This window comes from Microbacterium paraoxydans (assembly GCF_020524545.1).
GTDB classification, from domain to species: Bacteria; Actinomycetota; Actinomycetes; order Actinomycetales; family Microbacteriaceae; genus Microbacterium; species Microbacterium paraoxydans_C.
In genome coordinates, this window is record NZ_JAIVLG010000006.1 from 225,493 (window position 1) to 337,072 (window position 111,580).

Consider the following 111,580-nt stretch of genomic DNA (forward strand, 5'->3'; position numbering starts at 1 on the left):
GCATGGTCGCCCACCACACCCCGTGCTCGCAGCCGCGGCATGACCTCGTCGCAGAGCAGCTCGACGGAGCGCCATGACCCCACCGGGAAGGCGATGAAGCCGTCGATCGCCTGCGCCTGCGAACGAGCGACGATCGACTCCACCGCATCCTCCGGCGTCCCGACCACCGACCAGTGGGGGCCCGTGCGTCGTGGCCCGCTCGGCGGGTACGTCGCCCGCTCGATCTCGGCGGCCTCGTCCCTCGTGCGGGCCAGCAGCAGAGACAGTCCGGGGAGCAGGCGCGGACGGTCGTGCCGTCCCGTGTCCTGCGCCGCGGCGCGGAGAGCTACGCGCTGTGCGGTTCCCGACTCCATCTCGATCGCCGATGCGAACATCGCATCGGCGCGGCGCCCTGCCAGGGCGATCGTCGACTCACCGCCCCCGGCGACCATGAGGGGGAGCGGCCGCGGGGTAGGGGCGGGAAGCGGGAGCGGGCCTGCGACCCGGAAGTTCTCGCCCACATGATCCGTGCGCCGCAACCGCTCCACCTCGATGAGCACACCGGCGTCGCGATCGACCCGCATCGCGGACGCGGGGAATCCCGCACGCAGCGACTCGACGACGTCGATCAGTTCCTCGGCCCGCCGCCATCGTGCCGCGGAATCCGGGAGGCGCTCGATCGAGAACTGCTCGTCCCCGGAGCGCGAGGTGACCACGTTCCATCCGAGGCGCCCTGGCGCCAGATGCTCGAGGGACACCAGCTGCCTGGCGACGGGATACGGCTCCGAGAAGGTCGCCGACACCGTCACCACCAGCCCGATCCGCCGGGTGGCCCCGGCCAGCTGCGCCGCCTGCACGATCGGGTCCAGACCGAGGTGCGCGGGATCGTTGCCGATCGTGTCCAGCGGCAGCGTGAGCGCATCGGGACGGAAGGCCAGATCGAAGCCCGCGCGCTCGGCGCGCACCACGGCGTCGACGATCGGACCGCCCGACAGCAGCTCCTCCGCCCGCGAGTCCGCCCGTCGCCACGCCTGGCCGCGCATCCAGGTCGGCGCTATCGAGAATCCGGCCACCAGCGTCATACGATCGCCTCCTCATCGGCCGACGCGAGGGGTGCGATCGGCACCACCATCGGCGTTCCCGTGACGGGGTGCTGCTGCACCAGCGCCTGCAATCCGAAAGCGTCGGCCACGAGCTCCGTCGTCATCACCTGCTCCGGAGCCCCCGTCGCGAGGACACGACCCTCCCGCATGACCACCAGATGGTCGGCGTAGCGGCACGCCTGATCGAGATCGTGCAGCACCAGCACCACGGTGCGCCCCTGCTCCCGGTTGAGTCGCCGGCACAGCTCCAGCACTTCCAGCTGGTGAGCGACGTCGAGATAGGTGGTCGGCTCATCGAGCAGCATCACCGGTGTCTCCTGCGCCAACAGCATCGCGATCCACGCGCGCTGTCGCTGCCCGCCGGAGAGCTCGTCCACCGGACGGTCGCGCAGCACCGCCACCCCCGTCGAGCGCATCGCGCGGTTCACCGCATCCGCATCCTCCGGCGACCACTGCTGCAGCAACCGCTGATGCGGATACCTTCCCCTCGCCACCAGCTCCGCCACCGTCACCCCGCCCGGGGCCGTCGCCGCCTGCGGCAGGAATCCGACCCGCCGTGCGAGCGCCTTCGGTGCGAAGGCCCTGACATCCTCGCCGCCCAGCAGCACCCTGCCGGACGCGGGAGTGAGCAGCCGCGCGAGCCCCCGCAGCAGCGTCGACTTCCCGCACGCATTCGCTCCGAGGATCACGGTGATCCTGCCCTCGGGGAGCGTCACATCCAGCTGCTCGACGATCGTCCGGTCGTCGTACCGCAGCGTCAGCCCCTCGGCCACCAGTGAATCCAACATCAGCGCCATCCCTTCCCCTCGGCCGAGCCTCGGCTCGGCAACAGCAGCCACAGCAGATAGAGGCCGCCCACGACGCCGGTCATCCTGCCGACGGGAACCGCGAACGTGACCGGCAGCAGTTGAGTCACCAGGTCGGCGATCACGAGCAGCGCCGCGCCCATCGCCGCTGCGCCGATCACCGGCGGTGCATCCGCACGCAGCAGCCGGCGTACCAGCTGAGGGGCGGCGAGCGCCACGAACGCGATCGGTCCGACCGCCGCCGTCGCCAGGGCAGCCAGCACCACGGCGCAGCCGACCAGGACGAGTCGGGTGCGCTCCACGCGCACTCCCAGCTGCTCGGCGATGTCGTCGCCCAGCTCCATCAGGCTCGCCCGCCGCGACAGCACGAGCACGATCGGGATCACGACGGCGACCCCGACGAGCACGGGCAGCGCATGACTCCACTGGCGAGCGTCGAGGGAGCCGGACAGCCACAGGTTCGCTTGACTGGACGCGTCGATGGTGCCGCGCACCAGAAGCAGACCGTTGACCGCGGCCGCGATCGCTCCGACCCCGATTCCGACGAGGATCAGCTGACGTCCGGCGATCCCGCCGCCGCGCCGCGCCAGCAGCATCACGATGCCCGCCGTGACCACGCCGCCGACGATGGTGCCGAGCGCGACCTGGGTGGGCTGTGCGCCGAACAGCACGATCTGCACCAGTGCCCCTGTCGCGGCACCGGTGGTGAAGCCGATGACATCGGGGGAGCCGAGCGCGTTGCGGGCGAGCGACTGGAAGATCGCTCCGGACACCCCGAGTGCGGCGCCGGCCCCGAGCGCGGCGAGCACGCGAGGAAGCCGGACCCCCTGCACCGCCCGGATCGTCGTCAGGTCGTCGGCGATACCGAAGACCGCGCTCGGCACCGCCTGCAGCGGCACCGGCAGGCTTCCCACCGTCATGGCGACCGCCCCGGCGGTGAGCGCCACGATGGTGAGCACCACCGTCACGACGACCGTCCGCGGCCGCACCAGCAGCGTGATTCCCCCCAGCCGCAACACTCGACGACCCCCCGGCGCCGCCGTCGTGGTCACCCCCGTCATAGCGGGGCCAAGCGTCGGCGGCGCACCAGCGCCACGAAGAACGGTCCACCGAGGACGGCGACCATGATGCCGACGCCCACCTCGCCGGGAGGCGCGACCACGCGTCCGAGCACATCCGCGACGAGCACCAGTGCCGCCCCGAGGGCCATGGCCGTCGGCAGCATGCGGTGATGGTCGGAGCCGACGAGCATCCGCGCCACGTGCGGCGCGGTGAGTCCGACGAACGCGACCGGACCGGCCGCCGCCGTGGCGCCTCCCGCGAGCACGACCACGGCCAGCCCTGCGACCGTCCAGACGACCGCGGGACGCGACCCCAGTGCGCGTGCCGTCTCCGGGCCGAGCGAGGCGGCATCGAGAGCCCGCGACAGCAGAAGCGCGAGCACGAGGCCGATCCCGATCAGCAGGGCGGCGGGCGGGAGCACGTCCACGTCACGTCCGGCGAGGGATCCGACCGCCCACGCGCGGTATCGGTCGAACACCATGTCGTCGCCATTGACGATCACGATCTGCGCCAGGGCGCCGAGCACGACGGACAGGGCGGCCCCCGCGAGCACCAGGCGCACCGGATCCGAACCGCGACGGACCCCGCCCAGCAGCATCACGAGTGCCCCGGCGACGGCGGCGCCGACGAGAGCGGCGCCGAAGTACGCGATCGGGGTGACGACCCCGACCAGGGCGATCGCGACCGCGACCGCCACCGCCGCACCCGCGTTCACGCCGAGGAGACCGGGCTCCGCGATCGGGTTGCGGGTGAGCGACTGCATCACGACACCGGCTGCGCCCAGGGCCGCCCCGACGAGCAGGGCCAGGGCCGCGCGGGGCAGTCGCCGGTTCATCAGCAGCAGATGCGCGTCGTCGCCGGGGTCATAGGCCCACACGGCACTCCACAGGTCCGAGGGAGCGAGCATCCGGGTCCCGACGATCGAGCTCAGCACGACGAGCGTGCCGACGAGTACGGTCGCGGCGACAAGCACGAGGACGAGGCGACCGCGGCTCACGCGTGGCGGAGCGGCTGTCGCCTCGTCGGGTGGCGAGGAGATGTCGATCATGGCGTTCCACGATCGACCGGCCGCTCCCCCCGAGCGGCCGGTCGACCCGTCTCAGGAGAACAGGTCCCGGACGTGCTCGACGATCTCGGTCGAGCTGTACAGGTCCATGCGGAACGAGTTCACGCCGAGTCCGTACACCTGACCGGCGGCCACCGACGGCACGTTCGCGAGCACCGGGTCCTCGGCGAAGCCCTTCGCGGTCTCGTCGTCGGCCGACAGGATGAACGTCGTCTCGCTCGTCAGCTGCAGCAGGTTCTCGTAGGTCGCCCACACGAAGTCGGCGCGTTCCTGCGCCTGGGTGTGCCAGGCAGGATCCGGATCCTCGACCGTGAAGCCGAGCGACTCGAGCAGATCGGCATGCGATCCGCCGACGCGGGCGATCGGATTGTCCTGGCCGGGGCCGTTGAAGGAGATGACGTTGGTGGTGCCGTCCGGCACGGTGATCGCGTCGGCGGTGTCGTTCACGAGGGCATCGAAGTCGGCGATCGTGGCCTCGGCCTCGCCCTCCAGGCCGGTGGCCTCGCCCAGCTCGACCGCGAGGTCCTGCCAGGTCTGAGCACCGTAGTCGACCACGATGGTCGGCGCGATCGACTGCAGGTCGGACACCTGGTCGGTCAGCGCGTCGCGTCCGCTCGTGGCGACCACGATCAGGTCCGGCTCCTCCGCCATCACCGCTTCGAGGTCGAACTCGCCGACGCTCCAGAGGTTGGCCACGTCGCGCTCGTCCGCGATGTCGGACCACTGGTCGAACCAGACGCCGCCCACCTGCGATCCGCTCGCCACGACGGGAGCGTCGATCGCGAGCAGCGTGCCGGTGACGGAGACGGCCGTGGACAGGACGCGCTCCGGCTGGGCAGGGATCTCGGTGGTGGTGCCGTCGGCGTTCTCGAAGACGCGCGGCCATTCCGCGGTCGCGGTCGCAGTGCCCTCTTCGGCGGGTTCCTCTTCGGCGGAGGCGGCGCAACCGGCGAGGGCGAGAGCGCTCGCCAGCACGAGGCCGACCACGGCCGTCGTGCGGCGGCGCGCAGATGCATAGATGGTCATGATTCCTTCCCATGGCCCCGGGCCGGAGGCCGGCGGGGCAGTCGTCCGCGGATGCGGGGCGTGCGTCGTCGTCGGCGCGGAGCTCGGGCGCTCCTCGATCAAGGTTAGGCTGGCCTTACCTTGCTCACCGCACCTGGATCGGCGCATTCTTGTCCTCATCTCCTCTCCTCGCCGTCGAAGCGATCCCGTCCACGCCGACGCGCACCGTGGTGCGGCCGGGAGCACCCGTGCTGGTGTGGATCGCCCGGGGCTCCGCGGAGGCGACGCTCGGCTCGTCGCGATGGTCGCTGGGCGCCGGGCAGGCGCTGTGGCTCCCCGCAGACACCGGCGCCGTGGTGCGCGGAGCGGACGGCTGCTGCATCCTGCCGATCCGCATCAGGGAAGCCGATCGGCGGGCCGGCCCCGAGGCGCCGTTCGTCGCCACCGTCACCGCCGCCGCCGTCTCGGCGCTGCTGGCCGCGTTCACCCGCAGCCTCGGCGTGCTCCACGGCGGCGGCGTCCGCGCGGCCGCCGTCCTCGACTGGATCGGGCACCCGACCGCGGCGATCACGGTGCCCGTCATGCCTTCCTCCCCGGAACTGCGTCGCATCGCCGACGCACTCCTCGCCGAGCCGACACGCTCCCCCGCGACCGTGGGGGCCGAGAACGGGCTCGGCGCGAGCGCGCTGGCCCGGCGCTTCCGCACCGAGACCGGATGGACGCCGCTGCGCTGGCGCAACCGGCACACGCTGGGACGTGCCGCCGAGGAACTGCGGCGCGGGAGCGGAGTCGCCGTGGTCGCCGCCGAGTCCGGGTACGGGAGTCCTCAGGCGTTCGCGCGCGCGTTCCACAGGGAGTGGGGCGTCGCACCCTCCGCCCTCGCCGAGCGGACCCGCGGACGGACACCGGCCGGCCGACGCGGCGCGGAGCTCGGCCCGCAGTGCAACGGGTACCACGTGGTGATCTGGGTCGCCGTCGGCAGCGTCGAGGTGCGCATCGACGAGCGGACGACGGTCGCACACGAAGGTGACATCGCCTGCCTCCCTGCCGGCACCTCCGCAGGTTTCCGGGCAGGAGCCGATTCCGCGGTCCTCCCGCTCGGATGGCTGCCCGGAGGCATCGACGTCGGTGCCGGAGTCATCGCCCGGACGAACGTGCAGGCGCCTCTCCTCCGCCTGGCCGCCTGGGCGTACGCAGACGTCGAACCCGTCACGGGCGGTGATCCGAGGGCCGTCCTGCAGACCGTTCTCGGAGTGGGGGAACCAGCGGGCATCCCGGTCCCGATCGTCGACGCGACGTACGCGCTTCTCGGACGCCTGGCGGAGCAGCCGGCGGACAGCCGGTCGGCCGCCGAGTTCGCCGCACAGCTCGGCGTGGCCCCTGCCGAGCTCCGGAACGCCGTCGAGGCACTGACCGGCACGACGCTCGCGACGTGGCGCGCTCGCACCCGGATGTCCTGGGCGCGGCGGTTGCTGCGCGACGGTCTGCATGCGTCGGAGGTCGCCGCCCGCGTCGGATATGCCGATGCGGCGGCCTTCAGCCGGGCGTTCCGTCGCGCTCACGGCGACTCGCCCACGCGATTCCTCCGGGCGCACTCCTCGCGCACGCCGCTGTGATCCGGGAGGGCGGGGGATCCTGCGAGGGCACCCTCGTCCGCCGCTACCGGCGCACCACCATGGGGGTCCCCGTGACGGGGTCGGGCGTGACCAGCGCATCGAGGCCGAACACCTCCGCCACCCGCTCTTCGGTGAGGAGCTCGGACGGTGCGCCGGTGGCGACGACCCGCCCCTCCTTCATGAGCACGAGGTGGTCGGCGTAGCGCGCAGCCTGGTTCAGGTCGTGCAGCACGGCGATCACGGTCTTGCCCCCGCCGTTGAGGCTTCGCAGAAGATCCAGCAGCTCGTACTGGTGCGCGATGTCGAGGAACGTCGTCGGTTCATCGAGCAGCATCACCGGGGTCTGCTGTGCGAGCAGCAAGGCGATCCAGACCCGCTGTCTCTGGCCGCCGGACAACTGATCGACGTAGCGCTCGGACAGCTCGGCGGTGTTCGTCGCGACCAGGGCGTCGCGGGTGGCGTCGTCGTCGACGGAGCTCCAGCGCTGCAGCCCCGAGTGATGCGGATAGCGCCCGCGTGAGACCAGGTCGGCGACCCGCATCCCCTCGGGAGCGATCGCATCCTGGGGCAGCAGGCCCATCCGGCGGGCGAGTTCCTTGGAACCGTACTCGCCGACCGCACGCCCGTCGAACAGCACGTCGCCGGACTCCGGGCGCAGCACCCGGGCGAGGGCGCGCAGCACGGTCGACTTGCCCGAGGCGTTCGGGCCGAGGATGACCGTGAACGATCCTTCGCGCAGGGCCAGGTCGACGCCGTCTACGACGACCCGGCCGTCGTAGGCCACCACGAGACGGCGTGCTTCGAGTGCCGGATGCGGTGCGGTCATGGGGGCCTCCGGTTCATGCCGACACGCCAGATGTCGGACGTGTTGGACGCATGCGTCCGACATCTGGCGTGTCGGCCCCTCGGGGGGAAGGGGAAGGGGAAGGGGAAGGGGAAGGGGGAAGGGGGAAGGGGGAAGGGTCAGCCCAGGAGGTCTTCGACCTGGTCGATCACCAGGTTGGCGCCGATCACGCCGATGCCGACCATCCAGGTGTCGTCCTCGACCTCGAAGGCGGAACCCGCCGCGACGCCGGGCTGCGCGCCCCAGAGCTTCGTGATCTGCGCCTGGGTGGTCGCGTTCGGGTCACCCCCGGGGCTCATGTAGAAGACCACGTCACCGTCGATCTGCTCGTACAGCTCCGGGCTGAGCTCCATCATCGACCACTCGTTCCAGTCGCGGTCCGCGCCCAGGTCGAAGCCCATGTCGGTCAACAGCGAGCCCGAGAAGGTGCCGGGGCCGTAGAGGCGGAAGTTGTCGGCGCGGAAGCGCACGATCGACGCCGTCGTGCCCTCGGCATCGACGGCCTCCCCGACCTCCGCGGCGCGGTCCTCGACGCCCTGGATGAGCTCGTCCATCGCGTCGCTCCGGTTCACGGCGGCGGCGGTGAGTTCGGCCTGTTCGGTCCAGTTCGTGCCGGTGTCCTCGGAGAAGACGGTGGGCGCGATCGCCGAGAGCTCGTCGTACAGGGCTTCATGGCGCACCTTCGACCCGATGATCAGGTCGGGCGCGAGGTTGGCGATCGCGTCGACGTCGGGCTCGGCGATGAAGCCGATCGGCTCGGTCTCCGCGAGCTCGTCGGCGAGGTAGGCCGGGAAGCCGCGACCGGCACCGATCTCAGGGGCACCGACGGGCGTGATCCCGAGGGCCACCAGCGCGTCGATCTGCGGGGAGTCGAGGACGACGATCCGCTCGGGAACCGTCTCGAACTCGGTCTCGGCCATCGCGTGCTCGACGGTGTACGCGGCGCCCTCGTCGGCCGGGGCAGACTGCTCGGCGGCAGGTGAACTCGAGCAGCCGGTGGCGATCAGGGCGATCGCGGCGAGGGACGCGGCAGCGGTGAAGAGCGGACGGAAGGGGAATCGGGGAGGAGTGGTCACGTGCAACGACCCGAACATATTTGGTTAGGCTAACCAAATATGTTCTCCGTATCCGCCAGCGTGGACCGTCGTCGCGCTCCGGCGGCGGCATCCCGAGTCACGGCCTGGACCGGCGTCGCCCTGGTGTCGGGCATCCTGATCGTCTCGCTCGGGCTGAGCCTGGCGATCGGCGCCCGGTTCGTGCCCCTCGATCAGGTCGTCGCGTCCTTGTTCGGTGCGGGCGATCAGAACGTCCTCAACATCGTCGGAGAGCTGCGCGTCACACGAACCGTCAACGCCGTGATCTGCGGCATCGCGCTCGGCGCGGCGGGGGTGCTGATGCAGGCGCTCACGCGCAACCCGATCGCGGACCCGGGAATGCTCGGCGTCAGCGCCGGTGCGTCGTTCGGGGTCGTCGCCGGGATGAGCGTGTTCGGTGCGCTCGGTGTCGGCGGCGCCGTCTGGCTCGCGCTCGCCGGGGCGGCCCTGGCCTCGGCGGTCATCTTCTGGTTCTCCGGTACGCGGTTCGCCTCGGGTTCGCCCGTGCGACTGATCCTCGCGGGGGTGGCTTTCTCCGCGATCCTGGCGGGCGCATCGCAGGCGATCGTGCTGACGGATGAGACCGTGCTCGATGCGTTCCGCTTCTGGCGGGTGGGCTCGCTCACCGCGCGACCGGTCGAGGAGGCACTCGGCCTGGTCGTGTTCATCGTGGCCGGCGTGATCCTCGCGCTGCTGCTCGGCCCCGCGTTGAATCTCCTGGCCCTCGGAGACGACAGCGCGATGGCCCTGGGCGTCAAGCCGGGCGTCGTCCGTGCGTTGGTCCTCGTCGCCGTCACGCTCCTGTGCGGCACGGCGACCGCGATCGCGGGGCCCATCGCCTTCGTCGGCCTCGTCATCCCGCATCTGCTGCGCCGATTCGTCGGACCCGACCTCCGCATCCTCCTGCCGCTCTCTCTGCTGGCGGCACCCGCGATGCTGCTGCTGGCCGACACGCTCGGCCGCGTCATCGGGGGCGGAGGCGAGGTGCAGGTGGGCATCGTGACCGCCCTGGTGGGCGGCCCCCTGCTCATCGCCTTCGTGGTCGGTCGACGGACGGCGGGGATCTCGTGAGCGCGCACACGCACGCCCTCACGGCCGACGACCGGGTCCTGCGCGGGTCTCGCTGGTCGATGCGTTTCAGCCACCGCGCGGCGCTCGTCTGCGCCGTCCTCGCCGGGCTCCTGCTCGCGCTCCTGGTCGCCGCGCTCATGATCGGCGAGTACGTCGTCACCCCGCACGCGCTGATCCAGACGCTGCAGGGAAACCCGCCGGAGCGACTCGATGAGTTCTTCGTGCTCGGGCGTCGTCTGCCCCGCAGCCTGGTCGCAGTGGTCGTCGGGGCGAGTCTGGCGGTGGCCGGCGCGGTGTTCCAGACCTTGACGCGCAATCCGCTCGCGAGCCCCGACGTGATCGGGATCAGCAGCGGAGCCTCGGTCGGCGCCGTGCTCGTGATGCTCGTGCTGGGTGGTTCGCTGGCTCAGGCGGCGCTCGGTGCGGTGGTCGGAGCGCTCGTGATCGCCGGAGTGATCGTGCTGTTCGCCGCACGGTCCGGACTCCACGGCGTGCAGTTGATCCTCACAGGTGTCGCCCTCTCCGCCACCGCCATGGCGGTCGTCGACTACGTGCTCACCCAGGTGTTCGTCGCGAGCGCCACGACGGCGCAGACCTGGCTGGTCGGGTCGCTGCAAGGACGGGGATGGGACGACCTCGTGCCCGCGCTGATCGCCCTCCTGCTGATCGTGCCGCTTCTGCTCGCGGCCGCCCCCGACGCGCGGATGATGGCCCTCGGCGACAGCGTCGCGATCGCGCTGGGCGTGCGCACGGTGCGCGCGCGGTGGATACTGCTGGCCGCGGCGACCCTGTTGGTCGCCGTCGCCGTGGCCACTGCCGGACCCATCTCGTTCATCGCGCTCATCGCGCCGCACATCGCCCGCCGGCTCAGCGGCACCACCAGCTTCCTCGCGGCGGGCCTGGTGGGGGCGCTGCTGCTCCTCGCCGGCGACCTGCTCGCGCAGAACATCTTCCCGGCGCCGATCCCGGTCGGGGTCGTCACCATCACCGTCGGCGGCGCATTCTTCCTGTGGCTGCTCTGGAGAGAGGGGGCTCGGCGTGGCTGAGCACACCGTCAACCGCGTCCGTCCCCCGCAGCGCCCCCGGCGCACCGGGGCACGGGTCTTCCCCGCCCGCGTGAGCGCTGTGCGCGATCTGACCCCGCACATGCGACGCCTCACGATCGCGGCGCAGGAGCTTGCCGACTATGCGCCGGTCGGGCCCGACGAGTACCTCGGGCTCCTGCTCCCGCGGTCGGAGGAGCACCCGCTGGTTCTTCCCCGCAACGACGGGACGGAGAACATCCGTGCGGCGGTCGCGGCCATCGCGGAGGACGAGCGTCCCGACCTGCGCTGGTACACGGTGCGGGATCACCGCCCTGATGCCGAGGAGCTCGACATCGATTTCGTCGTGCACGGCGATGAAGGGCCGGGCACCCGATTCGCCGGGCGTGCGCAGGTCGGTTCGGCTCTCGGCATCCGCGAGTGCACCGCGCTGTACGCCCCGCTGCCCGAGACCCGTTCGCGCGTGATCGTCGGCGATGAGTCCGCACTTCCGGCGATCGCCCGGATTCTGGAGACGACCGATGCGCCACAGACGCACGTGTTCATCGAGATCGCGGATGCGGCCGAGAAGCAGGACCTCGCGGGTGAGGTCACGTGGGTCGAACGCGGCGGAGAGCTCCCCGGGGCACGACTGCACGAGACGATCCGCGCCGCTGCTCTCCCGGAGGAGATCGACTACGCCTGGGTCTGCGGTGAGCGGCTCGCGGTGCAGGAGATTCGTCGGCATCTCGTCGACCACGGTGTCTCGAAGGACCGCATCACCTTCTCCGGCTACTGGCGTCTGGGGGAAGCACGAGGCTGAGAGGGGCCATCGCCGACCGCGGATAGGGTGGACGGATGTCTTCCGGCTTCGAATGGGAATCCTGGATCGGCACGGTCGTGGCGATCGCGGTCGCCGTGGTCAGCGTGACCGCTCTCCTCGTCCTGCTGCGATTGGTCACGGTGCTCGTGGGCCGTCGCCTGCCCTGGGTGCGTGATCTCGCGCGGAGGGTGCGCAACGCGGCCACGGCGACGGCGCTCGTGGTCGCGGTCTGGATCGCCGGCGCGACCACGGTCGCGGGGGAGCAGGAGTGGTGGCCGGCGGTCTCCCGGCTCTTCCTGATCGCGACCATCATCACCGGGTCCTGGCTCATCGCCGCCGCCGTCTCCTTCGGCTTCGAACGGCTGATCGCCCGCGAGGAGATCGTCCTGGTCGGTCCGGAGGCCCGCCGTCGGCGCACGCAGCTGCTCGTCATCCACCGGCTCGTCCTGGTCACGATCGCCGTGCTCGCCCTCGGTACCGTGCTGTTCACCTTCCCCGAGATGCGCGCGGTCGGTACGAGCCTTCTCGCGTCGGCCGGAATCGCGAGCATCATCGCCGGTCTCGCGGCGCAGTCGATCCTGGGAAACCTCATCGCCGGGGTGCAGGTGGCCTTCACGGACGCGATCCGCGTCGGGGACGTCGTGGTGGTGGAGGGCGAATGGGGACGGATCGGCGAGATCAACCTGTCGTACGTGGTCGTCTACATCTGGGATGAGCGACGCCTCGTCGTGCCGTGCAGCTACTTCACGTCGACACCGATCGAGACGTGGACACGCAGATCCGACAAGATCCTCGGCACCGTGTATCTGGATCTGGACTGGCGTGTGCCGATGGACGCTGTGCGCGAGGAGTTCCAGCGCATCGTGGAGGCATCGCCGGCGTGGGACGGTCGATCCTCGAGCGCCCTGGTGACGGATGCGCAGGGCGGACACGTCACCGTCCGGCTGGTGATGTCCGCCAAGGACTCCGACGACCAGTGGACGATCCGCTGCGAGGTGCGGGAGAAGATGGTGGGCTGGTTGCAGCGGGAGTATCCGGACGCACTGCCTCGCACCCGAGTGGAGCTCGAACCTCAGTCGGATTCCTCGTCCGCACCCTCGACGGGTTCCTCCGCGTCGTAGTCGGCTGCGGTCTGCGCGGCCGACTCGGTGATCGGGAAGACGATCGAGCTGACCTCGGTGGTCGCCCCGAAGCCGAGACCGAGCGAGAGGGGATCGACGGCGGGCTCCTCACCGAGCGTCTCGGCTTCGGAGCGCTCCACGGGCTCCGAAGGCAGCGCCCACGGACTCTCTTCTTCTTCCGGCTTCTGCTGGAACATTCCCATGGGTCCATTGTGAACCCCCGCCGCGGTGCGGAGGCCGGATTCACCCGGGATCGATCGGATGCCGGAGACAGGGCGGACGGTCAGCCCGCCGCGTGGCGCACCGCCTCGACCAGCGCGCGCCACGGCCCGTCGAGCGCGGAGTCAGGCAGCTCGCGTTCGCGGCGTTCCACCGGAGTCCGGGCGCGAATGCTCCACACGAACCGGTCCGCGCCGGTGCCGGTCGGCGCCTCCTGATCCCAGGGGCATCGGTCGATGAGGTCGACCCAGTCGCCGGCGTCGTCGGGTCCTGCTTCCACCTGCCACCGGCGACGGATGCCCGCGATGCCGCCCGTGCGGACGACGGCGATCACGATCGGGGCATCAGTCGCGGGAGGAGGCTCGCTCATCTGCATAGACTCCCACGACGGTCCACGCGCGTCGAGCCGCAGCAGCCGTGGTCTCGTCGATCGCCGTGGCTGCGGCGACCGTCGCATCGGCGAACTCGACGAAGGACGCCGTGCTCGACAGGCCGCCGGTGAGCGCCCGGTACCAGACCGTCCCCGCGCGCTCCCAGGCCTTGCCGCCGAGGTCGATGGCGAACAGGGCGAAGGCGCGGTTGGGGATGCCGGAGTTGATGTGCACGCCGCCGTTGTCCTCGGTCGTGCGCACGAAGCCGCTCACGTGGTCGGGCTGCGGGTCTCTGCCGAGCTCGTCATCGTCGTACGCGGTGCCCGGGGCGATCATCGAGCGCAGCGCCGCGCCCTCGACGGCATCCGTGAAGATCTCGGCACCGATCAGCCAGGAGGCGCCGTCCGCCGTCTGCCCGAGCGCGTACTGCTCGGTCAGGGCGCCGAAGACGTCGGCGATCGACTCGTTCAGCGCGCCCGGCTGGCCCTGGTACTCGAGGTTCGCCGTGTGCTGCACGACGCCGTGCGCGAGCTCATGCCCGATGACCGTGAGCGAGCCGGTGAAGTGCTGGAACACCTCGCCGTCGCCGTCGCCGAACACCATGCGCTCGCCGTCCCAGAACGCGTTGTCGTAGTCGACGCCGTAGTGGACCGTCGCATCCAGAGGGGCACCGGCATCGTCGAGGGAGTTGCGCCCGAAGGCCGACAGCAGCATCTCGAAGGTGGCGCCGAGACCGTCGAAGGCTTCGTTGACCGCGCCGTCGGCCACGGGGGCGTCGTCTTCGCCGCGAACCACCGCACCGGGCAGGCGCTGCGTGTTGCCGGCGTCGCTGATGGTGCGGTTCGGGGCGTCCGACAGCTGGGCGACCAGGTCGCCGTTCTCGTCGATCGACAGGTCGATGCGGGCGCGGAACGGTGGTCGTCCGGCTGTGAGCGTCTGTCTCGCGGCCGCCGCAGCCTTCGGGAAGCGCCCCGATTCGGCCAAGCGTGCGAGCAGGTACGACGGGACCACTCCATGACGCTGTGTCGATTCTGTGCTGCTCATGGATCGACCCTACGCCGGGCCTCGGACGCCCGTGGGACGCGGAAGCATGATGTGAAGGAGATCTCACGCTGTGAAGGAGGCTTCGGCCCGGGCTCCCCTTCATTGCGTGAGATCTCCTTCATGACGCGTGCGCTCGCCGGAGCGGTTTCACTCCCGCTCGATGCTCAACACGGTCGTGCGGATGCCGTCGGACTCGTACTGCACCGGCATCCCGGGGTGTGCGGACGAGAACCAGAAGATGCCGTCGGCGGTGTCGTACCGCCGACACGTCAGCTCGCCCAGCGGCGAGGACAGCGGCACGGTCGACATGCTCGTCGTCTCGGCGTCGAAGGCCGCGTGACCCTGGAGCTCGATCCAGGTCACCCGGCTCGAGACGACCGCGTTCGGGTCGGCCGCGGCCCAGCGATCGAGGGTCGCGCCCTCCTCATCCGTGTGGTGGAAGCGGTTGACGTGCTCGCCCAGCGGCCCGTCGGGGCCTTCCAGGAGGAGGCGGATGCGCTTCCCCTTGCCGGTCGCGTCTCTGATCTCTTCGGCGGTGAACGGCGTCGGCAGGAGGCCGGGGCCGAGCAGGTGCGGGTCGGGATCGGTCATGCACCCAGTCTGCGGCACGGGTGACCGGTACGTCACGGGATGGTCTCGATGACCGCCGACCCGGGGACCTCCTTGACAGAATTGCGTTCTGTATACAGAATACGAGTACGTCCGAAGGGCGTTCCCGACACGATCTTCCAATGATGAAAGAGGTAGCGAGATGGCACGTGCGAACGTGACGCGGTATCTGGCACTGGGCGCCGCCGGCGCTCTGGCCCTGGGGCTGGCCGCGTGCAGCGGCGGCGGGGGAGGCGGCGGCGTCGATGCCGACGGCAACGCGACGGTCATCTGGTCCACCTGGGGAACGGCGGACGAGCTGACCCGCTACGAGGAGTTCAACAAGGACTTCATGAAGCGTCACCCCGACATCACCGTCAAGCTCCAGCCCGTCGCCGGCTACGGCGACTACCACTCCAAGCTGCTCGCACAGCTCACCAGCAACACCGCGCCCGATGTGTTCTACGTCGGTGACGACATGATCGGCCAGTTCGTCGCATCCGACCGGCTGATGCCGCTCAGCGACCTGATGGAGTCCGATGCGAGCCAGACCACGAAGGACGACTTCTTCCCCGGCCTCTTCGGGGCGGCAGAGGAGGACGGCGAGGTCTACGCGGCCCCGAACGACTCGAACCCCGACGTGTTCTGGTACGACAAGCAGGCGCTGGAAGCCGCCGGGATCACCGAGGATCCCGCCACGCTGGCCGAGAACGGCGAGTGGACGACCGACAAGTTCCTCGAGATGAACACCAAGCTCCACGACGCCGGCCTCACCGGGACGATGTACTGGAACTACTGGGCCACGCACTGGAGCTGGCTGTCGTCCCAGGGGCTTCCGGCGCCGTACGACGAGTCGGACGCCTTCGTCGCGAACGAGGACCCCGCCTCGGTGGAGTCGGTGCAGCAGCTCGGCGACCTCTTCCAGGACGGCACCTTCGTCGTCGCCGACACGCTTCCCGACGGCGCCGGAGCGGACAGCGTCTTCGTGACGCACAAGGCCGGGTTCTTCGTGCAGGGCCGCTACACGATCGGGACGGTCAAGGCCACGGGTGAGGAAGACAGCTACGACATCGTCCGCTGGCCGACGCCCGACGGCGAGGCCGCTCCCACCGGGGTCGCGACGAGCTTCCTCGCGATCAACGGCAAGACCAAGGTGAAGGACGCGGCGTTCACCTTCTGGACCGAGTTCCTCTCCGCCGAGGGCCAGACCTTCCGTCTCGAAGGCGGCGGCAACGCGGTCCCGTCGATCAAGGGCGCCGACGACGTCGTGCTCGAAGGCGGCTACCCGGTGCACGCGCAGACGTTCCTCGACATGCGCGACATCGGCTTCACGAACTACCCCGCCGAGGCCCGCGTGCCCGGTCTGCCGGTCGCCATCTCCGAGGAGTTCCAGAAGCTCTACGAGGGCAAGACCGATGCGCAGGAGACGCTCGACACGATCGCGGGCGTGGTCGAGGACCGGTCGGAGAAGTAGGAGTGAGCACGCTCACCGAGAACGGACGGATGCCGCAGGCCACGCCTGCGGCATCCGTCCCGCCCCTGCGCCGGGAAGCCGCCTGGCGCCGGCGGGATCGGGCCTGGGGCTACGTCTTCGTCGCTCCGCAGCTGCTCGGCATGGCGCTGTTCGTCGTGCTGCCGTTCGCCGCCAGCCTGGTGCTGGCCTTCGCCGAGTGGGACGGCCTGGGCGAGCTCACGTGGGTGGGGCTGGCGAACTTCGCCGATCAGCTGCAGGACCCGCTGCTCGCACGCGCGATCATCAACACCCTGCTGATCGCGATCATCACCGTCCCGATCGGCCTCACGCTCGCGGTCATCGTCGCCGTCGCACTCGAGAAGCTGAAGACGCGCACGCTCTACCTGATCCTGTTCTTCGCCCCGGTGGTCACCTCGACCGTTGCCGTCGCCATGATCTGGCAGCAGATGTTCCGCGCGGACGGGCTGCTCTCGACCACGATCTCGAAGGTCTTCGGGATCACGCCCCCGGATTGGCTGCAGGATCCGAAGCTCGCGCTCCTCGCCGTCTGCATCGTGACGATCTGGTCGTCGATGGGTCTGAACGTCGTGATCTTCCTCGCCGGGCTGCAGAACATCTCGCCCTCGGTGATCGAGGCCGCCCGCATCGACGGCGCCGGCGCCGTGCGGCTGTTCACCAGCATCCGGCTCCCGCTGCTCTCGCCGATCGTGTTCTTCTCCTCGGTGATCGCGTTCATCTCGTCGTTGCAGACCTTCGACACGGTCTACGTGCTGGTCTCCGGCGGCGGCCCCGACAACGCGACGCGCACGATCGTGTATCACATCTTCGACCTCGGCTTCGGGCGTTTCGAGTTCGGGCTGTCCAGCGCGGCCAGCATCATCCTGCTCGTGCTCACCCTGGTCATCACGGCCATCCAGTTCGGTGCGCAGAAGAAGTTCGTCCACTACGAGGATGACCCGGCATGACCCTCCAGACCACACCCCTCGGCGACGCCGCCGCCCCCGCGACCGACTCCACCGTCGCGCTCACCGCTCCCGGATACCGTCAGCGTGGACGGGGAGGACCGGGGCCGGGACGCGCCCGTCGGCGTCTCGGCTCGACCGCGCTGCACGTGCTCCTCGTCATCGGCGGCATCTCGATGGTGTTCCCGTTCGTCTGGATGCTGCTGACGTCGTTCAAGACCCTTCCGCAGCTGCTCAAGAACCCGCTGGAGTTCCTGCCGAACCCGTGGACCGTCGACAACTACGTCGAGGCCTGGAACGCGGTGCCGTTCGCGCAGGCCTACCTGAACAGCGCGTACATCGCCGTGCTGGTGGTGGTCGGCACCCTGATCACCGCGTCGATGGCGGGCTACGCGTTCGCCCGCATCCGCTTCCGGGGCAGCAAGGTGATCTTCATCGTGTTCCTCGCGACGCAGATGATCCCGGCGCAGGTCACCCTGATCCCCTTCTACCTCCTGATGTCACAGCTCGGCTGGGTGGACTCGCATCTCGCGCTGATCGTGCCCGGGATGATCGCGAACCCCTTCGCCGTGTTCCTGATGCGGCAGTTCGTCCTCGCGCTGCCGCGTGAGCTGGAGGAGGCGGCGCTGGTGGACGGCGCGGGCCGCTGGCGCATCTTCTGGAGCATCGTGCTGCCGAACCTGAAACCCGGTCTCGCCGCGCTCAGCATCATCACCGCCCTCGGCGTCTGGAACGCCTTCCTGTTCCCGCTGGTGCTGCTGAACACCCCGGATCTGTTCACCGTCCCGCTGCTGCTGACCTCGTTCCAGGGGCAGTTCGGCTCCATCAACTACGGGCTCGTGATGGCGGCATCGGCGATCGCCACCGTGCCGATGCTCATCGTGTTCGTGATCGGCCAGCGGAAGATCCTCAACAGCATGGCCGCCTCGGGACTCGGAGGGCGGTGATGACGGATCCTGCCGTCCTCGCCGGACGCCACCTCGATCTCATCTCGGCGCCGTTCACGCTGCCGCGCTCTCGTGTGCTCGTGTTCCGCGCCGAGGACGGGAACGGCGTGCGCGTGCACACCTCGGAGTACGAGCGGCGGCTGTCGGAGTGCCGGGTGCTGGATGCTCTGACCGTGATCGGTCCTGGCGGTGACGTGCTCCCGGTGACCGACGTGCATCCGTCGCGGGTGGTGTTCGGGCTGGGAGCGGCGACGCTGACCTTCGCCGACCCCTCCGCGCTCAGTCTGGGCGGGGATCCGGGAGCGCGCCTGAGCCTGCGGCGTCCGGATGACAGCGTCGAGGAGCATCCGCTCGGCGGCGGCATCCGGCTGCACGTCGACGCGGATCGTGCGGTCTCGGTGGAGCGCGGCGACCACGCTGCGGCGCTCGCCGAGACCGAGCGGGTGTGGGGCGACTGGTTCGCGAAGTGCCCGCGCGTGCGCGACGATCTGCAGGAGATGACCGCGTTCTGCTGGTGGGTGCTCGGGGCGAACATCGTCGAGCTGCCCTCTCTCGGCGACGCGCGAGCCATCGTGCCGTCGAAGATCGGCTACGTCGGTCTCTGGCAGTGGGATGCGTACTTCATCGCCGTCGGGTTGCGACACGGCGACCCGGAGCTCGCGCGCGAACAGCTCGACCTCGCCTTCCGGTTCGCCCAGACCGACGGGCAACTGCCCGACGTGGTGCACGAGCTTGGTGTGCTCGCGACCAGCGACGACTTGCCCGAGAGTGACCGCGCCAACCTGCGCAGGGCCGGGTCGCAGATCGCCGACCCGAGCGCACCGGTGCCGCTGACCAAGCCGCCGCTCGCCGCGTGGGCGCTGCGCAAGGTGCTCGAGGTCGAGGACGCCCCCGACTACGCGAGGACGCAGCTGGCGCGCATCGTCCGCTCGCAGGACTGGTGGTTCGCCGGGAGCGACCTCGACCATGACGGGATGCCGGAGTACGGGCACCCCTATTCGTCGGGGCTCGACGACAGCCCGATCTTCGACGGGCCGCTGCCGACAGCCGCGCCCGATCTGGGGGCGTACCTGGTGCGGCAGGACCTCGAACTCGCCGACCTGCTGCGCCGCTACGAGCCGGGGGCCGACGTGTCGCGCTTCGAGGAGAGGGCCGCGACCACGCAGGAGCTGCTGTTGCGGATGTGGGATCCCGAGCGGGCACGCTTCCTCGCCTTCGGCGGAGGGGAGCCGCAGCTCAGCGACACCGTCGTCGGGTTGATGCCGCTGCTCACGGGCACGCTGCCGACGTCGATCGCCGAGGCGTTGCGCGCTGCCGTCGACGACCCTTCGCGGTTCGCTCAGCCCTGGGGGCTGCCGACGGTCGCAGCTTCCGACCCCGACTATTCGGACGAGCGGATGTGGCGCGGGCCGGTGTGGGTCAACACGAGCATGCTTGTCGCCGAGGGGTTGGAGGCGTCGGGGTACCCCGAGCGCGCGCGGGAACTGCGGGCGCAGACGGTGGCCCTCGTCATCCACGGCGGCGGTCCGCACGAATACTTCAACCCGCGCACGGGGTTCAAGGCCGAGCGTGCGACGACCGCCTTCGGGTGGTCGGCCGCCCTGTTCATCGACCTCGCGGTCACGCTGTCGCGCGGTTGAATCGGCGAGCTGGGTGTGGTGAAACGGCGAGTCCGGGCCGGGAGCGCCCGGCGGGAGTCAGGCCGTGAAGTAAGAGCTCGTGGCGTTGTCGAGGATGCGCTGCATGCCGTGCATCCAGTTGAGCTTGAGGGCGTCGACCGCGCCGGGGATATCGCCGTCGGCGAGGTGCCGAGCGATCTCGGCGTGCTCGGCGGCGACACGTTCGACCTTGACGTCTTCGGGCACGAGCAGCGACTCGTAGCGGTGGAACGAGCTGCGCACGTTGTCGATCACGGCCAGGAGGCGGGTGTTCGGGCAGGCGGACAGCATCACGCTGTGCCACTCGTCGTCCTTGGTGATGACCAGCTGGTGCTCCACGAGCTCGTCCGCGAAGGCGTCGGCCATCGCCTTGAGCCTCTTCCCGATCGCGCGCAGCTCCTCGGGCGGACTCAGCTCGAGCGCCAGGCTCTCGAGTGCAGCCATGACCGGCGCGAGGTCACGGAACTCGGACGCACTGAGCGGCACGAAGCGGAAGCCCTTGCCGTTCTCGCTCTCGATCTGCCCTTCGGACTCCAGGGCGATGAGTGCCTCGCGCAAGGGTGTGCGGCTCACGCCGAGCTCGGTGGCGAGCTGGACCTCGTTGATGCCCTCGCCGGGCTGCACGAGTCCGGCGCGCATGCGGGTCAGCAGCTCCTGTCGAACTTGCGAGCGCAGGTTCTTGCGTTCGATCGCCATGCGTCCCCTCTTCTGCCGCCTGCCCGTCAGCCTATGGGTTGACGAGCCTCGGACGACGTCCTAGTGTGTTGTATACAGAATACAGCCGATCGTCGAATCGCACCAGTGCGTCGCAGGATCGGCCGGCCATGACTCAGAGAGGAGGCTTCGTGCCCGCACCCGGTGGCGACCAGCCCGCCCGACGCGTCCGCCTCGACGCCCTCGCCTACGGCGGCGACTACAACCCCGACCAGTGGTCGGAGGAGACCTGGCACGAAGACATCCGGCTCATGCGCGAAGCCGGTGTGAACCTGGTGAGCCTGCCGATCTTCAGCTGGCCCCAGCTCGAGCCCGAGCCTGGGGTGTACGACTGGGCGTGGCTCGACCGCATCATCGACCTGCTGTGGCAGGCGGGCATCGCGATCGACCTCGCCACCGCCACCGCGACCCCGCCGTCCTGGCTGCTGCGGGCTCACCCAGAGATGGCGCCGTGGGATTCCGACGGGCACCGGCTCGAGTTCGGCTCCCGCCAGACCTACTGCCCCTCATCGCCGATCTGGCGCGAGAACGTCGCTCGCATGACCAGGGCGATGGCGGAGCGGTACGGGGAGCACCCGGGCCTTGCGATGTGGCACATCTCCAACGAGTACGGTGACCACACGTCCCGGTGCTGGTGCCCTGAGACGGCCCGACACTTCCGTCGCTGGCTGCAGGACCGCTACGGCGACCTCGACGGGCTGAACGCGGCCTGGGGAGTGAACGTGTGGGGTCAGCGCTACACAGCGTGGGAGCACATCGAGACGCCGAAGAAGGCGCCGGGCCCGGTGAACCCCACCCAGCTGCTCGACTTCGAGCGCTTCTCGTCCGACGCCCTGCTGGAGCTGTTCCAGATCGAGATCGACGTGCTGCGCGAGGTCACCCCCGACATCGCCGTGACCACGAACTTCATGAGCATGTTCCGAGACCTGGACTACTGGGACTTCGCCGCCGTCGAAGACGTGGTGACCGACGACGCCTACCCGGAACCCGCCGACCCGACCTCTCACGTCGGCGCCGCCCTCAACTACGGCCTGATGCGCTCGCTCAAGGGCGGACAGCCCTGGCTGCTGCTGGAATCCTCGGCCAGCGCGACCAGCTGGCGCGACGTGAACGTGCCCAAGGCTCCGGGCAAGATCCGCATCGAGAGCCTGCAGGCGGTCGCCCATGGCTCCGACGCCGTCATGTTCTTCCAGTGGCGCCAGGCCAAGTACGGCCAGGAGAAGTTCCACTCCTCGATGCTCGGCCACCGTGGCGAGCGCTCACGCAGCTTCCGCGAGACCAAGGCGCTGGGCAACGAGCTGAAGAAGCTCGAGCCGGTGCGCGGCACCCGGGTGCGATCGCGCGTGGCGCTGGTCGTGGACTGGGACTCGTGGTGGGGCACCAGCGCAGTGGAGTCTCTCCCCTCGCAGCGGTTGCAGTGGGCGCAGCAGGCCCGGGCCTGGCACCGCGCCCTGTACACGCTCGGACAGCCGGTGGATGCTGTGCGCGCGACGGGACCGTTCGATGCATACGACGTGGTCGTGGTGCCGAACCTCTACATCGTCGAACAGCCGCAGGCCGAGGCGCTGCGAGCGTTCGTCGAGCGCGGAGGGCACCTCGTCGTCGGACCGTTCTCCGCAGTGGTGGACGCCACCGAGAAGGTGCACGACGGCGGGGCGCCGGGACCGCTGCGCGACCTGCTGGGCATCGAGGTCGACGAGCAGTGGCCGATCGCCGACGGGCTGACCGAGAGCATCGACTACGCGGGGGAGATCCTGACCGTGCCGTCGTGGAGCGAATGGCTCGAGGCCGACGACGACGTCGAGGTCCGCGGGACGTATGCGAGCGGCGAGCTCGACGGTCTGCCCGCGGTGACCCGTCGCGCGACCGGGGAGGGATCCGCCTGGTACGTCAGCGCGATGTTCGACCCGGCGGGGCTGCTCCCGGTGCTCCGCGATGTGCTGCACACGGCCGGGCTCCCCGCCAGGGAGCACACCGACGTCGAGGTCGAGGTGGTCACCCGCGCCGACGACACCACCGACTACACGTTCTACCTCAACCACGGACGTACCCCCGTCACGTTCGAGATCCCGGCTCCCGGGGTCGACCTGCTCACCGGTCTCCGCCATGCGGACCGGCTGGAGCTCGACCGCTACGGCGTCGCCGTGCTCGCCGCGCCCCGCGCCGAGTCCATCCCCTTTGCCACCCTGATCCCTGTGAAGGAGGACGCATGACCGCCCCGTTCGTGCATCCGTACATCCCCAACACCGCACCCGAGTCCCGCGCGGCGATGCTCGCGGCCGTGGGCACCGCGTCGGTCGACGAGTTCTACACCGACATCCCGGCCGCCCTCCGCCTCGGGCGACCGCTCGATCTGCCCGCGCCGTTCGTGGCCGAGCAGGACCTCGCCCGCCACGTGCGGGGGCTGCTCGCCAAGAACCGCACGACCCAGGAACGGCTGAGCTTCCTCGGCGCCGGCACCTATCACCACTACGTGCCCGCGGTCGTCGACGAGGTCATCGGGCGCAGCGAGTTCCTGACCGCCTACGCCGGCGAACCCTACGAGGACCACGGACGGTTCCAGGCGCTCTTCCAGTACCAGTCGCTGATGGCCGAGCTGCTGGAGATGGACGTCGTGAACGTCCCGGTCTACGACGGCTACCAGGCGACCGCCACCGGCCTCACGATGTCGGGGCGCCTCACCGGCCGCGGGCGGGTGCTGGTCGTGAGCGACGTGCTCCCCGCGAAGCTTGCGAAGGTGCACGACTACGTCCGCGCCCACCTCACGCTGGAACACGTGCCGACCATCGACGGCACGGCCGATGTCGACGCGGTCCGCGCAGCACTGGGCGATGACGTGGCCGCCGTCTGGGTCGAGACGCCCAGCGCCACCGGTGCCGTCGAGGCGGCGTTGCAGGACATCGCGGATGCCGCGCATGGGGCCGGCGCCGTGCTCGTCGTCGGCACCGACCCGATCGGCTACGGTGTTCTGAGCCCGCCCGCCGTCTCGGGAGCGGACATCGTCACCGGAGACATCCAGTCCCTCGGCCTGCACCAGTGGTTCGGCGGCGCCCACGGCGGGTTCATCGCCGTGCACGACGATCCTCGGTTCGTGATGGAGATGCCGTCTCGTCTGTTCGGACTCGCCACCACCGACGTGCCCGGCGAGTACGGTTTCGGCGACGTCGCCTACGACCGCACCTCGTTCGCGCACCGCGAGGAGGGGAAGGAATGGGTCGGCACGGCCGCGGCCCTCTGGGGCATCGCCGCCGGGGTCTACCTGGCGCTGATGGGTCCCACCGGCATGGCCGAGCTCGGTGAGGTGCTGCTCGCCCGCACCCGCTACGCGCAGCAGGCGCTCGCCGCGGTGCCGGGAGTCTCGCTCGACGACGATGCCGTGCACCTGCGCGAATTCACCGTGACGTTCAGCGAGGTCACGGCGGGCGCGGTCGTGGCGATGCTCCGTGCCCGGGGCATCGAACCCGGCGTGGTCGTGGGGGAGCACCGCCTGCTCGTCTGCGTCACCGAACTCACCTCCCAGGCCGATATCGACACCCTGGCGGGCGCGCTCGCCGAGGTCACGGCCTCCCCCCTCGCTGCGAAGGAGCAGAACCGATGAGCCTCCCCATCGCCCCGAAGCCCGCCCTCCGACGCTTCCAGCAGGCGCGCTGGGACGAGCCGATCATCTTCGAGCTGACCGCCCCCGGCGAACGCGGCGTGCTGGTCTCGCAGGTCGAGCCCGGCGTGCGCGAGGCAGTGGGGGATGTCGTCGCCGCGCTGCCGTCTTCGCTGCGCCGTCTCGCGAAGCCGACGCTTCCCGAGATGGGACAGATGCGCGTGCTCAAGCACTACCTGCGACTGTCGCAGGAGAACCTCGGCGCCGACGTCAACGTCGACATCGGACAGGGCACGTGCACCATGAAGTACGCGCCCAAGATCAACGACCAGCTCGCGAACACCCCGCAGCTCACCGCGATGCATCCGCACCAGGATCCCGCCGACGCGCAGGGCGTGCTCGAGATCGTCTGGCAGCTGGAGCGGATGCTCGCCGAGATCTCGGGCATGGATGAGGTCTCGCTGCACACCCAGGGCGGTTCGGCGGCGATCTGGTCGAACATCGCGATGATCCGCGCCTTCCATGAGGCGAACGGGGAAGGCGAACAGCGCCGCGAGGTCATCACCACGATCTTCAGCCACCCCTCGAACGCGGCCGCCGCGAAAGCCGCGGGGTATGAGGTCATCACCGTCTACCCCGACGCCGACGGCTACCCCTCGCTCGATGCGCTGAAGGCGGCTCTGTCGCCGCGCACCGCGGCCATCATGGTCACCAACCCCGAGGACACCGGCATCTACAACCCGGCGATCCGCGAATGGGTGGACGCGGCGCACGCCGTGGGCGCTCTCGCCTCCTACGATCAGGCCAACGCCAACGGGATCCTCGGCATCACGCGTGCCCGCGACGCCGGGTTCGACGTGTGCCACTTCAACCTGCACAAGACGTTCGGAACTCCGCACGGCTCGGGTGGACCGGGGTCGGGGGCGAACGCTGTGAGCGCGGCGCTGGCCCCGTTCCTGCCCGGACCGCGCGTGGTGCGCGCCGACGACGGGACCTTCGCCGTGGCCGAGGCCGGTGAGCTGTCGATCGGCGCGGTCGGGCCCTTCTTCGGCGTCATCCCCGCGCTCGTGAAGGCGTACTCGTGGATCATGGCGCTGGGCGCGGAGGGTCTCCTGGCCGCCGCCGAGACCGCTGTGCTGAACAACAACTACCTGATGGCGAAGGTGCTCGCGATTCCCGGAGCCTCGGCTCCTTATGCCACCGGGCGCCGGCGGATCGAGCAGGTGCGGTACTCGTGGGAGGAGCTGTATCAGGAGACCGGCATCTCGTCGGAGGAGATCGGCGTGCGCATGAGCGACTTCGGCATGCACTACTGGACCAGTCATCACCCCTACGTGGTGCCCCAGCCGTTCACGCTCGAGCCCACCGAGTCGTACTCGATGGCGGAGCTCGACGAGTACGCCGCGACCCTCGCCGAAGTGGCACGCGAAGCACGGGAGACCCCCGAGGTGGTGCGCACCGCCCCGCACAACCAGACCGTGCACCACACGCACCACGACGACCTGGACGACCCCGAGCGCTGGGCGATCACGTGGCGGGCGTATCAGCGCAAGTACTTCCCCGCGGAGTCCGACGCGTCGTGATCGGACTCGTCGTCAATCCGGTCGCCGGAGTCGGCGGGCCTGCGGGCCTCGCCGGCTCCGACGGTGCGGACGTGCAACGCCTCGCCCGCGCGCGCGGTGCCCACTCCCGTGTGCAGGAGCGGGCGGCCGTCGCGCTGTCGGTGCTCGCAGAGCGGCATCCGGGACTCGAGGTCGCGACCGTCGACGGGCCCATGGGCGCCGATGCCGTGCGCGCCGCGGGGCTCTTCCCTCGTGTCGTCGGGGCGGGTTCGCGTGATGTCGGCCGCACCGCATCAGGCGATTCCGCCGGAACAGGCAGCTTCGGCGCGGAGTTGCCTGATGCCGCGGAGTTGCCTGATGCCGCGGAGGCGACCGAGGCGGCGGACACTTCCCGCGCGGTGGCAGCGCTGGCCGTCGCAGGTGTCGACCTGATCCTCGTGGTCGGAGGCGACGGGACGCTGCGGGACGCGTGTGCCGGGCTCGAGGCCGCCGCCTCCTTCGACACGGTGCACGCCGACACGCCAGATGTCGGACGATCCGCCGGTGAAAGTTCCGACATCTGGCGTGTCGGCGTGCAGGTGGCTCCGGCCGCGGGTGTGCCCGCCGTGCTCGGGGTGCCGGCCGGTGTGAAGATGTACTCGCCCGTGTTCGCGGTCAGTCCGCGGGCGGCAGGCGCGACCGCGGCCGACTGGGTGGCCCAGGGTGGACTCCCCACCGAGGACCGCGAGGTGCTCGACATCGACGAGGTCGCGATGCGGCGGGCCCGGGTCGAGCCCACGCTGTACGGCATGCTCCGGGTGCCCTACCGTGCCGGGCGCACCCAGGCCCGCAAGGCCGCGACGCCGGCGACCGAGGCCGCGGCCGTCGAAGCAGCCGCACGTGGAGCCGTCGCGCACCTGCGCCCGGGCGTCCGCTATCTGCTCGGTCCCGGGGGCACGACGGCCGAGATCGCGCGGCAGCTCGGCGTCGACGGTTCCCCGCTCGGTGTCGATGTCGTCGTCGACGGCGCCGTGCTCGTCCGCGGAGCCAGCGAGCAGGAGCTTCTCGCCCAGATCGCGCAGGGGGCGGCCCAGGCCGTGGTCACGGTGATCGGCGGTCAGGGATTCCTGCTCGGGCGCGGCAACCAGCAGCTCTCGGCCTCCGTCCTGCGCGCACTCGGCGACGATCCGCTCCTCGTGGTCGCTCCCGAGCAGAAGCTCATCGACCTGCACGGCCGGCCCCTTCTCGTCGACACCGGCGACCCAGACCTGGATGCGAGACTCGCAGGTCACGTCCGTATCGTCACCGGCGTCGGCACCAGCAGCCTCTACCCCGTCACCGCCCCCGAACTGACCCCCGCCTGACAGATCCGGCGGAACGAACCCGAAAGGACCCCCCATGCGTCTCGAGAACAAGAAGGCCATCGTCACCGGCGGCGCCGGAGGCATCGGCCGTGCCACGTCGCTCGCGCTCGCCGCGGAAGGCGCCGCCGTCGCGGTGGTCGACCTGAACGCGGATGCCGCCGAGGCCGTCGCCGCGGAGATCCGTGCGGCGGGCGGCACCGCGATCGCCGTCGCCGCCGACGTCGCGAGCGAGGACGACATCGAACGGGTCATCGCCACCGCGGTGGACGAGCTGGGAGGCGTGAACGTCGTCTTCAACAACGCGGGCATCATCCGTCGCACGACCGCCGTGGAGACGACCGTCGAGGAGTGGGACCGCGTGTTCGGCGTGAACGTGCGCTCGATCTTCCTGATGTGCAAGCACATCGTGCCGATCATGGAAGCAGCCGGAGGCGGCTCGATCATCAACACCGGATCGGGGTGGGGGCTCAAGGGCGGCGGTCAGGCCATCTCGTACTGCGCCTCCAAGGGTGCCGTGGTGAACATGACCCGCGCGCTCGCGATCGACCACGGCCCCGCCGGCATCCGCGTGAACTCGGTCAACCCTGGCGATGTGAACACCGGGATGCTGCGCGACGAGGCGCGTCAGCTCGCGCAGGACACGAACGCCTTCCTCGCCGAGGCCGCGGACCGCCCGCTGCGCCGGATGGGAGAGCCGAGCGAGGTCGCCCAGGCCGTGGTGTGGCTCGCGAGCGACGACTCCTCCTACGTCACGGGCTCGGCCCTCGTCGTGGACGGTGGCGGGATCGCGTAGCCGATCGGGTGGGATCTCCGATGGGTCCCACCCGGCAGACCCCCAGGGCACTCGCGTAAAATCGGCACAATGACCGACGCCCCCTCCGACGCCGCACCCGACCTCGGACCGGGCATCGACCCCGACGACCTCGCCACGACACTGCGCGTGCTCGCCGAGCTGCACACGATCGACAACGAGCACCCGGACTTCGTCGCGGTGCGCCACGCGACGGCGGCGATGTTCAAGGCCGTCAAGCGCGTGCGTCGTAAGGAGATCCGCGACGCGATCGCCGAGGCCGACAAGGCCGTGGTCGCCCGCACCGCCACCGGCGCCCCCGACCGCATCGACGACGAGACCCGTGGCAACGATCTCGCGTCGAGCGTCGTGGACGCCCCGATCGCGGGCGAGCTGCTCAAGCCGCGCAACTGCTACATCTGCAAGCAGCCGTACACGCAGGTCGACGCGTTCTACCACCAGCTCTGCCCCGACTGCGCTCGCTTCAGCCACGGCAAGCGCAACGCCCGCACCGACCTCACCGGCAAGCGCGCCATGCTCACGGGCGGTCGTGCCAAGATCGGAATGCACATCGCACTGCGCCTGCTCCGCGACGGAGCGCACACCACGATCACGACGCGTTTCCCGCGCGATGCGGTGCGTCGGTTCTCCGCGCTGCCCGACTCCGCCGACTGGCTGCACCGCCTGCGCGTGGTGGGCATCGATCTGCGCGACCCGGCCCAGGTCATCGGGCTCGCCGACTCGGTCGCCGCTCAGGGCCCGCTCGACATCCTGATCAACAACGCCGCGCAGACCGTTCGTCGCTCGCCGGGCGCGTACTCCCTGCTGGCGGATGCGGAGCTGCAGCCGCTTCCCGACGGACCCCTGCCCGAGATGGAGACCTTCGGGCACACGGTCGACCCGCACCCGCAGGCGCTGCAGGCCTCGGTCGACTCGCATCCGCTGCTGTCGGTCGCGGCTCTGGGCGGCACGGTCGCCGAGCAGGGCGGGCAGGCGCTCACCGCCGAAGACCTGGCGCGGCTCGCGATGGCCCCCGGGTCCTCGTCGCTCGAGAAGCACGCCGACGGCACCGCGATCGACGCCGGCGGACTCGTGCCCGATGTGAACCGGGTCAACAGCTGGGTGCAGTCGATCGAGCAGGTCGATCCGCTCGAGATGCTCGAGGTGCAGCTCGCCAACACGACCGCGCCGTTCCTGCTGATCAGCCGCCTGCGCGCCTCGATGGCCGCGTCCGATGCGCACCGCAAGTACGTGGTCAACGTCTCGGCCATGGAGGGGCAGTTCTCCCGCCGCTACAAAGGCCCCGGGCACCCGCACACGAACATGGCGAAGGCCGCGCTCAACATGCTGACCCGCACCAGCGCCGGCGAGATGCTCGAGAAGGACGGGATCCTGATGACCGCCGTCGACACCGGCTGGATCACCGACGAGCGCCCGCACTACACGAAGGTGCGGCTCGCTGAGGAGGGCTTCCATGCGCCTCTCGACCTGGTCGACGGCGCCGCACGCGTGTACGACCCGATCGTGCGGGGCGAGGCCGGCGAGGACATCCACGGCGTGTTCCTGAAGGACTACGAGCCCAGCCCCTGGTGACGGTCGCCTGACCCCTTTCGAATCGCGCAAATGGTCCCCTTCAGCGGCCGGATGGGACCATTTGCGCGATTCGAACGGACGAGAGAGGATTCGAACGGGCGAGAGACGCGGGCGGTCAGACGGCGGCCGGATACGGGTGGGGAAGCCACACGGTCACGATCAGGCCGCCGTCCGTGCGGGGTGTGAGCACCAGGGTCCCGCCGTGGGCCTGGGCGATGCGGTCGACGATCGCGAGGCCGAGCCCGGCGCCGGCATGGTCCTCGCCGCGCGTGCGGTCGGCCCCGCGCTGGAACGGTTCGACGAGGGTGGCCACGCGATGGGGGGCCAGCACCTCGCCGGTGTTCTCGACGACGAGCGCGACCGCATGGGGCATCGAGTGCGTCCGCACGGCGACGGATCCGCCGGTCGCCAGGTTGTGCACGATCCCGTTCAGCACCAGGTTGGTGACCAGCTGCGGCAGCAGCGCGGACGAGCCGAGCACCGGCGCGGGGGCGCCACCCACCTCGACGGCGACGCCGCGACGGTCGGCCAGGGGCAGCAGCGCCTCCACGGCCTCCTCCGCGAGGAGCGAGAGGTCGACGATCTCGCGCGGGAACGTCCGCCGATCCGCGCGGCTGAGCAGCAGCAGGGCCTCGGTCAGGTCGATCGCGCGGGTGTTCACCTCGCGAAGGCGGGCGATCAGCGCGTCGACATCGCGGTCGGGATCGTCCCTGGCGACCTCGAGCATCGTCTGGGAGATCGCGAGCGGGGTGCGCAGCTCGTGCGAGGCATTCGCGGCGAATCGTTGCTGTTCCGCGACATGCGCCTCCAGCTGCTCGAGCATCGAGTCGAAGACGTCGGCGAGGTCGCGGAACTCGTCGCGCGGACCTTCCAGCGACACCCGGTGCGCGAGCGAGCCCTGCGCCGCGAGCCGTGCCGCGTTGCCGATCCGCTCCAACGGGGCCAGCATGCGTCCTGCCAGCAGCCACCCCGCGCCGAGCCCGAAGGCGAGCAGGACCACCATGACGATCGCGGCGACCGGGACGAACGCCCGGATGAGGTCGGAGCGGTTGGGGATGAAGAAGTCGGTGACGGGGATCTGCACATCCGGCACGTACCGGAGCAGGTACACCGCGACGGCGGCGAGCAGCAGAGCTCCCGACACCACGACCACGGCGGCATAGCTCAGCGTGAGCTTGAGCCGGGCGCTCATCCCGCGGCGCCTAGGCATCGGCATCCGTCCCGATGCGGTACCCGACCCCCGGCACGGTGCGGATCAACCAGGGCTCGCCGAGGCGCTTGCGCAGCGAGGAGACGGTGATGCGCACGGCGTTCGTGAAGGGGTCGGCGTTCTCGTCCCAGGCCCGCTCCAGCAGTTCCTCGGCGCTGACCACCCCTCCTTCGGCGTCGACGAGGACTTCCAGGACGGCGAACTGCTTGCGGGTGAGGGCGACGTAGCGGTCGTCGCGGTACACCTCGCGCCGGAACGGATCGAGGCGCAGCCCGGCCACCTCCAGCACGGGCGGTCGGGATCGTTGTCTGCGTCGGTCGAGGGCGCGCAGGCGCAGCACCAGCTCGCGCAGCTCGAACGGCTTGGTGAGGTAGTCGTCCGCCCCGATCTCGAATCCGGTGGCCTTGTCGTCGAGACGGTCGGCTGCCGTGAGCATCAGGATCGGGATGCCGGAGCCGGACGCCACGATCCACCGTGCGATGTCGTCTCCGGACGGACCGGGCACGTCGCGATCGAGCACGGCGATGTCGTAGGAGTTGATGCTCAGCAGTTCCAGCGCGGTGTCGCCGTCGTTCGCGATGTCGGCCGCGATCGCCTCCAGGCGCAGCCCGTCCCGTACCGCCTCGGCGAGGTAGGGCTCGTCCTCGACGATCAGTACACGCATGGCTGCGATCCTACGCAGTGCCGCATATCGGGAGCATATGCAAAAGCGCATACGCCCTGGCAACGGCGGTCCTCCTTCACTGGGAGCATGAACACCCGCACCACCTCCCTCTCACTGCGAGCGCGACGTCGCCGGGGCGCGTCGATCCTGCTCGGTCTGGCCGTGGCCGTAGTCGTCGCGGTCGTCGTCCAACAGTCGCTGTCGGCGGCATTCGCCGATGCCGAGCGCACGGGCCCGCTGCCCTCCTCCACCCCCGGACCGAGCGGCCAGGGGGAAGGATCGGTCATCGCCCCGAGCGAGGCGGACGGCGTGATCCGCGACGGCGACCAGCCGACCGTGTTCGACGTCGATCGCGCCGCGGTGGCCAACCTCGACGCTGCACTGCTCGCGGCGCTGCAGCGTGCCGCATCCGATGCGGAGACCGACGGCATCACGTTCCGCGTGAACAGTGGGTGGCGCACCGCGGCGCTACAGGAATGGATGCTGCAGGATGCGATCGCGCAGTACGGCTCCGAGGCGGAGGCGCGGCGATGGGTGGCGACTCCGGAGACCTCGGAGCATGTGACCGGCGATGCCGTCGACCTCGGCCCGCTACCTGCGCTGGACTGGCTCGTCCAGCGGGGATGGCGCTACGGGCTCTGTCAGATCTACGCCAATGAGTCGTGGCACTACGAGCTGCGTCCGCAGGCGGTCGACCAGGGCTGCCCCGAGATGCTCCCGGACCCCACTGCCGACCCGAGGACGAAGCGATGACCACTCTCCTGCCGTCGCCGCGGGTGTCCCTGTCCCGCCTTCATGCCCCGACGCTGCAGATCCTCCCGGAGGCCGTCGCCGAGAACGTGCGGCGGGTGCAGGCCGCGACCGCCGCGCGCATCATGGCCGTGGTGAAAGCCGACGGCTACGGGCACGGTGCCGTCACGGTCGCCAGGGCCGCGGTCCGTGCCGGGGCCGAGTGGCTCGGGGTGACCGACCCGGGTGAGGCCGTCGCGCTCCGCCATGCCGGGCTGGCCGTGCCGATCCTCTCGTGGCTCAACCCCTCGGGGATCGACGCGGAGACGGCCGCGGCACACCGGATCGACGTCGCGGTGGGCTCCGTGGAGGAGCTGCGTCAGCTGATCGCCGACGCTGTGGATCCGGTGCGCGTGCACCTCCACCTCGACGCGGGGATGGCTCGGGGCGGGTGTCCCCTCGACGACTGGGCGGAGCTGTTGCGCACGGCCCGTGCGGGTCGGGGCAGGATCGAGGTGGCCGGGGTGATGGGCCATCTGCCTCGCGCCGACGAGGCCGACCCCCGGGCGAACGCGGCGGCCGTGCGGCGTTTCCGGCACGGCAGGGATGCGGTGCTCCGGGCCGGCTTCGGGCCGGTGCTCGTGCATCTCGCGGCGACCTCCGGCGCACTCACCGATCCGGCGACGCACTTCGACATGGTGCGGATCGGCGCGGGCCTCGTGGGCATAGACCCCTCAGGGACGACGACGCTGGTCGGGGCCGCGAGGTGGACCGCTCCGGTCGTGCACAGCACGCTCGTCCCGGCGGGGACAGCGGTCGGCTACGGGGGCGCGCACATCACGGACCGGGAGACCCACTTGAGCGTCGTGGGCGTCGGATACGCGGACGGGATCCCGCGGGAGCTCGCGGCGCAGGCCGCCGTGGCGATCGACGGCGGGCGGTACCCGATCGTGGGGAGGGTGTCGATGGATCAGATCGTGATCGACACCGGTGCCAGGCCGGTTCCGCGCGGCGCGGTCGCGACGGTGTTCGGACCCGAGGGGGGAGTCGTGCCGTCCATCCAGGAGTGGGCGCGGTGGGCGGACACCATCCCGCACACCGTCGTGACCGGTGTCGGAGCGCGAGTGCACAGGAGCGTGGCATGACCACGAAGGTCCTGGTCATCGGCGGAGGACAGAACGCCGAGCACGAGGTGTCGTTGGCATCCGCGGCCGCGGTCGCCGCCGCGCTGCGGATGAGCGATCACGACGTCACGAGTGCGACGATCGATCGGCACGGGGTGTGGAGGGCCGACGGCATCCCGACCGGAGTGTCGGCGGCGGAGTCGCTTGCCCTCGCGCTTCCGCTGCTCGCCCATACCGATGTGGTGTTCCCTGCGGTGCACGGCACACTCGGGGAGGACGGCGCGCTCGCGGCCCTCTGCGCGCTCGCCGGAGTGCGTGTGGTCGGGTCGGGGCTGCGGGCGGGCGCGATCGGCATGGACAAGTGGACGACCAAGGTGGTGGCGGAGGCGGTGGGTCTCGGCACCGCCCAGAGCCGTCTGGTCGCGGCCGAGGACATCGGAGACGTGGAGTTCGAGGGGGAGGTCGTGGTCAAGCCGGTGTCGGCCGGGTCGAGCCACGGCGTGAGCCTGGTCACCGAGGAGGGGGAGCTGCTCGTGGCGCTGAGGGAGGCAGCGCGCTTCGACCGGCGGATCCTGGTCGAGGAGGTCGTGCGGGGACGCGAGATCGACGTGGCGGTGCTGCGCGAGAAGGGGGGTATCCGCTGGGCGGCCCCGCCCCTGGAGATCCACGCGACCGGGCTCTTCGACACGGCCACGAAGTACGACGGCAGCGCGCGGTTCACGGTCCCGGCTCGGCTCGACGCGGCCGAGGTGGCAGCGCTCAAACGGGCGGCGATCGCGGTCTTCGACGCCCTCGGTTGCCACGGGGTCGCGCGGATGGACTTCTTCCTCACCGATCGGGGTCCGCTGCTGAACGAGGTGAACACCATGCCGGGACTGACGGCCGCCTCGCAGGTGCCGCGGATGTTCGCGGCAGCGGGCGTGACGTACGTCGATCTGGTGGCGCGACTCGTACGTGCGGCGTCGTGAGGGGGGCTGGAGCGCGGCGATGAGGGCCTCGACAATCGGGCGGCGACGGCGGATGCTGGAGTCATGGCGGCCTTCACAGTGGACAACGCGTTCAGCGGATTCAGCGTCGACGACATCGATGCGGCGAAAGAGTTCTACGGCACGACCCTCGGCCTCGACGTCGAGGTCAACCCGATGGGTTTCCTCGACCTCCGGCTGCCGAGCGGCGGGTCGATCCTCGTCTACGCGAAACCGAACCACACCCCTGCGAGCTTCACGATCCTGAACTTCCCGGTCGCGGACGTCGACGCGGCCGTGGACGAGCTCATCGCCCGTGGAGTGCAGACCAAGATCTACAGCGACGAGGAGTTCCCGTCCGATTCCCGCGGCATCGTGCGCGGCAACGGACAGGGGCCGGACATCGCGTGGTTCCGCGACCCGGCGGGCAACGTGCTCGCCGTCATGCAGGCGTGACGGCGCGCGGGGTGCGTTACAGTCGATCCACTCCGGTGACCGTGACGACGGCCTGACCCGCCTCGTCCGACTCCGCGAGGTCGATCGTCGCGGTGATGCCCCAGTCGTGATCGCCCGCGGGGTCGTCGAGGATCTGCCGCGCGGTCCAGGCGGTCGCGCCCTCGGTCAGGATCAGCAGCTTCGAGCTGCGGGCGTCCGCCCCGGTGAGGATCTCGTCGTGGTCGGCGAAGTAGCCGTCGAGAGCATCGGACCAGGCATCGCCGCCGAATCCGGGATCGAGCTCGGCCAGCGCCTCCACGTCCTCTCGGGCGGCGAGCTGTACCCGGCGGAACAACTCGTTGCGGACCAGGATCCGGAAGGCGCGGATGTTGCTCGTGAGTCGCTTCGGAGCGGGCGGGACGATCGGTTCATCCGGGGCATGCGGATCGAAGTGTCCGTTGTCGACTCCCGCGACCAGCTCCTCCCACTCGTCGAGCAGGCTGGAGTCGACCTGGCGCACCACCTCGCCGAGCCACTCGATGAGGTCGCGCAGATCCTCGTCCTTGAACTCCTCGGGGATGGTCTGCGAGGCCGCGCGGTAGGCGTCCGAGAGATAGCGCAGCACGACGCCCTCCGATCGCGCGATCTTGTAGTAGGCGACATATTCCCCGAACGACATGGCTCGCTCGTACATGTCGCGGACGACGGACTTCGGATGCAGTTCGAAGTCGCGGATCCACGGCTGGGCCGCGCTGAACGTCTCGAAGGCGGCGCTCAGCAGCTCGTCGAGCGGTTTCGGATAGGTGATCTGCTCGAGCAGTTCCATCCGCTCGTCGTACTCGATGCCCTCCGACTTCATCGCGGCGACGGCTTCCCCTCGGGCCAGGAACTCCTGCTGACTCAGCACGGCACGTGGATCGTCGAGCGTGGACTCCACGATCGAGATCATGTCGAGGGCGTAGGAACCCGTGCCCGCACCGACGGAGGGATCGCGGTCGAGGAGCTCGAAGGCGGCCAGGGCGAAGGGCGACAGCGGCTGATTGAGGGCGAAGTTCGGTTGCAGGTCGACCGTGAGGCGGATCTCGCCGTCGGCGGTCGTCTCGACGATGCCCGATTCGCGGAGCGTCCGGTAGATGCCGATGGCCCGGAGGGCCAGCTCGCGCTGCCGTTTCCGCGGCTCGTGGTTGTCGTATACCAATGCGCGCATATTCGCGAAGACGTCGCCACCGCGTGCGATCACGTTGAGGATCATGGCGCTCGTGATCTGCAGGTGCGAGGTCAGCGTCTCCGGCACGGCGTCGATGAGCTTGCGGAACGACGGCTCCCCCCACGACACGAATCCATCCGGTGCCTTCTTGCGGACGATCTTGCGCTTCTTCTTCGGGTCATCGCCGGCCTTCTTGATGGCCGCGGCGTTCTCGCTCTCGTGCTCGGGCGCCTGCGCGACGACGGTACCGGCGGTGTCATAACCCGCGCGGCCAGCGCGACCGGCGATCTGATGGAACTCGCGGGCGTTGAGCTGTCGCATCCTGGTGCCGTCGAACTTCGTCAGGGCGGTCAGCAGCACCGTGCGGATGGGGACGTTGATGCCGACGCCGAGCGTGTCGGTGCCGCAGATGACACGCAGCAGCCCGCGCTGGGCGAGCTGCTCGACCAGGCGTCGGTACTTCGGCAGCATGCCGGCGTGGTGCACGCCGATGCCGGCGCGCAGAAAGCGGGAAAGCGTCTTGCCGAAGGCGGTCGTGAAGCGGAACCGGGCGATCAGCGCCGCGATCTCGTCGCGCTGCTCGCGGGTGGCGACCTTGGTGCTCGACAGCGCCTGGGCCCGCTCCATCGCGGCGGCTTGCGAGAAATGCACGACGTAGATCGGCGCCTGGCCGGTGCTCAGCAGGTCGTCGATCGTCTCGTGGATCGGGGTCGTCTCGTAGAAGAAGTGCAGGGGAACGGGGCGCTCGACACCGGTGACTGTCGCCGTCTCGCGGCCGGTGCGACGGGTGAGGTCCGCCGCGAGCGCGGTGACATCGCCCAGAGTCGCCGACATCAGGATGAACTGCGCCTGCGGCAGCTCGAGCAGCGACACCTGCCACGCCCACCCACGGTCGGGGTCGGCGTAGAAGTGGAACTCGTCCATCACGACCTGACCGACCTCGGCATCCGCGCCCTGGCGCAGCGACAGGTTCGCGAGGATCTCAGCCGTGCAGCAGATGATCGGAGCGTCGGCGTTGACCGCGGAGTCACCCGTGACCATGCCGACGTTCTCGGCCCCGAACACGTCGACCAGCGCGAAGAACTTCTCGCTCACGAGCGCCTTGATCGGTGCCGTGTAGTAGCTGCGCCTCCCGGCGACCAAGGCGCTGAAGTGCGCGCCGATGGCCACGAGCGACTTCCCGGTCCCGGTCGGGGTGGACAGGATCAGGTTGTTGCCGGACACGATCTCGATGACCGCCTCGTCCTGCGCGGGGTACAGCCGGATGCCGGTCGACTCCGCCCACTCGACGAACGCGAGGTAGACGGCGTCCGGGTCCGCGGCGTCCGGAACGATGGCGGGGTCGAGCCGCGGCGAGGAAGTCATGGTCCCTCGATCATCCCATCCGTCGTCCGGTCCGCTCGTCCGGTCCGCTCGTCCGGTCCGCTCATCCTGAAGGAGAACTCATGGTTTGAAGGAGCCGCGTGCGGATACGGTCCTTCGATCCGTGAGATCTCCGTCGATGCGTGCGGAGTCAGACCGTGGTCGCGGCGCGCAGTGCGATGCGGATCATGTCCCCGAAGGTCTGCTCACGCTCCCGCGCTGTCGTCTGCTCGCCGGTGACGATGTGGTCGCTCACAGTGCAGATCGCGAGGGCCCGCCGACCGTAGTAGGCCGCGAGCGTGTAGAGACCGGCGGCCTCCATCTCGACGCCGAGGATGCCGTGCCGAACGAAGGGTTCGGTGAGCTCGGGGCGTGTGCTGTAGAACTGGTCGCTCGAGAACAGCTGCCCGACGTGCACGGTCGACTCCAGGGGCTCGGCCTCACTCGCCTCGACCGCGGCGCGCAGCAGGGCGAAGTCGGCCACGGGCGCGAAGTCGAGGCCGTGGAAGCGCACGCGGTTGATGCCCGAGTCCGTGCTCGCGGCGTTCGCGATGATGATGTCGCGGATCCCCACTTCTTCGGTCAGGGCCCCGCACGAGCCCACCCGGACGATCGTCTGCACGTCGTAGGACTCGAACAGCTCGTTCGCGTAGATCGCCATCGAAGGCTGTCCCATGCCGGAACCCTGCACAGAGACGCGGTGCCCTTCCCAGGTTCCGGTGAAGCCCAGCATCCCGCGCGTCTGGGTGTACAGCTCCGCGTCGTCGAGGAACGTCTCCGCGATCCACTTCGCCCGCAGCGGATCGCCGGGGAACAGGACGACGGGGGCGATCTGGCCGGGCTCTGCGGCGATGTGGGTGCTCATGGCCTCAGCGTAGCCAGCCTCGTTCGGCACCGGATCAGACGCGTCGGGGCCCGCCGGATCAGGCAGACGCGTGTGATCAGGCCGATCTCAGCCATACCTGCCTGATCTCGCGCGTTCGCCTGATCTCGCGCGTTCGCCTGATCTCGCGGGCTCGCGCGTGGTCCGCGTGCGGCGGTGGAGACGGGGCTCAGCCCTCGCGGCGGCGCACGATCTCGTCGATCCAGAGCGGTGCGAAAGGCGAGGTGCAGCCCGGCGCGGTCGGGTAGTCGGCGAGCACCTGCAGGCGCTCGCCGATGTCCCGAGCCCTCGCACGGTGCTCCGGGTGGAAGATGCCGATGTTGGCGAGGGCCTCGTTCATGGCCCACTGCAACCGAGGGGGCGCATCCTTCAGGTCGCGCTCGATTACGTCGAGCAGGTGGGACAGGTCGAGGCCCTCCGCGTCCTTCATCACCCGCACGGTCGTGAGCGACCAGGCGGCGGCGGCCACGGTGGGGTCGGCGTCGTCGAACCAGCGCAGCCGCAGTTCCTCGGCGAGCGGCGTCTTCTTGGCGACGTAGTTCACGAACCAGTCGTTGACCTTCGGCGGTCGGGTCTCGCGCAGCATGGCGTCGAGCTCGTCGGCGGTGAAGTCCCGCGGGCGGCAGATCAGCAGAGCCAGCAGTCGTGCCGGGGTCTCGCCGGTCGCCCACAGCTCCTGCGCGAGGGGCTGGTCGGACGTGATCTTCTTGGCCAGCGCGCGCATCCGGCTGAGGTTGATCCCGTGGTCGTCGCCGCGCTTCTCGTTGGCGGCGCGCATCTTCGGGTCCTCGAGCGCGGCGAGTTCGTCGAGGGCTTCGGCAACGGTGACGTCGGACATGACTCCAGGGTAGGCGGCTTTCGAATCGCGTGAATGGCCCGATTTCGGCGGCGGATGCAGCACTTTGCGCGATTCGAAGGGCCGTACGCGCGATCAGTCCTCGTCGAGCAGTTCGCCGCGGATGCGCCGCAGGTCCTCCATGAGCGAGCCGATCAGGATCCAGTGCTGGGACGAGGGTGGACGCAGCACGAGCGGGGCGGTGAGTGCGGGGATCGTGGACGTCAACGTCTCGGGCTCCGGCGACGCCTCGGCGACCTGCACCGCGAGGCGGACATCGTGCCCGGCCCGCCGCAGCTGCTCGGCGATCGCGACCACGGCCGGCTCCTCCCCGATCGTGTCGTCGTAGTGGTCGAAGTAGGCGCGGGTCATGCCGATCGTCTGGGTCACGATGGGCGACAACCGCTCGAGGAGTTCCCGCATCTCCCGCAGCTCCGCACGATGGGTGGAGCGCCGCGGGTTCAGGGTGAGCGATTCCTCTCCTGCGGCGATGGAGGCGTCCGCCGCATCTTTCATCGGCCGCAGCAGGCGCACTTCGAGCATCAGCTCCTGCAGCTTCGCGGGTGTCTGCGGCTCCGGGAGCGCGAGGGCGAGCCGGTCGAGGCTCGCGGCGAGTTCTCGCCCGAGGAGGCTGACATCCCGCAGCGCCGGTGCGACCAGCACGGGAGGGACGATGAGGGCGTTCACCACGATGCCGATGGCCACGCCGATCAGCGTCTCCACGATGCGCGCGAACGCGTACTCGGGACTCGACGAGCCCAGCGCCAGCACCAGCATCGCCGAGATCGCGACCTGGTTGCCCGTTCCCGGTGAGGCCCGGAAGACCCACGCGACCAGCATCGCGACGACGATCGCGAGCAGGACGATCCAGGTCGGCGACCCGAACAGCAGGCCGAGGGCGACCGCGATCACGACGCCCGCGATCACCCCGATGCTGCGCTCGAGCGCCTTGGACAGCGACTGGTTCACGCTGGGCTGCACGACCAGGAGGGCGGCGATCGCGGCGAAGACCGGCAGCTGCGCGGGGAAGACCCATCCGGCGATGAGCCACGCCGCGATCGTCGCCGCGGCCGATTTCACGACCTGCAGCAGCGGAGAGCGCTGGGAGGCGCGGATCGCGGCGGGGATGCGCATGTCCTCAACGGTAGTGCTCGGGCGCCCTTCCGGAGAGTCCGTCGTGCGTGCTTGCATGGGCGCATGGATCAGGACGAGAGGCTGCGTGGCGAGACCAGGGCGGTCTGGGCGACGGTGATCTGCTTCGTCATCGGCACGATCGCCGGCATCCTGATCCTGGGTCCGGCCGCGCGTCCGCTCACGGGCCCGGACGCCCTCGCGTTGCCGGCCGCGATGATCGCGGGAGCGGTCGCTGCCGCGGCCTTCCTCACGAGCACGCTGATGCACCGCCGTGGCGAGACGGCACCCATGCCGCGCTGGCAGGCCGTGGTGTCCGACCTCTCGTCGATCGCCCTGACCCTCGCGTTCGGGGCCGTCACGATGATGGGCGTGCTGCTGGCCGCCGAGGTCCTGGCGGCGGGCCTTCAGGGACTGCAACTCGCCGCGATCGGGGGCGGGCTCCTGACCGGGGTGGCCTCGGCCGTCGGCGGGCGCTTCGCGTTCGGGGCCGGCGTGGGCCTGCGCACGGTCGACCTGGCCGCCCTGTTGTTCGGGTTCCTCGCGATCGGCACGCTCTTCGCCATGGTCACCGCGGCCGACCCGCGATGGTGGGAGGCGAACTTCTCCCAGCTGGGCAGCGGGTCGTGGGCCTTCAACGGGACCCTCCTGGTCGCCGGCCTCCTCGTCGCCACCGTCGGGTCGTACATCGGCCGCGACCTGCACCGGCTGCTCGGCGATGTCGCCCTGCCCCGTCTCGCCGTCGTGGTCGGGGCGTGGGCGGCGACGGGGGTCGCGCTCGCCGCGGTCGGTTTGCTGCCGCTGCACCGGCTGCCGATCCCGCACAACATCGCCGCCTTCGCGACGCTCGTGCTGTTCGCCGTCGCGGGGGCGAGCACCGTGGCCTCGATCCCCGGGAGACCGCGTGCCTTGCTGATCACGTCGATCGGCGTCGGCCTGCTCCTCGTGGTCGCGATCGTGCTGTGGATCCCGTTCGGGTTGTACTCGACCACGGTCGTCGAAGCCGTCGTCGTCGGGCTCGGACTGCTGTGGATGGCGACGCTCGTGCGTGTGCTCGCGATCCTCGCACCGGACACGTCCCGCCCCTCGGCGCGCACCTCCCTGATGCGGCATCCCTAGGCGCCGGCAACCGAAAGATAGGGCATCTGCCCGATGCCGGGGGGCCTCCTCAGAGCGGACTGTAGGGATACGCAGAACCGTCGAGGAGAACCCCATGTACGAGCACCCGTATCTCAGCGAACAGCTCACGAAGCACGACCAGGAGCAGATCGAGCGTGCCGCCGCGCGACGCCTCTTCCTGCTGGAGCACGCCGACCAGATCCGGCCGCGACCGGAGGGTGCGATCAGGAGGATGCTGCGCCGCGCGTTCGGTGGTTCTCGGCGGCACGCGGCGGGCGCTGCCCCCGTTCCGTGCGATGCTGCGGCGGCTCACGCACGGTGAACGGCGACCTCACGCAGCGCGCGCTGCACGCCGTGCCGAATGTCGGTCGTGGGTGGGACGATGAATCCATGCCTTTTCCCCCGTCGAGCGCTGCGATGGTCGGCCGCGAGGCCGAGCTGGCCGAGGTGCGCCGAGCGTTCGCCGGGGTGCGCGACGGCGTGCCTGCGGCTCTGCTCGTCGAGGGGGAGGCGGGAATCGGCAAGTCGCGTCTGCTGCGCGAGTTCGCCTCCGAGATCGAACGGACCGCTGATGTCCACGTGGGCTGGTGCCTCGACCTCGGCGCCTCGCGCACGCCCTACGGACCGCTGACCGGCATCCTGCGTTCGATCGTCACGCGCATGGGCGTCGACCGCGTGCGCGAGTCGGTGGGGGTGGGGGCGGAGGCTCTCGGCATGCTGCTCCCCGAGCTCGTCGACACCCCGACCGATCGTGACCGCACCAGTCCTGAACGGCTGCGCGATGCGATCGCCTCCCTCATCGAAGCGGCGGCCGAGCGCGCTCCTCAGGTGCTCGTGGTCGAAGACCTGCACTGGGCGGACGAGTCGACGCTCGCCATCCTCTCGTTCCTGCTGCGGGCGTTGAGCCGCGGTCGCATCCTGCTGCTCCTCACCTGCCGCACCGACGATGTGCGCCGCGGCGACGCGGTGAGCCGTTTCATCGGAGAGGCGACGCGGGCACGGCTGCTCGACCGTGTCACCCTCGCCAGGCTCGATACCGCAGCCGTGCGCGAGCTGGCGGAGCAGATCACCGGACGCGCACTCACCGAGAGTGCGCTCGACCGTGTGCAGCAGAGGGCGGAGGGCGTCCCGTTCTTCGTCGAGGAGATCGCCGGATGCGCGAACGGCCCGCTTCCCGAGGGGCTCCGCGACCTGCTGCTGGCCCGCTTCGACAGGATGGGCGACGACGCGCGACACGTCGTGCAGGTCGTCTCGGGAGCGGAGCGGCCGCTGTCGCACCCGCTCATCACGAGTCTGGTCGACCTGCCGGAGCAGCGGCTCGATGAGGCGATCCGCGAGGCGACCCGCAGCGGAATCCTGGTCGTGGGCGACGACGACTATCGCTTCCGCCATGCGTTGCTGCGCGAGGCCGTGCACGACGATCTGCTTCCGGGTGAACGGGCGCGGCTGCATCGTGCCTACGCGGAGGCGCTGGAGGCGCAGGGGTCGGGCACGGGGGACGCGGCCGCACTCGCCTACCACTGGCAGCTCGCACAGGATGACCGCAAGGCTCTCGTCGCAGCAGCCGATGCCATGCGGCACGCGAAAGCACAGTACGCGTTCGCGAGCGCGGCGCGCTTCGGTGAACTGGCGCTGGAGCTCTGGCCGCTCGTGCCCGATGCCGCCGATGCGGCACGCGTCGAGCGCCTGGACCTGCTCCTGGTGCTCGGCTCCATCCTGCGCAACGCCGGCGACGGGGACAGGGCCCTCGCCGTCGCGAATGTCGCCCTCGCCGAGGTTGACCAGGAGACGATCGACCCGCGGCTGCACGCGCGGTTGTTGCGCAACAAGGCGCTGTACCTGGTCAACCTCGGTCGCCTGGGTGCGATACCGCTCCTGCAGCAGGCGCTGGCCATCGCCGACGAGCGCGTGCACGACGACGTCTTCCGCGCCGAGCTCCTCAACCAGCTCGCGAGCAGACGCATGATCGCGGGCGACCGCGAGGAGGCGATCCGCCTTGCGGACGAGGCCGAGCGCAGCGCGGCGCATGCTGATTCCACGGATCAGCTGTCGATCGCCGCGAACGTGCGGGGTGGTTCCCTGGCCCACCTGGGGCATGTCGAGGAGGGCGTGCGCGAGTACGAGCGGGCGCGTGAACTCGCGATGGGGACGACCGCCGAGATGCGGTACCGCGTGAACTACTCCGACCTGCTCACGCTGCTGGGGCGCTATCGCGAGGCGGTCGAGGTCGCGGAAGAGGGTCTGCAACGCGCCCGTGAACTCCGCGTCGAGCGCACCTCGGGGTCGATCATGGCGCAGAACATGGTCGTGCCGCTGCTCGAACTCGGCGAGGTCGAGCGGGTCGAGGAGATGCTGGCCCGTGACTTCGTGCAAGGGACACTGCGTGTGTTCCGCATGTACATGAGCATGACGCGCGTGCGGGTGCTGGCCTGGCGCGGCAGATCCGCCGAGGCCGCGGAGCTGCTGCAGCAGTGGTTGCCCGCCTTCGAGGAGACCGGTGGCTCGGAGCGGCAGATCTGGTACGACCGGGTCATGATGTCGGTCGCGGTGGCCGAGAGCGAGGGCAACCTCCGGGGTGCTCTCGACGCGATCCTCGAGATGCTGCGCGACGCCCGGCCCGCGCTGCTCCACCAGCGCCGGCTGCTGCTGGAAGGCGGGGCGATCATCGCCGAGCTGCGCGCCGAGGGAGCCGATGTGGCGGCGGAGTCCGATGCCATTCGCGGCGCCTGGCTCGCGCAGCCCCCGCCGCTGCAGCACGATGCGTGGTCGACCATCCTCGATGCGCTGCTCGACCCGCGCGACGATACGCTCGACGCTGCCTTGCGCAGCGCCGAGGGAGACGACGTGCCCGTCACCTTCCGCGTCGTCCTCCGCCTCGAGAGGGCACGCTTGCGAGTGCACGAGGGGGATCGGGCATCCGCCGCATCGGTGCTCGGCGAGGCCGCTGCATTGGCGGAAGCGCTGGGCAACGCGCAGCTCCAGGCGGCGGTCTCGCGGTTCAGTGCCGATGCGGGGCTTCGCGCGCCCGCCTCACCGCTGAGCGACGACCTGCTCACTGCTCGTGAAAGACAGGTGCTCGAGCTCATCGCCGAGGGCCTGAGTAACCGGCAGATCGGCGAACGTCTGTTCATCAGCGTGAAGACCGTCAGCGTCCATGTCTCGGCCGTTCTGCGCAAGCTCGGGGTGAGCACCCGCACGGAAGCGGCACTCGTGCAGAAGACCTCCTCGTTCCGTGCTGCTGGTCAGCCTGCCGTGGTAGCGTGACAAAGCGCGCGTGTCGGATGTTCCGACTCGGCGTAGGCCGTGCAAACGGCCAAGTCAACAGAAAGTAGAAACACATGGCCACTGGCACTGTGAAATGGTTCAACGCGGAAAAGGGCTTCGGCTTCATCGCTCCCGATGACGGCTCGGACGACCTCTTCGCCCACTACTCGGCTATCGCCGGCTCCGGTTTCAAGGAGCTCCGCGAGAACCAGAAGGTCGAATTCGACGCTGAGCGTGGCCCCAAGGGCATGCAGGCGGCGAACATCCGCTCTCTCTGAGCGCGCGCTGACTTCCTGAAACCGGCCGGATCCTCACGGATCCGGCCGGTTTTTTCGTTCCCGGGAGCTTTCGAATCGCGCAACTGGCTCCTTCCGGGCCGAAAAGGCGACCAGTTGCGCGATTCGAATCCCGATCGGGAGTGAGGTAGCCCTAACCTCCGTGTTAGATTAGGCGAGGCTTACCAATGCCGGGCGCGGCCTGCGCCACACTCCCACCCCGAATCGAAGGGAACGCCTGTGCGCACCTCCCGTCTCCTCGCCCTCGGCGCCGCCGCTGTGCTCGCCGTCGGCCTCTCCGCCTGCGCCTCCTCCGCCCCGGAGTCGACGTCCTCCGCCGGCGGCAACCCCGCGTCCGACGACGCCTTCCCCGTCACGATCGAACACGTCTACGGCGAGACCACGATCACCGAGAAGCCCGAGCGGGTCGCGACCGTGGCCTGGGCGAATCACGAGGTTCCGTTGGCTCTCGGCATCGTGCCGGTCGGCATGAGCAAGGCCACGTGGGGAGACGACGACGACAACGGCGTGCTGCCCTGGGTCGAGGAGAAGCTCGAGGAGATGGGGGCCGAGACGCCGGTCCTCTTCGACGAGACCGACGGCATCGACTACGAGGCCGTGGCCGACACCGAGCCCGACGTGATCCTCGCCTCCTACTCCGGACTCACCCAGGAGGAGTACGACACCCTGTCCAAGATCGCGCCCGTCGTCGCCTACCCGGACGTGGCCTGGGGCACCTCGGTCGATGACATGATCGAGATGAACTCGAAGGCTCTGGGGCTCGAAGACGAAGGCAAGGCCCTGGTCGAGCAGCTGGATGCTGACGCACAGGAGGCACTCGAGGCGAACAGCGTGCTGAAGGACAAGAAGGTCCTCTTCTCGTACATCGATCCGACCGACCTCAGCCAGATCGGCTACTACACGGCCATCGACACGCGCCCCGGGTACCTCCACGACCTCGGACTGCCGTTCCCCTCGATCGTGGAGGAGAACAAGGACAGCGACCAGTTCTACCTCACGGTCAGCGCGGAAGAGGCGCAGAAGTTCGACGACGTCGACCTGTTCATCACCTACGGCGATGAGACGATCATCCCGCTCCTGCAGGCCGACCCGCTGCTGTCGAAGATCCCGGCCATCGCCGAGGGCCGCATCGCTGTGCTGCCGGATGCCACCCCCATCGCAGCGTCCGCCAACCCGTCGCCGCTGTCCATCCCGTGGGGCCTCACCGACTACCTCGCGCTCCTGGCGGCACCGCTCGCTCCGTAGTCGTCCGATCCGCTGCAGCGGAATGAGCATTCAGTGACCTCAGCGACCGTCATCGCACCGGGCGCCGCAGACCTGCGGCGCCCGGTACTGGTGCGAACCCTGTGGCTCCTGGTCGGGGTGGTCGTGCTCCTGGTGCTCAGCATCATGTCGGTCTCGTTCGGCGTGCGCGCGGTCACGTTCGACGACATCGTCGCCGCTCTCACCGGTCACTCCGACACGATCGCCGAGGCCGCGATCGTCAAGCGCATCCCCCGCACGGTCCTCGCGCTCCTCGTCGGCGCGGCACTCGCCCTCTCCGGCGCCACGATGCAGGCGGTCACGCGGAATCCCATCGCCGACCCCGGCATCCTCGGCGTCTCGAACGGCGCGTCGCTCGCGGTCGTCTGCGGCATCGCCTTCTTCGGTCTCGCCGATCCCTACGGACAGATGGCCTTCGCGATCGTGGGAGCCGGTGTCGCCGCCGTCTTCGTGTACACGGTCGGCTCCCTCGGGCGCGGAGGCGCGACGCCGCTCAAGCTCGCACTCGCGGGCGCCGCCACCTCGGCCGCCTTCGCGTCGCTGATCAGCGCGATCATGCTGCCGCGCGTCGACCTGCTGCAGACGTTCCAGTCGTGGCAGATCGGCGGTGTCGGCGGGGCGGAGTGGCCGCGCATCGCGATCACCGCTCCCGTCCTCGCGCTCGGCGCCCTGATCTGCTTCCTGAGCGCGCGCGGGATGAACTCCCTCGCGCTCGGCGACGACATGGCGAAGGGGCTCGGCGAACATGTGCTCCGCACCCGGATGCTATCGGCGCTGGGCGCGGTGATCCTCGCCGGTGCCGCGACGGCGATCGCCGGACCCATCGGATTCGTGGGACTCGTCGTCCCGCACATGTGCCGACTGCTGGTCGGCACCGACCACCGCTGGCTCCTCCCGTTCTCGGCCATCGCCGGCGCTGCGCTCCTCACGGCGAGCGACATCGTCGGTCGCGTGATCGCGCCCTCCTCCGAGGAGATCCAGGTGGGCATCATCACCGCGATCCTCGGGGCCCCGTTCTTCATCTGGATCGTCCGTCGGCAGAAGGTGCGTGAGCTGTGACCACGACCGAGCACACGGAGCACACCCTCGCCCGCGACGAGGAGTCCGCGTCAGCACGGATCGCCCGGATCGTCGCGGGGCGTCGCTCGCGCCATCGCCGGCATGCGATCGCCACGATCGTCCTCGCAGTCCTGGTCTTCGCCCTCTTCGCGGTCGCGCTGATGGTGGGCAACACGTTCTACACGCCGGACGAGGTGATCCGTGTGATCCTCGGTCAGAGCGTGCCCGGCGCGTCTTTCACCGTCGGCGATCTGCGTTTGCCGCGGGCGGTGCTGGCTATCCTGACCGGCGTCGCCTTCGGCATGGCGGGCGTCTGCTTCCAGACGATGCTGCGCAACCCTCTCGCCTCGCCCGACATCATCGGCATCTCCAACGGGGCCGGCGCCGCGGCCGTGTTCGGGATCATCGTGCTGTCGGTCAACGGCCCGGTCGTCTCCGTGCTCGCGCTCGCCGGTGCGGTCCTCACGGCCCTGGCGATCTACCTGCTCTCGATCAAGGGCGGTTTCGCCGGCACCCGCCTGATCCTGATCGGCATCGGGGTCGCCGCGATGCTGCAGAGCGTCATCTCGTACCTGCTGTCCCGCGCGGCGAACTGGGACATCCAGACCGCGATGCAGTGGCTCACGGGGAGCTTGAACAACGCGTCGTGGGAGCGGGTGCTGCCGATGGCGATCGCCGCGGCGATCATCGTGCCCCTGATGCTGTCGCAGGGCCGCGCGCTCGGCGTTCTCCGGCTCGGCGATGACTCGGCAGCGGGGCTCGGCGTACGGGTGGACGTCACGCGCCTGCTGCTCATCCTCGGTGCTGTCGCGCTGCTCGCGTTCGCGACTGCGGCCACCGGCCCCATCGCGTTCGTCGCCTTCATGGCCGGACCCATCGCCGCCCGGATCACCGGTCCCGGCGCCAACCTGCTCCTGCCGTCGGCCTTCGTCGGCGCCGTGCTCGTGCTCGGCGGCGACCTCATCGGCCAGTTCGCCTTCGGCACCCGTTACCCCGTCGGCGTCATCACCGGCGTGATCGGTGCGCCCTACCTGATCTATCTGCTCATCCGCACCAACCGCTCCGGGGGTTCGCTATGACCGTCTCGCACAGCCTGTCGGCCGAGGGGGTGACGCTCGCGTACGGCGACCGCACCGTCATCGACGGACTCGACCTCCAGATCGCTCCCGGACGCATCACCGCGATCGTCGGCGCGAACGGCTGCGGCAAGTCGACGCTGCTGCGCTCGCTGGCCCGCCTCCTCTCGCCGAGCGACGGCCAGATCGTGCTCGACGGCGCCTCCGTGCATTCGCGTCCCACCAAAGAGGTCGCGCGGATCCTCGGGCTGCTGCCGCAGTCGCCCATCGCGCCCGAGGGGATCGCGGTCGCCGACCTGGTCGGGCGGGGCCGACACCCGCACCAGAAGATGCTCGCGCGATGGAGCGCGCACGATTACGAGGTCGTGGCGGATGCGCTCGATGCGACGGGCATCTCCGATCTCGCCGACCGCAGCGTGGACGAGCTCTCGGGGGGACAGCGGCAGCGCGTCTGGATCGCGATGGCGCTCGCGCAGGAGACCGACATCCTGCTGCTGGACGAGCCGACCACGTTCCTCGACGTCGCGCATCAGGTCGAGGTGCTCGACCTGCTGACCGACCTGAGCGTGTCACGCGGCACGACCATCGTCATGGTGCTGCACGACCTCAACCTGGCGGCGCGCTATGCCGATGAACTGGTCGCGATGAAGGACGGCAGGGTGCACGCGGCGGGCACCCCGCAGGAGGTCGTCACCGCCGAACTCGTCGAAGAGGTCTTCGGCCTCGCCAATCAGATCACCATCGACCCGGTCTCCGGCACGCCGATGGTCACACCCATCGGGAGGCATCATGTCCGCTGAGACGACCACGACCGAGCGTCCGACCTACATCCTCACCCGCGCCGAGGTGCGCGCCGTCGTCCGGGTCTCGCCCTCGTTCGTGCGGGTGACCTTCGGCGGGGACGACCTGTACGAGTTCGGGACCCCGGGCGAGGTGTTCGACAGCCGGATCAAGCTGGTCTTCCCTCCGGCCACCGGGGTGCTGCCCGACCTCGACCGCGCGTCGGACAACTGGTGGCAGGCGTTCCTCGCGGTGCCGGAGGAGGAGCGCGGCTCGATGCGCACCTACTCCGTGCGAGACCTCCGGGTCGATGACGAGACCGGGACCGAGGTGGACGTCGACTTCGTGCTGCACCTCGAACCGGGGCTGACCGGCCCCGCATCACTGTGGGCGGATCAGGCAGCGGTCGGGCAGGAGCTGTACCTCGTCGGACCGCGTCGCGGCCTCGGCGTCGATGCGCACGGTGGTGCCGAGTTCGACCCCGGTCGCGCTCCTTCGGTCGTGCTCGCCGGGGATGAGACGGCGGCCCCGGCCATCGCCCGCATTCTGGAGGACGCTCCTCACGACCTGCGCGGTGTCGCCTTCGTCGAGGTGCCGACCCCGGCCGACGTCCTGCGCATCGATGCGCCCACCGGCGTCGAGGTGCACTGGCTGCCGCGCGACGCCGGCGAGCCGCATGGCGCGCACCTGATCCCCGCGGTGCTCCGCCACCTGGGCGACGCCGACGCCTCGGGCGAGATCCGGGTGAAGGACATCGACGGCGAGGACCTGCTGTGGGAGACGCCCGACTACTCCGGTCTCGGGGAGGAGATCGCCGCGACCGATGCCCCGGCCGAGCGCTACTTCTGGATCGCAGGGGAGAGCGGAGTGGTCACCACCCTGCGCCGGCACCTCGTGAAGGACCTGGGCATCGACCGCGGACAGGTGGCCTTCATGGGCTACTGGCGCCGCGGCGTCGCCATGCGCGGCTGAGCCTCCTGCCCCCCCCCTCCTCCTGCTGCCCCCTCCTCCTCCTGCCCCTTCCTGCCCCCTCCTGCCAAAACGGAGACGACCCGAGCATCCGCCGGCGTGTCGTGTGTCGACGCGCCGCCCGGGTACCGGGTCGTCTCCGTTTTGGGCTGCCTGCCGGGGAACGGACGGCTGGCGGGAAGGGCTACTTCGAGAGGAAGTCCGTCAGTGCGGTGTTGACCTCGTCGGCGTGGGTCCAGAGCAGTCCGTGCGGGGCGCCCTCGACCTCGACGTAGTCGGCATCCGGCACCGCCTGGTGGAAGCGGCGCCCGGTCGCGTCGATCGGGAGGATGTTGTCCTTCGTGCCGTGCAGGATCAGCGTGGGCAGGCCGGCGGCACGCACGGCCTCGACGTCGCCGCGGAAGTCCTCGATCCAGGTCGGCACCACGGCGTAGGCGGCCACCGGGGCGCTGCCGACCGCGACGTTCCAGCTGCCGGTGACGGCCTGCTCGCTGATGCGCGAGCCCAGGTTCTCATCGAGGTTGTAGAAGTTCGAGAAGAAGTCGGTGAACCACGCGAAGCGGTCGCCCTTGGCTGCGGCCTCGATCCCGTCGAAGACCTCCTGCGGCACGCCCTCGGGGTTGTCGGGCCGCTCCACCAGGAAGGGCTCGAGCGAGGCGAGGAAGGCGAGCTTCGCGATGCGCTCCTGTCCATGACGGGCGACGTAACGGGCCAGCTCACCGGTGCCCATCGAGAAACCGACGAGCACGACGTCGCGCAGATCGAGTGTCTCGAGCACCGCGTGCAGGTCGGCCGCGAACGTGTCGTAGTCGTACCCCGTGCCGACCTTCGAGGACTGGCCGAAGCCGCGTCGGTCGTACGTGATCACGCGGTAGCCCTGGGCGAGCAGCTCGCGGGTCTGGCGCTCCCAGCTGTGACCGTCGAGCGGATACCCGTGGATCAGGACGACGGGCTGACCCGATCCCTGGTCTTCGTAGTAGAGCTCGATCGGGGTGCTGTTCTCATTTCCGACGGTGATGTAGCCCATGATCCGGGTCCTTTCGGTTGAGGTGAGAACGGTCGTTCTCGCTCGATGCGTTCAATCTAGAGAACGTTCGTTCTCATGTCAAGTAGACTTCTGGACATGACCGAAGATGAGGCCCGCGAGCGCATCCTCGCCGCTGCGGAGGAGCTTTACTACCGCAAGGGGTACGCGGCGGTGGGCATGGATGAGCTGCGCGCCGCGGCCGGCGTGTCGCTGCGCCGCCTCTACGCGCTGTTCCCTGCGAAGACCGACATCGTCAGCGCCGTCCTCGCCCGGAAGCACGCCCAGTGGGAGTCCGGACTGTCGGGAGCCGTGACGGATGCCGGCGACGATCCGCGGATGCGTCTCCTCGCCGTCTACGGGTACCTCGAGAACTGGTTCTGTGCCGACGACTTCCGCGGCTGCGCGTTCATCAACGCGTTCGGCGAGCTCGGGGGCACGAACTCCGAGGTCGCAGAGATCGTGCGAGCGCACAAGGCGTCGTTCCAGGAGTACATGGCGGCCCTGGTCGCCGACACGGGTGCCCCTGCGGCGCTCGCCGCGCAGCTGTCGATCCTCGCCGAAGGGGCACAGAGCACGGCGGCGATCTCGAAGGACCCGTCAGTGGCGGTGCAGGCGCGTGGTGCCGCGGAGGTCCTGATCGACGCAGCCTTCGCCCGGGTCTGAGCGACACTTTCCCTAACCTGGTTAGCGAAACCGCTGTGCGGTGTCAACCCCGATGCGAGACCGCTCACCGCTCCGTAGCGTCGCGACCATGGAATCACGCACGAAGGGTATCGGTCGTCAGTCGTTGATCATCGCGGCTGCGACGTTCATGCTGATCGCGGCCACTGTCGGAGCGGGAGCTTTCGGCGGGGCATCCGTCGACGACCTGCAGGACGGAGCCCTCTCCGCGCAGGGCTCCTTTCTCGCGCCCGCGGGACCGGCGTTCTCGATCTGGTCGCTGATCTACCTCGGACTGATCGCCTACACGGTGTGGCAGGCGTTCCCGGCGCAGCGACAGGATCCCCGTCAGCAGGCGGTCGGTGGATGGATCGCGGCGTCGATGGTGCTCAACGGCCTGTGGCTGGTGACGGCGAGATATCTCACCCTGTGGCTCACCGTCGTCGTGATCGCACTGCTGCTCGTCGTGCTCGCCCGGGTGATCGTGCTGCTCGGCCGCTTCCCGGCGCGGACCGTCGCAGATCGCCTCCTCAGCGACGGTGCGAACGGTCTGCACTTCGGGTGGGTCACGATCGCGACCGTCGCGAACACCGCGGCCTGGCTCACGCAGCTCGCGCCGCAGGACTGGGCGCAGGCGGCGGATGCCTGGGCCATCGGTGTGCTCGCCGTCGTGCTGGTGATCGGCGCAGCGACCGCGTGGGCCACCGGCCGGATCGCCCCCGCCCTCGCCACCGCGTGGGGGGCTGGCCTGGCTCGCGGTCGGACGCCTCACCGGGGAGCCCGAGAGCACTCCGACCGCCGTCGCGGCGATCATCGTGGCCGTGCTGCTCGTGATCACCGGGGTCGTGGCGGTCCTGCGCCGGAGGAGCGCGGTGCACAACTCCGCAGAATCTGCGCGCTGAGCACAGCGTGGGCTGGTTCCAGGTCGACTTCGGGCAGTTTTCGAGGAGTTGTGCACAGCCATCCGTCGCACCCCGGCGCGGGAGACGGTTCAGAGCACGAGCCGGTAGCCCATCCCCGCCTCGGTGAGCAGGTGCTGCGGCGCGCCCGGCTCGCGTTCGAGCTTCTTGCGCAGCTGCGACATGTACAACCGCAGATAGCCGGAGTCGGAGACCTGCTCACTGCCCCAGATCTCCTTCAACAGGTCCTGCCGGGTGACCAGGGCGCCCGGATGCCGCGACAGGTGCTCCAGCATCCGCCACTCGGTCGGGGTCAGGTGCACGCGCGTCCCGGAGCGGGTGACGGTCTTCGTGGCCAGGTCGACGACGACCTCGCCGAAGGCCACCACGGACTCCCCGTTCGTGGATGCCGATCGGCGGGACAGGGCGCGCAACCGGGCGAGCAGCTCATCGACCTGGAACGGCTTCGTGACGAAGTCGTCGGCGCCCGCATCGAGCGCCTCCACCTTGTCGGCCGAGCCGGTGCGTCCGGACACCACGATGATCGGCACGTTCGTCCACCCTCGCAGCGCCTGGATCACCTCGATGCCGTCGAGCCGGGGCATCCCGAGATCGAGCATGATCAGATCGGGGTGCGACTGCGCCGCGGCGGCGATCGCGGCCGCACCGTCACCAGCCACGACGACCTCGTAGCCGTGAGCCGCCAGAGTGATCCGCAACGCCCGCACCATCTGCGGGTCGTCGTCGGCGATGAGGAGCTTCACTCCATCCCCTCCGTGTCGGGAAGCCCTGCGCCGAGCGGCAGGGAGATGACCATGGTGAGACCTCCGCCGGGGGTGTCCTCCGGAGTCAGGGTACCGCCCATGCCTTCGGTGAACCCGCGGGACAGCGCGAGCCCGAGTCCGAGGCCCGTCGTGTTGTCGGTGTCCCCGAAGCGCTGGAACGGCTGGAAGATGCGGTCGCGCCGCTCCGGCGTGATACCTGCTCCGCGGTCGATCACGCGGATCTCGGCGCGGTCTCCGATCGTGCTGGTCGAGATGATCACACGGCTGCCTTCCGGAGCATGACGATGCGCGTTCGCGAGCACGTTCACCAGCACGCGCTGCAGCAGCACGGGGTCGGCGAACACCGGCGGCAGGTCAGGGTCGAGGGCGAACTCGACATCCGCCGGCCCCAATCCGAGTTCGTCGACGGCTGCGAGCACGGTGCCGGCAGCATCCATCCGAGAAGAGGAGACCGCGAGCACCCCGGCCTGCACGCGGCTCACGTCGAGCAGATCGGTGACCAGCGTCGACAGCGTCGCGAGGCTCTCGTCGGCGGTGGCGAGCAGTTCCTCGCGATCGGCCTCCGACAGCCCCTGCGCACCACGCAGGCCGCCGATCGCCGCGACCGCCGAGGCCAGCGGTCGCCGGAGATCGTGGCTCACGGCCGACAGCAGAGCGCTGCGGACCTGGTCGGTCTCGGCCAGGGCCTCGGCCTCGCTGGCGGTGGCACGCAGGTCGGTGTGCTCGATCGCGGCGGAGAGCTGCGCGACGATCGCATCGAGCAGTCGCCGCTCCGGTCCGGCCAGAGGGTCGCCGTTGAGCTCCAGCAGCGCACGCGGGCCTCCGCCGGGCCCGAAGCCGATCGGCAGGGTGGTGGCGCGGCCGTCGGCCACCGGCTCTCCGTCGCTCGCCAGCACCTCGCCGTCGGGGGCGAGTACCCGCACCCCGCTGAGCCCGAACGCCTCGCGGGTGCGGCTGACCAGCGCCAGCACGGCGTTGTCTCCGCGGAGCACGTTGCCGGCGACGACGGCGAGCAGTTCGGCTTCGGCGGCGGCGCGCTGCGCGGTGCGGGCACGACGGGCGGCCTGATCGACGATGAGGCTCACCAGGATCGCGATGAGCACGTAGAGGGCCAGCGCGAGCACGTGCAGCGGGTGGGCGATCGTGATGGTGAACAGCGGGGCGACGAAGAGGAAGTCGAGCGTGATCCCGGAGAGCACCGCGGCGAACACGGCGGGACGGATGCCGCCGATCAGGGCGACCACCACGACGAGCAGCTGATATGCGAGCACCTCGGCGGTGATCGACTCGGGGCTGCGGACACTGAACATCGCCCAGGACAGAAGAGGCCCGAACACGAGCGCGACGCCGAAGCCGAGAAGCTGTCGCCGCCAGCCCAGGGCTCCGCCGGTGATGCGCGGCAGAGCCATGCGACCTCCGGCAGCCGCGTGCGTGACGATGTGGACGTCGATGTCGCCGGATCGGCGGATGACTTCTGATCCGATGCCGGGACCGGTGAGCGCGGCGGTGAGTCGACCGCGTCGGCTGACGCCGATCACCAGCTGGGTCGCATCCGCTCCCTGAGCGAACTCGACCAGGGTGGAGGGGATGTCGTCGCCGACGACCTGGTGATAGCTGCCGCCGAGGGACTCCACGAGAAGGCGCTGGGCGGCGAGAGCTCCCGGCGTCTCGTTGCGTAGGCCGTCCTGTGCCGACACGTGCACGGCCAGCAGCTCGCCGCCCGCCGAGCGTGCGGCGATCCGCGCCCCGCGCCGCAGCAGGGTCTCGCCCTCCGGCCCGCCGGTGAGTGCGACGACGACGCGCTCCCTGGCCTGCCAGTTGCCCTCGATCCCCTGTTCGGCGCGATAGGTGCGCAGGGCGCTGTCGACCTCGTCGGCGAGCCAGAGCAGGGCCAGCTCGCGCAGCGCGGTCAGGTTTCCCAGTCGGAAGTAGTTCGACAGGGCGGCGTCGATCCGCTCGGCCGGGTAGACCAGCCCGGCGGAGAGGCGATCGCGCAGTGATTGCGGCGCGAGGTCGACGACTTCGATCTCATCCGCGGCCCGGACGACGGCATCCGGGATCGTCTCCTGCTGCGCGATGCCGGTGATCTTCTCGACCACGGCGTTGAGCGATTCGATGTGCTGCACATTGACGGTGGTGACGACGTCGATGCCGGCGTCCAGCAGATCGTCGACGTCCTGCCAGCGCTTCGGATGCCTCGAGCCCGGGATGTTGGTGTGCGCGAGTTCGTCGACCAGGGCGATCTCCGGGGCGCGCGCGAGCACGCCCTCGAGGTCGAGTTCGGTGAGGCCGACGCCGCGGTGCTCATCGACTCGACGCGGCACCTCCGGCAGTCCGACGGTCTGCGCCCGGGTGGCGGCGCGATCGTGGGTCTCGACGATCGCGATGACCACGTCACGGCCCTCTTCGCGCAGCCGGCGGCCTTCGGCGAGCATCTCGAACGTCTTCCCGACGCCGGGGGCAGCGCCCAGGAGCACGCGCAGGCGACCGCGTCTCGACTGCTCCGGAGCCGGACGCTGTGTCCGCTCTGCGCTCACTCGCCCTCCCGGTCGTCCAACGCGAGATTCAGCTCGGCGACGTTGATGCGCTCCTCGCCGAGGAATCCCAGATCCCGCCCTTGAATCCTAGACTCCACGAGGTCTCGCACCTGCTGCTCCGAGAGCCCGCGAGCCTCGGCCACCCGCCGCGCCTGCAGGAGTGCGTACGCGACGCTGATGTGCGGATCGAGTCCCGACCCGGATGCGGTCACCGCGTCGGCTGGGATCTCGGAGGGCTCGACGCCTTCCCGGTCGGCGATCACCGCTGTGCGTTCGGCGATGGCCGTGACCAGATCCGGGTTCTCGGGGCCGAGGTTGCTGCCGCTCGATGCCGCCCCGTCGTAGCCGACTCCGGCCGCGGACGGGCGGGACTGGAAGTACTCCGGCAGGGCCTCGCCGTCGGCATCGGTGAACGGCTGGCCGATCAGCGCGCTGCCCTTGCCGTCGGGGAGGAGCGAACCGTTCGCCTGCCCGGGGAGCGCGAGGTGGCCGATCCCCGTCACGAGCAGTGTGTAGCCGACTCCGAGTAGGAGGGTGAGGACGAGCATCGCGCGGAGGGCGACACCGGTGGTGCGGGCCGTGGTGCGGATGGCGGACATGTCTGGGTGGTTCCCTTTCGTTCATTCTTGTGGCCGACACGCCAGATGTCGGACCGACCGGGGTCATGCGTCCGACATCTGGCGTGTCGGCGGACGGGAGAGCGAGCCGGGTCGACTCAGAAGCCCGGGATGAGACTGACCACGAGGTCGATGAGCTTGATGCCGAGGAACGGTGTGATCACGCCGCCGAGGCCGAAGACGAGCAGGTTGCGCTGCAGGATCTGCGAGGCGCTCGCCGGACGGTACTTCACCCCCCGCAGCGCCAACGGGATCAGGAACACGATCACGATGGCGTTGAAGATGATCGCGCTCGTGACCGCCGAGGCCGGCGAGTGCAACTGCATGATGTTGAGTGCAGCAAGTCCGGGGAAGACGCCCATGAACATCGCGGGGATGATGGCGAAGTACTTGGCGATGTCGTTCGCGAGTGAGAACGTGGTCAACGCGCCGCGGGTGATGAGCAGCTGCTTGCCGATGCGGACGATGTCGATCAGCTTGGTCGGATCCGAGTCGAGGTCGACCATGTTGCCGGCCTCCTTCGCGGCCGAGGTGCCGGTGTTCATCGCCACTCCGACGTCGGCCTGCGCGAGAGCCGGGGCATCGTTCGTGCCGTCGCCGGTCATCGCGACCAGTCGGCCTCCCTCCTGCTCACGACGGATGAGGGCCAGCTTGTCCTCCGGCGTGGCCTCGGCGAGGAAGTCGTCCACCCCGGCCTCCGCCGCGATCGCCTGTGCCGTCAGCGGGTTGTCGCCTGTGATCATGACCGTGCGGATGCCCATGGCCCGCAGCTCGTCGAAGCGCTCACGCAGGCCGTCCTTCACGATGTCCTTGAGGTGCACGACCCCGAGGAGGCGCGCGCCTTCCGCCTCCCCGTGCCCGGACGCCTGTCGGGAGTTCGCCCGGGCGTCGGTCAGTTCTGCGGCGTGTCCTCCGTCATCCGTGCGTTCTCCCGACAGGTGTGCAGCGGCGTCGGCGGACGGGGCGGCGGCGGACGGGAGGGAGGGGGTCTTCACCGCGACGACGAGCGGGGTACCGCCGAGGGAGGACACCGCGTCCGTACGGATGCCGAGCTCCTCGCCTCCCGCGTCGAGAGAGAGCCAGGCGCGGACGGCGGACCCGGCACCCTTGCGGATCTGGGTGCCGTCGGCGAGATCGAGTCCGCTCATGCGGGTCTGCGCGGTGAACGGCACGACGACGGCGTCGGCCGGGGCGTCGACACGGATGCCACGGGCGGCGGCGAGTTCGACGATCGAGGCGCCTTCGGGGGTGGGGTCCGCGAGAGACGACAGAGCGGCCATGCGGAGCAGCTCGTCCCCGTCGATGCCGGGCAAGGGGAGGACATCATGGGCGCGACGGTTGCCGTAGGTGATGGTGCCGGTCTTGTCGAGGAGCAGCGTGGTGACGTCACCCGCGGCTTCGACGGCGCGGCCCGACATCGCGAGCACGTTGCGCTGCACGAGCCGGTCCATGCCCGCGATGCCGATGGCCGAGAGGAGCGCACCGATCGTGGTCGGGATGAGGCAGACCAGGAGGGCGATCAGCACCGGGATGCTGACGGGCGACGCCGCGTAGGAGGCGATCGGGTTCAGGGCGAGCACCACGACCAGGAAGATGATCGACAGGCTGGCGAGCAGGATGTTCAGCGCGATCTCGTTGGGTGTGCGCTGTCGGCTGGCGCCCTCGACGAGCGCGATCATCCGGTCGACGAAGGTCTCACCGGGCCTCGAGGTGATGCGCACCACGATCCGGTCCGACAGCACCCGGGTGCCGCCTGTCACGGCGCTGCGGTCGCCGCCGGACTCGCGGATCACCGGGGCGCTCTCGCCCGTGATGGCCGATTCGTCGACGGTCGCGATGCCCGCGATGATGTCGCCGTCGCCGGGGATCAGCTCCCCGGCGGTCACGATCACGACGTCGTCGCGCTGCAGCTCGGCGGAGGAGACCTCGACGGTCTCGACACGTTCGGCTGCCGCATCCGAAGAGAGGTCGTACCCGATGACCCGTCGAGCCATCGTGCTGGTGCGGGTCGTGCGCAGGCTCGCGGCCTGGGCCTTGCCGCGACCTTCGGCGACCGACTCGGCGACGTTCGCGAACAGCACCGTCAGCCACAGCCAGATCGCGATGCCCCAGGTGAACGCGGCGGGAACCGGGGTTCCTCCCGAGTCGGCGGGTCCGCCGAGGAACGGCTCCGCGATCGCGAGCACCGTCGCGAACGCGGCGCCCGCCCACACCAGCAGCATCACGGGGTTTCGGACGAGGGCGGCGGGGTTCAGTTTGCGCAGTGCACCGGGGAGAGCGTCGACGAGCTGCGACCAGCCGAACGAACGGGGAGGCTGCACCGCCGTGGATTCCGGAGCGTCCTGGTGTGCGGAGGGAGTGGTGAGGAGGGTCATGGTCAGACGAGTCCTTCGGCGAGCGGTCCCAGCGCGAGCACCGGGAAGTAGGTGAGTGCGGTCACGACGACCGTCACGGTGAGGAGGAGGCCGACGAACTGCGGTCTGTGGGTGGGCAGCGTGCCTGTGGTGGCAGGTACACGCTCCTGCGCCGCGAACGATCCGGCGAGGGCGAGCACGAGCACGATCGGCAGGAAGCGGCCGAGCAGGATCGCTACCCCGAGCGCGGTGTTGAACCACGGGGTGTTCGCGGTGAGTCCGGCGAACGCGGAGCCGTTGTTGTTCGCGGCTGAGGTGAACGCGTAGAGCACCTCGCTCATGCCGTGCACGCCAGGGTTCAGGATGCTGGTGGACTCGACGTCCTCGCGGATCCCGGGGATCGCGAAGCTCAGTGCGGTGCCGCCGAGGACCAGGGCGGGGACGACGAGGATGTACAGGCTCGCGAGCGTGATCTCCCGCGGCCCGATCCGCTTGCCCAGGTATTCCGGGGTGCGGCCGACCAGCAGCCCGCCGACGAACACCGCGATGATCGCGAGCACCAGCATGCCGTACAGGCCCGAGCCGACACCGCCGGGGGCGACCTCGCCGAGCATCATGTTCAGCATCGGCAACATGCCGCCCAGTGCGGTGTACGAGTCATGCATCGAGTTGACCGCGCCGGTCGAGGTGAGAGTCGTCGCGCTGCCGAACAGGGTGGAGCCCAGGATGCCGAAGCGCACTTCCTTGCCTTCCATCGCCCCGCCGGCGAGCTCGGGGGCGGTACCGCGGCCGGCGAGTTCGAGGGCGGAGAGGGCGAACAGGGAGATCAGGAAGATCGTGCCCATGACCGCGACGATCGCGTAGCCCTGGCGGGTGTCGCCGACCATGCGCCCGAACGTGCGGGGGAGCGCGAAGGGGATGATCAGGATCAGCAGTATCTCGACCAGGTTCGTGAACCCGGTCGGATTCTCGAACGGGTGCGCGGAGTTGACGTTGAAGAACCCGCCGCCGTTCGTGCCGAGGAGTTTGATCGCCTCCTGGGAGGCGACGGGCCCGCCCGGGATCGTCTGCGCCTCGCCTGACACCGTGGTGAGGTCGATGAAGCCTGTGAAGTTCTGGATCACCCCGCCCGCGAGCAGCGCCACCGCGCCGAGCAGCGCGACCGGGAGCAGGAGGCGCCCGAGCCCGCGGACGAGGTCGACCCAGAAGTTGCCGATCGTCGTCGAGCCGCGGCGCGCGAGCCCGCGGATCACCGCGATCGCGATGGCCAGCCCCACCGCCGCCGAGGCGAAGTTCTGCACCGTGAGGCCGGCGAGCTGGACCGTGTAGCCCATCGTCTGCTCGGGCGAGTAGGACTGCCAGTTGGTGTTGGCGACGAAGGACGCCGCCGTGTTGAAGGCCAGTCCTTCGGGCACCGCCGGGAGGCCGAGAGACTGGGGCAGGAAGGGCTGGAGCCGCTGCAGGCCGTACACGAGCAGCAGCCCGACCAGGGAGAACACGAGCACGCTGCGGGCGTAGGCGCGCCACGTCTGCTCGGAGGAGGGATCGACGCCGAGGAGCCGGTAGACGCCGCGCTCGACGCGCAGGTCGCGCGGCGAGGTGTACACGTGGGCGATGTAGTCGCCGACGGGGCGGTGCGCGAGCGCGAGCACGACCACGACGGCCGTGGCCTGCAGGATGCCGAACCAGATCGACGCGTCCATCAGAACCTCTCCGGTGCGACGAGCGCGACCACGAGATAGACGATGGCGGCGACGGCGAGAGAGGCCGCGAGGATCTCGAAGACGATCATGCGCGGTCCACCGCCTTGGCGACCAGGGACACGAGGGCGAACAGCGCGATAGTCAGCGCGATGTAGATGATGTCGAGCACGGATCCGATCCAAGCGTCGCAGCCTCGCCGTCTCCGCGATCCTCACGCTTCCCCTACGGTCCCGCGGCGGATGCATGCGCGTTGCTCACACCCGCCCTTCGTCGCCCCTCCCGCTCTCCGATCCCTGCGTGCGGGAGCACCAGGGTGGACCCTTCGATATATGATGTCCATATATGACTGCATAATGATCTCGTGTGGGGATGCGGGAAAGGGGAACGGAGGGGCAGTGGGGGAAGTAGAGCTCTTCTACGAGGAATTGGACGAGTCCGCGGGGGCGTGCTCGGAGGCGGCGATGCAACTGCGGTTCGACGTCTCGCGAATCAGTCCCGGCGATCCTGGAGTGGAAGCGCCGATCGGTCGTCATCAGTTGCGGACGGAACTGCACCGGTACCTGGATCAGGTGCACGAGGCAGCCTCCGTTCACGGTGATGCCGGGGGAGCCCTCGCCGCAGCTCTCTTCGCGATCGCTGCGAAGTACACCCAGCTCGACGAAGAACTCTCCGGCGAGGGAACCCCATGAGCCTCACTTCGCCGAGCCGTGGGTATCCGCTGGAGCGCATCGCCGGTGATATCGGCACGATGTCGGCGACAGTCGATCAGGTCGAGGTCGTGCTCGAGCACCTGCGCGTTCTGCGCGGTGCGTCCGGGCAGGCATCGGGATTGCCGGGGCGCGGCCAGGCGGTCACCGCTGTCCGCTCCGCCGCGCGGGACATCCTGTCGACGATCGGCCCGCACGTCGCGGTGGCGCAGACGCTGTCCACGGTGCTCACCTCCTATGCGAAAGCACACGACGAGCATGCGACGAGAGCCAACGCGCTGATCGACGAGATCGCGGCGCTGCACGCGACGCGGGAGGCACTGAGCGTTGCGTCGGATGAGGCCGGACGTGCGGCTCTCGCCGCTTCGTGGGAGGACGACCCCGTCGCCACCCAGCGAGCGGAGGACGCCGCTGCCGACCTGATCACGGAGCGTCGACGAGCGCAGGACGATCTCGACGACCTCTGGGGGCGCTACGAATTCCATTTCGGAGCGTGGGACGAGGCCTACGACGCGGCAATCCACGCGCTGTGCGGCGGCGTGGCGGTGTCGATCTCCCACGAGTCACGCGATCTGCTCGAAGACTTGCTCGCTGCGGACACTCCGCGCGACGTTCTGGTGCTGTGGTTTCTGCACCCCGGTCTGCAGGAGGAACTGATCGAGGCGCACCCCGCGATCCTCGGCGGGATGGACGGCCTTCCGGTGGCCGTGCGGGTGACAGCGAATCAGCGGTGCGCGAGCGCGTGGATCGACGCAGCTCAGGAGGAGCTCGATCAAGAGCCTGAGGGGTCGGATCGAGCCGCATTCCTGGAGAAGGAGCTCGCGTATCTTCGCCTTGTTCGCAGCGGCGACGTGCAGCTGTATCTCTACGATCGTGACTTCTCCCGAATCGTGGAGGTGATCGGCGATCTCGCGACGCCCCCCGAACGCGTGCTCACGTACGTACCCGGAACGTTCACGAGCCTGGCGGACTTCTACACCGGCAGCGTCCAGGAGATCGGGAGCGAGATGGTGAGGGCGGCGCCCGGCACGGTCGCGTTCGTGTACAAGGACGGGCTCTTCCCCGGCGAGGACCCTGACGTCGGTGGGATGAATCTGACGCGGATCGGCGAAGCGAACGACCCTGAGCGTGCGGCGGATGCCGGTCGGCAACTCGCCCGGTTCGCGTCGGGCATGCGGGTGGATCCGGCGTTGGGAGACGCCGAGCAGGATGCCTTCGGCTTCAGCTGGGGCCTTGCGAACGTGACCAGTTCCGAGGTCGCCGGGGCGGAGTTCGACAAGGTCGTTTCCCTCGCCGGGGCGGGGATGCCGCCGGAGTGGACGCCTGATCCCGACACGATCTATGCGGATCTCTCCTACCGGGATGTGCTGCAAGAAGGTCAGCATCTGGGCGTCGTGTGGGGCGGCAACAATCCGCGCTTGCATCCGGCGTTCGAGCACGGCGACTACTACACGGGTCCAGACGATGATGTCCTCGACAGAGCGGACGCAGGCAGTCTCGGTCGCCCCACAGTGAGCATTCCGCCCGACTACTTCCGGGTGTTGACGGAGAACCACAGCCTGATATCCACGGACGATCCTGCCAATGAGGATGCCCTGCGCGACATGAGAGAACTGGTGAAGAGATGACGAAGTGGGTGCGAGCCGCGAGCGCCGGGCTTGCGTTGATCATGATCGGCCTCGCAGGGTGCGCGCAGCCTGAAGGACATCACGACGAGCCGTCGAGCATGACGTGGGAGGAGGCGAAGAAGGCGACGCAGGCGCGCGAGCTGGCGATCGTGGCACTGATCCCTGCTGATCAGGTGGCCCAGGTGGATCAGCATGAGAAGGGAGGCCTGTTCAGGTGCAGTGAGTCGCAGCACCGCTGGAAAGGCATCACGAGCGTGACGCTGGCACCGGGCACCGATGCCGAGGCGGTAACCAAGTCGATGGAGGCGCGAGTAGCTGGACTCTTCGGCGACAAGGGGGCTTTCGACGTGACGAGTCGCCGCGATATCGCCGAAAAGTACGTCGCGAAAGTGGAGTCGTCGACGACGACGGAAGCGTATCTCTTCGGCGAAGGCGAGCCCGGAACCATCGTGATCGATTCCTGGTCGGCATGCTTCACGCTGCCGGAGGGCGTCTATCCTGGCGGGGACTTCTGAGAGGCCGGAGTCACAGCGTCGGTTGACATGCCGTCGCCCGCCCGTGGGCCTATGCTCGCGAGGTGGGTACCCGAGAATGGCGGATCGGAGCAGGGGCGTGGATCGTCGGCGGACTCGTCGTCGCCGCGCTCGTCTTCGTGCTCACCGAGTTCCTGCCCCAATCGGATGCCGACGCGCTGTTCGTGCGGGTCGCGCCCGTGCTGGGGTTCGTGGTCGCGATCACGATCGTCGCCGAGCTCGCCCGCGAGGCGGCTGTGTTCGACGTGGTGGCGCAGCGACTGGCGCGCTGGGGTCGTGGCCGTGTGCTCGCCCTCTGGGGTCTGGTCGTGGCGCTCGCCACCGTCAGCACCGTGTTCCTCTCGCTCGACACGACCGCCGTGATCGTCACCCCGGTCGTGATCGTGCTCGCGCAGAGCATCGGCGTCTCGCCCCTCCCGTTCGCGCTCGCGACCGTGTGGCTGGCCAACACGGCCTCCCTCGCGCTGCCGGTCTCGAACCTCACCAACCTGCTGGCGGCGTCCGCGATCGGCGAAGGGCCGTCCGCGTTCATCGCGCTGAGCTGGGCGCCGGCCCTCGCAGGCATCCTCGTGCCGGTCGCGATCCTCACTCTCCTGCATCGACGCACCGTGTTCGCTCGCTACCCGACGCCGGTGCCACGTCGCCCGGCCGATCCTCTCCTGTTCTGGAGTGCTGCCGCGATCCTCCTCGTCCTCATGCCGCTGCTGGCTCTCACGCGGGAGGTCTGGATGCCGGCAGCCCTGGCGGCCCTCGCGCTGGTCGTTCTCTTTGCGGTGCGCCGGCGCCGTGTCCTCCGGCTCGCGCGCGTGCCGTGGCGGGCGATCGCGCTCGCCGCCTCGCTGTTCGTGCTGGTCGAGGCGGCGCACGCACAGGGTCTTCTCGACTTCCTCACGGCGCAGACCGCGAACGGCGGTGCCCCCGGCGACCTGTTCCGGATGGCCGCGCTCGGTGCCGTGAGCGCCAACGCGATCAACAACCTTCCGGCGTATCTCGTGCTCGAGCCCGCCGCCGGCGATCCCGTCGCGCTGATGGCCCTGCTGATCGGCGTGAACCTCGGCCCGCTCGTCACTCCCTGGGCATCATTGGCGACGCTGCTCTGGTACCACCGCATCACCGCGTTGGGTGTCCGCCTCAGCTGGAGCCGCTTCCTGCTGTGGGGTCTCGTCGCCGCAGTGCTGACAGTCGTGGGTGCCGTCTTCGCCCTGATCCTCGTCTCGGGCTAGATGCCCCGCTCTCGCGGCCACTCCTCGGCGAGCAGTCCGTAGTTCATGCCGTCGAGCCATTCGCCGGAGCGGTGCAGTGCCGTCTTGCGGCTGAACTCCTCGCGGCGCATCCCCAGGCGTTCCATCACGCGCCAGGAGGGCTCATTCTCGGCGAAGCATCCGGCGTGCACGCGGCGCAGCCCCAGTGGTCCGAAGCACACGTCGATCACGGCGCGGATCGCCTCGGTCGCGTAACCGTGCCCGGTGTATGCGGGGTCGAGGACCCAGCCGAGTTCGGCCTCGGTGCCCTTGGCGGCGGCCTCGACCTCGGCTTGGGCCCACCCGTCGCCGATTCTCACCATGATGTCGCCGATCGGGGTCGGGGCCGCGTCTTCGGCCCCGGGCAGCAGCTCCACGAGGTACAGGGAAGCCAGCCGCTCCGGGGCGAGATATCGCGCGCGGAATGCGTCCCGTGTATCAGGGGCGGATCCGAGCCACCGATTCACCTCCGGGAGACGACGCCACTCCCACATCACATCGACGTCGGCGGGCGTGCAGGGACGCACCTGCAGTCGGGCTGTTCGCGCCGGCCACGCCCCGGGGTTTCGCGTCTCGGTCATCGCTCCACTCTAGGTTCGACCGGCGACACGATCTGACTCCCTTCGAATCGCGTGAATGGTCCCATCCGGGCGAGGGATGGAGCCGTTTGCGCGATTCGAAGGGGCCGCCGGCGACTACTCCTGCGGGGGACCGGCGGGGCGGTGCGCGCGCCGACCGCTGACGACCACCGGGCGACCGGCACGCTCCTGGCCCGGCAACGGGCGGGAGCGGCGGCCGTAGATGAGCTCCGACGAGTCGAGCAGCCAGGGCACGAGCGTGATCGACACGCCGTGCACGAGCATCAGCTGGTTGGCGAGTCGGCGGGCACGACGGTTGTGCAGGAACGACTCCCACCAGTGCCCGACGATGTACTGCGGCAGGTACACGGTCACGACCGAGGAGCCGTGCTTCTCGCGGTACTGCTTGATGAACTGCGTCACCGGCTGCGCGAACGACCGGTACGGTGACTCGACGATCACGAGCGGGATCGGCACGAGGTGGTCGGCCCACTCCTGCTGCAACTGAGCCGCATCGTCGGATGCCACGGCCACGTGCACCGCCAGAGTCTTGCCGTGCTTGGCCGCGATCGCGTAGTCGATCGCCTTGACGACGGGCTTCTGCAGCCTGTTGACGAGGACGATCGCGAGGTCGCCGGTCGCCCCGTACTTGGTCGTGTCGTCGATCGCGATCTCGTGTTCGACGTCACGGTAGTACCGCTTCACACCCAGCATCAGGAACGCCAGGACCGGGATCGCGAAGAAGACGAGGTACGCGCCGTGCGTGAACTTGGTGATCGTCACGATGACGAGCACGAGCACGGTCAGCGCGGCGCCGGTGGAGTTGATGAGGAGTCCGACCTTCGCCGAACGGCGATCCGATGCCGAGGCTCCGTCGATCCCGGATCCCGGCCGGTTCTCCTCCGGTCCGCGCAGCACGCGTCGCCAGTGCCTGACCATGCCGATCTGTCCGAGCGAGAACGACACGAACACGCCGATGATGTAGAGCTGGATGAGGGTGGTCAGCCGCGCCTGGAAGACCACGAGGACGGCGATCGCAGCGATGCCGAGCAGGATCATGCCGTTCGAGAACACCAGGCGGTCGCCACGGGTGTTGAGCGACTTGGGGGCGTATCCGTCGCGGGCCAGGACGGCGCCGAGCAGGGGGAAGCCGTTGAACGCGGTGTTCGCGGCGAGCAGCAGCACGCACGCGGTCGCGGCCTGCACGATGAAGAAGGCGATGCTGCCGCCGCCGAACGTCGCCGCGGCGATCTGCGCCATCAGGCTGGGCTGCGGCGTCGAACAGTCGAAACCGATCAGGACGCACGGGTTCTCGGCGTAGTGCACTCCGGCGATCAGCGCCAGCGCGGTCAGGCCGGCGAACAGGCAGATCGCGATCGATCCCATCAGCACGAGGGTCGACTGGGCGTTGCGCACCTTGGGAGCCCGGAATGCGGGTACGCCGTTCGACACCGCCTCGACTCCGGTGAGGGCGGAGCAACCGCTCGAGAACGCGCGGAGGATCAGCAGGATCACCGCGGCCTGGCCGAGGTTCTCGGCCTGCACGGTGAAGTCATGGCTCGATGCCACCGGCGCATCGCCGAGGAACGTCCGGATCAGCCCGGTCGCGATCATGATGCCGACCGAGCCGATGAACACGTAGGTGGGGATGGCGAAGACGAGCGACGCCTCCCGCACACCGCGCAGGTTCACGATGATGATGAGGATCACGAAGCCCACCGCGAGCTCGACGCGGAGCGGGTCGAGGCCGGGCACGGCGGAGATGATGTTGTCTACGCCCGAGGCGACCGACACGGCCACCGTCAGCACGTAGTCGACCAGGAGGGCCGCGGCGACGATCACACCGGGGATCTCGCCGAGGTTCTTCGACGCGACCTCGTAGTCCCCGCCGCCCGACGGGTAGGCCTTGATCAGCTGACGGTAGCTCAGGACGACGACGAGCAGCAGCACCACGACCGCGATCGCGACCAGCGGGGTGAAGGAGAGGAACGTGAGTCCACCGATCAACAGGATCATCACGAGTTCCTGCGGCGCGTAGGCCACCGAGCTCAGTGCATCCGACGCGAAGATCGGCAGTGCCATCCGTTTCGGGAGCAGCTGCTCATCGACCTGCTCGCTCGTCAGCGGCTCGCCGATGAGGATGCGCTTGGCGAGCGGCGGAGCTTCCGCGCCCTCCCTGTTTTCGTTTGACACGTCGGGCGACACTACGCCTCCCGGTGTCGTCCTCATGCGATCCTCACGGAATCCCTACGGCGGGAAGCGGCGTCCTCACGGAATCCTTACGGGCCTGGTTACACTGGCACGCTGTGGAAGATCAGGTGCTGCTCGCGTTCATCGCCATCGGGATCGGAGTGGGCTTCGGCATCCTGCTGTTCGTGCCCTTCGTGGCTGTCAGCTACCGCCGGCGCGGGCGCCTCGGGCTCGGGCGGACCCTGCTCTGGCTGTCTGCACTGATCTACTTCTGGGCGATCTGGACCTATACGCTGCTTCCCCTGCCCGATCCCGACAGCATCCGCTGCGTCGGAGCGATCACCGATCCGATGTCCGTCGTGCGCGATGTGCAGACGGCGTTCGCGGCCCCAGGCAATCCGCTGCGGCAGCCGGCTCTGCTGCAGCTGGTGTTCAACGTGCTGCTGTTCGTGCCGCTCGGGTTCTTCATCCGGGTGATCGCCGGCCGCGGTATCCCGACCGCGCTCGCCACGGGCTTCGGGCTGTCGCTGCTGGTCGAGACCACGCAGCTGACCGGCGTCTGGGGTGTCTACCCCTGCGCCTACCGCTTCTTCGACGTCGGCGACCTCCTGACGAACACCCTCGGCGCGGTCGTCGGCTGCACCGTGGCGCTTCTCGTTCCGAGAGCCCTGCGCGGCGCTCAGGCGAGCCCGGACGCCGATCTGCCCCGCCCGGTCACCCGCGGTCGGCGGGCCCTGGCCATGCTCTGCGATGCGCTCACCTACGGATTCCTGAGCACGGGCATCGGCGTGACCGTGCAGGTGTGGCTGGAGTACGTCGTGCGCGACAGGGCGGCCGTGCTCGACGGGTCGATCGCCTCCACGGCAGGAGCCGTCGTCCCCGCCGGCCTGTTCCTGGTGCTGATCCTGGCGACCGGGCGCTCGGTCGGCGACTTCGCGGTGCAGTTGCGCTATGCGGGCTCGCGGCTGCCCGCTCCGCTCGCCCGCCCCCTGCGCTGGGCCGGCGGCATCGGCGGCCTCAGCGCGCTCGCCCTGGGCGGCGGCCTGTTCGACTTCGCGTCCTCGATCCTGATCCTCGTCGCGATCGTGCTGCTGTTCACCACCCGCCTCGGACGCGGGCTCCCCGGCGTCCTCTCCGGGCAGCACCTCGTGGACGCGAGGGCGGACATCGGGGATCCACAGCCGTTTCCGATCACGAACGCGTAACGTCGAGAGCATGACGACCGTTCACGTCACCGAGGACACGATCAACCAGGCCCGCGAGCTGCGCGACGAGCTGCAGCGGTTCCTGCGCGAGTACGAGTTCGGGATGCGCGAGGTCGAGACGAAGATCTCGATCCTCCGTGACGAGTTCACGCACGACCACGCGTACAACCCGATCGAGCACGTGAAGAGCCGTCTCAAGTCGCCCGACAGCATCGTCGAGAAACTCGCGCGCAAGGGGATCGACGAGCCGGACTTCGATCGGATCCGCGCCGAGATCACCGACATCGCGGGTGTACGGGTGACGTGCAGCTTCGTGGCCGACGTCTACCGCCTGTTCGACCTGCTCACCGCCCAGGACGACATCACCGTGCGCACGGTCAAGGACTACATCGCGCAGCCGAAGGCGAACGGCTACAAGAGCCTGCACGCGATCATCGAGGTGCCCGTGTTCCTGTCGACCGGCGCGTTGTCGGTGCCGGTCGAAGTGCAGTTCCGCACGATAGCGATGGACTTCTGGGCGAGCCTCGAGCACAAGATCTACTACAAGTTCTCCAACCAGGTGCCCTCGCATCTCGTCGAGAGCCTCACGGATGCCGCAGATGCCGCCGCCGAGCTCGACAGTCGCATGGAGCGTCTGCACCGGGAGGCGCACGGGGTGCCGCAGCGCCGGCTCGCTCCGCCGCCCCCGCCCATCGTTCCGGTCTGACGGACGTTCAGAACTCAGGAAGAACAGCGAGCCAGGCGAACGGCTCGCCCGTCGTGCCGCGCCTGACGCGCTACCCTCCCGCCGTTTTTGCGGAGTTATGAACGCGCCCGCGCGGAGTCTGACCGTAGATCGTCAGATCCGATCCCGCCTCGGCTCCGAACAACGGGGGACGACGCCGGAGACCGGCGGAACAGGAGACGATCATGGTGCAACGCCGCAGCGGCAAGAGGTTCTTCGTCTGGGCCGCCCTCGCGGGTGTGATCGGGGGTGGCGTCTTCCTCGCCACGGCAGAGGTGTTCGCGCTGCTGTTCGCGCGCACCGCCAGCCCGATCCTCGCGGTCGGCGGCTTCGTGATCGACATCGTGCCCCAGCCCTTCAAGGAGTTCGCGATCGCCACCTTCGGCGAGTACGACAAGATCGCTCTGCTGGCGGGGCTCGGGCTCGCTGTGCTCATCGCCTCCGCCATCGCCGGGATCCTGCAGTTCGTGCGCCCGCCGCTCGGCGTGATCGCGCTGGTGATCGCGGGCGTGCTCTCGACCGCGGCGATCGTCACCCGCGCGGGCGTCGCGCCCCTCGCGTTCCTGCCTCCGGTCCTCGGCACCGTCGCAGGATCGATCATCCTCGTGCTCCTGTGCCGCCGCCTGCGCGGGTGGAGGGAGTCCCCCGCGGATGATCCCGATACCGACCTCGCCGAAGAAGAGCCGGCCCGGCCAGGGATCGACCGTCGGCGGTTCTTCCTCCTCGCCGCCGTGGCGGGCGCGTCCGCGCTCGTCGTGGGAATCACCGCCCGCACGGTGAGCCTGGCCGTGTCGTCGGTCGAGGCCATCCGCGGTGCGCTGAAACTCCCCTCCCCGAAGAGCACGGTCGCCGTGCCGCAGGGCGCTGAGCTCGACATTCCCGGGCTCAGCAAGCTCTTCACCCCGAACAAGGACTTCTACCGTGTCGACACCGCGCTCACGGTTCCCTCGATCGACCCGGAGACCTGGCGCCTGGTGATCGACGGCATGGTCGACCAGCGTGTGGAGATGAGCTTCCAGGACATCCTCGACATGGGCCTGGACGAGTACGCGATCACGCTCACGTGCGTGTCGAACGAGGTCGGCGGCGAACTGGTCGGCAACGCGAAGTGGCTGGGCGTGCCGTTGCGCGACGTGCTCAAGAAGGCGGGGGTGAAGTCCGGCGCCGACATGGTGCTCTCCCGCAGCGTCGACGGCTACACGGCGAGCACGCCCCTCTCGGCCCTCACCGATGACGACCTCGACGCGATCCTGGCGGTCGGGATGAACGGCGAACCGCTGCCGCTCGAGCACGGCTTCCCGGTGCGGATGGTCGTGCCGGGACTCTACGGCTACGTGTCGGCGACCAAGTGGCTCACCGAGCTCAAGGTCACGACCTTCGCCCAGGATGAGGCGTACTGGACGCCGCGCGGTTACAGCGCCGAGGCCCCGATCAAGTTCTCGTCCCGCGTCGACACCCCCAAGATCGGCGAGGCGGTCGATGCCGGGAAGATCCCGATCGCGGGCGTGGCCTGGGCCCAATCGGTCGGCATCGAGCGCGTGGAGGTGAGCATCGACGACGGGGAGTGGGTTGCGGCCACGCTGTCGGCGCCGATCAACGACGACACCTGGGTGCAGTGGTTCATGGAGTGGGATGCCACGCCCGGCACGCACTACGTCGCGGTGCGAGCGGTCAACAAGAACGGCGACCTGCAGATCCAGGAGCGCGCTCCCATCGCGCCGAACGGATCATCGGGCTGGCAGCGCTCGCTCATCCGTGTCACCTGACCCCGGTGCACGGTCGACCGCGCGGGCCTAGGGTGGGAGCCATGGGCCCGTACCCCGCACTCGTGATCAGCGTCTCGGATCGATCGGCCTCCGGAGAGCGCCAGGATCGGGGTGGCCCGATCGCCGTGGGGATGCTGCGTGAGGCCGGGTGGCACTGCCCCGATGCGGAGGTCATCGCGGACGGCGCGGATTCCGTGGAGGATGCCCTGCGCCGCGCCGTCGCCCGCGGCATCCGGCTGGTCGTGACCACCGGCGGCACGGGCATCGGGCCCCGTGACCTGACGCCGGAGGGCACACGCCGGGTGATCACCCGGGAGCTCCCGGGGATCGCCGAGGAACTGCGCCGCAGCGGACTCGCCGACACTCCGCTGTCGGTGCTGTCGCGGGGGCTCGCAGGCGTCGTCGACCCCGATGGCATGCTCGTCGTGAACCTCCCGGGTTCGCCCCGAGCCGTCGCCTCGGGCCTCCCCGTGGTGCTCGGCGTCGCCGGGCACGTCCTGGATCAAGTCGAAGGCGGAGACCACTCATGAACGACGTGCGGATCGCAGCCCTGTCGGAAGAACTCCTCGATCTCGATGTTCATCTCACCGCGGTCGAAGACCCGCGCCTGGGAGCGGTGACGACGTTCGTCGGCCGGGTGCGAGACAACGATCCGGAGGCGCAGACGCCCGTGGTCGGACTGGAGTACAGCGCCCACCCCGACGCGGAGGCCACGTTGCGACGGATTGCCGAGGAGGCCGAGGCCGAGGCCGGGGCCGGTGCGCGCGCCGTGGTGGCCGTCAGCCATCGCATCGGACGCCTCGAGGTCGGCGATGCGGCGGTGGTGATCGCGGTGGCCTCGGAACACCGTGCCGAGGCGTTCGAGGTGTGCCGGGCGGTCATCGAGGGGATCAAGAGCGACCTCCCCGTGTGGAAGCGTCAGCTCGAAGTCGACGGGACGTCGTCGTGGAAGGGCATCGGCGGCTGAGGCTCGCGCTTCAGCCGCCCGCGAAGGGCGGGAGCACGTCGATGAGCTCGGCGTCGTCGAGGGGGACATCGCCGTCGGTGCGCACCCCGTCGACGAGCACCGCGCAGCGAGGGAGGATGTCGGCCAGTGCCGGGTGCTCGGCGACGACGGCGGTGCGCAGTTCCGAGAGGGAGCGTTCGGCGCGCTCCTCTGCGTCGGTGCCCGCAGCCTCGGCGGCGGCGGCGAAGTAGCGCACGTGTGTCATCGGTCGGCTCCGGGGGCGGCCTCGCCGGGGCGCACCCAGTCACCGGAGCGCCCGCCGGACTTCGCCACGATGCGCACGTCCTCGATCGTGACCGCGCGGTCGACGCCCTTGATCATGTCGACGATCGCGAGGGCGGTGACCGAAACGGCCGTGAGCGCCTCCATCTCGACGCCGGTGCGGTCGGCGGTGCCCACGGTCGCCTCGATATGCACGCCGTCGTCGACCACCTCCAGCTCGACGCTCGCCCGGTGCACCCCGATCACGTGCGCGAGCGGCAGCAGAGCGGGTGTGGACTTGGCCGCCTGGATGCCGGCGATGCGCGCCACGGCGAGCACGTCGCCCTTGGGCACGGTGCCGTCGCGGAGGGCGGTGATCACGTCGGCGCTGCAGCGCACGAAGCCGCGGGCGGTCGCGGTGCGGACGGTCGGCTGCTTCGCGGTCACATCGACCATGTGTGCACGGCCGCCGGCGTCAAGGTGGGGGAAGCTCATCCGACCAGCATGACATCGATCACATCGCCCACGGCCACGGACTCGACCTCGGCCGGGACGATCGCGAAGGCGTGCGCACGCGCGAGTCCGCCCGCGAGGTGAGACCCCGATCCACCGGCGGTCGCCGGACGCACGGTGCGCGTCGCGAGGTCGACGACGGCCGGAAGGTACTGTCGGCGCCCCGGCGGGGGTGTCCAGGATGCGTCGGCGGTGAACGCGGAACGCGGGCGCTGGATGCGGGTGCGGCCCTGCATCGCGAGGAGGGCGGGCCGTACGAACACCTCGAAGGACACCGCCACGCTGACGGGGTTCCCCGGGAGCCCGAACACGAGGCACCCGTCATCGAGCACTCCGAAGGCCTGTGGCTTGCCCGGCTGCATGGCCACTGCGCTGAACTCGACCTGTCCACCGCCGTCGAACGCTCCGCGCACGGGTTCGTATGCTCCCGCACTCACCCCGCCCGTGAAGACGATCACGTCGGCGTCGAGCGCTGCGGCCTCGGCAGCGACCGCCCGGACGGCGTCGGCCGCGTCCGGAACGCGCGCGACCAGCACCACCTCGGCGTCGGCCTCGGCGACGAGCTGCTGGAGCAACGGGCCGTTCGAGTCGGGGATGCGGCCGCGGGTGGGGGTCTCCCCGGGCGCGAGCAGCTCGCTCCCGGTCGATACCACCGCCACACGCGGAGCCCGCGTCACCCAGACCTCGGCGACGCCGGCGGCGACCGCGGCCGCGAGCTGGAAGGGCCCCAGACGCTCACCGGCGGGCACGACCTCGTCGCCCGCGTGCAGGTCTGCCCCGCGTCGGCGCACGAACACCCCGGGCGTCGCCGGGGCGCGCAGCACCGTCACGTCGCCGAGGGAGTCGGCGAGCCCGCCGACCGTGTCCTCGAAGGGCACGATCACATCGGCGTCGGTGGGCGTGGGGGATCCGGTCATGATGCGGGCGGCTTCACCCGCACCGAGCGGAGGATCCAGGGCGACGCCGGCGGGAAGATCGGCGACCACGCGCAGGGTGACCGGGTTCTCCTCGGAGGCCTCCGCGACATCCGCGCCGCGCACGGCGAAGCCGTCCATCGCGGAGTTGTCGAAGAGGGGGATGTCGTGCGCGGCGACCGCGGGCGCGGCGAGCGTGCGTCCTGCGGCACTCGACACCGGAAGAGCCTCGTTGCCGATCAGGCGGACGGCGTCGAGCACGCGGTCGAGCTGGTCCTCGACCGTGCGACGGCCGGTCATGCGTGCACCGCCGTCGGGGCCGTCGATGCCGGGCGGATCGCGATCTCGTGCTGGCGGGAGGTGAGCGCATCGATCATGGCGAGTCGTCCGAGCAGCGGCTCTCCCGCGCCGGTCACGAGCTTGATCACCTCACCCGCCAGCATCCCGCCGACCTGCACGCACAGCGCTCCGAGCACGCCGACCTGCGCGCAGCTGGGGGGCTCCCCCTCGGTGCCCGGCGGGAAGAGGTCTGCGAGCACGACCGGCTCGCCCACCGGCGGGTCCGACCAGAAGACGGTCGCCTGTGCATGCCACTCCTGGACCGCACCCCACACCAGCGGAAGTCCGAGGGCCTCGGACGCGGCGGCCACATCGCGACGGGTCGCGAACGAATCGCTCGTGTCGACCACCACGTCGGATCCCGCGAGCAGGCGGGCGGCGTTGGTCGCGTCGAGGCGCTCATGCACGGGGGTCACGACCGTCTGCGGCGCGAGGGCCGTGATGGCGCGGGCGGCGGAGGCGGTCTTGTGCGCGCCGATGTCCTCCACGCGGTGCGCCACCTGACGCTGCAGGTTGGTGAGCTCCACGACGTCGTCGTCGATCACCGTGAGGGCGCCGATCCCCGCGGCCGCCAGGGCGAGGAGCGCAGGGGAGCCGAGCCCGCCTGCGCCGACGATCGTGACGCGCGCGGCGTTGAGGCGGCGCTGGCCTTCTTCGCCGATGCCGGCGAGCACCGCGTGCCGGGCCGTCCGGATGAGTTCTTCCGGTGTGAGCGCGGCGGCGGGGGCGACGAGGGGTTGCATGGGTTCAGCGTATGCCCCGTCATCTGGAGCGGATTCATGAACGCGAAAGCGGTTGTATCTGTGTGAAAAATCCGCATCTGCGGTAGATTCTCTTTATGCAGACCTATCGGATCGCCCGTGCCGCGCAGTTGCTCGGTGTCAGCGACGACACCGTCCGTCGCTGGATCGAGCAGGGTCTGCTCCCGGTCACGGACGCGACGCCGGCCGAGATCCCCGGTGACGCCATCGCGGCGCGCGCGGTCGACCTCGCGGAGGAGGCGAAGCTCGCGGGAGATGTGCTCTCCAGTGCGCGCAACCGCTTCGTCGGCATCGTCACGCGCGTGCAGGTCGAGGGCCTGATGGCGCAGGTCGACATCCAGTCCGGACCGCATCGCGTGGTGTCGCTGATGTCGTCTGAGGCGGCGCGCGACCTGCGTCTCGAAGTCGGCTCCCTTGCCACCGCCTCCGTCAAGGCGACCCAGGTCGTCGTCGAAGTCCCGAAAGGCTGACATGAACCGTCCGCTCCGCCGCTCCTCCCTGGCCGTCCTCGCCGCTGCCGCGCTCGCTCTGACGGGGTGCGCGAGCGGCGCCCAGAGCGCTCCGACACCGGAAGCGGGGGTAGAGGAGGGGGCGAGCGGAGAGCTCACGGTGTACGCCGCAGCCTCGCTCAGCGGAGCCTTCGATGCGATCGGTGAGGCTTTCACGGCCGAGAACCCCGACGTGCGATTCAGCCCGGTCTACGACGGCTCGTCGACCCTGGTCACCCAGATCCTCGAGGGCGCACCGGCCGACGTGTTCGCGTCGGCCGACGAGGCGAACATGGACAAGGCCGGCAAGGTCGCGGTCGAGCCCGCGCTGTTCGCCTCCAACACCCTGGTGATCGTGGTCCCGGCCGGAAACCCCGGCGGTGTCGAGACACTGGCGGATCTCGCTGACGTCACCACCGTGCTGTGCGCGCCGGAGGTGCCCTGCGGCGCGGCTTCGGCGACGCTGCTCTCCGGGGCGGGCGTGACGGTCGACGCCGCGAGCCTCGAGCAGAACGTGACGGCCGTGCTCACGAAGGTCGCCGCGGCGGAGGCCGATGCCGGACTCGTGTACGCGACCGACGTGATCGGCCGCGACGACGTCGAGGCGATCGTGCCCGACGGTGCCGACGAGATCGTCAACCGCTACCCGATCGCCGCGCTCTCCGACGCGCCGAACTCCGAGGCTGCCGACGCGTTCGTGGCGTTCGTGCTGTCGGACGCGGGGCGCGACATCCTGGCGGACTTCGGTTTCGGAGCGCCATGACCGGGGGAGGCGGTCGAGGGTATGCACCCCGCGCGCTCGCCGTTCCCGCCCTGATCGGACTGGCGTTCCTGATCCTGCCGCTCACTGCGCTGGTCGCGCGCGTGCAATGGCCGACGTTCCTCGCGGACGTGACCTCGGAGGCTGCCCTCTCCGCGCTCGCGCTCTCGCTCGGCACCGGCCTCGTGGCCACGGTGCTGTGCATCCTCATCGGCGTACCACTCGCGTTGGCCATCGCCCGCTCCGGGCCGCGACTGGCCGCGGTGCTCCGTGCCGTCGTCACGGTTCCGCTGGTGCTACCTCCGATGGTGGGAGGCGTCGCGCTGCTGTATCTGTTCGGACGCGCGGGCTGGTTCGGCGGACTCGGCCTGTCCTTCAGCACGCCGGCGGTCGTCCTGGCGCAGACGTTCGTCGCACTGCCGTTCCTGGTGCTGGCCGTGGAGGGCGCGGTGCGTACCTCGGGTGTGGACTACGAGCGCACGGCGGCCGCCCTCGGAGCCGGACGATGGACGATCCTGCATCGCATCACCCTGCCGCTGGCCGCGCCGGGCATCGTCGCCGGTGTCGTGCTCTGCTTCGCGCGTGCCATCGGCGAGTTCGGCGCGACGGCCCTGTTCGCGGGGAATCGGCCGGGCGTCACCCAGACCATGCCGTTGGCGATCTACACCGCCTTCAACGGGGCGGGAGTGTCGCAGGGCACGGCGGTCGCGCTCGCGCTGCTCCTGCTCGCCACGGCGATCGCGGTGCTCCTGCTCGTGCGCGGCTGGCGGCCGGGGGTCACGCGATGACCTCGTCCACGGGTTCGTCCGCCGGTGGCGGAGGTCTGCGTGCGCACGTCGTGGTCGCCCGCGAGCACTTCACCGTAGACGTGTCCGTGGAGGTCGCGGTCGGCGAGACCGTCGCCGTGATGGGACCGAGCGGCGCGGGCAAGTCGACCCTGCTGCAGGCGCTCGCAGGGCTCGAGTCCTTGACCGCCGGGGAGATCGAGGTCGCGGGGCGCGTGGTCGACCGTGTGGCCGCTCCCCGTGTGCGCACGGCGCCCATGAGCCGCGGCGTCGTGCTGCTCGGGCAGGAGGCGCGGCTCTTCCCCCACCTGTCCCTGCGTGAGAACGTCGCCTTCGGCCCACGTGCCGCCGGTCAGGAGGCCCGCATCGCGCGGGATTCAGCCGATGAGTGGCTCGCACGCGTCGGTCTGCCGGGTGCGGGGGATCGGATGCCGCGCGAGCTCTCCGGTGGCGAAGGACAGCGCGTCGCGGTGGCCCGAGCGCTCGCCGCGTCTCCGCGGGCCGTCCTGCTCGACGAACCTCTGGTCGCACTCGATCCGGCGACGGCGGGCGACATCCGGCAGATGCTGCGCGATCAGCTGGTGGGGATCACCACGATCGCCGTCACGCACGACGCCGCGGACGCCGTCGCCCTCGCCGATCGGCTCGTGGTCATCGAGGCGGGGCGGGTCACACAGAGCGGACCCGTGCGCGACGTGCTGTCGGCGCCCGCGTCGGGGTTCGTCGCCGCCATCGCGGGAAGCAACCGGCTGGTGGGCGTCGCCGCGAAGGGCGGTTGGCGCGGCGGGGGCCTGCATCTCGCGAGCACGGATGCCGCCTCGCTCGCGCTCGCCGCGGTCGAGGGCGCCCAGCTCGCCGCGGTGTTCCGCCCCGCGGCGGTGCGCCTCACGCGGGCCGACGAACCGCACGCGTGGTCCAGTCGAGTCGTCCGACTGGAGCCCATCCTCACCGGTGTCCGCCTGCACACAGAGCACTGCCGGGTCGATGCCTCGCTGGCGGAGGCCGCCGGCTTTGCGGTGGGTGATGAGGTGCATCTGAACGTCGATCCGGCCGAGGTACGGTTCGTCTCCGCCCACTCCTCCGGCAGGAACGACGGGCATTCCGGCCCCGAGGGGTGAGACGGCGGGTTAGTCTCGAACGATGACGGGGAGTGGCGGAGCGCGATGACGGCCGTGCCGGTGGTCATCGGTGTGCGCCCGCCGCACGCTGCTCCGACCGCGCAGAGCCCCGGCCTCGCCGCCGAGAGCGCGGGCCTCGTCGACACGCACGGCCGTGTGCACCGGGATCTGCGCATCTCGCTCACCGACCGCTGTTCGCTGCGCTGCACGTACTGCATGCCGGAGCAGGGGAACGAGTGGCTGGCCCGCACGAGCATCCTCTCCACGGACGAGATCGTCGAGGTCGCGGAGGTGGCCGCGGCCCTCGGCATCCGCACCTTCCGCCTCACCGGTGGCGAACCGCTTCTGCGAGCCGACATCGTCGAGGTCGTGACGCGCCTCTCCCGCATCGACGGAGAGGACGGCCCCGTCGAGATCGCGATGACCACCAACGGCATCAGCCTCGCTCAGAAACTCCCGGCGCTGATCGAGGCCGGTCTCACGCGCCTCAACATCAGCATCGATACGGTGAACCGTCAGAGATTCGCCGACCTCACCCGACGCGACCGCCTCGACGACGTGTTCGAGGGCATCGCCGCGGCTGCGGCATCGGAGCTGCGTCCGCTCAAGCTCAACGCCGTCGCGATGCGCGGTGTCAACGACGACGAGCTGGTCGACCTCGTGGAGTTCGCGATGGGCGTGGGGGCGCAGCTGCGCTTCATCGAGCAGATGCCGCTCGATGCCGGACACACCTGGGACCGCGCGTCGATGGTCACGCGAGAGGAGATCCTGGCGTCCCTGGCTGAGCGCTGGCGCCTGGAGCCGGTCGAGGGGCGTGGGGGAGCACCCGCGGAGAAGTGGCGGATCGACGGAGGGCCGCACGAGGTCGGTGTGATCGCCTCGGTCACCGCCCCGTTCTGCGGAGCCTGTGACCGTCTGCGTCTGACGGCCGACGGTCAGCTGCGCAACTGCCTGTTCTCGAACGTCGAGTACGACCTCATCGAGGTGCTGCGCGGGGAGTCGGCCGCCGCGCCGGGGGAGCGCGCCGACGGGATCGCCGGGATGCTGCGGTCGTGCGTGCACGGTAAGCTCCCGGGGCACGCGATCAACGACCCGTCGTTCCTGCAGCCGGCGCGCGGCATGAACGCGATCGGCGGCTGAGCGCTGGCTCGGGCTCGGCACCGGCGGCCCGAGTCCTCGGCCGGAGCGGCGGAAGGCGCGCCGCCAGAACCGACTCAAGAGACAGGGATGACCGGATGTGGGAGCCGATCGGGCAGGGGCGTGACGGGTACCGATTGACGATCCGGGCGACCCGGGTGTCCGTGCGCCAACTCGTCGTGATCATCCTCGGGTGCGTGCTCGGCGGAGGGGCCGCTGCCACGGCGGTGCTGATCGTGATCTCCCTCGAGACCGATTCCCTGCTCGGCAGGTCCGATGTCGTCTTGATCGCCGGTGGCTTGGCCGTCGTCATCGCGCTCGCCCTGTTGTGGATCTTCGCCTGGCGGCGGAAGCGCTACGTCGTCGAGTGGGACGACGCGGGGATCCGGGTGATCGGTGCCGGGGTGGAACGATCGTATCCCTGGGCCTGCGTCGCTCGCGTGCTGATCCGTCTCGACACGGACTACGCCCGCGTCGAGGTGAGGAGCGCGGACCGGGGCTCCGTGTCGCTCCTGGCCGGCTTCGGCTCGCAAGACGTCAAGAAGACCACCGCGATCGACCCGATTCCGGACGGGGTCGTCGAGCTGCTGGGGCGCCATCTTTCTGCGGCCCCACCTCCCCAGCGGAACGCGCTCGGCCTGCACGTCTTCCTGGGCGCGCAACAGCCTGTCGCGTGAGCGATGCCGTCCTTCGCATCCGCCTTCAGCCGAGGAACTCCCGCGCAGCGGCGGACAGGGCGGTCACGCCGACCTCGATCGTCGGGTGGATCTCGGGCGCGAAGAACGGCGAGTGGTTCGTCGGGATGTCCTGCTCGAGTCGACCCGCGGCGACCGCCTCGGCGAACCGAGAGGGATCGACGCCGCCCCAGAACCAGAACACCAGGGGAGCACCTGCGTCACGGGCGAACCAGGACACGTCCTCGCTGCCGGTGAACATGCCGGGGTCGATGACGGAGGTCTCGCCGAGGGCGCGCTGGATCGCACCGGTGACGCGGGCTGTGGCATCCTCATCGTTGATCGTCGCGGGCAGGGTGTGGTCGGTGCGGATCTCCGGCTCCCGCTCCGCCCCGGACGCGGTCGCCTCGGCGCGCACGATGCGCTCCACGCTCGCGAGCACCTTCTCGCGTGCTTCCTCATTCGGGTAGCGCAGGCTGAGCTCGAGCTTCGCCTCGGCCGAGATGATGTTGTTCTTGAGTCCGGCGTGGATCGAACCGACGGTCACGACCGCGACGCCCTGCGGGTCGATCTCGCGCGAGGCGATGGTCTGCAGGCGCATCACGGTTGCCGCGGCCATCACCACCGGGTCGATCGTGGCGTGCGGGCGGGAGCCGTGTCCGCCGCGTCCGTGCAGGGTCACGGTGAGCCCGTCGGAGGCGGCCATCTGCGTCCCGCTGCGCACCCCGACGATCCCGGCGGGGAGGGGGGTCACGTGCTGGCCGAGCACGATGTCGGGCCGAGGGTAGCGGTCGAGGATCCCGTCGTCGAGCATCGCGCGCGCCCCGGCCCCGTACTCCTCGGCCGGCTGGATCAGCACCACGAGCGTGCCCGACCACTCGGAGCGCTCCGCGACGAGCTTCTCCACGGCACCGACCATCGCGGTGACGTGCATGTCGTGACCGCAGGCGTGCATGACGGGAACAGTGGTCCCCGCGGGGTCGACGCCCTTCGCCGTGCTCGCGTACGAGAGGCCGGTCTGCTCCTCGACAGGGAGTGCATCCATGTCGGCGCGCACCCAGACGACGGGACCGTCACCGTTGCGCAGCAGCCCGACGACTCCCGTCACCCCGACTCCTTCTTCGACCTCGAGGCCGAGGTCGCGCAGGTGCTGGGCGGCGATCCCAGCGGTCCGCGTCTCCTGGAACGAGAGCTCGGGGTGCTGGTGCAGGTCGAGGTAGAGCGCTTCGAGGTCGATCGTCATGGCCCGAGCCTAGTCGGGCGTGTCGGAGCCGTCAGCCTTCGCCGAGACCCACGTTCCTCGCCGAGACCCCCGCCTGTCGTCCGCACCCCCGCGCACAGATGCCCGTGGGCGGGGGTGTCGACGGCCAGCGGGGGTCTCGACCTGGGGAGTGAGGGGGCGGGGGAGCTAGCCGTCCAGGCGGCGCGGACCTGAGCCCTGGGTGCCGAGGGCGTCGTCGGGGTTGAGCAGGCCGCACGCCTTCATCGACAGGCAGCCGCAGCCGATGCACCCGGTGAGCTCGCGCTCGAGGCGCTCGATGCCCTCGCGGCGCTTCTCGAGCTCGCGCTTCCAGCGCCGGGAGGCCCTCTGCCAGTCGGCGTGGCTCGGGGTCTCGGTCAGCGGCACGTCGGCGAAGGCGGCCTGGACGTCGGACAACGGGATGCCGAGGCGCTTGGCGACGGTGATGAGCGACACCCGCCGCAGCATGTGCCGGGCGTAGCGGCGCTGGTTGCCGGGGGTGCGGGTGGAGGCGATGAGCCCGAGAGTCTCGTAGAAGTGCAGGGCGGACGCGGCGACACCGGTGCGTCGGGTCATCTCGCCGATCGTCAGCGGCTCGTCGGGTGCGTGGGGGCTCATCCGGGTCTCCTCGATTTGACCTCAAGTGTACTTGAGGTTTTACCGTGGACACCGTGACCCGAGAGAAGACCCCGCGATGACCTACGTCATCGCTCTGCCGTGCGTCGATGTGAAGGACAAGGCCTGCATCGACGAATGTCCCGTCGACTGCATCTACGAGGGGGAACGCTCGCTCTACATCCACCCGGACGAGTGCGTCGACTGCGGTGCCTGCGAGCCCGTGTGTCCCGTCGAGGCGATCTTCTACGAGGACGACCTCCCCGACGAGTGGCAGGACTATTACAAGGCCAATGTCGAGTTCTTCGACGAGATCGGCTCCCCCGGAGGCGCGGCGAAGACGGGGATGCTCGCCTTCGACCACGCGGTCATCGCCGCGCTGCCACCCCAGGGGGAACACGCATGACCGTCGCCGAACCCCGCATCGCCATCGTCGGAGCGGGCCCCGCGGGCATCTACGCGGCCGACATCCTGCTCGACCGCGTGCCGACCGCGTCGCTCGACCTGTTCGAGAAGCTCCCGGCACCGTACGGTCTCGTCCGCTACGGCGTCGCCCCCGATCATCCGCGGATCCGCAAGATCACCGATGCGCTGCACGGGGTGATCGTCCACCCGCGCATCCGGCTGCGCTGCAATGTCGAGGTCGGCGTGGACATCCACATCGACGAGCTGCGTGCCGCGTACGACGGGGTGATCGTGGCGACGGGTGCCGACCTCGACGTCCGCCTCGATATCCCCGGCATCGACCTCCCCGGTTCCTTCGGAGCCGCCGACTTCGTCGCCTGGTACGACGGGCACCCCGATGCGCCGCGCACCTGGCCGCTCGCCGCCGAGGCGGTGGCGGTGCTCGGTGCGGGCAACGTCGCGCTCGATGTGACACGGATCCTCGCCAAACACGCCTCCGCGCTGGCGCACACCGATACGCCGGATGCCGTACTCGACCAGCTCGGTGCCAGCCCTCTGCGGGACGTGCACCTGTTCGCGCGGCGGGGTCCGGCGGACGTGCGCTTCTCGCCCCTGGAGCTTCGCGAGCTCGCGGAGCAGGACGACGTCGACGTGATCGTCGACCCGGAGGAACTCGCGCTCGACGCCCATGCCGAACGGATGATCGCGCAGTTCTCGCAGCGTCGTATCATCGTGCGCACGCTGACCGAGTGGGCTGCGCTCGATCCTGCCGGCCGCGCCGCCACTCGCCGCATCCATCTGCACGTGCGGCAGCGGCCCGTCCGTCTGCTGGGCAGCGGGCGGGTGACCGGTATCGAGATGGAGCGGACCGCGTCGGATGAGCTGGGCCGCATGGTGGGCACCGGCGAGCTGCGCCAGTACGACGTCGGAGCCGTCTACCGTGCCGTCGGCTACCGCTCGACGCCGATGCCCGGAGTGCCCTTCGACGACGATCTCGGAGTCGTGCCGCACGCGGAGGGAAGAGTCCTGGATGCGGCGGGCGACCCGATCCCGCGACTGTACGCGACGGGATGGATCAAGCGTGGGCCCGTCGGGCTCATCGGTTCGACGAAATCGGATGCCGCGCAGACCGTGCGTCACCTCGTCGACGATCTCGAGGCCGCGGAGGAGGTCGTCCGCGGAGACGATCCGATCGCCCATCTCGGACACTCCGTCGACCTCGACGGGTGGCTGCGCATCGACGCGGCGGAGCGCAGCGCCGGAGCCGACCGCGGCCGGGAGAGGACGAAGCTCGTCGAACGCGAGGAGATGTTGAGGCATGCGAAGCAGGAACAGATGACGGAGGCCGGCCGATGACCGCGACACCCACACCCACGCCGGTCGGCGACCGCCTCAAGGATGCGTTCCGCACGCACCCCGCTGGCGTCGCGATCATCACGGCGTTCACTCCGACGGGTCCGGTCGGGCTCACGGCGTCGAGCGTCGCCTCGGTGGCGGTCGACCCCGCGGCGATCGTGTTCTCGGTCACCAGGGCGACGGGCTCGGCGGGGGCGATCCTCGGTGCGGACACCTTCGTGGTGCATCTCATCGACGACGAGCACTCCGCCCTCGCGCAGAGCTTCGCCGTCAGCGGATCCGAGCGCTTCACCCCTGAGCAGGGCTGGTCGGAGCTCGACACCGGGGAGCCGTATCTCGCCTCCGCCCGCGCTGCCCTGCGCTGCCGTGCGCTGCAGACCGTGGCGGTCGGCTCGTCGACGGTCGTGATCGCCGAGGTGCTCGACGTCATCGCCGGGCCGCAGGGGCGCCCCCTCGTATACCTCGACCGTCGCTTCCACGCCCTCCCTCACGACCCGCACCACTGAAAGGAAGACGTCATGTCCACTCTCTACACGCTCCCCGAGCTGCCCTACGACTACGCAGCGCTCGAGCCGCACATCTCGGGCAGGATCATGGAGCTGCACCACTCCAAGCACCACCAGGCGTACGTGACGGGCGCAAACACCGCCCTCGAGCAGCTCGCCGCCGCCCGCGATGCGGGTGACCTCGCGAACGTGAACAAGCTCGAGAAGGACCTCGCGTTCAACCTCGGCGGCCACATCAACCACTCGGTGTTCTGGCAGAACCTGTCGCCCGAGGGCGGCGGCGCGCCGGAGGGCGAGCTGGAGGCGGCGCTCGTCGATGCCTTCGGCTCGGTCGACGGGTTCCGTGCGCACTTCACCGCCGCGGCGCTCGGTGTGCAGGGCTCGGGGTGGGCCGTGCTCGCCTGGGACAGCGTGGGGGCCCGCCCGGTGATCTTCCAGCTGTTCGACCAGCAGGGCAACGCGCCGCTCGGTGTGACCCCGCTGCTGCAGCTCGACGTGTGGGAGCACGCCTACTACCTCGACTACCTCAACGTGCGCGCCGACTATGTGAAGGCCTTCTGGAACCTCGTGAACTGGCCCGATGTGCAGCGTCGTCTCGAGGCCGCCCGCACTTCGACCGCGGGCCTCATCACCGCGCGCTGACCGTCGTCACATCGCGGCTCACGCGAGGGAGAGGAAGAGCTTCTCCAGTTCGGCCATCGACACCCCATCGGTGTCGGTGGCCGTCTCCGTCTCCGCCGCGGGGTCGTTCAGGCAGTCCTTCATCGCGGAGGCGATGATCTGGAATCCCGCCTTGTCGAGCGCGGAGGTGACGGCAGCGAGCTGGGTGACGACCGCGCGGCAATCGCTCCCGCGTTCGACGGCGGAGATCACGGCTCCGAGCTGTCCTTGGGCGCGCTTGAGGCGGTTGGCGATCTTGCGCTGGGTCTCGGCATCTGCGGATGACATCGGTCGCTCCCTGAGTGTCTGCTGGACTCCCCACTATACCCCCTGGGGTATGCTGGGAGCACGAAGATACCCATGGGGGTATCAGTGAGGAGTCGAGAACATGTGCCGAGCAGTCCGTTGCAAGACCTGCGGAAAGACGACCTGGGCGGGATGCGGTCAGCACGTCGCGGAAGTGCGGCGAACGGTCCCCGCTGCGCAGTGGTGCTCCGGGCATCCGAAGGAGCAGGCGCAGGGCGGCTTCTTCTCACGGATGTTCCAGCGATGACCACGGCCGAACCACGTACCGTCGTCGTGGTCGGCGGTGTCGCCGGGGGGATGTCCGCCGCCGCGCGCCTTCGCCGCCTCGACGAGCGGGCGCGGATCGTCGTCTTCGAGCGCGGTCCCGAGGTCTCGTATGCGAATTGCGGGCTGCCCTATTACGTCGGCGGCGTGATCGCCGAGCGGGAGTCGCTGCTCCTGCAGACGCCCGCATCGTTGCGCAGCCGGTTCGGGCTCGATGTCCGGGTGCGTCACGACGTCGTGCGCATCGACACCGCGCAGAAGCTGGTCGAGGTCGAAGAACTCGATTCGGGGCGCCGCTTCACGCAGAGCTACGACAGCCTGATCCTCGCCACGGGTGCGCGCCCGCGCCGGGACGAACCGGTCTCCGATATCCCCGTCCGTGCCCTGCGGACGGTCGATGATGCCGATGCGATCGATGCCGCTCTCGTGCGACCCGGTCTTCCGGTCGTCGTCGTCGGCGGTGGCTACACGGGCCTGGAAGCGGTCGAGAACCTCGTGGCGCGCGGAGCCTCGGTGACCCTCGTGCAGCGAGGGGCTCAGCTGCTCTCGCCCCTCGACGCGGAGATGGCCGCCCCGATCGCCGCGGAGGTCCGTGCGCGCGGTGTCGACGTGCGTCTCGGCGTCGAGGTCGTGGGCGCCGAATCCGGGTACGTCACGTTGAGCGACGGGGCTTCCGTCCCCGCGGAACTCCTGATCGACGCCTCCGGGGTGGTGCCGGAGACCGCGCTGGCGGAGCGCGCCGGCATCCGGATCGGCGAGACCGGTGGCATCGAGGTCGACGCGCGGTGCCGCACGAGTGCGCCCGACGTGTTCGCCGTGGGAGACGGGGTCGAGAAGCTCGAGCTCGTGGGCGGGGGCACGGCTCTCGTCACGATGGCCGGTCTCGCGAACAGGCATGGCCGCATGGTGGCCGACCTCATCGCGGGGCGGACCGAGACGGCGCGACCGGCACTCGGCACCGGGATCGTCCAGGTGTTCGGGATCGCAGCGGGGAAGACGGGCTGGAGTGAACGGCAGCTCCGAGCGGCGGGGCGAGAGTTCTATGTCGTGCATGTGCATCCCGGGTCCCACGCCGGGTACTACCCCGGTGCCGAGACGTTGTCGATGAAGCTGCTCGCAGACCCGCAGTCCGATGCCATCCTCGGCGTGCAGATCGTCGGGCGGGACGGCGTCGACAAGCGGCTCGACGTGATCGCGACGGCCATGCACGCAGGCATGCCGGCCGCAGAGCTCGCGCAGCTCGAACTCGCCTATGCGCCGCAGTTCGGCTCGGCGAAGGATGCGGTGAACATCCTGGGCTACGTCGCGGAGAACACCCGGACCGGTACGACGCCGACGATCCAGTGGCATGAGCTCGAGGCCGCGCAGGGTGCCGGGGCGGCGCTGATCGATGTCCGCACACCGGCGGAGTTCGCGGCGGGAGCGATCCCCGGCGCCGTGAACGTGCCGCTCGACGAGCTGCGGGACCGGTTCGACGAGCTGCCCGACGGCGAGGTCGTGGTCCACTGCCAGGTCGGACTGCGCGGACACATCGCCACGCGCATCCTCCGTCAGCGCGGAGTGGATGCCCGCAACCTCGACGGCGGCTACCGCACCTGGCGCGACGGCGCCGGGTCTCCGCGGTCAGAGCAGACGGGCGGTGGTCCCGCGCACGTTCAGCTCGTAGGGCAGCGCTGACGGGATGTGGACCTCGTCCGGGGTGGTGAGCTTCGCCAGCACGGCGTCCGCGGCGCGTTCGCCCTGGCCCAGCGGGAACTGATCGACCGTGGTCAGGCGGAAGAACTCGCCGAGCTCGTGCCCGTCGATACCGACGATCGACAGCTCCTGCGGCACGTTGAAGCCCAGGTCCCGGGCCGCGAGCAGTGCGCCGATCGCCATCTCGTCGGACGCGGCGAACACCGCCGTCGGGCGGGGCCCCGGGCGTCCGAGGAGCTGCTTCGCGGCCCGGTAGCCACCCTCGACCGTGAAGTCCGCCGGCTCGAGGAACGCGTGGTTCAGAGGAATCCGGGCCCTCGCCAGAGCCTTCTCGAAGCCCAGGCGGCGGTTGGTGGGGATGTGGAAGTCGATGTCGAACTCGGGGTTGGCCCCGATGTGCGCGATGTCGGTGTGGCCCAGGCCGATCAGGTGCTCGGTCGCCAGCTGCGCCACCGCGACGTCGTCGACCGTGAGGGTGTCGAGCTTCGGGTTCGGGCCGCCGATCGCGATCACGGGTAGCCCCAGGTCGAGGAGGAGCTGCGTCTCCTCCTCGTCGAGTTCGATCGACACGGCGATGACGGCATCCACGCGCTGCCGCCGCAGGAAGGTGTCGAACACGTGCCGACGCACGTCCTTGTCGGCGGTGATGTTGTAGAGCGTGATGTCGTAGCCGGCGCGCATCAGGGCGGCGGAGACACCGGAGAGCACGGTGCTGAAGAACCACCGGTCGAGGAACGGCACCACGACGCCGACGTTGCGGGTGCGGCCGGACGCGAGGCTCGATGCTCGCGAGGAGACGACGTAGCCGAGCGACTGCGCCGCCGACTGCACGCGTTCGCGGGCGGACTCCGACACGTGACCGCGTCCGCTCAGCGCGCGCGAGACGGTCGCGGTCGACACCCCCGCGAGTCGGGCGACCTCATCGATGCTGGCCATGCGTTCCTCTGTCGACTGTGCTCCGGTCGCGATATGACACCCCTGAGCCGCAGGGGAGCTGTCATATCGCGACCGGAAGGGGCTCTCAGGCCTGGACGGCCGTGGTGTACCAGACGGCGGTGTCGACCGGGACGGCCGCTCCGTCGAACGGCTGGCTCTGCAGGATCACGACGGCGTTCGCGGGCAACTCGATCGGCGCGGTGCCGAGGTTCGCGATCACGTGCACATCGCCACGGCGGAAGGCCACGGCGTCGGGCCCCGCTTCCTCCCAGATCAGCGATCCGGCACCGAAGCCGTGCTCACGACGCCCCGCCAGCAGGCGCTTGTAGAGCGCGAGGGTCGACGCGGGATCGGTCTCCTCGACATCGCGCGCGTAGGCCGCCCACTCGTCCGGCTGCGGGAGCCACGACAGGCCGGTGTCGTTGAAGCCGAAGGCCGGAGCCTCCGCCTCCCAGGGCAGCGGCACGCGGCAGCCGTCCCGGCCGTAGCGCTCGCCGTGGGTGCGGAACCAGGTCGGGTCCTGACGGAACTCGTCGGGGATCTCCATGGCCTCGGGCAGTCCGAGCTCCTCGCCCTGGTAGAGGTACGACGACCCGGGGAGCGCGAGCATCAGAGTGGTCGCAGCCCGGGCGCGGGCGAGGCCGGTCGCGGTGTCGGGCTTGTTCGGGGTGTTCGGTCCGATGCCCTCGCCCTGCGGGTTCTCTGCCGTGAGAGCCAGACGTGAAGCGTGACGCACGACGTCGTGGTTCGACAGCACCCACGTGCTGGGGGCGCCGACCGCGCCGAACTCGTCTAGCGACTCGCGGATGACGTCGCGCAGAGCCTTCGCGTCCCACGACGTCATGAGGTAGGGGAAGTTGAACGTCTGGTGCATCTCATCCGGACGCACCCAGAGCGCAGTCTGGGCGAGCGTCGGCATCCAGGCCTCGCCGCACAGGGCGCGATCGCCGTCGTACTCGGCGAGCACGGTGTGCCAGTCGCGGTAGATGTCGTGCACGCCGTCCTGACCCCAGTAGGGAACGTTCGACTCGCCGCCGCCCATGGAGTCGGCATCGCTCGGAGGCGTGTAGTCGGGCAGGCCGTCGGCCTTGACCATGCCGTGGGCCACGTCGACACGGAAGCCGTCGACGCCGCGGTCGAGCCAGAAGCGCAGGATGGAGCGGAACTCCTCGCGCACCTCCTCGTTCGTCCAGTCGAAGTCGGGCTGCGTGGCGTCGAAGATGTGCAGGTACCACTGGCCGGGGGTGCCGTCGGCCTCGACGACACGCTCCCACATGCCGCCGCCGAACACGGACTCCCAGTTGTTCGGCGGGAGTTCGCCGTTCTCGCCCTTGCCGTCGCGGAAGATGTAGCGCGCGCGCTCAGGGCTTCCGGGAGCCGCTTTGAGCGCCTCCTGGAACCAGACGTGCTGGTCGGAGGAGTGGTTCGGGACCAGATCGACGATCACGCGGATGCCGCGGGAGTGCGCTTCCTCCAGCATCAGATCGAAGTCGGCGAGTGTGCCGAAGAGCGGGTCGACGTCGCGGTAGTCGGCGACGTCGTAGCCGGCGTCGCGCTGCGGGCTGGTCATGAACGGGCTCAGCCAGATCGCGTCGACGCCCAGTTCCTGCAGCGAGTCGAGGCGGCTGGTGATGCCCGGCAGGTCGCCGATGCCGTCGCCCGAGGCATCCGCGAAGGAGCGGGGGTAGATCTGGTAGATGACGGCGCTGCGCCACCACTCGGAACCGGGGGCTGCGATCTGCTCAAGCTGTGCCATGCGAAACAGGCTACTGCAAACGCTTACATACTTGCCAGAGCAGGAGTCGAATCGGTTCGGTGAAGGGATTCGCCCGTGGCGGAGGCGAGCGTCTTGCATCCGTGGAGGGATCAGGCGGGTGTCGAAGACCGCGTGCGCACCGGCGGGAGTAGGGTGGCGGCATCCGAGGAGTGGAGGCTGTCATGGTTCCGGAGATCAACTACTGGGCGGTCCTGTTGGCCACCGCATCGAGCATGGTCGTCGGCTCGGTCTGGTACGCCAGAGGCGTGTTCGGCACGCGCTGGGCGAGACTCGCCAACGTCGACATGGATCGACCGGCCGCCACGGCGATGTGGCCCATCATCACCACGGTCATCGTGAGCTTCATCACGGCCTGGGTGCTCGCCGGAGCAGCCGCCATCGCCTGGCACTTCTACGGCGGATCGTTCTTCTGGGGCGCGATCGTCACGGCGGTCACGCTGTGGGCGGGCTTCACGGCCGCGCGCTTCATCACGCATGATGCGTTCGAGGGCCGTTCGACGAAGTTGACCACGCTGAACATCGCCCACGAGCTGGTCACCGTCGTCGTGATGGCGGTGATCATCGGCGTCTGGCCGCCCGCACTGGCATAGCGTTCGCCAATGTGGCAACGGCGAAATGGCAATATATAGACTTTCGCCCCTTCTCGGGCTTCGACGGAACTGTCAGGCTCAGTCCGTGACCTCGAGGTCGCCTGCGCGTCATCCCCAGCGCGCGGTTCTGACCGAGGGGTCCCCATGTCCGGTTCTTCGCGTCGCTCGGCGCCGTGGATCATCGTCGCTGCGCTCGTCGCCGCGGCTGTCCTCGCCGGCGCGGCCCCTGCTGCCCTGGGCGCAGGCAGGGCCGCGGACGGTTCGACGCCCGGCGCGGGAACACCGGAGGCCGCAAAGTCGGTGGCACTGGCCTACGAGTTCCTCGACGCCAGGGTCGACGAATTCTGCGACGGCGCGGGACATTGCCTGCCGCGCAGCTACCAGGGCGGATTCTTCACCACGCCCACCTGGGACTTCACTCCGTCGTTCGTGTACGACGATGCGCTGGTCGTGATCGCCTACACCGCACGGGGGCTGCCGGACGACCTCCGTCGTGCGCGAGCGATCGGCGACACGCTCCTCTTCGTGCAGGAGAACGACCCGATCGGCGACGGACGAACCCGTGCCTCGTACGAGCCGCACGGCATCCGCCAAGGACGGGTGGAGATCACCGGACCGGGCAGCTTCACCGGAAACCAGGCCTGGGTCGGGCTGGCTCTCGCGCGGCTCGCGCACGCGACAGGGGAGCCGCGCTACCTCGACGGGGCGTTGCGCGCGGCGCAGTGGATCCAGGACAACACCGCCGACATGGTCCGGGCTCCGTATGGCTACACCGGCGGTCAGCTCGAGGACGGCACGTCGCTGACCTGGAAGTCCACCGAGCACAACAGCGACATCGCGGGGTTCTTCGCACAGCTGGCGCAGCTCACCGGTGACGAGGTGTGGGCGGACCGGGCAGCCGTGGCCGCCGGCTTCGTCGCGGCGATGCAGAGCGCGGACGGTCATGTGAACACCGGCACCGGCCTCGACGGCTCGACCGTCAACACGCGTCCCATCCCGCTGGACGGGCAGACCTGGAGTGCGCTCGCCACAGGCGACCCGCGCTACGGCGCCGCGCTGGACTGGACGCTCGCGAACCTGATCGCGACCGACGGTCCCTACACGGGGCCGTCGATCAGCGAGGTCGACGTGTCGAAGGCGTGGTTCGAGGGCAGCGGACACCTCGCGCTGGCCCTGCGCCTGCGCGACGGAGTGGGCGACGCGGACCGAGCGGAGGTGTTGCTGAGCAGCATCCGGCTGGCGCAGCGCGATGCCCCGAACGGAGACGGAAAGGGTATCGTCGCGACCTCGAACGATGGGCTCGACTCCGGATTCGGCGATCTCTACTACGCGAGTCTGCACACGGGCGCGACGGCCTGGTACCTGCTCGCGGCAGCGGGGAGCAACCCCTTTACGCTCCCGGGCGAGTGAAGCCCGGACGACCGACGCCAGGTGCTACGCGGCGACGCGGGCCACAGCGGCGATCGCGCTCGTGAAGAAGTCGAGTCCGTCGACGCCGCTGCGCATGGCGGCTGCGGTGTCGGGGCCGAAGCCCGCCTCGGTCGCGTGCTCGGGGTGCGGCATGAGGCCGACCACGTTGCCCGCCTCGTTCGTGAGGCCCGCGATGTCGCGCAGTGAGCCGTTCGGGTTGACCCCGGCGTAGCGGAACGCCACGAGTCCTTCGCCCTCGATGCGGTCGAGCGTCTGCTCGTCGGCGATGTAGCCGCCGTCGGCGTTCTTGAGCGGGATCACGATCTCCTGGCCGCTGCGGAACGCGTTCGTCCAGGCGGTGTCGGAGTTCTCGACCGTGAGCTTCTGGTCACGGCGCACGAAGTGCTGGTGGTTGTTGCGGATCAGGCCGCCGGGAAGCAGGTGTGCTTCGACGAGCATCTGGAACCCGTTGCAGATGCCCAGGACGGGCATGCCCTTCGCCGCGGCGTCCTTGACTTCGGCCATGATCGGGGAGAGCGCGGCGATCGCACCGGCGCGCAGATAGTCGCCGTAGCTGAAGCCGCCGGGGAGGACGAGCGCGTCGACGCCCTCGAGGTCGTGTGAACCGTGCCACAGGGCGACGGGTTCGGCGCCGGCGATGCGCACCGCGCGCTGGGCGTCACGGTCGTCGAGCGACCCGGGGAAGGTGATGACGCCGATGCGGACGGTCCGTTTGCCGGTCACGGCCGTTCCTTGCGTCACTGGGCGACCTCGATGCCGACGACGTCCTCGATCACGGAGTTGGAGAGCACCTCGTCGGCGATGCGCTTGGCTTCGGCGAGGACCTCGTCGGTGACCTCGCCCTCGACGGTGAGCTCGAAGCGCTTGCCGATGCGGACGTCGGAGAAGCCCTCCACGCCGAGGCGGGCGAAAGCGCCGGAGACGGCCTTCCCCTGCGGGTCGAGCAGTTCGGGCTTGGGCATGACGTCGACGACGATGGTGGGCATGAACGGCTCCGGGAGTCGCGGGCGGACGGGCGCACTCAGTCTACTGCCCCCGGCGGAGACTACTCCGCGGAGTGGAAGACCGTGTGCAGGTCGCCGACGGCCTCGCGGCCGCCGAGACCGTCGATCTCGAACAGCACCGAGATGCCGATGACGTGGCTGCCGAGCCGCTCGACCAGCTGGCGTCCCGCGGCGAGGGTGCCGCCGGTGGCGAGCACGTCGTCGATCAGCAGCACCCGCGACCCGGAAGGCAGGTCGTCGTGCATCTCGATCGTGGCGGTGCCGTACTCGAGCGCGTAGTCCACGGAGGCGGCGGGGCGCGGCAGTTTGCCGGCCTTCCGGATCGGGATGAGTCCCACGCCCGCTGCGATCGCCGCGGCACTGGCGAGGATGAATCCACGAGCCTCGATGCCCGCGATCACGTCGAACTGCCCGGCGAAGGGCTCGATGATCGCCTCGGTCGTCACGCGGAGCGCCTCGGCGTCGGCGAGGAGCGGCGTGATGTCGCGGAAGATGATCCCCGGCTGCGGGTAGTCCGGGACGTTGCGGATCAGGGCTTCAGCGCGGACGAGGGCAGGGGAGAGCGTGGCTTCGGGCACCGGACAAGGCTACGCCGGGTTCACAACTCCGCAGAATCGGACCGGTTCGGGGCTCAGGGAGGCTTCCTGCCCCTCGGTGCCCGCCTGATTGAGGAGTTGTGAACAGGACCGGGTTCGCACCGGCCGGGTTGACACCGTGGGAGCGCTCCCATAGAGTGACTGCTCAACCCGTGGGAGCGCTCCCACGATCATCCTGAAGCACCACACCTCAGCACGAACCACCACAAAGGAGTGAACTGTGAACACACGTGCCCGCCACCGGATCCTCGCGATCGCAGCTGTGGCCTCCGTCTCCGCCCTGGCCCTGGCCGGCTGCTCCGGCAGCTCCGGCGACACCTCGGAGGGAAGCGACGACGAAGAGGTCACACTGACCGTCACCACATTCGGCACCTTCGGCTACGAAGACCTCTACAAGGAATACGAGAAGGCACACCCGAACGTCACCATCGAGGCGACCAACATCGACACGGGTGGCAACGCCCGCACGGACGCGTTCACGAAGATCGCCGCCGGCTCCGGTCTCAGCGACATCGTCGCGATCGAGGAGGGCTGGCTCGGCGCGATCATGGACGTCTCCGACACCTTCGTCGACCTGCGCGACTACGGCATCGAGGACCGCAAGGACGACTGGGTCGACTGGAAGTACGGTCAGGCGACCGATGCCGACGGCCGTGTGATCGGCTACGGCACGGACATCGGTCCGAGCGGCATCTGCTACAACGGCGCCGCGTTCGAGGCTGCAGGACTCCCGAGCGACCGCGAGTCGGTCGCCGAGCTGTTGAACGGCGATTGGGAGAACTACTTCGCCGTCGGCGCGGACTACACCGCCAAGACCGGCAAGGCCTGGTACGACCATTCCGGCTTCGTGTGGAACGCCATGGTGAACCAGCTCGACGAGGGGTACTACACCGCAGACGGCGAGCTGAACGTCGAGGGCAACGCCGAGCTCCAGGAGCGCTTCGAGCTGCTGGGTGCGGCGACCGAGGGCGGTCAGTCCGCCGCGCAGACGGCCTGGGACTGGAACGGCGGCAAGTCGTTCGTCGACGGGACCTTCGCGACCTTCGTGTGCCCGGGCTGGATGCTCGGCGTCGTGCAGGGCCAGGTCGAGGCCGGCGGCGGAGACGCGTCGACCGGATGGGACTTCGCCGACGTGTTCCCGGGCGGTGCGGCCAACTGGGGCGGTGCCTTCCTCTCGATCCCGGAGTCTTCGCAGCACAAGGAGGCAGCCGCCGAGCTCGCCGACTGGCTGACCCAGCCCGAGCAGCAGGTGAAGCAGTCCGCAGCCGCGGGCAACTTCCCCTCCACGATCAAGGCGCAGGAGACGCTCGCCGCGGACGCGACGCCGAACGCGTTCTTCAACGACGCGCCGACCGGGGCGATTCTCGCTGAGCGCGCCAAGGGCGTGGTCGCGCAGTTCAAGGGGGCGGATGACTCGGTCATCCAGGAGAACGTCTTCGGCCCGGCTCTCAGCAGCCTGGACCGCGGCGAGACCGACACGCAGGGGGCCTGGGACCAGGCGATCGGTCTGCTGAACGACCTCGTCGGCTGACCCCGGCGGACCTCCACTTCCGGTCGCAGTCTCGCTCGGTATCGCCCGTGCATTCCGAGCGAGACTGCGACCGGAACCCCTCGGAAATCCGGGACAAGGACACCCCCATGACTCTCACCGCCCCGCCCGCGGAGCACCGCGAGACGGCATCCCCGACGAAGGACGCCGTGCCGAAGCGCTCCTGGCGCCAGCGCGTCTCGCGGTTCGACCAGAACGCCTCGCCGTACTTCTACATCTCGCCGTTCTTCCTGCTGTTCGGGCTGGTCGGCCTGTTCCCCCTGCTCTACACCGTGTGGGTCGCCGTGCACGAGTGGGATCTGCTCAAGGGGGAGGGGGACTTCGTCGGGTTCGGCAACTTCGCCGAGATCCTCGGTGACGCGATGTTCTGGAACTCGATCGGCAACACCCTGAGCATCTTCCTGCTCTCGGCCATCCCGCAGCTCGCCGTCGCCCTCGTGATCGCGTACCTCCTCGACCGTGGACTGCGCGCTCCGACGTTCTGGCGGATGAGCGTGCTGATCCCGTTCGTGGTCACGCCGGTCGCGGTCGCCATCATCTTCTCGAGCATCTTCAACGAAGCCGACGGCCTGGCCAACAATCTGCTCAATCTCGTCGGGATCGCCGACCAGGAGTGGAAGCACAACACGGCCCTGTCGCACATCGCGATCGCGGTCATGGTGAACTTCCGCTGGACGGGCTACAACGCCCTCATCCTGCTGGCAGCGATGCAGGCCGTGCCGCGCGACCTGTACGAGTCCGCCGCCCTCGACGGGGCCGGGGCCGCGCGCCGGTTCTTCTCGATCACGATCCCCACGATCCGTCCGACCCTGATCTTCGTGATCATCACGGCGACGATCGGCGGGTTGCAGATCTTCGCCGAGCCCCGCCTGTTCGACGTGTCCACCGCCGGGGGCATCGGCGGCAGCGATCGGCAGTTCCAGACCACCGTCCTGTTCCTGTGGGAACTCGCCTTCTTCCGTCGCAACCTCGGCGAAGCCTCCGCCGTGGCGATCCTGCTCTTCCTGCTGATCGTCGGCATCGGCGTCATCAACTTCCTGATCTCCCGGCGGATCTCCACGGGCGACGCCCCGAAGAATCGCGCGGCCCGCCGCCGCGTGCGCACGACCACCGAGAAGGAGTCCCGATGACCGCCACGCAGGCTCTCAGCGTGCCGGAGAAGATCCGGCGTCGCCGCAGCGCGTCCTCCGGGATCGCGGGGATCGGCAGTCGACCCGGCTTCCTCACCTACGGACTGCTGGCCGCGTTCATCATCGGCAGCGTCTATCCGCTGTGGTGGTCGGTCGTGGTCGCGAGTGGCACCAACGCCACTCGCGGCGAGACGCTTCCCCTGATCCCCGGCGGGAACTTCCTCACCAACGCCGCGCAGGTGTTCGATGCGATCCCTTTCTGGCTCGCGCTCGGCAATTCGTTCCTGATCTCGAGCATCATCACCCTCTCGGTCGTCACGTTCTCGACACTCGCCGGCTACGCGTTCGCGAAACTGCGCTTCAAGGGACGCGACGGGCTGATGATCTTCGTGATCGCGACGATGGCGATCCCGACGCAGCTCGGCATCATCCCTCTGTTCATGCTGATGCGCGAGCTCGGCTGGACCGGAACCATCGGCGCGGTGATCGTGCCGACCCTGGTCACCGCGTTCGGCGTGTTCTTCATGCGGCAATACCTGGTCGACGTCATTCCGGACGAGCTCATCGAGGCCGCGCGCATGGACGGCGCGAACCAGTTCCGCACCTTCCTGAACGTGGGCGTCCCGGCGGCGCGCCCGGCCATGGCGATCCTCGGCCTCTTCACCTTCATGACCGCGTGGACCGACTACCTGTGGCCGTTGATCGTGCTCTCGCCCCAGAACCCGACGCTGCAGACGGCCCTCAGCCAGCTGCAGTCGGGGTACTACATCGACTACTCGATCGTGCTCGCCGGCGCGGTGCTCGCGACCCTCCCGCTGCTCGTGCTCTTCGTGGTCGCGGGTCGGCAGCTGGTCAGTGGCATCATGGCGGGCGCGGTGAAAGGATGACCCCTATGACCCGCTCCTTCCCTGAGAACTTCCTCTTCGGTGCCGCGACGGCGGCGTATCAGATCGAGGGGGCGGCGTTCGAGGACGGGCGCACCGCATCGATCTGGGACGCGTTCGCCCGCGTGCCCGGTGCCGTCATCGGCGCAGAGAACGGCGATGTGGCCTGCGACCACTACCACCGATACCCGCAGGACGTCGCGCTCATGAAGGAGCTCGGCCTGCAGACGTACCGGTTCTCGACGTCGTGGTCGCGGGTGCGGCCGGACGGCAGTGCGGTCAACCCCGCCGGGGTCGACTTCTACGAGCGTCTGGTCGACGAGCTGCTCGGCGCCGACATCCTGCCCTGGTTGACGCTGTACCACTGGGACATGCCGCAGGCGCTGCAGGAGATCGGCGGGTGGACGAACCGTGACACGGTCGACCGATTCCTCGAGTACGCGGGCACCATGCACGATGCGCTCGGCGACCGCGTGAACGTGTGGACGACGCTGAACGAGCCGTGGTGCTCGTCCTTCCTCTCGTACACGGCGGGGGAGCACGCGCCGGGGCACACCAGCGTCGCCGAGGGCATGCTCGCGGCGCACCACCTGCTGCTCGCGCATGGCAGCACCGTGCAGGAGCTGCGTGGACGCGATGCCTCGCTCAACCTCGGCATCACGCTGAACCACACCGTCGCAGATCCTGCCGATCCGCAGAATCCCGCCGACGTCGATGCGGCCCGCCGTGTGGACGGCCAGTTCAACCGCTGGTTCCTCGATCCGATCTACCGCGGCAGCTATCCGGCCGACATCGTCGAGGACATCCGGGCGGTCGATGCGGAGGCGGTCGAGCGGTTCGAGGCGGCCGTCCGCGACGGCGACCTCGAGATGATCGCACAGCACATCGACTCCCAGGGAGTGAACTACTACCACGGCGACTTCGTGTCCGGCACGGCACCGGCCGAAGGGCCCGTCTCCGCGGAGCCGGACACCGACCGCGTCCGGCGCAGCCCCTATCCCTCGAGCTCCGACATCCACGCGGTCGAGCGCGGTCTGCCCCGCACGGCACAGAACTGGGAGGTGCAGCCCGAAGGCCTCACCCGCGTGCTGCAGCGGATCTGGGCCGAGTACGCCGAACCGGCCGGCACCGTGCTCTACATGACCGAGAACGGTGCGGCGTACGACGACGTCGTGGTGGTCGAGGACGGCGAGAAGCGTGTGCACGACGCCGACCGCACCGAGTTCCTGCGGCTGCACTTGGGCGCGGTGCTCGATGCGGCGGATGCGGGGGTCGACGTGCGCGGCTACTTCTACTGGTCGCTGTTCGACAACTTCGAGTGGGCGTGGGGCTACGACAAGCGCTTCGGCATCGTGCGCGTCGACTACGACACGCAGGAGCGCACGCTCAAGGACTCCGGCCGGGAGTACGCCCGCATCATCGCCGCTCGCGCCCTGTAGGAGGGCGTCCTTCCCCTTCGAATCGCGCAAACGGCGGCATCCTCGGCCGAAACGGAGCCGTTTGCGCGATTCGAACGGAGATGGTCAGCGACAATAGGGCGATGGAAGAGTGCGTACGCTGATGTCGCCCCGAGCGACCATCGAAGAGGTGGCATCCGCCGCCGGGGTCTCCCGGTCCACCGTGTCGCGGGTGGTGAACGGATCGACGGCAGTGAGCCCGGAGGCCCTGGCCGCCGTGCGCGCCGCGATCGACGAGCTGAACTACGTTCCCAACCGCGCGGCACGTTCCCTGGCGTCGAGACAGACGCACGCGATCGCCCTGATCGTCCCCGAAGACACGACGCGCTTCTTCGGCGACCCGTTCTTCGCGGCCATCGTCGCGGGCATCACGGGGGCACTCGGCAGCTCGGACTACCTGCTCAACCTGCTGATCGCGAGCGACGATCCCGGCGACAAGATGACCAGCTTCGTGCGCAACGGCGGTGTCGACGGCGCGCTGATCGTGTCGCACCACACGAGCGACGCCTTCGTCGACCGGATCGCGGACGCGGTTCCCGTCGTCTTCGGCGGCCGGCCGGTGCGCCGCCATGAGGGCGACTACGTGGTCGATGTCGACAACGTCACCGGAGCGCGCAACGCCACCCAGCGCCTGATCGACATCGGCCGTACGCGCATCGCGACGATCTCCGGGCCGCTGACGATGGTCGCGTCGGTCGACCGCGTGCAGGGCTTCCGCGATGCGCTGAAGGCTGCCGGGCTCTCCCCGTACGCGGAGGAGGAGGGGGATTACAGCGAGGCCAGCGGGGCGGAGGCCGCTCGGCGGCTCCTCGCGGGCGGACGCCCCGACGCGATCTTCATCGCGAGCGACCTGATGGCTCGCGGAGCCTTGACGGCGCTGCGGGCGTCGGGGCTGCGGGTCCCGGAGGACATCGCCCTGGTGGGCTTCGACGATTCGTCGGTCGCGGTGAGCACGGATCCGCAGCTGACCACGATGCGTCAGCCGATGTACGCGCAGGGCGAGGCCATGGCCCGGATCCTGCTGTCCCGTCTCGCGGGCGAGAACCCGCCCACCACGACGATCCTGTCCACCGAGCTCGTGGTGCGCGCCTCGGCCTGACTCCGTATCACTCCAGGCGCATGCGGGCGAAGGCGCCGAGCACCACGCGCTCGGACTGCACGAGGTAGCGCTCGAGCTCGGTGGCTCCGGCCTGCGGGCCTCGCGCGAGGAAGGCGTCGAGCACGGCACGGTTCTTGCGGACGAAGGGTTCGTGCAGGGATCGCGGGTCGTCGATCTTGAGGAAGACCAGGCGGAGCTCGGCCGCCAGATCGCGGTAGGTGCGGGCGAGTCGGGGGCTGTCGGCGAGATCGACGAGTGCGACGTGGAAGGCCATGTTGGCGCTGCCGACCCGGCGCCAGGCCCGGGGGTCCTCCGTCGCCTCTGCCCGGGCGGCTTCCGCGGCCTCGACCGCGTCCTTCATCCGCTGGACGGCCGGATGCTCCGGTTCCGACTGCAGCAGCGCGGAGCATTCGATCACGCGGCGGGCCCGGTAGATGTCGATGACGTCGGCGATCGACGGGGAGGCGACGGAGACGCCGCGGTGCGGGATGTGCTCCAGCAGCCCTTGCTCGGCGAGTGCGCGGAATGCCTCGCGGAGGGTGTTGCGGGAGACGTCGAACTGCTCGGCGAGGGCGGACTCGGACAGTCGCGATCCGGGAGCGAAGTCGCCGTCGATGATGCGCTGACGGAGCACATCCGGGAGCATGCCCTGCTGGTTCATGCCTTCATCGTAGGTGGAGGCCGGATGGATCGTTCGAGGATCCGGTCCGGAAATCACAGAGAGGCAACGTCTTCGTAGCACAGCCGAAACAATATTGTTGAACAATCAGTGTCTATCCGTTCTACACTGGGGGTCACCCGACACCCACCAACGACGATGGGAATCCCCCTCCATGTCTGAGCACTCCACCGCCTCCCTCTCCCCGGAGGACGAAGTCCGTCTGGCCGGTGCGAAGAAGCGCGCCGGCCGCAGCGCCGTCATCGGCGCGATCTTCCTCATGGCCACCAGCGCCATCGGCCCCGGCTTCATCACCCAGACGGCCACGTTCACCGCGACGATGGGGGCGGCCTTCGCGTTCGCCATCCTCGTCTCGATCCTCGTCGACATCGCCGTGCAGCTGAACGTGTGGCGCATGATCACCTCGTCGGGCAAGCGCGCCGGCGAACTCGCCAACAGCGCCATCCCCTTCTCCGGACACGTGATCGCCGTCCTCGTCGTGATCGGTGGACTCGCCTTCAACATCGGCAACATCGCCGGTGGCGGGCTCGGCATGAACGCCCTTCTCGGGGTCGATCCGAAGCTCGGAGGCGCACTGACCGCGGCCCTCGCGATCATCATCTTCCTGATCAAGAAGGCGGGGCGCGTGATGGATGTCGTCCTGATCGTGCTCGGTCTCGGCATGATCGTCATGACCTTGATCGTGGCTTTCATCGCCCAGCCGCCGCTCGGTGAGGCGCTCACCCAGACCTTCCTCCCGGACGAGCTGAACTTCGCCACCATCACCACGATCGTCGGCGGAACGGTCGGCGGCTACATCACCTACTCCGGCGCCCACCGCTACCTCGACTCCGGGCACACCGGGCCCGAGCGCGCCGGCCCGGTGATGCGCGCCGCGGCCAACGGCATCCTCGTCACGGGCATCATGCGCTACGTCCTGTTCCTCGCGATCCTCGGTGTCGTGGCCTCCGGCGTGACGCTCGACCTGTCGAGCCAGGCCGCGAACCCCGCGGGTCAGGCGTTCGGCGCAGTGCTCGGCGACGCCGGACTGCGCATCTTCGGCGCCATCTTCTGGGCCGCCGCGATCAGCTCCGTCATCGGCGCGGCCTACACCTCCGCCACGTTCCTCTCCACGTTCACGAAGAAGCTCAGGGGCGGCTGGCCGCTGCAGCTCGCGACCGTCGCCTTCATCGTGGTGTCGCTGGCCGTGTACCTGTCGATCGGTACGGCTCCCGCAGCGATCCTCGTCTTCGTCGGCGGCTTCAACGGCTTGATCCTGCCGATCGGACTCACGGTGTTCATGTACATCGGCTGGTTCCGTCGGGATCTGCTCGGCTCGAAGAAGTACCCGCTGTGGCTGCTGATCGCCGGTACGCTCGTGACGCTGCTGACCTGGTACATGGGGATCGTCTCGGTCGGCCCCATCTTCGCCTTCCTCGGAATAGGAGCGTGATCGCATGACGTCGATCGACCTGAACTCGGACCTCGGCGAGAACGTCGCCGACCGGATCGTCAGCGACGATGCGAGCATGCTCCGCCTCGTCACGAGTGCGAACGTGTCGTGCGGCTTCCACGCAGGCAGCCCGGAGGGCATCCGCGAGACGCTCGCAGATGCGGTCCAGGGCGGCGTCGTGATCGGCGCGCACCCCGGCTACCGCGACTACGAGAACTTCGGACGCACGAAGATCGACATCGACTCGGCCACCCTCCAGGCGCACGTCGAGTATCAGCTCGGATCGCTGATGGGGCTCGCCTCCGCGGTCGGCGGACGGGTCGCCTACGTCAAGCCGCACGGTGCGCTGTACAACACGATCGCGCGGGACGAGCGTCAGTCGAAGGACGTCGTGGCCGCGATCCGTGCGCTCGACCCGAGCCTGGTGCTGCTGGGCCTGTCCGGAGGCGTCGTGCTCGACGTCGCCGAGCGCGCAGGGCTCGCCGTCGCGGCGGAGGCCTTCGCCGATCGCGCCTACCAGCCGGACGGTCAGCTGGTGTCGCGCACCGAGGAGGGCGCCGTGCTGCACGACCCGGCCGCGGTCGCCGAGCGCATGGTGCGCCTGGCCGCCGAGGGGGTGATCCGCGCGATCGACGGCACCGATGTGCCCGTGGCCGCGCAGTCGATCTGCGTGCACGGCGACAGCCCCGGCTCGGTGGCGATGGCGGCCGAGACGAAGCGGATGCTGCAGGACGCCGGCATCACCATCGCGCCGTTCGCGGGCGTCTGACATGGTCGTCCTCGCCACCGCCGAACAGCTCGGACCTCCCGTCACGACGGAGCGCCTCGACTGATGCGCATCCTCACGGCATCCGATCATGCTCTGCTCGTCGAGGCGGCCGACCTCGACGAGGCGATGCGCCTGAACCTCGCGTGGGAGGGAGTGCCCGGGATCGTCGAGCGCATCCCCGGAGCCCGCACCGTGCTCGTGCGCTTCGATCCGCTGCGGGTCTCCGCCGTCGAGCTGGCGACCGCGCTCTCGGCCGTGGAGATCGACACCGCGCAGCTGCCGGGCGCGGGGAAGGTCGCCGTGCCGGTGCGGTACGACGGCGAAGACCTCGACGAGGCGGCCGCCCTGCTCGGGGTCTCGGCCGCGGAGCTGGTCAACCGGCATCTCGCTGCCGACTGGCGGGTGGCGTTCTCGGGCTTCGCCCCCGGATTCGGCTACGTGGTCAGCAGCGATCCCCTGTTCGACGTGCCGCGCCGCTCCTCGCCGCGCACGCGCGTACCCGCCGGATCGGTCGCGCTCGCCGGCGCGTTCACCGGGGTGTATCCGCGCGAGAGCCCCGGGGGCTGGCAGCTGATCGGCCGCACGGACGCCGTGATGTGGGACATCGACCGCGACCCTCCCGCGCTCCTGGCCCCCGGCGCCTCCGTGCGGTTCGAGCAGGTGCGCGGTGCGGCTCGGCTGGGTTCGCCGGGCCGAAACGGAGACGACTTGGCGCACACTGGGCGCGTCGTGGAGCAACACGCCGCGACGGATGCGGATGCCCTGGGTTTCGGCGCGGATGCTGCGGTCGAGGTCGTCCGCTCGTCACTGCAACTGCTGGTGCAGGATGCCGGACGCCCGGGGTTCGCGGCGCTCGGGGTCTCGGCTTCCGGGGCGGCCGACCGCCGGGCCATGCACGATGCGAACCGTGCGGTGGGCAATGCGCGCGAGGCTGCGATGCTGGAGAGCGTCGGCGGTGCGGTGCTGCGATTCCGGGGAGCCGGTGTCGCCGCGGTCACCGGAGCGATCGGCGCCCTCAGCCTGACCGACGTCGACGGCGTCGTCCGTTCCGTGGAGCACGGCGTGCCCTTCGCCACGGTCGACGGCGACGAGCTGGCCCTCGGTCACCCGGAACGCGGGCTGCGCTACGTCATCGCCGTCCGCGGGGGACTGGGGGCGTCAGCCGCACTGGGCAGCCGCGCAGCCGACACCCTGGCCGGACTCGGACCGGAGCCGCTGACCGCCGGCGCGGTCGTCCCCGTCGGCGGTGTCGCGCCCCACCCGGTCGAGCCCGACGCCGTGCCCCGAGAGCTTCCGGCCGTCGGCGACCACGTCGACCTCGAGATCACTCTCGGTCCCCGCGACGACTGGTTCACGGCAGAAGCGCTCGCGACCCTCACCGCTCAGGAGTGGACGGTGACCCCGCGCTCCGACCGGGTCGGCATCCGGCTTCAGGGCGAGACGCCGCTGGAACGCGCCCGCGGCGGGGAGCTGCCGAGCGAGGGCGCCGTGACCGGTGCGATCCAGGTGCCGCCCGACGGCCAGCCCGTGCTGTTCCTCCCCGACCACCCCCTCACCGGGGGATACCCGATCATCGGTGCACTCACGGACCGCAGCCTCGACCTCGCAGGTCAACTGGCACCGGGCGTGCGCCTCCGCTTCATCGTCAAGGAGACCTCATGACCACCGCGCCGACCACGCAGAGGATCCTGATCGCGAATCGTGGAGAGATCGCCGTGCGCGTCATCCGTGCCTGTGCCGAAGCCGGCTATGCATCGATCGCGGTGTACGCCGACCAAGACGTCGACGCCCTCCACGTGCGCCTGGCCGACGAGGCCGTGGGGCTCGTCGGCACCACGGCCGCCGACACGTACCTCTCCATCGACGCGCTGCTCGCCGCCGCGCGCCAGTCGGGGGCGACCGCCGTGCACCCCGGCTACGGATTCCTCTCGGAGAGCGCCGCGTTCGCGCGGGCGGTGGAGGAGGTCGGGCTGGTCTGGATCGGCCCGACGCCCGCGAGCATCGACGCGCTCGGAGACAAGATGACCGCGCGTCGCATCGCGCAGCAGGTCGGTGCTCCTCTGGCAGCCGGAACCGATGAGCCGCTGGCCGGCGCGGAGGAGGCCGTGGCATTCGCAGAAGAGCATGGTCTCCCGATCGCGATCAAGGCGGCCTTCGGCGGTGGCGGGCGAGGACTCAAAGTCGTGCGCGAGCTGTCCGCGGTCGTGGAGGCGTTCGATGCGGCCACCCGCGAGGCCATCGCCGCGTTCGGTCGGGGTGAGTGCTTCGTGGAGCGGTTCCTGGAGAGCCCCCGCCACATCGAGGTGCAGGTGCTCGGCGACGGTGGCGGGGGAGTCGTGGTCGTCGGCGATCGCGACTGCTCGATGCAGCGCCGCAACCAGAAGCTCATCGAGGAGGCGCCGGCGCCCGGACTGTCTGTCGAGCAGCGGACCCGGTTCCACGACGCCGCACGTTCGATCTGCGCGGAGGTCTCCTACCGCGGGGCCGGCACGGTGGAGTTCCTGCTCGCCGCCGACGGCACCATCTCGTTCCTCGAGGTGAACACCAGGCTCCAGGTGGAGCATCCGGTCACCGAAGCGGTCGCCGGGGTCGACCTGGTGCGCGAGCAGTTCCGTATCGCGTTCGGGGAAGGCCCGTCGTTCGTCGAGACGCCAGTGCCCGTCGGCCACGCACTCGAGTTCCGGATCAATGCCGAAGACCCCGGCCGCGGGTTCCTGCCAAGCCCCGGTCGCGTCGAGCGGCTGCGGATCCCGGGTGGTCCCGGTGTGCGGTGGGACAGCGGCATCGACGAGGGCGATGTCGTGCAGCCGGCCTTCGACTCGATGATCGCCAAGCTCATCGTGCACGCAGAGTCCCGCGACGCGGCCATCGTGCGCGCGCGAAGGGCACTTCGTGAGCTCGTGGTGGAGGGCCCGGCGACGGTCATCCCGTTCGACCTGCTCGCCCTCGATGATGCGGCGTTCGCCACCGAGACCTTCGCGGTGCACACGCAATGGATCGAGAGCACGCTGCTGCCGCGGCTGGAGATGCAGTCCCGCCCGGACGCGCTGCCGGACGCCGGGCTGCAGCGCTTCCCGGTCGAGATCGACGGACGGCGGGTGACGCTCGGTCTTCCGGCCGCGCTGCTGGCGGGGCTCGGGCCGTCGACGGGCGCCGCCATGCCCGCATCCGCAGCCGATCCGAGCGAGCTGCGCTCACCGGTGCCGGGCACGCTCGTGCGGTGGCTCGTCGAGGAAGGCGCCGAAGTCGTGCAGGGGGATCCGGTCGCCGTCATCGACGCCATGAAGATGGAGACGACGATCGAGGCCCATCGCTCCGGCACGCTTGCACAGCGGGCCGCGCTGTCCGCGACGGTCTCCGCCGACGGTGTGCTCGCGGTCATCGACTGAACCGCGTTCACAACTCCGCAGAAACGCAGCCGTTCCGGGTCAAGCCGGCCGCACGAAGCGGGACTCGGGCTGATTCTGCGGAGTTGTGAACCGAGACGGCGGGTGAACCCGCGGGAGAGCCGGCTACTCGGGGTCGCCGCCGAGCGGGCCGACGGCCTCGAGAGGCTTCGGGTCATCGGCGCCGGTCTTGCGCAGACGGGCGATCAGGTTGCCCAGGTGGTAGATCAGGATCGCTGCGACCGTGGCGATGACGATTCCACCGAGTTCGAAGCCGGAGGCCTCGTCCTTGATCATGAACCCTCCGACGGCCATGATCAGCGCCACGGCGGCCGTGTACTGGTTGACCGGGCGGGAGAAGTCGACGCGGTTGTCGACCCAGATCTTGATGCCGATGACACCGATCAGGCCGTACAGCGCGGTGGTCACGCCGCCGAGGACACCGGCGGGTACTGAGTTGATGACCTCGCCGAACTTGGGCGAGAGGCTGAGGAGGATCGCAGCGGCTCCGGCCACCCAGTACGCGGCGGTGGAGTAGACGCGGGTGGATGCCATCACGCCGATGTTCTCGCCGTAGGTCGTGGTGCCCGAGCCGCCGAAGAATCCGGCCAGGGTGGTCGAGACGCCGTCCGCGATCAGGGCCTTCCCGGTCTGCTGGTTCACGGTCGCATCACCGGTCATGGTCGCGACGCCGCGCACGTGGCCGACGTTCTCTGCGATCAGCACCAGGACGACCGGGAGGAACATCGCCAGCGCCGTCAGCGTGCCGGGCTCGGTGAAGTTCGGGAAGGTGAAGGTGGGCAGCCCGATCCAGTCCGCCTTCTCGACGGCTGTGAAGTCCAGTTCCCCGCGGAAACCCGCGAAGATGTAGCCCGCGATCACACCGAGGAAGATCGAGATGCGTCCGAGGAAGCCGCGGAAGACCACAGCGAAGAGGATCGTGATCGCGAGGGTGAAGGTCGCGGTCACGGGGGCGGCGGCGTAGTTGTTGTGCGCTGCGCCTGCGAGGTTGAACCCGATGAGGGCGACGATGGTTCCCGCGAGGACCGGCGGCAGGAAGCGGTCGACCCACTTCACTCCGACCGTGTGCACCACGACGCCGATGATCGCCAGGAGCACACCCACGGCCACGATGCCGGCCAGGGCGGTGCCCATGTTCGCGGAGGCGGTCGCTGCCGTGACCGGTGCGATGAAGGCGAAGGAGGACCCGAGGTAGCTGGGCAGCTTGTTGCGGGTGATCAGCAGGAACAGGATCGTGCCGACACCGCTGAACAGCAGCGTGGTGGCGACCGGGAAACCGGTGATGATCGGCACCAGGAAGGTGGCCCCGAACATCGCGACGACGTGCTGGAGCCCGATCGCGATCGTCGCCGGCCAGTTCAGGCGCTCATCGGGACGGACGACGGCATCGGGTTCGACCGTTCGGCCGTTTCCGTGCAGCTTCCACAGGGCCATGCGGGCTCCTCAGGGGTTCGGGGGATGGCAGGAGTGCTGGAGCAACCCTACCGATTCCTGAGGGTTCGCTGAGTGCGTGCCCGTTCTCCGCGGCAGCGGGGCGACTCAGGCGCCCAGACGGTCGATCAGCTCGCGGTAGCGGTCCGCGGTGCGCTCGACCACGTCCTCCGGAAGCCGGGGAGGCTCACCCTGCTTGTCCCAGTTCGCAGCCATCCAATCGCGGACGATCTGCTTGTCGAAGCTCGCCATCCGCGCGCTCGGGGTGCTGCCGGTGCGCCAGGTCTCCGCATCCCAGTACCGTGAGGAATCGCTCGTGAGCACCTCATCGGCCAGGCGCAGGGTGCCCTCGGCGTCCGTCCCGAACTCGAACTTGGTGTCGGCGAGGATCAGCCCCTTCTCCTCGGCGATCGCGGCGGCCCTGGCGTAGATCGCGAGGGAGGTGTCTCGCAGCTCGGTCGCGCGCTCGGCACCGACCAGCTCGACGGCACGGTCGAAGGTGATGTTCTCGTCGTGCTCCCCCATCGGCGCCTTGTACGCCGGGGTGAACAGCGGCTCGGGCAGCCGGTCGCCGTTCTGGAGTCCTGCCGGGAGCGGGATGCCGCACACGGTTCCGCTCTCCTGGTACTCGACCCACCCGGTGCCCGTGATGTAGCCGCGCACGACGCACTCGATCGGCAGCATCTCGAGCGACTGCGCGAGCATGGCGTGGTCTGCCACCGCCTCCGGCAGCTCGCCCTCGGCGATGTGGTTCGGGAAGTCGGCGAGCTGCGCGAACCACCAGCGGCTCAGTCGCGTCAGCAGAGCGCCCTTCGCGGGGATGCCGGGGGAGAGCACGAAGTCGAAGGCGCTCACGCGATCGGAGGCCACCACGAGGATGCGGGTGTCCTCCGGGTCTTCCGAGGCGTAGAGGTCGCGGACCTTGCCCGAGTAGATGTGCCGCCAGCCGGGGATGCTCTGTGCCGTGCCTTCTGAAGGAGTGCTCACCCGCTCATTATCCCGGTTCGGACGGATCCGACTGTGCGGGCGCTCGAAACAGGCGTATAGTCCACATGGACTATTTGAGGGGACGCATGAAGAAGGACGCCGTCGGTCGCCTCACCCCGATGGGGGTGATGGTGCTCGCGCTGCTGCGCGAGGGCGACATGCACCCCTACGAGATGGTGCGCCTCATGCGGGCGCGCCACGACGACCGGCTGCTCACGATCACGAACGGGACGCTGTACCACACGGTCTCCCGGCTGCATCGCGCAGGGCTCATCGACGAACTCGGAATCGACCGCGAGGGCAATCGTCCGGAGCGCACGACCTACTCCCTGACGGATGCCGGACGCGAAGCTGTCGTCGCCTGGGTGCAACGCGAGCTGCCCCGCATCGATCGCCCCGCCGACTTCCGGATCGCGCTCGCCGAGGCGCACAACCTCGAGCGTCCGACGGTCATCGAACTGCTCGGTGCGCGACGTGTCGCCCTGGTGGAAGACCACGCCCGGCACCGCGACGGTCTGGCGAAGGCCAGGGACAACGCGGTGCCCGAGCAGGTCCTGGTCGAGATCGAGCGTCAGGAGGCGCTGCTGGAAGCAGAGCTCCGCTGGCTCGACTCCCTCCTCGAACGTCTCGAGTCCCACGCCCTGCCGTGGGGGCCCACGGCATTCCCGAACTCAGACCGCTACCGCGCTCAGCGAAAGGCCGCACAGCAATGACAGATACTCCTCGCGACGGAGACCGCCCGCCGGTGTCCGCGCCCTCATCCTCCGGTCCGTCGACCGGCACGTACTCCATCGGGCACAAGCCCACGAGTCCCTGGCCAGCGCTCTGGGCTCTGGTCATCGGCTTCTTCATGATCCTCGTGGACACCACGATCGTCTCGGTCGCGAACCCGGCGATCAAGGCCGCGCTGGACCCGGACACCAACAACCTCGACAACGTCGTGTGGGTCACGAGCGCATACCTGCTCGCCTACGCCGTGCCGCTGCTGATCACTGGACGCCTCGGAGACCGCTTCGGCCCGAAGAACATCTATCTGATCGGCCTCGCGGTCTTCACGCTCGCATCACTGTGGTGCGGACTCTCGACCACGCTCGAGGGGCTCATCGTCGCCCGCGCGGCCCAGGGCCTCGGAGCGGCGTTCATGACCCCGCAGACGATGGCCGTGATCACCCGCACGTTCCCGCCCGAGCGCCGAGGTGCTGCGATGGGACTGTGGGGCGCGACCGCCGGTGTCGCCACCCTGGTCGGACCGCTCGTCGGTGGGCTGCTGGTCGACGGCTTCGGCTGGGAGTGGATCTTCTTCGTGAACATCCCGGTCGGCATCGTCGCGTTCGTGCTCGCCTGGCGCCTGGTCCCGAAGCTCGCGACGCACCCGCACCGCTTCGACATCGTGGGCGTGGTGCTGAGCGCCGTCGCCCTCTTCCTCCTCGTGTTCGGACTCCAGGAGGGCGAGAAGTACGACTGGGGGGTCATCTGGGGTCCCATCTCGGTGTGGAGACTGATCGTCGCCGGGCTGGTGGTCCTCGGGCTCTTCATCCTGCAGCAGGCCAAGACCCGGAGCGAGCCGCTGGTCCCGCTCGGGCTGTTCCGTGACCGCAACTTCTCCGGCGCGAACGTGGCGATCGCCGCGGTCGGCTTCACGGTGACGAGCATGTCGCTGCCGATGATGTTCTTCCTGCAGACCGCGCGCGGGCTCACGCCCACCGAAGCGGCGCTGCTGCTGATCCCGATGGCCGTGCTCTCGGGGGTGCTCGCTCCGGCCGCGGGCAAGCTGCTCGACCGGGTCGATCCGCGCATCATCCTGATCCCGGGGCTGCTCTGTGTGGCAGGCGCCCTCGTCTGGTACTCGGCTCTGATCAACATGGACACCCCGATCTGGATGTTCCTGCTGCCCTCCGCGCTGATGGGCATCGGCAATGCGGGCATGTGGGGGCCGCTCGCCACCACCGCGACGCGCAAGCTCCCGCCGCGTCAGGCGGGGGCCGGTGCGGGCATCTACAACACGACGAGGACCATCGGCTCGGTCATCGGCTCGGCATCCATCGCCGCATTCATGCAGTCGCGTCTGGAGGCCAACCTGCCGGGTCTCGCCGATGCGCCGGCCGGTATCTCGACGGGCGGAACGCTCCCGCCGCAGGTGGCCGAAGGGTTCGCCGCCGGCATGGCGCAGTCGATCCTGCTGCCGGCGTGCGTGATGGGGGTCGCCCTCATCGCGGCGCTGTTCCTCGGTCGCTACGACAGGACGGAGACCTGACCTGGGCTTTCGAATCGCGTGAATGGCTCCGTCCGTGGCCCGGATGGAGCCGTTTGCGCGATTCGAAGGCCGGGGAGTGAGTTGCAGCGGCCCCCACCGTCTGGTGTGCTGAGGCGATGACGATCGCACTCACCCGTCCGACCACCGACCTGTTCGAGTCCTGGGCCGCCGCGGTGGCCGAGTTCGAGGGCGGACACGTCGACGGTGCCGGTATCGAGAAGGGGCTGGTGCCCGACCGGGCCGCGTGCGAGGCCTTCGTCGACATGGCTGCGCTGTTCGCGACCCCCGGTGCCGCGCTGCCGGAAGGCCGTGTGCCTTGCGACTACTTCTGGATCACCGAGGGTGCCGAGGTCGTGGGTTTCATCGCGTTCCGGCGAGAGCTCAACGAATGGCTTCGTCGCTTCGGCGGTCACATCGGGTACTCGGTGATCCCGTCCCGGCGCCGGGAGGGGATCGTGCGCGAAGCCCTCCGCCTGCTGCTGCGCGTGGCGAAGGCTGAGGGCTACGAGCGGGTCATGCTCACCTGCGATGACGACAACCTGGGGTCCATCCGGACGATCGAGGGTGCCGGCGGTGAGCTCGAAGAAGTGATCGACGCGCCCGAGCCAGGGCGGCCCCGCGTGCGGCAGTACTGGATCGACATCTCGGGGACCAGCCTCACCGCGAGCTAGCGCCGTGAGCGCGGAGCTCCCGTCTCGGGGTCACTCCGCGACGCGGGCGGCGATGTCCGTGCGGTAATGGGAGCCGTCGAGGGCGATGCGGGAGATCGCCTCGTAGGCGCGGTCGCGCGCCGTGCGGAAGTCCGAGGCGACGGCCACGACGTTCAGTACACGGCCGCCCGAGGCGATGAGCGATCCGCCCGGCGCGTCGGGGCTCGCGGTCGCCGCATGCACGAGGCGCACGCCCTCGACGGATGCCGCGTCCGCAAGGCCCTCGATCGGGCGACCGGTCTGCGGTGCCTCGGGGTAGCCTTCGCTGGCGAGCACGACGGTGATCGCCACGTCTTCGCTGAACTCGGGCTCGGGCTGGTCTTCGAGCGTGCCGGAGGCCGCCGCGAACAGCAGGTCCGACAGCGGTGTCACCAGCCGGGGAAGCACGATCTGCGTCTCGGGGTCGCCGAAGCGGGCGTTGAACTCGATCACGCGCACGCCGGCCGGGGTGAGGATCAGGCCCGCATAGAGCAGTCCGATGAACGGGGTGCCCTCGGCGTCGAGCTGCCGCACCACGGGCAGGGCCACGTCGCGGGTGACCTCTTCGACGAAGGCCCGCTCGCTGCCGAACTGCTCCGCAAGCCACGGCAGAGGCGAATAGGCGCCCATGCCACCGGTGTTGGGCCCGGCGTCGCCGTCGAGTGCGCGCTTGAAGTCCTGAGCGGGGCTGAGTGCGCGCACCGTGTCGCCGTCGCTGAGGAAGAACAGCGAGACCTCG

At 69.7% G+C, this 111,580-nt stretch carries 106 protein-coding genes and 1 pseudogene (2 of these 107 running past the window's edge); 64 read left to right on the forward strand and 43 right to left on the reverse strand.

What is annotated here, in order from left to right:
• The 5 genes in view from LC041_RS13715 to fepB are tightly spaced (at most 51 nt apart) and all read right to left on the reverse strand, a layout consistent with a single transcriptional unit that may run on beyond the window.
• On the reverse strand, positions 1 to 1,061 hold the 5' portion of the coding sequence (locus tag LC041_RS13715; RefSeq protein WP_226533647.1) for an LLM class flavin-dependent oxidoreductase. 43 nt of this gene lie to the left of the window's left edge; the window shows 1,061 of its 1,104 coding nt (coding positions 1-1,061); the start codon lies at positions 1,059 to 1,061; the stop codon falls past the left edge of the window.
• Positions 1,058 to 1,870 carry an ABC transporter ATP-binding protein gene (locus tag LC041_RS13720; RefSeq protein WP_308012787.1) on the reverse strand — a complete coding sequence of 271 codons (813 nt, stop codon included), beginning with the start codon at positions 1,868 to 1,870 and terminating at the stop codon, positions 1,058 to 1,060. Before LC041_RS13720 ends, LC041_RS13715 begins: the two co-directional genes overlap by 4 nt.
• Complete coding sequence (locus LC041_RS13725) at positions 1,870 to 2,949, reverse strand: FecCD family ABC transporter permease (RefSeq protein ID WP_226533648.1); 1,080 nt, start codon at positions 2,947 to 2,949, stop codon at positions 1,870 to 1,872. Before LC041_RS13725 ends, LC041_RS13720 begins: the two co-directional genes overlap by 1 nt.
• On the reverse strand, positions 2,946 to 3,998 hold the full coding sequence (locus LC041_RS13730) for a FecCD family ABC transporter permease (protein ID WP_226533649.1): 1,053 nt from the start codon (positions 3,996 to 3,998) through the stop codon (positions 2,946 to 2,948). Before LC041_RS13730 ends, LC041_RS13725 begins: the two co-directional genes overlap by 4 nt.
• Before the next feature lie 51 nt (positions 3,999 to 4,049).
• On the reverse strand, positions 4,050 to 5,042 hold the full coding sequence (gene fepB / locus LC041_RS13735; protein WP_226533650.1) for a Fe2+-enterobactin ABC transporter substrate-binding protein: 993 nt from the start codon (positions 5,040 to 5,042) through the stop codon (positions 4,050 to 4,052).
• A gap of 149 nt (positions 5,043 to 5,191) precedes the next feature.
• Here fepB and LC041_RS13740 point away from each other — a divergent pair, with 149 nt between their 5' ends.
• On the forward strand, positions 5,192 to 6,637 hold the full coding sequence (locus LC041_RS13740) for a helix-turn-helix domain-containing protein (RefSeq protein ID WP_226533651.1): 1,446 nt from the start codon (positions 5,192 to 5,194) through the stop codon (positions 6,635 to 6,637).
• Positions 6,638 to 6,680: 43 nt separating this feature from the next.
• On the opposite strand, the gene LC041_RS13745 is transcribed toward LC041_RS13740, so the two are convergent.
• Together LC041_RS13745 and LC041_RS13750 are read right to left on the reverse strand one after the other, a co-directional pair.
• Complete coding sequence (locus LC041_RS13745; protein WP_226533652.1) at positions 6,681 to 7,463, reverse strand: ABC transporter ATP-binding protein; 783 nt, start codon at positions 7,461 to 7,463, stop codon at positions 6,681 to 6,683.
• A gap of 137 nt (positions 7,464 to 7,600) precedes the next feature.
• Positions 7,601 to 8,557: an ABC transporter substrate-binding protein gene (locus LC041_RS13750; protein ID WP_226533653.1), complete on the reverse strand. Its 957-nt coding sequence runs from the start codon at positions 8,555 to 8,557 to the stop codon at positions 7,601 to 7,603.
• 39 nt (positions 8,558 to 8,596) lie between these two features.
• Here LC041_RS13750 and LC041_RS13755 point away from each other — a divergent pair, with 39 nt between their 5' ends.
• The 4 genes from LC041_RS13755 to LC041_RS13770 are packed head-to-tail and all read left to right on the forward strand — an operon-like array spanning position 8,597 to position 12,612.
• Entirely contained in the window at positions 8,597 to 9,646 is a 1,050-nt protein-coding gene (locus tag LC041_RS13755; protein ID WP_226533654.1) for a FecCD family ABC transporter permease, read from the forward strand.
• Positions 9,643 to 10,692: a FecCD family ABC transporter permease gene (locus tag LC041_RS13760; RefSeq protein WP_226533655.1), complete on the forward strand. Its 1,050-nt coding sequence runs from the start codon at positions 9,643 to 9,645 to the stop codon at positions 10,690 to 10,692. The genes LC041_RS13755 and LC041_RS13760 overlap by 4 nt, the downstream gene beginning before the upstream one ends.
• The gene (locus LC041_RS17390) at positions 10,685 to 11,491 is read left to right on the forward strand and encodes a siderophore-interacting protein (protein ID WP_226533656.1); all 807 of its coding nucleotides are present in this window, start codon (positions 10,685 to 10,687) and stop codon (positions 11,489 to 11,491) included. Before LC041_RS13760 ends, LC041_RS17390 begins: the two co-directional genes overlap by 8 nt.
• Before the next feature lie 35 nt (positions 11,492 to 11,526).
• Entirely contained in the window at positions 11,527 to 12,612 is a 1,086-nt protein-coding gene (locus LC041_RS13770) for a mechanosensitive ion channel family protein (protein WP_226533657.1), read from the forward strand.
• Here the strand turns inward: LC041_RS13770 and LC041_RS13775 are convergent.
• From LC041_RS13775 to LC041_RS13790, 4 genes are all read right to left on the reverse strand, one after another.
• Positions 12,564 to 12,815, reverse strand: a complete 252-nt coding sequence (locus LC041_RS13775; protein ID WP_226533658.1) for a hypothetical protein — start codon at positions 12,813 to 12,815, stop codon at positions 12,564 to 12,566. The two genes, LC041_RS13770 and LC041_RS13775, sit on opposite strands and share 49 nt — an antisense overlap.
• 80 nt (positions 12,816 to 12,895) lie before the next feature.
• Complete coding sequence (locus LC041_RS13780; protein WP_226533659.1) at positions 12,896 to 13,201, reverse strand: protealysin inhibitor emfourin; 306 nt, start codon at positions 13,199 to 13,201, stop codon at positions 12,896 to 12,898.
• Positions 13,176 to 14,246 carry a M4 family metallopeptidase gene (locus tag LC041_RS13785; protein WP_226533660.1) on the reverse strand — a complete coding sequence of 357 codons (1,071 nt, stop codon included), beginning with the start codon at positions 14,244 to 14,246 and terminating at the stop codon, positions 13,176 to 13,178. The genes LC041_RS13780 and LC041_RS13785 overlap by 26 nt, the downstream gene beginning before the upstream one ends.
• A 147-nt stretch (positions 14,247 to 14,393) precedes the next feature.
• Positions 14,394 to 14,837, reverse strand: a complete 444-nt coding sequence (locus LC041_RS13790) for a hypothetical protein (protein WP_226533661.1) — start codon at positions 14,835 to 14,837, stop codon at positions 14,394 to 14,396.
• A gap of 160 nt (positions 14,838 to 14,997) precedes the next feature.
• Between LC041_RS13790 and LC041_RS13795 the strand changes: the two genes are divergently transcribed.
• Genes LC041_RS13795 through LC041_RS13810 form a run of 4 tightly spaced genes read left to right on the forward strand, consistent with a single transcriptional unit; the run spans position 14,998 to position 19,857 of the window.
• On the forward strand, positions 14,998 to 16,308 hold the full coding sequence (locus tag LC041_RS13795) for an ABC transporter substrate-binding protein (RefSeq protein ID WP_226533662.1): 1,311 nt from the start codon (positions 14,998 to 15,000) through the stop codon (positions 16,306 to 16,308).
• Positions 16,309 to 16,310: 2 nt separating this feature from the next.
• Positions 16,311 to 17,273 carry a carbohydrate ABC transporter permease gene (locus LC041_RS13800; protein ID WP_226533663.1) on the forward strand — a complete coding sequence of 321 codons (963 nt, stop codon included), beginning with the start codon at positions 16,311 to 16,313 and terminating at the stop codon, positions 17,271 to 17,273.
• Entirely contained in the window at positions 17,270 to 18,217 is a 948-nt protein-coding gene (locus LC041_RS13805) for a carbohydrate ABC transporter permease (RefSeq protein WP_226533664.1), read from the forward strand. Before LC041_RS13800 ends, LC041_RS13805 begins: the two co-directional genes overlap by 4 nt.
• A complete protein-coding gene (locus LC041_RS13810) occupies positions 18,217 to 19,857 on the forward strand; it encodes an amylo-alpha-1,6-glucosidase (protein ID WP_226533665.1) in 1,641 nt (546 codons plus the stop codon). Before LC041_RS13805 ends, LC041_RS13810 begins: the two co-directional genes overlap by 1 nt.
• A 57-nt stretch (positions 19,858 to 19,914) precedes the next feature.
• Here the strand turns inward: LC041_RS13810 and LC041_RS13815 are convergent, their stop codons facing one another.
• Complete coding sequence (locus LC041_RS13815; RefSeq protein WP_226533666.1) at positions 19,915 to 20,571, reverse strand: GntR family transcriptional regulator; 657 nt, start codon at positions 20,569 to 20,571, stop codon at positions 19,915 to 19,917.
• 128 nt (positions 20,572 to 20,699) lie between these two features.
• Between LC041_RS13815 and LC041_RS13820 the strand changes: the two genes are divergently transcribed.
• The 6 genes from LC041_RS13820 to LC041_RS13845 all read left to right on the forward strand — a co-directional run bounded on the left by LC041_RS13820 (position 20,700) and on the right by LC041_RS13845 (position 29,472).
• Positions 20,700 to 22,802 (forward strand): beta-galactosidase, encoded by a 2,103-nt coding sequence (locus tag LC041_RS13820; RefSeq protein WP_226533667.1) that lies wholly within the window; start codon positions 20,700 to 20,702, stop codon positions 22,800 to 22,802.
• Positions 22,799 to 24,187 (forward strand): aminomethyl-transferring glycine dehydrogenase subunit GcvPA, encoded by a 1,389-nt coding sequence (gene gcvPA / locus LC041_RS13825; RefSeq protein ID WP_226533668.1) that lies wholly within the window; start codon positions 22,799 to 22,801, stop codon positions 24,185 to 24,187. Before LC041_RS13820 ends, gcvPA begins: the two co-directional genes overlap by 4 nt.
• Entirely contained in the window at positions 24,184 to 25,767 is a 1,584-nt protein-coding gene (gene gcvPB / locus LC041_RS13830; protein WP_226533669.1) for an aminomethyl-transferring glycine dehydrogenase subunit GcvPB, read from the forward strand. The genes gcvPA and gcvPB overlap by 4 nt, the downstream gene beginning before the upstream one ends.
• The gene (locus LC041_RS13835; RefSeq protein WP_226533670.1) at positions 25,764 to 27,089 is read left to right on the forward strand and encodes an ATP-NAD kinase family protein; all 1,326 of its coding nucleotides are present in this window, start codon (positions 25,764 to 25,766) and stop codon (positions 27,087 to 27,089) included. The genes gcvPB and LC041_RS13835 overlap by 4 nt, the downstream gene beginning before the upstream one ends.
• Positions 27,090 to 27,123: 34 nt before the next feature.
• Positions 27,124 to 27,882, forward strand: coding sequence for an SDR family NAD(P)-dependent oxidoreductase (locus LC041_RS13840; protein WP_226533671.1), 759 nt, complete (start codon positions 27,124 to 27,126; stop codon positions 27,880 to 27,882).
• Positions 27,883 to 27,951: 69 nt separating this feature from the next.
• On the forward strand, positions 27,952 to 29,472 hold the full coding sequence (locus LC041_RS13845) for an SDR family NAD(P)-dependent oxidoreductase (RefSeq protein WP_226533672.1): 1,521 nt from the start codon (positions 27,952 to 27,954) through the stop codon (positions 29,470 to 29,472).
• A gap of 115 nt (positions 29,473 to 29,587) precedes the next feature.
• Here the strand turns inward: LC041_RS13845 and LC041_RS13850 are convergent, their stop codons facing one another.
• Together LC041_RS13850 and LC041_RS13855 are read right to left on the reverse strand one after the other, a co-directional pair.
• The gene (locus LC041_RS13850) at positions 29,588 to 30,664 is read right to left on the reverse strand and encodes a sensor histidine kinase (RefSeq protein ID WP_308012788.1); all 1,077 of its coding nucleotides are present in this window, start codon (positions 30,662 to 30,664) and stop codon (positions 29,588 to 29,590) included.
• 10 nt (positions 30,665 to 30,674) lie between these two features.
• Complete coding sequence (locus tag LC041_RS13855) at positions 30,675 to 31,346, reverse strand: response regulator transcription factor (protein WP_226533674.1); 672 nt, start codon at positions 31,344 to 31,346, stop codon at positions 30,675 to 30,677.
• An 87-nt stretch (positions 31,347 to 31,433) separates the two neighbouring features.
• Between LC041_RS13855 and LC041_RS13860 the strand changes: the two genes are divergently transcribed.
• From LC041_RS13860 to LC041_RS13875, 4 genes are all read left to right on the forward strand, one after another.
• Positions 31,434 to 32,099, forward strand: coding sequence for a M15 family metallopeptidase (locus tag LC041_RS13860; protein WP_226533675.1), 666 nt, complete (start codon positions 31,434 to 31,436; stop codon positions 32,097 to 32,099).
• On the forward strand, positions 32,096 to 33,220 hold the full coding sequence (gene alr / locus LC041_RS13865; protein ID WP_226533676.1) for an alanine racemase: 1,125 nt from the start codon (positions 32,096 to 32,098) through the stop codon (positions 33,218 to 33,220). The genes LC041_RS13860 and alr overlap by 4 nt, the downstream gene beginning before the upstream one ends.
• Entirely contained in the window at positions 33,217 to 34,167 is a 951-nt protein-coding gene (locus LC041_RS13870; RefSeq protein ID WP_226533677.1) for a D-alanine--D-alanine ligase family protein, read from the forward strand. The genes alr and LC041_RS13870 overlap by 4 nt, the downstream gene beginning before the upstream one ends.
• Before the next feature lie 63 nt (positions 34,168 to 34,230).
• Positions 34,231 to 34,620: a VOC family protein gene (locus LC041_RS13875; protein ID WP_226533678.1), complete on the forward strand. Its 390-nt coding sequence runs from the start codon at positions 34,231 to 34,233 to the stop codon at positions 34,618 to 34,620.
• 16 nt (positions 34,621 to 34,636) lie between these two features.
• Here LC041_RS13875 and LC041_RS13880 read toward each other — a convergent pair whose 3' ends face one another.
• From LC041_RS13880 to LC041_RS13895, 4 genes are all read right to left on the reverse strand, one after another.
• Positions 34,637 to 37,171, reverse strand: coding sequence for a DEAD/DEAH box helicase (locus LC041_RS13880; RefSeq protein ID WP_226533679.1), 2,535 nt, complete (start codon positions 37,169 to 37,171; stop codon positions 34,637 to 34,639).
• 148 nt (positions 37,172 to 37,319) lie between these two features.
• The gene (gene deoD / locus LC041_RS13885) at positions 37,320 to 38,033 is read right to left on the reverse strand and encodes a purine-nucleoside phosphorylase (RefSeq protein WP_226533680.1); all 714 of its coding nucleotides are present in this window, start codon (positions 38,031 to 38,033) and stop codon (positions 37,320 to 37,322) included.
• Between the two features lie 187 nt (positions 38,034 to 38,220).
• Complete coding sequence (locus tag LC041_RS13890; protein WP_226533681.1) at positions 38,221 to 38,889, reverse strand: DNA alkylation repair protein; 669 nt, start codon at positions 38,887 to 38,889, stop codon at positions 38,221 to 38,223.
• A 93-nt stretch (positions 38,890 to 38,982) separates the two neighbouring features.
• Complete coding sequence (locus LC041_RS13895; RefSeq protein ID WP_226533682.1) at positions 38,983 to 40,020, reverse strand: FUSC family protein; 1,038 nt, start codon at positions 40,018 to 40,020, stop codon at positions 38,983 to 38,985.
• A 63-nt stretch (positions 40,021 to 40,083) separates the two neighbouring features.
• Here LC041_RS13895 and LC041_RS13900 point away from each other — a divergent pair, with 63 nt between their 5' ends.
• The 9 genes from LC041_RS13900 (at position 40,084) to LC041_RS13940 (ending at position 49,846) form a co-directional block, all read left to right on the forward strand.
• Positions 40,084 to 41,136, forward strand: coding sequence for a DUF998 domain-containing protein (locus LC041_RS13900; protein WP_226533683.1), 1,053 nt, complete (start codon positions 40,084 to 40,086; stop codon positions 41,134 to 41,136).
• A 94-nt stretch (positions 41,137 to 41,230) separates the two neighbouring features.
• Positions 41,231 to 41,458, forward strand: a complete 228-nt coding sequence (locus LC041_RS13905; RefSeq protein WP_226533684.1) for a hypothetical protein — start codon at positions 41,231 to 41,233, stop codon at positions 41,456 to 41,458.
• A gap of 68 nt (positions 41,459 to 41,526) precedes the next feature.
• Positions 41,527 to 44,400 carry a helix-turn-helix transcriptional regulator gene (locus tag LC041_RS13910; RefSeq protein ID WP_226533685.1) on the forward strand — a complete coding sequence of 958 codons (2,874 nt, stop codon included), beginning with the start codon at positions 41,527 to 41,529 and terminating at the stop codon, positions 44,398 to 44,400.
• A 74-nt stretch (positions 44,401 to 44,474) separates the two neighbouring features.
• On the forward strand, positions 44,475 to 44,678 hold the full coding sequence (locus LC041_RS13915) for a cold-shock protein (protein ID WP_226533686.1): 204 nt from the start codon (positions 44,475 to 44,477) through the stop codon (positions 44,676 to 44,678).
• Between the two features lie 237 nt (positions 44,679 to 44,915).
• Positions 44,916 to 45,941 (forward strand): iron-siderophore ABC transporter substrate-binding protein, encoded by a 1,026-nt coding sequence (locus tag LC041_RS13920; protein ID WP_226533687.1) that lies wholly within the window; start codon positions 44,916 to 44,918, stop codon positions 45,939 to 45,941.
• 33 nt (positions 45,942 to 45,974) lie between these two features.
• Entirely contained in the window at positions 45,975 to 47,018 is a 1,044-nt protein-coding gene (locus tag LC041_RS13925; RefSeq protein ID WP_226533688.1) for a FecCD family ABC transporter permease, read from the forward strand.
• A complete protein-coding gene (locus tag LC041_RS13930; protein ID WP_226533689.1) occupies positions 47,015 to 48,097 on the forward strand; it encodes a FecCD family ABC transporter permease in 1,083 nt (360 codons plus the stop codon). The genes LC041_RS13925 and LC041_RS13930 overlap by 4 nt, the downstream gene beginning before the upstream one ends.
• Positions 48,094 to 48,894: an ABC transporter ATP-binding protein gene (locus tag LC041_RS13935; RefSeq protein WP_226533690.1), complete on the forward strand. Its 801-nt coding sequence runs from the start codon at positions 48,094 to 48,096 to the stop codon at positions 48,892 to 48,894. The genes LC041_RS13930 and LC041_RS13935 overlap by 4 nt, the downstream gene beginning before the upstream one ends.
• Complete coding sequence (locus LC041_RS13940; RefSeq protein ID WP_226533691.1) at positions 48,884 to 49,846, forward strand: siderophore-interacting protein; 963 nt, start codon at positions 48,884 to 48,886, stop codon at positions 49,844 to 49,846. The genes LC041_RS13935 and LC041_RS13940 overlap by 11 nt, the downstream gene beginning before the upstream one ends.
• A gap of 181 nt (positions 49,847 to 50,027) precedes the next feature.
• Here LC041_RS13940 and LC041_RS13945 read toward each other — a convergent pair whose 3' ends face one another.
• A complete protein-coding gene (locus tag LC041_RS13945; RefSeq protein WP_226533692.1) occupies positions 50,028 to 50,870 on the reverse strand; it encodes an alpha/beta fold hydrolase in 843 nt (280 codons plus the stop codon).
• A gap of 96 nt (positions 50,871 to 50,966) precedes the next feature.
• On the opposite strand from LC041_RS13945, the gene LC041_RS13950 reads away from it, so the two are divergent.
• Both LC041_RS13950 and LC041_RS17450 read left to right on the forward strand, forming a co-directional pair.
• Positions 50,967 to 51,533: a TetR/AcrR family transcriptional regulator gene (locus tag LC041_RS13950; protein ID WP_226533693.1), complete on the forward strand. Its 567-nt coding sequence runs from the start codon at positions 50,967 to 50,969 to the stop codon at positions 51,531 to 51,533.
• A 148-nt stretch (positions 51,534 to 51,681) separates the two neighbouring features.
• A pseudogene (locus LC041_RS17450) lies at positions 51,682 to 52,074 on the forward strand (tryptophan-rich sensory protein); the annotation flags it as partial.
• Positions 52,075 to 52,521: 447 nt separating this feature from the next.
• Here LC041_RS17450 and LC041_RS13960 read toward each other — a convergent pair.
• The 6 genes from LC041_RS13960 to LC041_RS13985 all read right to left on the reverse strand — a co-directional run bounded on the left by LC041_RS13960 (position 52,522) and on the right by LC041_RS13985 (position 60,514).
• Positions 52,522 to 53,193, reverse strand: a complete 672-nt coding sequence (locus tag LC041_RS13960; RefSeq protein WP_226533695.1) for a response regulator — start codon at positions 53,191 to 53,193, stop codon at positions 52,522 to 52,524.
• Positions 53,190 to 55,751 carry an ATP-binding protein gene (locus LC041_RS13965; RefSeq protein WP_226533696.1) on the reverse strand — a complete coding sequence of 854 codons (2,562 nt, stop codon included), beginning with the start codon at positions 55,749 to 55,751 and terminating at the stop codon, positions 53,190 to 53,192. Before LC041_RS13965 ends, LC041_RS13960 begins: the two co-directional genes overlap by 4 nt.
• Entirely contained in the window at positions 55,748 to 56,350 is a 603-nt protein-coding gene (gene kdpC, locus LC041_RS13970; protein ID WP_226533697.1) for a potassium-transporting ATPase subunit KdpC, read from the reverse strand. The genes LC041_RS13965 and kdpC overlap by 4 nt, the downstream gene beginning before the upstream one ends.
• 116 nt (positions 56,351 to 56,466) lie before the next feature.
• Entirely contained in the window at positions 56,467 to 58,743 is a 2,277-nt protein-coding gene (gene kdpB, locus LC041_RS13975; protein WP_226533698.1) for a potassium-transporting ATPase subunit KdpB, read from the reverse strand.
• Between the two features lie 2 nt (positions 58,744 to 58,745).
• Positions 58,746 to 60,425, reverse strand: coding sequence for a potassium-transporting ATPase subunit KdpA (gene kdpA / locus LC041_RS13980; RefSeq protein WP_226533699.1), 1,680 nt, complete (start codon positions 60,423 to 60,425; stop codon positions 58,746 to 58,748).
• Positions 60,425 to 60,514 carry a potassium-transporting ATPase subunit F gene (locus tag LC041_RS13985; RefSeq protein ID WP_226533700.1) on the reverse strand — a complete coding sequence of 30 codons (90 nt, stop codon included), beginning with the start codon at positions 60,512 to 60,514 and terminating at the stop codon, positions 60,425 to 60,427. The genes kdpA and LC041_RS13985 overlap by 1 nt, the downstream gene beginning before the upstream one ends.
• A gap of 306 nt (positions 60,515 to 60,820) precedes the next feature.
• On the opposite strand from LC041_RS13985, the gene LC041_RS13990 reads away from it, so the two are divergent.
• The 4 genes from LC041_RS13990 to LC041_RS14005 all read left to right on the forward strand — a co-directional run bounded on the left by LC041_RS13990 (position 60,821) and on the right by LC041_RS14005 (position 64,516).
• Complete coding sequence (locus LC041_RS13990; RefSeq protein ID WP_226533701.1) at positions 60,821 to 61,114, forward strand: hypothetical protein; 294 nt, start codon at positions 60,821 to 60,823, stop codon at positions 61,112 to 61,114.
• A complete protein-coding gene (locus tag LC041_RS13995; RefSeq protein WP_226533702.1) occupies positions 61,111 to 62,760 on the forward strand; it encodes a hypothetical protein in 1,650 nt (549 codons plus the stop codon). Before LC041_RS13990 ends, LC041_RS13995 begins: the two co-directional genes overlap by 4 nt.
• Positions 62,757 to 63,275, forward strand: a complete 519-nt coding sequence (locus LC041_RS14000; protein ID WP_226533703.1) for a hypothetical protein — start codon at positions 62,757 to 62,759, stop codon at positions 63,273 to 63,275. The genes LC041_RS13995 and LC041_RS14000 overlap by 4 nt, the downstream gene beginning before the upstream one ends.
• Positions 63,276 to 63,337: 62 nt before the next feature.
• Positions 63,338 to 64,516, forward strand: a complete 1,179-nt coding sequence (locus tag LC041_RS14005; RefSeq protein WP_226533704.1) for an SLC13 family permease — start codon at positions 63,338 to 63,340, stop codon at positions 64,514 to 64,516.
• Here LC041_RS14005 and LC041_RS14010 read toward each other — a convergent pair.
• Complete coding sequence (locus LC041_RS14010) at positions 64,513 to 65,115, reverse strand: GNAT family N-acetyltransferase (protein ID WP_226533705.1); 603 nt, start codon at positions 65,113 to 65,115, stop codon at positions 64,513 to 64,515. The two genes, LC041_RS14005 and LC041_RS14010, sit on opposite strands and share 4 nt — an antisense overlap.
• A 114-nt stretch (positions 65,116 to 65,229) precedes the next feature.
• Positions 65,230 to 67,341: an APC family permease gene (locus LC041_RS14015; RefSeq protein WP_264189376.1), complete on the reverse strand. Its 2,112-nt coding sequence runs from the start codon at positions 67,339 to 67,341 to the stop codon at positions 65,230 to 65,232.
• Positions 67,342 to 67,418: 77 nt separating this feature from the next.
• Between LC041_RS14015 and LC041_RS14020 the strand changes: the two genes are divergently transcribed.
• The 5 genes from LC041_RS14020 (at position 67,419) to LC041_RS14040 (ending at position 71,964) form a co-directional block, all read left to right on the forward strand.
• Positions 67,419 to 68,507, forward strand: coding sequence for a VanZ family protein (locus LC041_RS14020; RefSeq protein ID WP_226533706.1), 1,089 nt, complete (start codon positions 67,419 to 67,421; stop codon positions 68,505 to 68,507).
• A 10-nt stretch (positions 68,508 to 68,517) separates the two neighbouring features.
• Positions 68,518 to 69,213, forward strand: a complete 696-nt coding sequence (locus LC041_RS14025; protein ID WP_226533707.1) for a GTP pyrophosphokinase — start codon at positions 68,518 to 68,520, stop codon at positions 69,211 to 69,213.
• 203 nt (positions 69,214 to 69,416) lie between these two features.
• Positions 69,417 to 70,997: a molybdopterin-dependent oxidoreductase gene (locus LC041_RS14030; RefSeq protein WP_226533708.1), complete on the forward strand. Its 1,581-nt coding sequence runs from the start codon at positions 69,417 to 69,419 to the stop codon at positions 70,995 to 70,997.
• A gap of 41 nt (positions 70,998 to 71,038) precedes the next feature.
• A complete protein-coding gene (locus LC041_RS14035) occupies positions 71,039 to 71,527 on the forward strand; it encodes a MogA/MoaB family molybdenum cofactor biosynthesis protein (RefSeq protein ID WP_226533709.1) in 489 nt (162 codons plus the stop codon).
• Positions 71,524 to 71,964, forward strand: a complete 441-nt coding sequence (locus LC041_RS14040; RefSeq protein WP_226533710.1) for a molybdenum cofactor biosynthesis protein MoaE — start codon at positions 71,524 to 71,526, stop codon at positions 71,962 to 71,964. Before LC041_RS14035 ends, LC041_RS14040 begins: the two co-directional genes overlap by 4 nt.
• Before the next feature lie 10 nt (positions 71,965 to 71,974).
• Here LC041_RS14040 and LC041_RS14045 read toward each other — a convergent pair whose 3' ends face one another.
• Genes LC041_RS14045 through LC041_RS14060 form a run of 4 tightly spaced genes read right to left on the reverse strand, consistent with a single transcriptional unit; the run spans position 71,975 to position 74,713 of the window.
• On the reverse strand, positions 71,975 to 72,208 hold the full coding sequence (locus LC041_RS14045) for a MoaD/ThiS family protein (protein WP_226533711.1): 234 nt from the start codon (positions 72,206 to 72,208) through the stop codon (positions 71,975 to 71,977).
• Positions 72,205 to 72,699 carry a cyclic pyranopterin monophosphate synthase MoaC gene (gene moaC / locus LC041_RS14050; protein ID WP_226533712.1) on the reverse strand — a complete coding sequence of 165 codons (495 nt, stop codon included), beginning with the start codon at positions 72,697 to 72,699 and terminating at the stop codon, positions 72,205 to 72,207. The genes LC041_RS14045 and moaC overlap by 4 nt, the downstream gene beginning before the upstream one ends.
• Complete coding sequence (locus tag LC041_RS14055; protein WP_226533713.1) at positions 72,696 to 73,931, reverse strand: molybdopterin molybdotransferase MoeA; 1,236 nt, start codon at positions 73,929 to 73,931, stop codon at positions 72,696 to 72,698. Before LC041_RS14055 ends, moaC begins: the two co-directional genes overlap by 4 nt.
• A complete protein-coding gene (locus LC041_RS14060) occupies positions 73,928 to 74,713 on the reverse strand; it encodes a HesA/MoeB/ThiF family protein (RefSeq protein WP_226533714.1) in 786 nt (261 codons plus the stop codon). The genes LC041_RS14055 and LC041_RS14060 overlap by 4 nt, the downstream gene beginning before the upstream one ends.
• A gap of 95 nt (positions 74,714 to 74,808) precedes the next feature.
• Between LC041_RS14060 and LC041_RS14065 the strand changes: the two genes are divergently transcribed.
• The 6 genes from LC041_RS14065 to LC041_RS14090 all read left to right on the forward strand — a co-directional run bounded on the left by LC041_RS14065 (position 74,809) and on the right by LC041_RS14090 (position 79,696).
• Positions 74,809 to 75,201, forward strand: a complete 393-nt coding sequence (locus LC041_RS14065; RefSeq protein ID WP_226533715.1) for a TOBE domain-containing protein — start codon at positions 74,809 to 74,811, stop codon at positions 75,199 to 75,201.
• Position 75,202: 1 nt separating this feature from the next.
• Positions 75,203 to 75,982 carry a molybdate ABC transporter substrate-binding protein gene (modA, locus tag LC041_RS14070; protein ID WP_226533716.1) on the forward strand — a complete coding sequence of 260 codons (780 nt, stop codon included), beginning with the start codon at positions 75,203 to 75,205 and terminating at the stop codon, positions 75,980 to 75,982.
• A complete protein-coding gene (gene modB / locus LC041_RS14075) occupies positions 75,979 to 76,767 on the forward strand; it encodes a molybdate ABC transporter permease subunit (protein ID WP_226533717.1) in 789 nt (262 codons plus the stop codon). Before modA ends, modB begins: the two co-directional genes overlap by 4 nt.
• Positions 76,764 to 77,882, forward strand: a complete 1,119-nt coding sequence (locus LC041_RS14080; protein WP_226533718.1) for an ABC transporter ATP-binding protein — start codon at positions 76,764 to 76,766, stop codon at positions 77,880 to 77,882. The genes modB and LC041_RS14080 overlap by 4 nt, the downstream gene beginning before the upstream one ends.
• Before the next feature lie 45 nt (positions 77,883 to 77,927).
• The gene (gene moaA / locus LC041_RS14085) at positions 77,928 to 79,022 is read left to right on the forward strand and encodes a GTP 3',8-cyclase MoaA (protein ID WP_226533719.1); all 1,095 of its coding nucleotides are present in this window, start codon (positions 77,928 to 77,930) and stop codon (positions 79,020 to 79,022) included.
• A gap of 95 nt (positions 79,023 to 79,117) precedes the next feature.
• Positions 79,118 to 79,696 carry a hypothetical protein gene (locus LC041_RS14090; RefSeq protein ID WP_226533720.1) on the forward strand — a complete coding sequence of 193 codons (579 nt, stop codon included), beginning with the start codon at positions 79,118 to 79,120 and terminating at the stop codon, positions 79,694 to 79,696.
• Between the two features lie 25 nt (positions 79,697 to 79,721).
• Here the strand turns inward: LC041_RS14090 and LC041_RS14095 are convergent, their stop codons facing one another.
• Both LC041_RS14095 and soxR read right to left on the reverse strand, forming a co-directional pair.
• Positions 79,722 to 80,936 (reverse strand): amidohydrolase, encoded by a 1,215-nt coding sequence (locus tag LC041_RS14095; protein WP_226533721.1) that lies wholly within the window; start codon positions 80,934 to 80,936, stop codon positions 79,722 to 79,724.
• A 165-nt stretch (positions 80,937 to 81,101) separates the two neighbouring features.
• Complete coding sequence (gene soxR / locus LC041_RS14100) at positions 81,102 to 81,551, reverse strand: redox-sensitive transcriptional activator SoxR (RefSeq protein WP_226533722.1); 450 nt, start codon at positions 81,549 to 81,551, stop codon at positions 81,102 to 81,104.
• 76 nt (positions 81,552 to 81,627) lie between these two features.
• Here soxR and fdxA point away from each other — a divergent pair, with 76 nt between their 5' ends.
• From fdxA to LC041_RS14120, 4 genes are read left to right on the forward strand one after another with little or no spacing between them, the layout of a single operon-like run.
• Complete coding sequence (gene fdxA, locus LC041_RS14105) at positions 81,628 to 81,954, forward strand: ferredoxin (protein WP_226533723.1); 327 nt, start codon at positions 81,628 to 81,630, stop codon at positions 81,952 to 81,954.
• Complete coding sequence (locus LC041_RS14110) at positions 81,951 to 83,309, forward strand: FAD-dependent oxidoreductase (protein ID WP_226533724.1); 1,359 nt, start codon at positions 81,951 to 81,953, stop codon at positions 83,307 to 83,309. Before fdxA ends, LC041_RS14110 begins: the two co-directional genes overlap by 4 nt.
• Positions 83,306 to 83,815 (forward strand): flavin reductase family protein, encoded by a 510-nt coding sequence (locus LC041_RS14115; RefSeq protein WP_226533725.1) that lies wholly within the window; start codon positions 83,306 to 83,308, stop codon positions 83,813 to 83,815. The genes LC041_RS14110 and LC041_RS14115 overlap by 4 nt, the downstream gene beginning before the upstream one ends.
• A gap of 12 nt (positions 83,816 to 83,827) precedes the next feature.
• Positions 83,828 to 84,457 carry a superoxide dismutase gene (locus tag LC041_RS14120; protein ID WP_226533726.1) on the forward strand — a complete coding sequence of 210 codons (630 nt, stop codon included), beginning with the start codon at positions 83,828 to 83,830 and terminating at the stop codon, positions 84,455 to 84,457.
• A gap of 18 nt (positions 84,458 to 84,475) precedes the next feature.
• On the opposite strand, the gene LC041_RS14125 is transcribed toward LC041_RS14120, so the two are convergent.
• Complete coding sequence (locus LC041_RS14125; RefSeq protein ID WP_226533727.1) at positions 84,476 to 84,763, reverse strand: metal-sensitive transcriptional regulator; 288 nt, start codon at positions 84,761 to 84,763, stop codon at positions 84,476 to 84,478.
• A gap of 261 nt (positions 84,764 to 85,024) precedes the next feature.
• Here LC041_RS14125 and LC041_RS14130 point away from each other — a divergent pair, with 261 nt between their 5' ends.
• Positions 85,025 to 86,722: an FAD-dependent oxidoreductase gene (locus LC041_RS14130; RefSeq protein WP_226533728.1), complete on the forward strand. Its 1,698-nt coding sequence runs from the start codon at positions 85,025 to 85,027 to the stop codon at positions 86,720 to 86,722.
• Here LC041_RS14130 and LC041_RS14135 read toward each other — a convergent pair.
• Together LC041_RS14135 and LC041_RS14140 are read right to left on the reverse strand one after the other, a co-directional pair.
• Complete coding sequence (locus LC041_RS14135) at positions 86,669 to 87,676, reverse strand: LacI family DNA-binding transcriptional regulator (protein ID WP_226533729.1); 1,008 nt, start codon at positions 87,674 to 87,676, stop codon at positions 86,669 to 86,671. The genes LC041_RS14130 and LC041_RS14135 overlap by 54 nt on opposite strands.
• A gap of 85 nt (positions 87,677 to 87,761) precedes the next feature.
• Complete coding sequence (locus LC041_RS14140; protein WP_226533730.1) at positions 87,762 to 89,432, reverse strand: glycoside hydrolase family 13 protein; 1,671 nt, start codon at positions 89,430 to 89,432, stop codon at positions 87,762 to 87,764.
• Between the two features lie 182 nt (positions 89,433 to 89,614).
• Here LC041_RS14140 and LC041_RS14145 point away from each other — a divergent pair, with 182 nt between their 5' ends.
• Both LC041_RS14145 and LC041_RS14150 read left to right on the forward strand, forming a co-directional pair.
• Positions 89,615 to 90,043: a DUF1761 domain-containing protein gene (locus tag LC041_RS14145; RefSeq protein WP_226533731.1), complete on the forward strand. Its 429-nt coding sequence runs from the start codon at positions 89,615 to 89,617 to the stop codon at positions 90,041 to 90,043.
• A 144-nt stretch (positions 90,044 to 90,187) separates the two neighbouring features.
• Positions 90,188 to 91,453, forward strand: coding sequence for a hypothetical protein (locus tag LC041_RS14150; protein ID WP_226533732.1), 1,266 nt, complete (start codon positions 90,188 to 90,190; stop codon positions 91,451 to 91,453).
• A gap of 24 nt (positions 91,454 to 91,477) precedes the next feature.
• On the opposite strand, the gene purQ is transcribed toward LC041_RS14150, so the two are convergent.
• From purQ to LC041_RS14165, 3 genes are read right to left on the reverse strand one after another with little or no spacing between them, the layout of a single operon-like run.
• Entirely contained in the window at positions 91,478 to 92,197 is a 720-nt protein-coding gene (gene purQ / locus LC041_RS14155) for a phosphoribosylformylglycinamidine synthase subunit PurQ (protein WP_226533733.1), read from the reverse strand.
• 14 nt (positions 92,198 to 92,211) lie between these two features.
• A complete protein-coding gene (purS, locus tag LC041_RS14160; RefSeq protein WP_226533734.1) occupies positions 92,212 to 92,460 on the reverse strand; it encodes a phosphoribosylformylglycinamidine synthase subunit PurS in 249 nt (82 codons plus the stop codon).
• Between the two features lie 59 nt (positions 92,461 to 92,519).
• Positions 92,520 to 93,056, reverse strand: a complete 537-nt coding sequence (locus LC041_RS14165; protein WP_226533735.1) for an adenine phosphoribosyltransferase — start codon at positions 93,054 to 93,056, stop codon at positions 92,520 to 92,522.
• A 238-nt stretch (positions 93,057 to 93,294) separates the two neighbouring features.
• On the opposite strand from LC041_RS14165, the gene LC041_RS14170 reads away from it, so the two are divergent.
• The 5 genes from LC041_RS14170 to LC041_RS14190 all read left to right on the forward strand — a co-directional run bounded on the left by LC041_RS14170 (position 93,295) and on the right by LC041_RS14190 (position 99,193).
• Entirely contained in the window at positions 93,295 to 94,605 is a 1,311-nt protein-coding gene (locus LC041_RS14170) for an ABC transporter substrate-binding protein (RefSeq protein WP_226533736.1), read from the forward strand.
• Between the two features lie 107 nt (positions 94,606 to 94,712).
• Positions 94,713 to 95,753: a carbohydrate ABC transporter permease gene (locus tag LC041_RS14175; RefSeq protein WP_226533737.1), complete on the forward strand. Its 1,041-nt coding sequence runs from the start codon at positions 94,713 to 94,715 to the stop codon at positions 95,751 to 95,753.
• The gene (locus LC041_RS14180) at positions 95,750 to 96,640 is read left to right on the forward strand and encodes a carbohydrate ABC transporter permease (protein WP_226533738.1); all 891 of its coding nucleotides are present in this window, start codon (positions 95,750 to 95,752) and stop codon (positions 96,638 to 96,640) included. Before LC041_RS14175 ends, LC041_RS14180 begins: the two co-directional genes overlap by 4 nt.
• A 5-nt stretch (positions 96,641 to 96,645) precedes the next feature.
• A complete protein-coding gene (locus LC041_RS14185; RefSeq protein WP_226533739.1) occupies positions 96,646 to 98,076 on the forward strand; it encodes a GH1 family beta-glucosidase in 1,431 nt (476 codons plus the stop codon).
• A gap of 121 nt (positions 98,077 to 98,197) precedes the next feature.
• A complete protein-coding gene (locus LC041_RS14190; protein ID WP_226533740.1) occupies positions 98,198 to 99,193 on the forward strand; it encodes a LacI family DNA-binding transcriptional regulator in 996 nt (331 codons plus the stop codon).
• Between the two features lie 7 nt (positions 99,194 to 99,200).
• On the opposite strand, the gene LC041_RS14195 is transcribed toward LC041_RS14190, so the two are convergent.
• The gene (locus tag LC041_RS14195; RefSeq protein ID WP_226533741.1) at positions 99,201 to 99,854 is read right to left on the reverse strand and encodes a GntR family transcriptional regulator; all 654 of its coding nucleotides are present in this window, start codon (positions 99,852 to 99,854) and stop codon (positions 99,201 to 99,203) included.
• Positions 99,855 to 100,026: 172 nt separating this feature from the next.
• On the opposite strand from LC041_RS14195, the gene LC041_RS14200 reads away from it, so the two are divergent.
• The 4 genes from LC041_RS14200 to LC041_RS14215 all read left to right on the forward strand — a co-directional run bounded on the left by LC041_RS14200 (position 100,027) and on the right by LC041_RS14215 (position 105,462).
• On the forward strand, positions 100,027 to 101,304 hold the full coding sequence (locus LC041_RS14200) for an NRAMP family divalent metal transporter (protein WP_226533742.1): 1,278 nt from the start codon (positions 100,027 to 100,029) through the stop codon (positions 101,302 to 101,304).
• A 4-nt stretch (positions 101,305 to 101,308) separates the two neighbouring features.
• Positions 101,309 to 102,073 (forward strand): LamB/YcsF family protein, encoded by a 765-nt coding sequence (locus LC041_RS14205; RefSeq protein ID WP_226533743.1) that lies wholly within the window; start codon positions 101,309 to 101,311, stop codon positions 102,071 to 102,073.
• 63 nt (positions 102,074 to 102,136) lie between these two features.
• Positions 102,137 to 103,735, forward strand: coding sequence for a 5-oxoprolinase subunit B/C family protein (locus LC041_RS14210; RefSeq protein WP_226533744.1), 1,599 nt, complete (start codon positions 102,137 to 102,139; stop codon positions 103,733 to 103,735).
• Positions 103,732 to 105,462, forward strand: coding sequence for an acetyl/propionyl/methylcrotonyl-CoA carboxylase subunit alpha (locus LC041_RS14215; protein ID WP_226533745.1), 1,731 nt, complete (start codon positions 103,732 to 103,734; stop codon positions 105,460 to 105,462). Before LC041_RS14210 ends, LC041_RS14215 begins: the two co-directional genes overlap by 4 nt.
• A gap of 123 nt (positions 105,463 to 105,585) precedes the next feature.
• Here LC041_RS14215 and LC041_RS14220 read toward each other — a convergent pair whose 3' ends face one another.
• Together LC041_RS14220 and LC041_RS14225 are read right to left on the reverse strand one after the other, a co-directional pair.
• Positions 105,586 to 106,914 (reverse strand): uracil-xanthine permease family protein, encoded by a 1,329-nt coding sequence (locus LC041_RS14220; RefSeq protein ID WP_226533746.1) that lies wholly within the window; start codon positions 106,912 to 106,914, stop codon positions 105,586 to 105,588.
• A 105-nt stretch (positions 106,915 to 107,019) separates the two neighbouring features.
• Positions 107,020 to 107,898: a phosphoribosylaminoimidazolesuccinocarboxamide synthase gene (locus tag LC041_RS14225; protein ID WP_226533747.1), complete on the reverse strand. Its 879-nt coding sequence runs from the start codon at positions 107,896 to 107,898 to the stop codon at positions 107,020 to 107,022.
• A gap of 86 nt (positions 107,899 to 107,984) precedes the next feature.
• Here LC041_RS14225 and LC041_RS14230 point away from each other — a divergent pair, with 86 nt between their 5' ends.
• From LC041_RS14230 to LC041_RS14240, 3 genes are all read left to right on the forward strand, one after another.
• Positions 107,985 to 108,611: a PadR family transcriptional regulator gene (locus tag LC041_RS14230; RefSeq protein WP_226533748.1), complete on the forward strand. Its 627-nt coding sequence runs from the start codon at positions 107,985 to 107,987 to the stop codon at positions 108,609 to 108,611.
• Positions 108,608 to 110,152 carry an MFS transporter gene (locus LC041_RS14235; RefSeq protein ID WP_226533749.1) on the forward strand — a complete coding sequence of 515 codons (1,545 nt, stop codon included), beginning with the start codon at positions 108,608 to 108,610 and terminating at the stop codon, positions 110,150 to 110,152. The genes LC041_RS14230 and LC041_RS14235 overlap by 4 nt, the downstream gene beginning before the upstream one ends.
• Before the next feature lie 116 nt (positions 110,153 to 110,268).
• Positions 110,269 to 110,823, forward strand: a complete 555-nt coding sequence (locus tag LC041_RS14240; RefSeq protein ID WP_226533750.1) for a GNAT family N-acetyltransferase — start codon at positions 110,269 to 110,271, stop codon at positions 110,821 to 110,823.
• 30 nt (positions 110,824 to 110,853) lie between these two features.
• Here LC041_RS14240 and purD read toward each other — a convergent pair whose 3' ends face one another.
• Positions 110,854 to 111,580: the 3' portion of a phosphoribosylamine--glycine ligase gene (gene purD / locus LC041_RS14245; RefSeq protein WP_226533751.1), read on the reverse strand. Its footprint extends 551 nt past the window's final position; 727 of the gene's 1,278 nt are visible here — the last part of the coding sequence; the start codon falls outside the window, past its right edge; it ends in the stop codon at positions 110,854 to 110,856.

What these genes read in the sequence shown, in the direction of transcription:
- LC041_RS13780 (WP_226533659.1), bottom strand. Translation starts at nt 13,201, where the DNA reads ATGAGCGAGCCTCCTCCCGCGACTGATGCCCCGATCGTGATCGCCGTC.
- LC041_RS14125 (WP_226533727.1), bottom strand. Translation starts at nt 84,763, where the DNA reads ATGTCATCCGCAGATGCCGAGACCCAGCGCAAGATCGCCAACCGCCTC.
- LC041_RS13725 (WP_226533648.1), bottom strand. Translation starts at nt 2,949, where the DNA reads ATGACGGGGGTGACCACGACGGCGGCGCCGGGGGGTCGTCGAGTGTTG.
- LC041_RS13875 (WP_226533678.1), top strand. Translation starts at nt 34,231, where the DNA reads ATGGCGGCCTTCACAGTGGACAACGCGTTCAGCGGATTCAGCGTCGAC.
- LC041_RS14000 (WP_226533703.1), top strand. Translation starts at nt 62,757, where the DNA reads ATGACGAAGTGGGTGCGAGCCGCGAGCGCCGGGCTTGCGTTGATCATG.
- LC041_RS14185 (WP_226533739.1), top strand. Translation starts at nt 96,646, where the DNA reads ATGACCCGCTCCTTCCCTGAGAACTTCCTCTTCGGTGCCGCGACGGCG.
- LC041_RS14240 (WP_226533750.1), top strand. Translation starts at nt 110,269, where the DNA reads ATGACGATCGCACTCACCCGTCCGACCACCGACCTGTTCGAGTCCTGG.
- LC041_RS13795 (WP_226533662.1), top strand. Translation starts at nt 14,998, where the DNA reads ATGGCACGTGCGAACGTGACGCGGTATCTGGCACTGGGCGCCGCCGGC.
- LC041_RS14045 (WP_226533711.1), bottom strand. Translation starts at nt 72,208, where the DNA reads ATGACACACGTGCGCTACTTCGCCGCCGCCGCCGAGGCTGCGGGCACC.
- LC041_RS14025 (WP_226533707.1), top strand. Translation starts at nt 68,518, where the DNA reads ATGACGACCGTTCACGTCACCGAGGACACGATCAACCAGGCCCGCGAG.
- LC041_RS14030 (WP_226533708.1), top strand. Translation starts at nt 69,417, where the DNA reads ATGGTGCAACGCCGCAGCGGCAAGAGGTTCTTCGTCTGGGCCGCCCTC.
- LC041_RS13805 (WP_226533664.1), top strand. Translation starts at nt 17,270, where the DNA reads ATGACCCTCCAGACCACACCCCTCGGCGACGCCGCCGCCCCCGCGACC.
- LC041_RS13890 (WP_226533681.1), bottom strand. Translation starts at nt 38,889, where the DNA reads ATGTCCGACGTCACCGTTGCCGAAGCCCTCGACGAACTCGCCGCGCTC.
- LC041_RS14065 (WP_226533715.1), top strand. Translation starts at nt 74,809, where the DNA reads ATGCAGACCTATCGGATCGCCCGTGCCGCGCAGTTGCTCGGTGTCAGC.
- LC041_RS13880 (WP_226533679.1), bottom strand. Translation starts at nt 37,171, where the DNA reads ATGACTTCCTCGCCGCGGCTCGACCCCGCCATCGTTCCGGACGCCGCG.
- LC041_RS14190 (WP_226533740.1), top strand. Translation starts at nt 98,198, where the DNA reads ATGTCGCCCCGAGCGACCATCGAAGAGGTGGCATCCGCCGCCGGGGTC.
- LC041_RS14220 (WP_226533746.1), bottom strand. Translation starts at nt 106,914, where the DNA reads ATGGCCCTGTGGAAGCTGCACGGAAACGGCCGAACGGTCGAACCCGAT.
- LC041_RS13790 (WP_226533661.1), bottom strand. Translation starts at nt 14,837, where the DNA reads ATGACCGATCCCGACCCGCACCTGCTCGGCCCCGGCCTCCTGCCGACG.
- modB (WP_226533717.1), top strand. Translation starts at nt 75,979, where the DNA reads ATGACCGGGGGAGGCGGTCGAGGGTATGCACCCCGCGCGCTCGCCGTT.
- LC041_RS14200 (WP_226533742.1), top strand. Translation starts at nt 100,027, where the DNA reads ATGTCTGAGCACTCCACCGCCTCCCTCTCCCCGGAGGACGAAGTCCGT.
- LC041_RS14055 (WP_226533713.1), bottom strand. Translation starts at nt 73,931, where the DNA reads ATGACCGGCCGTCGCACGGTCGAGGACCAGCTCGACCGCGTGCTCGAC.
- LC041_RS13855 (WP_226533674.1), bottom strand. Translation starts at nt 31,346, where the DNA reads ATGCGTGTACTGATCGTCGAGGACGAGCCCTACCTCGCCGAGGCGGTA.
- LC041_RS13730 (WP_226533649.1), bottom strand. Translation starts at nt 3,998, where the DNA reads ATGATCGACATCTCCTCGCCACCCGACGAGGCGACAGCCGCTCCGCCA.
- LC041_RS14195 (WP_226533741.1), bottom strand. Translation starts at nt 99,854, where the DNA reads ATGAACCAGCAGGGCATGCTCCCGGATGTGCTCCGTCAGCGCATCATC.
- gcvPA (WP_226533668.1), top strand. Translation starts at nt 22,799, where the DNA reads ATGACCGCCCCGTTCGTGCATCCGTACATCCCCAACACCGCACCCGAG.
- LC041_RS13785 (WP_226533660.1), bottom strand. Translation starts at nt 14,246, where the DNA reads ATGAGCAGCACAGAATCGACACAGCGTCATGGAGTGGTCCCGTCGTAC.
- soxR (WP_226533722.1), bottom strand. Translation starts at nt 81,551, where the DNA reads ATGAGCCCCCACGCACCCGACGAGCCGCTGACGATCGGCGAGATGACC.
- LC041_RS13820 (WP_226533667.1), top strand. Translation starts at nt 20,700, where the DNA reads ATGACTCAGAGAGGAGGCTTCGTGCCCGCACCCGGTGGCGACCAGCCC.
- LC041_RS14015 (WP_264189376.1), bottom strand. Translation starts at nt 67,341, where the DNA reads ATGAGGACGACACCGGGAGGCGTAGTGTCGCCCGACGTGTCAAACGAA.
- LC041_RS13745 (WP_226533652.1), bottom strand. Translation starts at nt 7,463, where the DNA reads ATGACCGCACCGCATCCGGCACTCGAAGCACGCCGTCTCGTGGTGGCC.
- LC041_RS13860 (WP_226533675.1), top strand. Translation starts at nt 31,434, where the DNA reads ATGAACACCCGCACCACCTCCCTCTCACTGCGAGCGCGACGTCGCCGG.
- LC041_RS14120 (WP_226533726.1), top strand. Translation starts at nt 83,828, where the DNA reads ATGTCCACTCTCTACACGCTCCCCGAGCTGCCCTACGACTACGCAGCG.
- LC041_RS14040 (WP_226533710.1), top strand. Translation starts at nt 71,524, where the DNA reads ATGAACGACGTGCGGATCGCAGCCCTGTCGGAAGAACTCCTCGATCTC.
- LC041_RS13775 (WP_226533658.1), bottom strand. Translation starts at nt 12,815, where the DNA reads ATGGGAATGTTCCAGCAGAAGCCGGAAGAAGAAGAGAGTCCGTGGGCG.
- LC041_RS14010 (WP_226533705.1), bottom strand. Translation starts at nt 65,115, where the DNA reads ATGACCGAGACGCGAAACCCCGGGGCGTGGCCGGCGCGAACAGCCCGA.
- LC041_RS14175 (WP_226533737.1), top strand. Translation starts at nt 94,713, where the DNA reads ATGACTCTCACCGCCCCGCCCGCGGAGCACCGCGAGACGGCATCCCCG.
- LC041_RS14150 (WP_226533732.1), top strand. Translation starts at nt 90,188, where the DNA reads ATGTCCGGTTCTTCGCGTCGCTCGGCGCCGTGGATCATCGTCGCTGCG.
- LC041_RS13840 (WP_226533671.1), top strand. Translation starts at nt 27,124, where the DNA reads ATGCGTCTCGAGAACAAGAAGGCCATCGTCACCGGCGGCGCCGGAGGC.
- LC041_RS13985 (WP_226533700.1), bottom strand. Translation starts at nt 60,514, where the DNA reads ATGATCGTCTTCGAGATCCTCGCGGCCTCTCTCGCCGTCGCCGCCATC.
- LC041_RS13895 (WP_226533682.1), bottom strand. Translation starts at nt 40,020, where the DNA reads ATGCGCATCCCCGCCGCGATCCGCGCCTCCCAGCGCTCTCCGCTGCTG.
- LC041_RS14235 (WP_226533749.1), top strand. Translation starts at nt 108,608, where the DNA reads ATGACAGATACTCCTCGCGACGGAGACCGCCCGCCGGTGTCCGCGCCC.
- LC041_RS14090 (WP_226533720.1), top strand. Translation starts at nt 79,118, where the DNA reads ATGTGGGAGCCGATCGGGCAGGGGCGTGACGGGTACCGATTGACGATC.
- LC041_RS13720 (WP_308012787.1), bottom strand. Translation starts at nt 1,870, where the DNA reads ATGTTGGATTCACTGGTGGCCGAGGGGCTGACGCTGCGGTACGACGAC.
- LC041_RS14080 (WP_226533718.1), top strand. Translation starts at nt 76,764, where the DNA reads ATGACCTCGTCCACGGGTTCGTCCGCCGGTGGCGGAGGTCTGCGTGCG.
- gcvPB (WP_226533669.1), top strand. Translation starts at nt 24,184, where the DNA reads ATGAGCCTCCCCATCGCCCCGAAGCCCGCCCTCCGACGCTTCCAGCAG.
- LC041_RS14180 (WP_226533738.1), top strand. Translation starts at nt 95,750, where the DNA reads ATGACCGCCACGCAGGCTCTCAGCGTGCCGGAGAAGATCCGGCGTCGC.
- LC041_RS13910 (WP_226533685.1), top strand. Translation starts at nt 41,527, where the DNA reads ATGCCTTTTCCCCCGTCGAGCGCTGCGATGGTCGGCCGCGAGGCCGAG.
- LC041_RS13950 (WP_226533693.1), top strand. Translation starts at nt 50,967, where the DNA reads ATGACCGAAGATGAGGCCCGCGAGCGCATCCTCGCCGCTGCGGAGGAG.
- LC041_RS14115 (WP_226533725.1), top strand. Translation starts at nt 83,306, where the DNA reads ATGACCGCGACACCCACACCCACGCCGGTCGGCGACCGCCTCAAGGAT.
- moaA (WP_226533719.1), top strand. Translation starts at nt 77,928, where the DNA reads ATGACGGCCGTGCCGGTGGTCATCGGTGTGCGCCCGCCGCACGCTGCT.
- LC041_RS14035 (WP_226533709.1), top strand. Translation starts at nt 71,039, where the DNA reads ATGGGCCCGTACCCCGCACTCGTGATCAGCGTCTCGGATCGATCGGCC.
- LC041_RS13845 (WP_226533672.1), top strand. Translation starts at nt 27,952, where the DNA reads ATGACCGACGCCCCCTCCGACGCCGCACCCGACCTCGGACCGGGCATC.
- LC041_RS14140 (WP_226533730.1), bottom strand. Translation starts at nt 89,432, where the DNA reads ATGGCACAGCTTGAGCAGATCGCAGCCCCCGGTTCCGAGTGGTGGCGC.
- fepB (WP_226533650.1), bottom strand. Translation starts at nt 5,042, where the DNA reads ATGACCATCTATGCATCTGCGCGCCGCCGCACGACGGCCGTGGTCGGC.
- LC041_RS14205 (WP_226533743.1), top strand. Translation starts at nt 101,309, where the DNA reads ATGACGTCGATCGACCTGAACTCGGACCTCGGCGAGAACGTCGCCGAC.
- modA (WP_226533716.1), top strand. Translation starts at nt 75,203, where the DNA reads ATGAACCGTCCGCTCCGCCGCTCCTCCCTGGCCGTCCTCGCCGCTGCC.
- LC041_RS13755 (WP_226533654.1), top strand. Translation starts at nt 8,597, where the DNA reads ATGTTCTCCGTATCCGCCAGCGTGGACCGTCGTCGCGCTCCGGCGGCG.
- LC041_RS14230 (WP_226533748.1), top strand. Translation starts at nt 107,985, where the DNA reads ATGAAGAAGGACGCCGTCGGTCGCCTCACCCCGATGGGGGTGATGGTG.
- fdxA (WP_226533723.1), top strand. Translation starts at nt 81,628, where the DNA reads ATGACCTACGTCATCGCTCTGCCGTGCGTCGATGTGAAGGACAAGGCC.
- LC041_RS14060 (WP_226533714.1), bottom strand. Translation starts at nt 74,713, where the DNA reads ATGCAACCCCTCGTCGCCCCCGCCGCCGCGCTCACACCGGAAGAACTC.
- LC041_RS13850 (WP_308012788.1), bottom strand. Translation starts at nt 30,664, where the DNA reads ATGAGCGCCCGGCTCAAGCTCACGCTGAGCTATGCCGCCGTGGTCGTG.
- moaC (WP_226533712.1), bottom strand. Translation starts at nt 72,699, where the DNA reads ATGAGCTTCCCCCACCTTGACGCCGGCGGCCGTGCACACATGGTCGAT.
- LC041_RS13995 (WP_226533702.1), top strand. Translation starts at nt 61,111, where the DNA reads ATGAGCCTCACTTCGCCGAGCCGTGGGTATCCGCTGGAGCGCATCGCC.
- LC041_RS14210 (WP_226533744.1), top strand. Translation starts at nt 102,137, where the DNA reads ATGCGCATCCTCACGGCATCCGATCATGCTCTGCTCGTCGAGGCGGCC.
- LC041_RS13905 (WP_226533684.1), top strand. Translation starts at nt 41,231, where the DNA reads ATGTACGAGCACCCGTATCTCAGCGAACAGCTCACGAAGCACGACCAG.
- LC041_RS14135 (WP_226533729.1), bottom strand. Translation starts at nt 87,676, where the DNA reads ATGGCCAGCATCGATGAGGTCGCCCGACTCGCGGGGGTGTCGACCGCG.
- LC041_RS13935 (WP_226533690.1), top strand. Translation starts at nt 48,094, where the DNA reads ATGACCGTCTCGCACAGCCTGTCGGCCGAGGGGGTGACGCTCGCGTAC.
- alr (WP_226533676.1), top strand. Translation starts at nt 32,096, where the DNA reads ATGACCACTCTCCTGCCGTCGCCGCGGGTGTCCCTGTCCCGCCTTCAT.
- LC041_RS13940 (WP_226533691.1), top strand. Translation starts at nt 48,884, where the DNA reads ATGTCCGCTGAGACGACCACGACCGAGCGTCCGACCTACATCCTCACC.
- deoD (WP_226533680.1), bottom strand. Translation starts at nt 38,033, where the DNA reads ATGAGCACCCACATCGCCGCAGAGCCCGGCCAGATCGCCCCCGTCGTC.
- LC041_RS13945 (WP_226533692.1), bottom strand. Translation starts at nt 50,870, where the DNA reads ATGGGCTACATCACCGTCGGAAATGAGAACAGCACCCCGATCGAGCTC.
- LC041_RS13810 (WP_226533665.1), top strand. Translation starts at nt 18,217, where the DNA reads ATGACGGATCCTGCCGTCCTCGCCGGACGCCACCTCGATCTCATCTCG.
- LC041_RS14145 (WP_226533731.1), top strand. Translation starts at nt 89,615, where the DNA reads ATGGTTCCGGAGATCAACTACTGGGCGGTCCTGTTGGCCACCGCATCG.
- purS (WP_226533734.1), bottom strand. Translation starts at nt 92,460, where the DNA reads ATGCCCACCATCGTCGTCGACGTCATGCCCAAGCCCGAACTGCTCGAC.
- LC041_RS13900 (WP_226533683.1), top strand. Translation starts at nt 40,084, where the DNA reads ATGGATCAGGACGAGAGGCTGCGTGGCGAGACCAGGGCGGTCTGGGCG.
- LC041_RS14095 (WP_226533721.1), bottom strand. Translation starts at nt 80,936, where the DNA reads ATGACGATCGACCTCGAAGCGCTCTACCTCGACCTGCACCAGCACCCC.
- LC041_RS13770 (WP_226533657.1), top strand. Translation starts at nt 11,527, where the DNA reads ATGTCTTCCGGCTTCGAATGGGAATCCTGGATCGGCACGGTCGTGGCG.
- LC041_RS13915 (WP_226533686.1), top strand. Translation starts at nt 44,475, where the DNA reads ATGGCCACTGGCACTGTGAAATGGTTCAACGCGGAAAAGGGCTTCGGC.
- LC041_RS14110 (WP_226533724.1), top strand. Translation starts at nt 81,951, where the DNA reads ATGACCGTCGCCGAACCCCGCATCGCCATCGTCGGAGCGGGCCCCGCG.
- kdpC (WP_226533697.1), bottom strand. Translation starts at nt 56,350, where the DNA reads ATGTCCGCCATCCGCACCACGGCCCGCACCACCGGTGTCGCCCTCCGC.
- LC041_RS14215 (WP_226533745.1), top strand. Translation starts at nt 103,732, where the DNA reads ATGACCACCGCGCCGACCACGCAGAGGATCCTGATCGCGAATCGTGGA.
- LC041_RS13815 (WP_226533666.1), bottom strand. Translation starts at nt 20,571, where the DNA reads ATGGCGATCGAACGCAAGAACCTGCGCTCGCAAGTTCGACAGGAGCTG.
- kdpB (WP_226533698.1), bottom strand. Translation starts at nt 58,743, where the DNA reads ATGACCCTCCTCACCACTCCCTCCGCACACCAGGACGCTCCGGAATCC.
- kdpA (WP_226533699.1), bottom strand. Translation starts at nt 60,425, where the DNA reads ATGGACGCGTCGATCTGGTTCGGCATCCTGCAGGCCACGGCCGTCGTG.
- LC041_RS14130 (WP_226533728.1), top strand. Translation starts at nt 85,025, where the DNA reads ATGACCACGGCCGAACCACGTACCGTCGTCGTGGTCGGCGGTGTCGCC.
- LC041_RS13870 (WP_226533677.1), top strand. Translation starts at nt 33,217, where the DNA reads ATGACCACGAAGGTCCTGGTCATCGGCGGAGGACAGAACGCCGAGCAC.